This window comes from Roseateles sp. UC29_93, assembly GCF_042695725.1.
GTDB lineage: Bacteria > Pseudomonadota > Gammaproteobacteria > Burkholderiales > Burkholderiaceae_C > Roseateles > Roseateles noduli_A.
In genome coordinates, this window is record NZ_CP170545.1 from 3406527 (window position 1) to 3521869 (window position 115343).

The window sequence follows — 115343 nt, forward strand, 5'->3', positions numbered from 1 at the left end:
CTGGCCGAACTGGGCCTGGACTTCAACCAGGTGGTGTCGCAGCTCAACGCGCAGAACGCGGTCGAGAGCGCCGGCACGATGAACGCCGGCAGTGCCAACGTGCAGATCCGCATCGAAGGGCAGCTCAACTCGGTCCAGGCGCTGAGCGAATTCCCGATTCGCGGCACCAATACGCAGACCGGCGTGGCCAGCAGCATCCGCCTGGGCGACATCGCCAAGGTCCGCCGCGGCTACGTCGATCCGGCGACGACGATGGTCCGCTTCAACGGCAAGCAGGTCGTCGCGTTGGGCGTGTCGATGGGCAAGGGCGGCGACATCATCGCGCTGGGCAAGGCGCTGCAGACCAGCGTCAAGCGGCTCCAGCAGCAACTGCCCGCCGGCATCACGCTGCAACAGATCCAGGACCAGCCGAGCGCCGTGAAGAGCTCCGTGGGCGAGTTCGTGCACGTGCTGATCGAGGCCGTCATCGTCGTGCTGGGTGTGAGCTTCATCGCCCTGGGCCTGCACACCAAGCCGCTGCGCATCGACGTGTGGCCGGGGCTGGTCGTGGGCATCACGATCCCGCTGGTGCTGGCGATCACCTTCGTGGTGATGCTCTACGCCGGCGTGGGGCTGCACAAGATCTCGCTGGGGTCGCTGATCATCGCGCTCGGCCTGCTCGTCGACGACGCCATCATTGCCGTCGAGATGATGGTGCGCAAGCTCGAGGAGGGCTACGACAAGATGCACGCGGCGACGTACGCCTACGACGCCACCGCCAAGCCGATGCTGACCGGCACGCTGATCACCGCGGTCGGCTTCCTGCCGATCGGCCTGGCGAAGTCCACCGTCGGCGAGTACACCTACGCCATCTTCGCGGTGACCGCGGCGGCGCTGGTGATCTCGTGGATCGTGTCGGTGTACTTCGTGCCCTACCTCGGCGCGCTGCTGCTGAAAACCCGCGCCGGCCACGAGGGCGAGGCGCACGAGGTCTTCGATACGCCGTTCTACAACCGCTTCCGCCGCTGGGTCGCGTGGTGCGTGTTCAACCGCTGGAAGACCATTGGCCTGACGATCCTGGTGTTCGTGCTCGGCCTGGCCGGCATGGGCAAGGTGCAGCAGCAGTTCTTCCCGGACTCGAGCCGGCCGGAGATCCTCGTCGACCTGTGGCTGCCAGAAGGCGCCACCATCGAGGAGAGCAACGTCATCGCCAAGCGCTTCGAGGCCCGCATGGCCAAGGAGCCGCTGGTGGGCAGCATCGCGACCTGGGTCGGTTCGGGTGTGCCGCGCTTCTACCTGCCGCTGGACCAGATCCTGCCCAACACCAACGTCAGCCAGGCCATCATCCTGCCGAAGTCGCTGGCCGACCGCGAGACCTTGCGCCACAAGTTGCCGCAGATCCTGGCCCAGGAGTTCTCCGAGGTGCGCGGCCGCGTGAAACTGCTGCCCAACGGGCCGCCGGTGCCGTACCCGGTGCAGTTCCGCATCGCCGGCGATGATCCCGCGCAGCTGCGGATCTACGCCGATCGCGCCAAGGAGCAGATGCGCGCCAATCCCAACATGGTGGGCGTCAACGACAACTGGAACGAGGCCATCAAGGTCCTGCGGCTTCAGGTCGACCAGGACAAGGCGCGCGCGCTGGGCGTGACCAGCCAGAGCATCGCGCAGGCGGCGCGCATCCTGGTGACCGGCACGACGGTGGCGCAGTACCGCGAGGCCGACCGGCTGATCGACATCGTCCTGCGTCAGCCCGTGCAGGAGCGCGACACGCTGTCCGAACTCGCCAACGCCTACGTGCCGACGGCCTCCGGCCGCTCGGTGCCGCTGACGCAGATCGCCAAGCCCCAATTCACCTGGGAGCCCGGCGTGATGCACCGCGAGAGCCGCCAGTTCGCGATCACCGTGCAAGGCGATGTCATCGAGGGCCTGCAGGGCGCGACCGTGACGAACCAGCTCTGGCCCGCGCTCGACGCGATGCAGAAGGAGATGCCGCCCGGCTACTCGATCTCGATCGCCGGCGCGGTTGAGGAGAGCAGCAAGGGCACCGGTTCGATCGCGGCCGGCGTGCCGATCATGCTGTTCATCACCTTCACGCTGCTGATGCTGCAGCTGCACAGCTTCTCGCGCGCCATGCTGGCCTTCCTGACCGGCTTCCTCGGCATCGCCGGCGTGTCCGCGGCGCTGCTGATCCTGAACCGTCCGTTCGGCTTCGTCGCGCTGCTGGGCGTCATCGCGCTGATGGGCATGATCCAGCGGAACTCGGTCATCCTGATCGACCAGATCGAGCAGGACCGCAGTCGCGGCGTCCCCCCGGCCCAGGCGATCGTCGAGTCCGCCGTGCGTCGTCTGCGCCCGATCGCCCTGACTGCAGCGGCCGCCGTCCTGGCGATGGTGCCGCTGTCTCGCAGCGTGTTCTGGGGCCCGATGGCGGTGGCGATCATGGGCGGCCTGATCGTGGCCACCGTGCTGACGCTGCTGGCGCTGCCGGCGATGTACGCGGCCTGGTTCCGCGTCGAGCGGGACAAGGACGCCGGCATCGCGCCGTCCACGCATTGATCGCGCACTGACCCCGCACCGACCTCGCAGGGGGTTTCCCCCGCCCGGGACGGGCGGGGGTGCGTCGGAAAGCATCGATTCCTTGATTACAATCGCCGGTTTTCCGGATCGCGGAGGGCGGGCCCTGGGCTCTTCCTTCGCTTCATGAATTACCAAGGGGCCGTCGCGCAGGACTGTGCGCAGCGATCGCGACGACCTCAGTTCACCCGGCGCGGGTGGCGAAATTGGTAGACGCACCAGGTTTAGGTCCTGACGCCTTCACGGGCGTGCCGGTTCGAGTCCGGCCCCGCGCACCACACTCTCAACTGATTCCGAGTCCACTATGGCTGTCACCGTCGAAACTCTCGAAAAGCTCGAACGCCGCATCACGCTCACGCTGGCGGCCACTGACATCAACTCCGAAGTCGAGTCGCGCCTGAAGAAGCTGGCCCGCACGGTCAAGGCCGACGGTTTCCGTCCCGGCAAGGTGCCGATGTCGTTCGTGGCGCAGCGCTACGGCGCGCAGGTCCAGTACGAAGTCGTCAACGACAAGCTGGGCGAGGCCTTCAGCGCCGCCGCCAACGAGGCCAAGCTGCGCGTCGCCGGCATGCCCAGCATCGCCCAGAAGGACGAAGCGGCCGAAGGCCAGCTGGCCTTCGACGCGACCTTCGAGGTCTACCCGGAAGTGAAGATTGCCGATCTGGCCGAGGCCGAGATCGAGCGCGTCGCCGCTGACGTGACCGATGAAGCCATCGACAAGACCGTCGAGATCCTGCGCAAGCAGCGCCGTTCGTTCGCCCAGCGTGGTGCCGCGGACGTGGCCGCCGACGGCGACCGCATCACCATCGACTTCGAAGGCAAGATCGATGGCGAACCCTTCGCCGGCGGCAAGGCCGACGCGTTCCAGTTCCTGCTGGGCGAAGGCCAGATGCTCGAGGCTTTCGAGAAGGCCGTGCGCGGCATGAAGGCCGGCGAATCGAAGACCTTCCCGCTCGCGTTCCCCGCCGACTATCACGGCAAGGACGTCGCCGGCAAGGAAGCCGACTTCCTGGTCACGGTCAAGAAGATCGAGGCCCAGCACCTGCCCGAAGTGAACGAATCGTTCGCCAAGGCCCTGGGTATCAAGGAAGGCACGGTCGAGGCCCTGCGCGCCGACATCAAGAAGAACCTCGAGCGCGAAGTGAAGTTCCGCGTGCTGGCCAAGAACAAGGGCGCCGCGATGGACGCGCTGGTCGGCAAGGCCGAGCTGGACGTGCCCAAGTCGCTGATCGCCGGCGAAGCCGAGCGCATGGTCGCCAACGCCCGCGAAGACCTGAAGAAGCGCGGCATCAAGGACGCCGACAAGGCCCCGATCCCCGCCGAGCTGTTCAACGATCAAGCCGAGAAGCGCGTGCGCCTGGGCCTCGTCGTGGCCGAACTGGTCCGCTCGCAGAACCTGCAGGCCAAGCCCGAGCAACTGCAGGCCCACATCGAAGAGATCTCGCAGAGCTACGAGAAGCCGGCGGAAGTCGTGCGCTGGTACCTGTCGGACCGCGAGCGCATGGCCGAGGTCGAAGCCGTCGTGATCGAGAACAACGTCACCGACTTCATCCTGGGCAAGGCCAAGATCACCGACAAGCAACTGCCGTTCGACGAGCTGATGGCCACGGCCTGATCCGCGGACACGCTGCTTTGGCGCGGGCTTTTTCGGCGTTGCTCTTGATTCGCCGCAAACTCATCGCCAAGTAAGGCGCCAGGCCGAAAGGCCGGCGCCTTTTTCTTTCCCCGGCGCTACCGTCGGGTGGGGCCCTCCCGGGAGGGAACCCTCGCACGGTCAGGGGATGGAGCGCACGACATAATGGTTTGTCGTGATCTCGAACCACATCAGAGGATTTCATGAGCGCGCTTGAAACCAGCAACCTGGGCATGGTGCCCATCGTCATCGAACAGTCGGGCCGCGGCGAGCGCGCCTACGACATCTACAGCCGCCTGCTGCGCGAGCGCATCGTCTTCCTGGTCGGCCCGGTGAACGATGCCGTCGCCAACCTGGTGGTGGCGCAGCTGCTGTTCCTGGAGAGCGAGAACCCCGAGAAGGAGATCTCGCTGTACATCAACTCGCCGGGCGGCAGCGTCTCGGCCGGGATGTCGATCTACGACACGATGCAGTTCATCAAGCCGTCGGTCTCGACGCTGTGCATGGGCATGGCCGCGTCGATGGGCGCGTTCCTGCTGGCCGCGGGCGAGAAGGGCAAGCGCTTCGCGCTGCCGAACTCCAAGATCATGATCCACCAGCCGCTGGGCGGCGCCCAGGGTCAGGCCACCGACATCGAGATCCACGCCCGTGAGATCCTCAAGACCCGCGAGCAGTTGAACCGCATCCTGGCCGAACGCACCGGGCAGAGCCTGGAAAAGATCCAGGCGGACACCGAGCGTGACTACTTCATGTCGGCCGCCGAATCGGCCACCTACGGCCTGATCGACAAGGTCATCGAGAAGCGCTGATCGCGGATCGGGGACCGGTTCACTTCCGGCTTGTAGCGGCGTCCCTGAGGGGCGCCGCTTGTCTTCCCCCGCCCTCCGCCGCCGCTTCCGAGCAGGAGATTTCTCAAGATCGGGAAGTCTCCTGACTGGTGCGGAGCGAACCGCCGGCTCCGCATGTCAACTGACCGCCCGTTGACCGCACCAACTGACCACTCTTAGGGGCTTTTATCCCCCCAAGGGTGGTGCCGGCAATTGAACTATCATCAATGCAGGCACTTGCCTGTATTCCCCGCAGCCCTTCAGCAGCCCCAGCAGCACTCCCATGGCCGAGAAAAAAGGCAACTCCAGCGAAAAAGTCTTGTATTGCTCCTTCTGCGGCAAGAGCCAGCATGAGGTCAAGAAGCTGATCGCGGGCCCGTCGGTGTTCATCTGCGACGAGTGCATCGAGCTGTGCAACGACATCATCCGCGACGAGGTCCCCGCCGAGGCGGCGACCGGCGGACGTGCCAGCAAGTCGGACCTGCCCGTCCCCAGCGAGATCAAGACGACGCTCGACCAGTACGTGATCGGCCAGGACGTGGCCAAGCGCACCCTGTCCGTCGCGGTCTACAACCATTACAAGCGGCTGCGCCACGCGGCCGACACCAAGGACGGCGTCGAGCTGTCCAAGAGCAACATCCTGCTGATTGGACCGACCGGTTCGGGCAAGACGCTGCTGGCGCAGACGCTGGCCCGCGTCCTGAATGTCCCGTTCGTGATCGCCGATGCGACGACCTTGACCGAAGCCGGCTATGTCGGCGAAGACGTCGAGAACATCATCCAGAAGCTGCTCCAGAACTGCAATTACGACGTCGAGCGCGCGCAGCGCGGCATCGTCTACATCGACGAGATCGACAAGATCAGCCGCAAGGCGGACAACCCCTCGATCACGCGCGACGTGTCGGGCGAGGGCGTCCAGCAGGCGCTGCTGAAGCTGGTCGAAGGCACGATGGCGTCGGTCCCCCCTCAGGGTGGCCGCAAGCATCCGAATCAGGACTTCCTGCAGATCGACACGACCAACATCCTGTTCATCTGCGGCGGCGCCTTCGATGGCCTGGAGAAGCTCATCCAGAACCGCTCCGAACGTTCGGGCATCGGCTTCAGCGCCGACGTCAAGAGCAAGAGCGACAAGAAGGTCGGCGAGCTGTTCCGCGAAGTCGAACCGGGCGACCTGATCAAGTTCGGCTTGATCCCCGAACTGGTCGGCCGTCTGCCGGTGATCGCCACGCTCGGCGAGCTGACCGAGGACGCGCTGGTGCAGATCCTGACCGAGCCGCGCAACGCGCTGGTCAAGCAATACCAGCAGCTGTTCTCGATGGACGGCGTGGAACTGGAAGTGCGTCCGTCGGCGCTGAGCGCGGTCGCGCGAAAGGCGCTGGCCCGCAAGACCGGGGCCCGTGGCCTGCGCTCGATCGTCGAGCATGCGCTGATCGACACCATGTTCGAGTTGCCTTCGCTCGAGAGCGTCGCCAAGGTCGTGCTGGACGAACACAACATCGACGAGGACACCAAGCCGTTGCTGGTCTATCGCGAAACCAAGGCCAGCGCCTGAGGTCGCGAGGACACCCCGGGCGATTCGCTTGCCATCACTTCACGTGGAAAGCAATTGCTCAAAGGCTATTGAACGGCACCTTGTAATTGGTAGCTCGGGCCCTAGATGGGCTTGAGAAAGAGAGGTTTTCATGTCCGGTCATCCGATCCTCCCCGCGGAACCCATCACGCTGCCGCTGCTCCCGCTGCGCGACGTGGTTGTGTTCCCGCACATGGTGATCCCGCTCTTCGTGGGTCGTCCCAAGTCCATCAAGGCCTTGGAAGCGGCGATGGAAGCAGGGCGCCAGATCATGCTGGTCGCGCAGAAGGCGGCCGGCAAGGACGAACCCAAGCCCGACGACATGTTCGAGATGGGTTGCGTCTCCAGCATCCTGCAGATGCTGAAGCTGCCCGACGGCACGGTGAAGGTGCTGGTCGAAGGTCTGCAACGCGCGACGACGAGCAAGATCGAGGACGGTGAAGAGCATTTCACCGCCGAGGTCGTGCCCATTCCGCCCGAAGCCGACGATCAGCCCGAGGTCGAAGCCCTGCGCCGCGCCGTGACGCAGCAGTTCGACCAGTACGTCAAGCTGAACAAGAAGATCCCGCCGGAGATCCTGACGTCCATCGCCGGCATCGACGACGCCGGCCGCCTGGCCGACACGATCGCCGCGCACCTGCCGCTCAAGCTCGATGCGAAGCAGTCGGTGCTGGACCTGTCCGAAGTGGGCAAGCGGCTGGAGAAGCTGCTGGACCTGCTCGAACATGAGGTCGATATCCTGCAGGTGGAAAAGCGCATCCGTGGCCGCGTCAAGCGCCAGATGGAGAAGTCCCAGCGCGAGTACTACCTGAACGAGCAGGTCAAGGCCATCCAGAAGGAACTGGGCGACGGCGAAGAAGGCGCCGACATGGAGGAGCTGGAGAAGAAGATCCAGGCTGCTCGCATGCCGAAGGAAGCGCGCAAGAAGGCCGAGTCCGAGCTCAAGAAGCTCAAGCTGATGTCGCCGATGTCCGCGGAAGCGACCGTCGTGCGCAACTACATCGACACGCTGGTCAACCTGCCGTGGGCGAAGAAGACCAAGATCAAGCACGACCTCGCGAATGCCGAGGCGGTGCTCAACGAGGACCACTACGGCCTCGACAAGGTCAAGGAACGCATCCTCGAGTACCTCGCGGTGCAACAGCGCGTGGACAAGGTCAAGGCGCCGATCCTGTGCCTGGTCGGACCTCCGGGCGTGGGCAAGACCTCGCTGGGGCAGTCGGTGGCGCGCGCCACGGGCCGCAAGTTCGTCCGCATGGCGCTGGGCGGCGTGCGTGACGAGGCGGAGATCCGCGGTCACCGCCGCACCTACATCGGCTCGATGCCGGGCAAGGTGCTGCAGAGCCTGAGCAAGGTCGGCACGCGCAATCCGCTGTTCCTGCTCGACGAGATCGACAAGCTGGGCATGGACTTCCGCGGCGATCCGTCGTCGGCGCTGCTGGAGGTGCTGGACCCCGAGCAGAACCACACTTTCGCCGACCATTACATCGAGGTCGACTACGACCTGAGCGATGTGATGTTCGTGGCGACGTCGAACTCGCTGAACATCCCGCCGGCTCTGCTGGACCGGATGGAAGTGATCCGTCTGTCGGGTTACACCGAGGACGAGAAGGTCAACATCGCCCAGCGCTACCTGCTGCCGAAGCAACGCGGCAACAACGGCGTGAAGGATGAGGAACTCGAGGTCACCGAAGACGCGATCCGCGGCGTGATCCGCTACTACACGCGGGAAGCCGGCGTGCGGTCGCTGGAGCGCGAGATCTCCAAGATCTGCCGCAAGGTGGTCAAGGGTCTTCAGCTGAAGGCCTACGACAGCAAGGTGGTCGTCAACGAGGACAACCTCAACGAATTCCTGGGCGTTCGCAAGTACGACTTCGGCCGTGCGGAGAAGAAGAACCAGGTCGGTCAGGTGGTCGGTCTGGCGTGGACCGAAGTGGGCGGCGATCTGCTGACCATCGAAGCCACCGCGATGCCGGGCAAGGGCAACATCATCCGCACCGGCTCGCTGGGCGACGTGATGAAGGAATCGGTCGAGGCGGCGCGCACGGTGGTGCGTTCGCGGGCTCGCCGGCTGGGCATCAAGGATGAGCTCTTCGAGAAGCGCGATATCCACGTGCACGTGCCGGACGGTGCGACGCCCAAGGATGGTCCGAGCGCGGGCATCGCGATGACGACGGCCTTCGTATCGGCGCTGACCGGGATTCCGGTGCGGGCAGATGTGGCGATGACCGGCGAGATCACGCTGCGCGGCGAAGTCACGGCGATCGGCGGCTTGAAGGAAAAGCTGCTGGCGGCTCATCGCGGCGGCATCAAGACGGTCATGATTCCGGAAGAGAACGTCAAGGATCTGCAGGACATTCCGGAGAACGTGAAGAACCAGCTCGAGATCGTGCCGGTCCGCTGGATCGATCGCGTGCTGGAAGTGGCGCTCGAGACCTATCCGCAGGCCTTGCCTGAGGAAGAGGTCGCTGCGACGGCGACGCCGGCCGAGAAGGTGGCGGACCCGAAGCCTGACGCGGGCGACTCCTTGAAGCACTGAGCCTGAGCTCGACACGACATGGCGCCTTCGGGCGCCATTTTTCTTTGGGCTTTGACATCGGCACTTGGGCGATCTTCATAAAGAAGTCGCCGAACTCTTGCGAGAGCGTCAAAAACCGTTCTATACTCTCGGCTTCAGCGCAAACGGTGCAGCGACGACAAAGCAATTCGCAAGAATTGCACGGCAGTTGAAGCAGGCAGTGTGTTGAAGACCCTGCGGGAATAGCTCAGTTGGTAGAGCGCAACCTTGCCAAGGTTGAGGTCGCGAGTTCGAGCCTCGTTTCCCGCTCCAGGTTCAAAAAAATGGAAGCCCAGGCTTCCATTTTTTATCGAAGTCGGACAACCAAATCCGGCTTCTACAGAATCCCGTCCAGGGTTCTGGGGCGCGATAGCAAAGCGGTTATGCCCCGGATTGCAAATCCGGTCAGTCCGGTTCGACTCCGGATCGCGCCTCCAAAGAATGGACATTGCGGGAATAGCTCAGTTGGTAGAGCGCAACCTTGCCAAGGTTGAGGTCGCGAGTTCGAGCCTCGTTTCCCGCTCCAACGACACCAAAGGTCGGTGGGGTGATTGAACACTCCGCTGTCCTGCGATGCGGGAATAGCTCAGTTGGTAGAGCGCAACCTTGCCAAGGTTGAGGTCGCGAGTTCGAGCCTCGTTTCCCGCTCCAAATCCTACAAAGGGAAGCCAGTTTGGCTTCCCTTTTTCTTTGTCGGTCGCCGTGATAATGCGCGCTCACTCCGACATGGAATCGATGCGGAGTCGTCGCGCCTCGATGGTGAAATTGGTAGACACAGCGGACTTAAAATCCGCCGCCCTCAACCGGCGTACGGGTTCGAGTCCCGTTCGAGGCACCACGCGATCGGCTTCCAGAGACTGCAGCACATGGGCATGTTTGTGCAGGAACTGTTGAACCCGGGCGTTCGCAAGCGCGAAGTCTTCGGCTGGTCGATGTACGACTTCGCCAATTCGGGCTACACGACCGTCGTCCTGACGGCCGTCTACAACGCGTACTTCGTCGGCGTCATCGCCAAGGGCCAGCCGTCGGCGACGCTGCTCTGGACCGTGCTGATCGCCGTCTCCAGTTTTCTCGTGATGGTGACGATGCCGGGACTGGGCGCCTGGGCCGATGCCCATGGGGCGAAGAAGAAACTGCTGGGGCTATGCACGATCGGCTGCGTGTTGTCGACCGCCGCGCTCGCGGTGTTCGGCGCGGACCAGCTGTGGTGGGCGGCCACGGCGGTCGTGCTCTCCAACGTGTTCTTCTCCTACGGCGAATCGCTGATCGCGGCGTTCCTGCCGGAACTCGCGCGGCGTGATGCGCTGGGCCGCGTGTCGGGCTGGGGCTGGGCTTTCGGTTATCTCGGCGGGATGCTCGCGCTCGGCCTGTGCCTGGGCTACGTGCTGAGCGCCCAGGCGCGCGGAGACACGGCCGACCATTTCGTTCCGGTCACGATGCTGATCACCGCCGGCCTGTACCTGCTCGCCGCGCTGCCCACCTTCCTGCTGCTGCGCGAGCGCGCCGATCCCTGCGCCACGCGTCGCGCCGCTCGCATGGGGTCAGGTCTTTCCCAGCTATGGACATCCTGGCAGCGTGCACGTGCCTATCCCGATTTTCTGCGGCTGCTGGCCTGCGGCACGAGCTACCAGGCCGGGATCGCCGTCGTCATCGCGCTCGCCGCGGTCTATGCGGAGCAGGCGCTCGGTTTCACACAGGCGCAGACGATGACCTTGGTGTTCCTCGTGAACATCGCCTCCGCGGTCGGTGCGTTCCTGTTCGGCTATTACGAGGACCGCATCGGCCACCAGCCCGCGCTCGCGGTGACGCTGGTGGGTTGGATGGTCATGACGCTGCTGGCCTTCCTGGCGACGAGCGCCTGGCTGTTCTGGATCGCCGCGGTGATCGCGGGCTTGTGCATGGGTTCCAGCCAGTCCTGTGGCCGTGCGCTCGCCGGTGCCCTCGCGCCGCACGACCGCCTGGCCGAGTTCTTCGGCCTGTGGACCTTCGCCACCCGCCTCGCCGCGATCATCGGTCCGCTGACCTACGGCGCCGTCACGGTCTTGACGGCAGGCAATCACCGTCTCGCGATCCTCGCGACCGGCGTCTTCTTCGTTCTCGGCTACTGGTTGCTGAGACGCGTCGACATGACGCGCGGACTGGCGCGGGCGCTGATCTGAACCTGATCTGAGGCCGGTCAGCTCGCTGGCCGTCGATCAGGCCGCGATGCGCGTGGCCGTCACGTCGCGCCAGCCGAGCGCCTCGCGCGCCAGGTGCTGCAGCGGCGCGGGATCGCCGGTGCTTTCGAGCACGATCGCCGCGGGGCCTGACGCGGCGAAACCGAGTCCCTCCCACACGCGCCTCGCCTGACGTGCGACGGCGTCCTCAATGTTGAGCAACTGAACGCCGTCGCCCAACGCCGCCTGGATGCGCGCCTGCACCAGCGGGTAGTGGGTGCAGCCGAGCAGCACCGTATCGACGCCGCCCCGCCGCAGTGGCTCGCAGAAGCGCTCGATCAGATCGCCGAGCTCGGCGCTGCGCAGATCGCCTTGCTCGATCAGCGTGACCAGGCCGGGGCAGGGCTGGCTGATCAACTCGACATCACTGGCATGTGCCGCGACGAGCTGCTCGAAACGCCGGCTCGCGATCGTCGCCGTCGTCGCCATCACGCCGATGCGGCCGTTGCGCGTCGCGGCCACGGCCGGCTTCACGCCCGGCTCGATGCCCACGACCGGCCAGTCCGGCCAGCGCTCGCGCATGGCCTGCACCGCGTGCGCCGTCGCCGTGTTGCACGCCACCACCGCCATGCGGGCGCCGACCTCGCGCAGGCGTTCGGCTACGCGCACGCTGCGCTCGACGATGTACTCGCTGCTGCGATCCCCATATGGGGCGTGAGCGGTATCGGCGACGTAGTGCAAGGGCACATCGGGCAGCTGCTCGCGCAGCGCCTTCAGCACGGTGAGACCGCCGACGCCGGAATCGAAGACCCCGATGCAGGGGACGCGCGCGTCGCTGTCAAGGGAACTCGCGGGAGCGATCGATGGAGAGGAGGGAGGAGGCACGGAGCTCGCGGTCGTGATCGTTGGGGGGCGGTGGTGCTGGCGTATCGGGAGCGCAGTCTAGAGGAATCCCTCATTCCTGCCGTGAACCGCTTGGCAGCCGCGAAGCTATGGCTAGAATAGAACGATCGTTCGTTTTATTTTCGAGCCAGCGCCGAGGAGACGCTCGCGGTTTTCCGGGATGCCCGGGACGGGAGCAGGGGCGCATGACGGCTGGGAGACACGGGAGCGCCCCGGGGCTCCCATAGAATCTGATTAACGTTAACGTCAATCCGCTTGGAGTGCTTCGATGAAGGTATTGGTCCCCGTCAAACGAGTCGTCGATTACAACGTCAAGGTGCGCGTCAAGAGTGACGGAACCGGCGTGGACATCGCCAACGTGAAGATGTCCATGAACCCGTTCGACGAGATCGCCGTCGAAGAAGCCGTCCGCCTGAAGGAGAAGGGCGTGGTCACGGAAGTGATCGCCGTCTCCTGCGGCGTCACGCAGTGCCAGGAAACGCTGCGCACCGCGATGGCCATCGGCGCCGATCGCGCGATCCTGGTCGAGACCGCCGCCGACCTCGAGCTGCAGCCGCTGGCCGTGGCCAAGCTGCTGAAGGCGCTGGTCGACAAGGAACAGCCGCAGCTGGTGATCCTGGGCAAGCAGGCCATCGACGACGATTGCAACCAGACCGGCCAGATGCTGGCCGCGCTGACGGGCCTGCCGCAGGGCACGTTCGCGTCGAAGGTGGAAGTCGCCGACGGCAAGGTCAACGTCACGCGTGAAGTCGACGGCGGCCTGGAGACGGTCAGCCTGACGCTGCCCGCGGTCGTGACGACCGACCTGCGCCTGAACGAGCCGCGTTACGTGACGCTGCCCAACATCATGAAGGCGAAGAAGAAGCAGCTCGACGTGGTCAAGCCCGCCGACCTGGGCGTGGACGTGTCGCCGCGCATCAAGACGCTGTCGGTCGCCGAGCCGCCCAAGCGCAGCGCCGGCATCAAGGTGCCGGACGTCGCGACCCTCGTGACGAAGCTGAAGACCGAAGCGAAGGTCATCTGAGCCGCAGAACAAGATCCGGAGATAAGACATGACCATCCTCGTCATCGCTGAACACGACAACGCCTCGTTGAAGGGCGCCACGCACCACGTCGTCACCGCCGCCGCCGCCATCGGTGGCGACGTGCACGTGCTGGTCGTCGGCTCGAACGCCGGCGCCGCCGCGCAGTCCGCCGCGAAGATCTCGGGCGTCGCCAAGGTCCTGCACGCCGACGGCGCGCAGTTCGCCGACGGCCTGGCCGAGAACGTCGCCGCCCAGGTGATCGCCATCGCCAAGGACTATTCGCACCTGCTGTTCCCGGCCACCGCCTCCGGCAAGAACGTCGCACCGCGCGTCGCCGCGCTGCTGGACGTCGGCCAGATCAGCGACATCACCAAGGTCGTCAGCCCCGACACCTTCGAGCGTCCGATCTACGCCGGCAACGCGATCGCGACCGTGCAGTCGACCGACGCCGTCAAGGTGATCACCGTGCGCACGACCGGTTTCGACTCCGCGGCCGAAGGCGGCAGCGCCGCCGTGGAATCGCTGTCCGGCGTGGCCGACAGCGGCAAGAGCAGCTTCGTCGGTCGCGAGGTCACGAAGAGCGATCGTCCTGAACTGACCGCCGCGAAGATCATCGTGTCGGGCGGCCGCGCGCTGGGCAGCAGCGACAAGTTCAATGAAGTGCTGACCCCGCTGGCCGACAAGCTGAACGCCGCGCTGGGCGCCTCGCGCGCCGCGGTGGATGCGGGCTACGCACCCAACGACTGGCAGGTCGGCCAGACCGGCAAGATCGTCGCGCCGCAGCTCTACATCGCCGCCGGCATCTCCGGCGCGATCCAGCATCTGGCCGGCATGAAGGACTCCAAGGTGATCGTCGCGATCAACAAGGATCCGGAAGCGCCGATCTTCTCGGTGGCCGACTACGGCCTCGAAGCCGACCTGTTCGTGGCCGTGCCCGAACTGGTCAAGGCGCTGTAAATCGGACGCTGACGAACCGCGACGGCGAAGACCGTCGCCGACAAGACCAAGGGCGCCCGCCGACGACGCGCGGCGCCCTTTTTTCATCCGGAGACAACCCCCATGACCTACCGCGCCCCGATCAAGGACATGCTGTTCGACATGCAGGCCCTGGCCGGCCTGCAGACGCTCGCCGAGCAGATCCCCGCGTTCGCCGACCACGGCCTGGACACCGCGCAGGCGGTGCTCGAGGAATCGGCCAGGCTGAACGAGGATGTGATCGCGCCGCTGAACGTCGAAGGCGACAGGAACCCGTCGTACTGGAAGAACGGCGAGGTCTTCGTGACGCCGGGCTTCAAGGCGGCGTTCAAGCAGTACGTCGAGGGCGGCTGGCAGGGGCTGCAGCATCCGGAGGCTTATGGGGGTCAGGCCTTGCCCAAGACGATCGGCGCGGCCTGCGGCGAGATCGTGCAGGCGGCCAATGTCAGCTTCGCGCTGTGCCCGCTGCTGACCGACGGCGCGATCGAAGCGCTGCTGGTCGCGGGCTCGGAGGAGCAGAAGCAGACCTTCATCCCGAAGCTGATCTCCGGCGAGTGGACCGGCACGATGAACCTGACCGAACCGCAGGCCGGCTCGGACCTGGCGATGGTGCGCACCCGCGCCGAGCCGCAGGGCGACGGCACCTACAAGGTCTTCGGCACGAAGATCTTCATCACCTGGGGCGAGCACGACATGGCGGACAACATCGTCCACCTGGTGCTCGCGCGCGTGCCGGGCGCGCCGGAAGGCGTGAAGGGCATCAGCCTGTTCCTGGTGCCGAAGTTCCTGGTGAACGCCGACGGCTCGCTGGGCGCGCGCAACGACGCGCACTGCGTGTCGATCGAGCACAAGCTCGGCATCAAGGCGAGCCCGACGGCCGTCCTTCAGTTCGGCGATCACGGCGGCGCGATCGGCACCTTGATCGGTGAAGAGAACCGCGGCCTCGAGTACATGTTCATCATGATGAACGCGGCCCGCTTCGGCGTCGGCGTGCAAGGCATCGCGGTGGCCGACCGCGCGTACCAGAAGGCGGTCGAGTACGCGAAGGACCGCGTGCAGTCGCGCCCGGTCGACGGTTCCGCATCCGGTCCGGCCGCGATCATCCACCACCCCGACGTGCGTCGCATGCTGATGACGCAGCGCGCGCTGGTCGAAGGCTGCCGCGCGATGGCGATCGACGCCGCCGCGGCCTACGACATGGCGCATCACCACGAGGATGCCGAGACCCGCAAGCAGGCGCAGGCCTTCTACGAGTTCATGGTGCCGCTGGTGAAGGGCTACAGCACGGAGATCAGCCTGGAGGTCACCTCGCTGGGCGTGCAGGTGCACGGCGGCATGGGCTTCATCGAGGAGACCGGGGCGGCGCAGTACTACCGCGACGCGCGCATCCTGCCGATCTACGAAGGCACGACGGCGATCCAGGCCAACGACCTGGTCGGCCGCAAGACGGTGCGCGACGGCGGCGCGTTCGCGCGCAGCGTGGCGGCGCAGGTCGAGGAGACCGAAGGCGCGCTGGCCGCGAACGGCAGCGCCGACGCGCAGGCGGTGCGCACGCAACTGGCGGCGGCCCGCGCGGCCTTCGTCGAGGTCGTCGACTTCATCGCGGCCAACGGCAAGGCCAGGCCGAATGCGGCCTTCGCCGGCTCGGTGCCTTACCTGATGGTGGGCGGCAACCTGATGGCGGGCTGGCAGCTGGCGCGCTCGCTGCTCGCCGCGCAGGAATTGAAGGCGACCGGCGAGGACGTCGCCTTCATGGACGCCAAGATCGCCACCGCGCGCTTCTACGCCGAGCACATCCTGCCCCGCTGCGCCGCGCAGCGCGACGCGATCGTGAACGGCGCGGACAGCGTGATGGCGCTGCCCGTCGACGCGTTCTAGACATCGCGGGACGCCGCGAGGCGTCCCGCCCCCGTCGCATCCAGATTCATCGAAGAGGAGACCCAGGTGGCACTTCCCCCCGCTGTTCAACACACTGCGCCTGCCGGTGATCGGCTCGCCGCTGTTCATCATCAGCAACCCCAAGCTGGTGATCGCGCAATGCAAGGCCGGCATCGTCGGCTCGATGCCGTCGCTCAACGCCCGCCCGGCGGAGCTGCTCGACGACTGGCTCGCCGAGATCACCGAGACGCTGGCCGCGCATGACCGCGCGCATCCGGAGTCGCCGGCCGCGCCGTTCGCGATCAACCAGATCGTGCACAAGAGCAACGACCGGCTCGAGCACGACATGGCCCTGTGCGCCAAGTACAAGGTGCCCATCGTGATCACGTCGCTGGGCGCGCGCGAGGACGTCAACGCCGCGGTGCACGGCTGGGGCGGCATCGTGCTGCACGACATCATCAACAACAAGTTCGCGAAGAAGGCGATCGAGAAGGGCGCCGACGGCCTGATCGCCGTGGCGGCAGGCGCCGGCGGCCATGCCGGGGTGAAGAGCCCGTTCGCGCTGATCCAGGAGATCCGCGAGTGGTTCGACGGCCCGCTGGCGCTGTCGGGCTCGATGGCCAGCGGCGACGCGATCCTCGCGGCGCAGGCGATGGGCGCGGACCTGGCGTACATAGGCTCGGCCTTCATCGCGACCGAGGAAGCGCGCGCTTCCGACGACTACAAGCAGATGATCGTCGAGAGCAACAGCGACGACATCGTCTACAGCAACCTGTTCACCGGCGTGCATGGCAACTACCTGAAGGGCTCGATCGTGAAGGCCGGACTCGATCCGGAGAACCTGCCCGAGAGCGACCCGACGAAGATGAACTTCGGCGGCACGGGCGCGAAGGCCTGGAAGGATGTCTGGGGCAGCGGCCAGGGCATCGGCGCGATCCGCGAGGTGCTGCCGGCCGGCGAGCTGGTGGCGCGCTTCGATCGCGAGTACCAGGCGGCGCGTCGACGCCTGGCGCTGGCCTGACAGCGCGAGACGCTTCCCGCAGCTCACGCCCCGCCTTGCGGGGCGTTTTCATTTCTGCGCTTCTCCACCAATCGGCACTTGCATCCCCCTTCGCCCCTCATCGCGTTGTGCTTCCGTTCACGGCTTGCGGGCAATGCCCCCTCATCCGGGGGTGGGCAAGCGCGCTCATCGCCCGAAGTGGGCGATTGATGGCTCCATTGATTTGCTAATCGAACGCTCGAGAGGTCCGTGGAGGCGCCGATCCGTTGAAAACTTCACGGCCCGATGATTTCATAACGTGAATGCTAATTTCGCATTGCTGAGTCGATAGACCTGAAATGTAAGCAGTGGTGTCATCTCCAGACATTCAGTCGTCAGGGAGAGCAAACAAATGAAATTGGCCGACGTTCGGATCGGGTCACGTCTTGCCGCGGCATTCGCGGTCGTCTTCGTGTTGCTGCTGGTCATCCTCGGGGTGGGGATCCGCGTGATCGACGGGGTCAACGCGACGATGGGGCGGGTGGTCGAGGACCGCTACGCGCTGATCGCGTTGACCACGCAGGTCAAGAGCGTGGGCGACCGCGGCGCGATCACCATCGGACGGCTGCTGCTGGCCGGCACGCCGGATGCGGCGAAGAAGTACATGGACGAGTACGCCGTCATCCGTCAGACCAACTCGGAGAACCTCGCCAGGCTCGAGAAGATGCTGGCGGACGACGAGAGCAAGCAGCTCTTCGCCGAGCAGTCGGCGGCGCGCAAGGACTACGGCGCGGTGGTGCGCAAGATCTTCGACCTGCTGGCCGCGGGCGACCGCGACGGCGCGATGGCGGTCTATCAGGATCAGATGGTGGGGCCGCAGGCGCGCTACTACGCGCTGATCGACAAGATGGTCGACTTCCAGGCCGCCCGCATGGCGGCGGACGTGGCCGAGGCCAATGAGCGCTCCCAGGGCGCCAAGCTCGACATGATCGTCGCGTCGGCCCTGGCGCTGCTGATGGGCGTGGCGACCGCGTTCTTCATCACGCGGTCGATCACGCAGCCGATCGAGGGCGCCATCGAGCTGGCCGAGCGCGTCGCCGCCGGCGACCTGACCTACCGGATCCGCGCCAGCGGCAAGGACGAGGTGGCGCGGCTGATGGCGGCGCTGCAGAACATGGTCGAGAACCTGCATCGCATCGTCACCGAGGTCCGCACGGGCGCGGACACGATCGCGAACGCGGCCCAGGAGGTTGCGCAGGGCAATCAGGATCTGGCGGCGCGCACTGAGCAGCAGGCCGCGGCGCTGGAGGAAACGGCGTCGGCGATGGAGCAGCTGACCGCATCGGTGCGGATGAGCGCCGACAACGCCGGCGAGGCCGACCGCTCGGCCTCGTCCGCGTCCGGCATCGCGACGCAGGGCGGCGAGGTGGTGGGCCAGGTCGTGCAGACGATGAGTTCGATCTCCGCGGCATCGCGCCGCATCGTCGAGATCATCGGCGTGATCGACGGCATCGCGTTCCAGACCAACATCCTGGCGCTCAACGCGGCGGTCGAGGCGGCGCGCGCGGGCGAGCAGGGCCGCGGCTTCGCGGTCGTGGCGTCGGAGGTGCGCAGCCTGGCGCAGCGCAGCGCGACGGCGGCCAAGGAGATCAAGCGGCTCATCGACGACTCGGTCTCGCAGGTCGAGGCCGGCGGCCGCATGGTCGAACAGGCCGGCCAGACGATGCAGCAGGTTGTGGGCAGCATCCGGCACGTGAGCCACATCGTGACCGAGATCAGCGCCTCCAGCCGCGAGCAGAGCGCCGGCATCGAGCAGGTCAATGCGGCGGTCGTGCAGATGGACGACTCGACGCAGAAGAACGCGTCGATGGTCGAGCAGAGCACCGCCGCCGCGCGCGCCCTGCAGGAGCAGGCGCATCAGCTCAACGACGCCGTGCGCGCCTTCGCGCTCTGAGGCCGCCGCGCGCGACGCATGAACGCGCCGTGATCGCGTCTTGAATCCGTGAGCGGCGGCCGAGCGCCGTCGCGTCAGGTTGGAGGGGACTGGAGACGGGACCGGCCGCAGAGCCGGAGGTCGCGCAGCCCGGGAGGATCCGACCGCCGACTGATCGACGGCCCGCGAGGGCCGCGAGGGATCGGCACAGGTGCCGCAGAGCGCCGGGGTCGCCCGGAGGCGTGACGAGCAGGGCTCATCCGAGCCGCGTCAGTCAACGTCAAGGGAGTCGACATGTCCGTGAACACCTCGTTCGGGCGCCACGCCTGGGCGCTCCGCTGCCGTTTCGATCGCGACACCGATCCGTCGGACGCGAGCGCTTCGCCGGCCGCCTCACCGTCTTCTTCACCGCGTCTGCGGCCCGGCATCGCCGCGCTGATCGACGCATTCCGCCGGCAGGGCCATCGCCACGCGCGGCTCGATCCGCTGGCCGGACCGCCGACCGCATCGGACGCCGGTGCATTCGACCTGTCGCGATTCGACCTCGCGGACGACGACGCTGTCGCCGAGGCGGGCGGCTCGGTGCTCGGCGTCGCGGACGCGCGGGCGCTTCGCCAGCGCTTGAGCGCGCTGTACTGCGGCGCCTTGACGCTCGACCTGAGCGCGGTGCGCGACGAGTCGCGCCGCTCGTGGTGGAGCGCGCGTTTCGAGTCGGACGATGCGCCGTTGTCCGCCGACGCGGCGCGCGCGCTGCTGCGCCGGCTCGCTCGCGTGGAGGGCTGGGAGCGTCATCTGGCGAATCGCTTTCCGCATGGCAAACGCTTCTCGCTCGAGGGCAACGAGGCGCTGCTGCCCTTGCTCGACGCCGTGCTGGAGGCTGGCGCGGCGCTGGGCGTCGACCAGGTGCTGATGGGCATGCCGCATCGCGGCCGTGTGAACGTGCTGGCCAACCTGCTGGGCCATCCCGTCGACGCGTTGATCGACTACTTCGAGCCCGCGCCGGCGCATCCCGAACGACAGCGCGACCTCGTCTATCACCTCGGCGGCACGTCGCGCGTGCAGACCGCGCACGGCGCCGTGCGCCTGCGACTGGCAAGCAACCCGTCGCACCTGCAGAGCGTCTATCCGGTCGTCGTCGGCATGGCGCGCGCGGCGCGCTCGGCGGCGGGTGAGCGGCCGGACCGGTGCATGGCCGTGATGATGCACGGCGACGCGGCCTTCGCCGGGCAGGGCGTGGTGATGGAGACGCTGGCGCTCGGCCTGAAGCCGGGCTACGAGGTGGGCGGCGTGATCCATGTCGTCATCAACAATCAACTGGGCTTCACCGAGCCGAACCCGATGGATGCGGGCGCGGCCCGCTACTGCACCGATGCGACGCGAGGCGTCGACGCGCCGGTGCTGCGCGTCCATGCCGACGATCCCGAGGCGGTGCTCCGCGCGCCGCGCGCCTGGCGGTCGACTACCGTGCGCGCTTCGGTACCGACGTGGTCATCGACCTGGTCGGGTACCGCCGCCTCGGTCATTCGGAGCACGACGTGCCGCAGCTCACCAGTCCCGCGCTGTACCGGCGCATGCCGGCGAAGCCGGGCGTGACCGCGTTGTATGCGAGGCGCCTGACCGCGGAGGGTCGTCTTCGCGAAGACGACGCAGCGGCTGTCGCCGCGCAGGTCGATGCCTTCGATCCGTCGCGACCGCTGGAAGGTGCCGCGCCGATCGCCGATGACGCGCCGCTGCGGCCGGAGGGGCACGCCCCCATCGGCGATCTGCATGACGTGCTGGAAGCGCTGGCGCAGGTGCCCGAAGGTTTCGAGCCGCACCCGCTGCTGCGCGATCAAGCCAGCCGCTGGCGCGGCATGGCCGATGACGCCCGCCGTCCCGCCGACTGGTGCACGGCCGAGACGCTCGCCTGGGCGCAGGTCCTGCGCGCGGGAACGGGCGTGCGGATCTCCGGCCTGGACGTGCAGCGCGGCACCTTCCTGCATCGGCATGCGGTGTGGCATCACCAACGGCGGGAGGTCGATGCCGGTGGCGGCCCGCCCATGGCGGCCGCGGGCAGGATGCGCGATCACACGTGCGATGACGTGCACGAGGACAAGCGCCTGAGCGAGCCCTCGACGTGGACGCCGTTGTCCCGCTTCGCCTCGGCGGGCGCGCGACTGGAGGTCGTCAACTCGCTGCTGGCGGAGGAAGCGGTCCTCGGCTTCGAGTATGGGCACAGCGTGCACGCGCGCGATGTGCTGACGGTGTGGGAGGCTCAGTTCGGCGACTTCGTCAATGGCGCGCAGGTCTACCTCGACCAGTACCTCAGCTCCGGCGAAGAGAAGTGGGGCGACACCTCGGCGCTGACGGTGCTGCTGCCGCATGGCTACGAGGGCGTGGGGCCGGAGCACTCGAACGGTTTCCTCGCGCGCATCCTGCAGCTGTGCGGCGCGGACAACCTGCGCGTCGCGATGCCGTCGACATCGGCCAGTACGCGGCGCTGCTGCAGCGCCAGGCGTTGGATCCGGTGCGCAAGCCGCTGATCGTGATGACGCCCAAGGCGGTGCTGCTGGCGGAGCCGCGCAGCCACACGCCGGTCGGCGTGCTCGCGGCCGGTCGCTTCGAGCCGGTGCTCGACGACGACACCCTCGACGAGGCACAGGCGGGTCGTGTACGCCGGGTCGTGCTGAGCAGCGGCAAGGTCCACTACGACCTGCTGAGCGCACGCCAGGCGATGGCCGGATCGCTCGCCGATCCGATGGCGGGCCCGACCGCGCTGGTGCGGGTCGAGCAGCTCTACCCGTTCCCGAGCGAGTCGCTGTCGGCCGTGCTGCGGCGGTACCCGCTCCTCGAGGAACTCGTCTGGACGCAGGAGGAAACGCGCAACCAGGGCGCGTGGCACTTCGTCCGCGACGAGCTCGAGGCGCTCCTGCCCGACGGCGCGTGGCTGTGCGAGGTCTCCCGCGCCGTGACCGCGGCGGGCGCCACGGCTTCGCCGGTGATCCATCGTTGGCAGCAGGCCGAGCTGGTCCGCCAGGCGCTCGTGCCGCAGACCGCCGTGCCGGGGCGCTCCCCAGCTCGTTCGTCCTGAACGACGAAGGCGGCATCGCGCATCGCACGGTGCCGCCTTCCAGGCGTGATCAGCGCCGGGGCGGCCGTTGTGGACGGCCGCCCCGCGTTCAACCCTCCGTCACTTGATCGTCGTGAACCGCGCTTCCGGCCGGTCGTCGGAGCGGTGCGGCGTCGTGACGCTCTTCTTCATCGCCCACGGGCGCACCTGGTGGTGCAGCGGGATGAAGAACACCTCGTCGCGGATGCGCACCAGGCCTTCCTTCAGCAGCGCGTTGCGCTTGGTCACGTCGCCCTCGACCTTCGCGGCGTCGATGATCTGGTCGAGCTTCGCGTCGCTCAGGCGGAAGTAGTTGCCGCTGCCGTCCGCGCCGCCGCTGCGCGTGCGCGCCAGCGACTGCATCGTGTACAGCGCGTCATAGGTCGGCACGCCCCAGCCGTACAGGAACAGCGGGTACTCGAAGGCCTGCAGCTTCGGGCTGAAGGTGCTGAACGACTCGGTCTGCAGCCGCGCCTTGATGCCGACCTTGCTCCACATCGACACCACCGCGAGGCAGATCTCCTCGTCGTTGACGTAGCGGTTGTTGGGGCAGTTCATCGGCACGTCGAAGCCGCTCGGATAACCGGCCTCCGCGAGCAGCTTCTTCGCGCGTTCGGCGTCGACCTTGGTCGGCACGTCGATGTCCGGCGCGTTGCCGTTCACGCCCGGCGCGACCATGATGCCGGCCGGTACCGACAGGCCGCGCATCGTCGCGCGCTTGATGGCCTCGCGGTCGATGGCCAGCGACATCGCCTCGCGCACGCGCTTGTCCTTGAACGGGTTCTTGCCCGTCACGCTGCTGCCCTTGAGCTGTTCGCTGCCCTGGTCCATGCCGATGAAGATCGTGCGGGTCTCGCTGCCCTCGGCGACGTTCAACTTCGGATCGGCCTTCAGCCGGCCGACGTCCTGCGTCGGGATGTCGGACAGCAGGTCCACGTCGCCCGACAGCAGCGCCGCGACGCGCGTCGGATCGGACTTGATCGGCGTGTAGATCACCTCGTCGACGTTGGTGGCGTTCTTCGCGTCCCACCAGTCCTTGTTCTGGACCATCGTGATGCGCTGGTCCGGTTGCCAGCCGGTGATCCGGTACGGCCCGGTGCCATTGGCATTGCGCGTCGCGTAGGTCTCTTCCTTGGCCTTGAAGTCCGGCAGGTTCAGCGCCTTGTTCTTCTCCGCCCAGGTCTTGCTCATGATGCGGAAGTCGACGAACTGGCGCAGCAGGATCGGGTTGGGCGCGGCCAGGATCACGTCGATGGTGTGGCTGTCGACCTTCTTGATTTCGGTGACCCCCGCCACGAACGGGTGCATGGTCCCCACCGGCTGCTTGATGCGCTGGAACGAGAACACCACGTCGTCCGCGGTGAACGGCGAGCCGTCGTGGAACTTCACGCCCTTGCGCAGCTCGAAGCGGACCTGCGTCGGGCTGATCTGCGTCCACTTCGTGGCGAGCGAGGGCTCGACCTGGTACTGGCGGTCGTAGCGCGTCAGGCCCTCATAGGCGTGCTGCGTGATCGCGTTCGTCGTGCTGTGGTTCTGCGAGTGCGGATCCAGCGTCAGCACGTCGTTCTGAGCGGCCCAGCGCAGCGGCGCCGCTTGGGCGATGCCGACCATCGCCGCGATGGCGGCGACGCAAAGGGCGGTGCGGGCGGATCGGATCGATCCGGAGTGATTCCTCGACATGAGCGGTAGCTCCCTTGGCAACGTCGTTAAGCAAACGTGAAGTCGCCTGGATGCTAGCTGCCGGGACCCTCGGCGGGAGGCCGATCCACCCTGGGGATTGCCCAGGGGAGGACCGGAAAATTCAGCCGCCGAGCAAGGACATCCGGGATCCGCTCATCAAACCGTCACTTGATCGTCGTGAACCGCGCTTCCGGCCGGTCGTTGGAGCGGTGCAGGGTCTGCAGGTTGGCGCGCATCGCCCACGGGCGCACCTGGTGGTGCAGCGGGATGAACAGGTACTGATCGCGCGTGCGCACCAGCGCATCGCGCAGGATCGCGTCGCGCTTGGCGGTGTCGATCTCGCTCTTGGCGGCATCGATCAGCTTGTCCAGGGCCGGGTCGCTGATCTTGGAGAAGTTGAAGCTGCCATCCGCACCGCCGCTGCGCGTGCGCGCGAGCGCCTGCAGCGCGTAGAGCGCATCGCGCGTGGACACGCCCCAACCCAGCATGTACAGCGGCGCCTCGAAGCGCTGGAACAGCTGGCTGTGCTGCGACATCGGCTGCGCGGTCAGGCGCGCCGTGACGCCGATCTTGCTCCACATCGACACGACGGCCAGGCAGATCTTCTCGTCGTTGACGTAGCGGTTGTCGGGGCAGTTCAGCGGCAGTTCGAAGCCGTTCGGATAGCCGGCGTCGGCGAGCAGCGTCTTCGCACGGGCCAGGTCGGGCTTGGCGGGCTTGTCCAGCGCGGCGTCGTAGCCGTTGACGCCGGGCGAGACCATCAGCGACGCCGGCACCGACAGGCCGCGCATGATGCTGCGCTTGATCGCCTCGCGGTCGATGGCGATGGAGAGCGCCTCCCGGACGCGGATGTCCTTGAACGGGTTCTTGCCCTTGACCGAGGCGCCGCGCAGCTCCTCGCTGCCGAGGTCCATCGCGAAGAAGATGGTGCGGGTCTCGGGCCCTTCGATCGACTTGAGCTTCGCATCGGCCTTCACCGCGGCGACGTCCTGGGTCGGCACCTCGGTCAGCAGGTCCACGTCGCCCGAGGTGAGCGCCGCGACGCGCGTCGGATCCGACTTGATCGGGATGTAGCTGACCTCGGTGATGTTGCCCTTGTTCTTGTCCCACCAGGCCTTGTTGATCGTCATCGAGACCTTCTGGTCCGGCTGCCACGAGAGGATCTCGTACGGGCCGGTGCCGTCGGTGTGGCGGCTGGCGTAGTTCTCGTCCTTGGCCTTGTAATCGGCCATCTGCGTCGCCTTGTTCTTCTCGGCCCAGACCTTGCTCATGATCCGGAAGTCGACCAGGTTGCGCAGCAGGATGGGCTGCGGCGAGTCGAGGATCAGATCGACGGTGAAGTCGTCGACCTTCTTGATCTCCTTGATGCCGGTGACGTAGATCTGCATCGTGCCCTGCGGCTGGCGGATGCGGTCGAAACTGAAGATCACGTCGTCCGCGGTGAAGGGCGAACCGTCGTGGAACTTCACGCCCTTGCGCAGCTCGAAGCGGACCTGCGTCGGGCTGATCTGCGTCCACTTCGTGGCCAGGCAGGGCTCGATCTCCCACTGCTCGTTGTAGCGGGTCAGGCCTTCGTAGGCGTGCTGCAGGATGGCGCTCGTGGTGGTGTGGTCCTGCGAATGCGGATCCAGCGTCAGCACGTCGTTCTGCGCGGCCCAGCGCAGCGGCACGGCCTGCGCGCCGGGCGCGGCGGCGAGCGCGCCGAACGCGATCGTCAGGGACAGACTCATGCGGGCGCGCACGGATCGGGACGCTTTCGGGAAGCGGGATGTCGGGAGGCAGGACATGGGCGGACTCCGATGAAGCCTGGGCAGGCGATGCCCGGCGCATGCTATGCCCGACGGGGGCAGGCGTCGCCTAGCGCTTCTCCGGAGATGAGGGAGAAGACACCGTGGACGAGGGGGCCGTCGTTGGCTCGATGTCGGCGTCGCAGCCGATGCCGGCCGCGATCATGCGTCGCGCATAGCGGCGGATCAGGCGATTGACGAGCCCGTCCGGCCGGAGTGTTCGCCACCCGACATAGCGCGTCGGATGCGCCAGCATGCCGCATCGGTACTGCTGGTCTTCCCCGGACCACTGCAGCGCGCGGCAGGCGCCTTCGCGCTTCAGGCTCACGAGCATCCCGAGCGGGCAAGGCTCGGCCAGGCAGCACACGCCGCAGCCGTTGCACGGTTGGCCGAGGGCGGGTTTGGGTGGCGCTTCCGGATGGATCCAGATGACGCTGCCTGATCGGGAGGACATGCACCACTGTAGACGGGGTTGATCCGTGTCCTTCACGGCCGCATTACGTAGACTCGACGTCCCCCTTGCCGGGGAAGACCTTACCGAGGAAGACATATGAAGAAGTTCTCTCTGAAACTGCTGGTGCTCGTCGCCGGTTTCGCGGCGCTGGGCAGCCAGGCGCAGGAGCGCGTGCGCATCGGCTTCATGAGCCCGGTCACCGGGCCGCAGGCCGGCTACGGCATCGACAACCGCGACGGCGCCGCGCTCGCCATCAAGGAACTGAACGCGAAGGGCGTGAAGGTGGGGGGCAAGCCGGTCGTGTTCGAACTCGACGTCAACGACGACGTGGCCGATCCGCGCCAGGGCGTGCAGGTGGCGCAGGCGCTGGTCGACAAGAAGATCAGGTTCGTGCTCGGCCCGTACAACTCGGGCGTGACGATGCCGGCCTCGCGCGTGTTCTCCGACGGCGGCGTGATCGTGCTGACGGTGGCGTCCAACCCCCGCATCACGCAGCAGCCCAACCAGTCCAACCTGTTCCGCATCGGCGCCACCGACAACCAGCTCGGCGCGAAGATGGCCGTCTACGCGGCGCAGGACCTGAAGGTGAAGACGGTCGCCGTCATCGACGACCGCACGGCCTACGGCCAGGGCGTCGCGCAGGAGTTCACCGCCCAGGCGACCAAGCTCGGCATCAAGGTCGTGTCCAAGGAGTTCACCAACGACAAGGCGACGGACTTCAGCAGCATCCTGACCGCCGTGAAGGCTGCCAAGCCCGACGCCGTGTTCTACGGCGGCTACTCGGCGCAGGGCGGCCCGATGCTGCGTCAGATGCGCGGCCTCGGCATCACGGTGCCGCTGCTGGGCGGCGACGGCATCTGCTCGTCGGAGACCGCCACGCTGTCGCAGATCGCGAACGACCTGAACACCTACTGCACGCAGGGTGGCGCGCTGATCGACCGCAGTGCCAAGGGCAAGCAGTTCCTGGACAAGTACAAGGCCGAGTTCAAGCGCGATCCGTTGACCTACGCCGCGTCGTTCTACGACGGCGCCTACCTGCTGGCGGGCGCCATGGAAGCGGCGCAGTCCACCGATCCGAAGAAGGTCGGCGAACATCTGGCGAAGTCGACCTACGTTGGCGTGGCCGGCGAGTACGCCTACGACGACAAGCACGACCTGAAGTCGTCCGCCGTCACGGTGTTCACGCTCAAGGGCAAGGACGTGGTGCCGCTGAAGAGCCTCTAAAAACGCCTCTTGCTCCCTCTCCCGCTTGCGGGAGAGGGCAGGGGTGAGGGATCCCTGGGGTCAGGTCTTGACGCCCAGCTCCCGCAGCCGCTCTTCCAGGTACTCATGCGCCGTGTAGCGGTCCGACAGGACCACGTCCTCGCGCGGATGCAGGAACAGCGGCAGCGAGACGCGGCTCTTCTTGGCGCCTTCGCCGGTCGGGTTGACCACGCGGTGCTGCGTCGACGGGTAGTAGCCCTGCGAGGCTTCCTGCAGCATGTCGCCGATGTTGATGATCAGCATGCCGAAGTCGCCGGGCACGTCGACCCACTCGCCATCCTTGCCCTGGACCTGCAGGCCAGGCTCGTTGGCGGCCGGCAGGATGGTCAGCAGGTTGATGTCGCCGTGCGCCGCGGCGCGCAGCGAACCCGCCGGCTCGTTGCCGGTCAGCGGCGGGTAGCGCAGCACGCGCAGCAGCGTCAGCCGGCTGTCCTTGATCATGTTGGACAAGGGCTCGCGATAGTTCTTCGCGATGTCGGCCGGGGTGTGCCGCTCCACCCACGACAGCAGCTCCGCCGCCAGATCGTTGGCGATGCGGTAGTAGCGCATCGCGTCGTCCTTCAGCGCCGCCGGGATCCTTCCCCACGGGTAGATGTGGAAGTACTCCTTGATGTCCTTCTGCGCGTGGCCCTTGGCGGTCTCCGAGATCTCGGTGGAGAAGTAGCCGTCCTGGGTCTCCTTGGAGAACGCCAGCGCGTGCTTCTCGGTCCCGTTGAAGTAGCCGAGCCAGTCGGCGTAGATCTTCTCGACCAGTTCCTGGGGCAGGGGGTGATTCACCAGGACGCCGAAGCCTGTCTCGTGCAGGGAGCGGGTGAATTGCTCGGCCGCATCCGCGGCGCGGTAGTCGACGACTCGAACTTGCATGTGGGATCTCCTGTGTCCCGGGCAGTCCGCCATTCAATCTCGGGGCGGTACGCCAACCGGCAGTCTACTGCGTTGAGTTGGCTGTTCGCAAACGTTTGTAGGCCGTGAGGATCCGTTCGCTTGATCCATGTCATGGACGGGGTGCACAGGAAGTGGGCGATCCCGCAACAGCACGGGTTCCAGCGTGGTGCTACAGTCCTGCGCTTGTGACTTCAGGTCCTTCCCGTACCCCTTTTCTGGCAACAGCAAAGGCGGGTCGCAATCCGCCAACCGGTCAAGCCGTGTCGCGGAAGGTTCATAACCAGCCGATAGCTCCGGAAGCCGGGGCAGAGGTGAGCGAAAGATGATGCAGCAATACAGCTCGAACTCCTATCTGTTCGGGGGCAATGCTCCCTACGTCGAGGAGATGTACGAGCAGTACCTCGACAACCCGGGCGCCGTGCCCGACAACTGGCGCGCCTACTTCGACGCCCTGCAGCACGTCCCCGCGGTGGACGGCAGCGACAAGCGCGACGTCCCGCACGCCCCCGTCGTCGAGTCCTTCGCGCAGCGCGCCAAGGCCAACGCGCTCAACAACAAGGTGTCCTCCGCCGAGCTCGAAGTGGCCGGCAAGCAGGTGCACGTCCAGTCGCTGATCGCCGCGTATCGCACGCTCGGCTCGCGCTGGGCCGACCTGGACCCGCTCAAGCGCACCGAACGCGCCAAGATCGCGGAACTGGAACCCTCGTCCTACGGCCTCACCGAAGCCGACATGGACCGGACCTTCAGCGCCACGAACACCTATTTCACCAAGGCCGAGCGCATGACCCTGCGCGAGATCGTGCAGGCCTTGCGTGACACCTACTGCGGCTCCGTCGGCGCCGAGTTCATGCACGTCACCGAGCCGACCGAGAAGCGCTGGTGGCAGGAGCGCCTGGAGGCGATCCGCAGCAAGCCGACCTACACGGCCGAGAAGAAGCAGCAGATCCTGGAGCGCCTGACGGCCGCCGAAGGCCTGGAGCGCTACCTGCACACGAAGTACGTCGGCCAGAAGCGTTTCTCGCTGGAAGGCGGCGAGAGCTTCATCGTCTCGATGGACGAGCTGGTGAAGTGCGCCGGCGTCCGCGGCGTGCAGGAGATCGTGATCGGCATGGCCCACCGCGGCCGCCTGAACGTGCTGGTGAACACCCTGGGCAAGATGCCCAAGGACCTGTTCGCCGAGTTCGACCACACCGCCCCGGAAGACCTGCCCTCGGGTGACGTGAAGTACCACCAGGGCTTCTCCAGCGACGTGACCACCCCCGGCGGCCCCGTCCACCTGAGCCTGGCCTTCAACCCGTCGCACCTGGAGATCGTGAACCCGGTCGTCGAGGGCTCGGTCAAGGCGCGCATGGACCGTCGCGGCGACAAGACCGGCGAGCAGGTGCTGCCCGTGCTGGTGCACGGCGACGCGGCCTTCGCCGGCCAGGGCGTCGTGATGGAGACGCTGGCGCTGGCGCAGACGCGCGGCTACTACACCGGCGGCACCGTCCACATCGTCATCAACAACCAGATCGGCTTCACCACCAGCGACCCGCGCGACACGCGCTCGACGCTGTACTGCTCCGACGTCGTCAAGATGATCGAGGCCCCGGTGCTGCACGTGAACGGCGACGATCCGGAAGCGGTCGTGCTGTGCACGCAGCTGGCGCTGGACTATCGCCAGCAGTTCAAGAAGGACGTCGTCGTCGACATCGTCTGCTTCCGCAAGCTGGGCCACAACGAGCAGGACACGCCGGCGCTGACGCAGCCGCTGATGTACAAGACCATCGCCAAGCATCCGGGCACCCGCAAGCTGTACGGCGAGAAGCTGGTGGCCCAGGGCGTGCTGGACGCCGACGGCCCGGACGGCATGGTCAAGGCCTTCCGCGCCGCGATGGACGAAGGCCGTCACACCGTCGACCCGGTGCTGACCAACTTCAAGAGCAAGTACGCGACCGACTGGACCCCGTTCCTCGGCAAGAAGTGGACCGACAGCTGCGACACCGCGCTGCCGGTGGCCGAGTGGAAGCGCCTGGCCGAGAAGGTCACCACGCTGCCCGGCAACTTCAAGGCTCACACGCTGGTGGAGAAGGTCATCGCCGACCGCGCGGCCATGGGTCGCGGCGACATCAACGTCGACTGGGGCATGGGCGAGCACATGGCCTTCGCCTCGCTGGTGGCCTCGGGTTACCCGATCCGCCTGTCCGGCGAAGACTGCGGCCGCGGCACGTTCACGCACCGCCACGCGGTGCTGCACGACCAGAACCGCGAACGCTTCGACGAAGGCATCTACATCCCGCTGCAGAACGTCGCGGAAGGCCAGGCCCCGTTCGTCGTGATCGACTCGATCCTGTCGGAAGAGGCCGTGCTGGGCTTCGAATACGGCTACGCCGCCGCCGACCCGCACACGCTGACCATCTGGGAAGCGCAGTTCGGCGACTTCGTGAACGGCGCGCAGGTCGTCATCGACCAGTTCATCGCCTCGGGCGAAGTGAAGTGGGGCCGCTCCAACGGCCTGACGATGATGCTGCCGCACGGCTACGAAGGCCAGGGCCCCGAGCACAGCTCGGCCCGGCCTGGAGCGCTTCATGCAGCTGGCCGCCGACAACAACATGCAGATCGTCCAGCCGACGACGGCGTCGCAGATCTTCCATCTGCTGCGTCGCCAGATGCTGCGCATGTTCCGCAAGCCGCTGGTCATCCTGACGCCCAAGTCGCTGCTGCGCGCCAAGGACGCCACGTCCCCGGTCAGCGAGTTCACCAAGGGTGAGTTCCGCACCGTCATCGGCGAGACGAGCGCCGAGATCGACGCGAGCAAGGTCAAGCGCGTGATCGCCTGCTCCGGCAAGGTGGCCTACGACCTGATCAAGGCCCGTGGCGACAAGAAGGATGTCGCGATCATCCGCGTCGAACAGCTGTATCCGTTCCCGCACAAGGCGTTCGCGGCCGAACTCAAGAAGTACCCGAACCTCGCCGAGATCGTGTGGTGCCAGGACGAGCCGCAGAACCAGGGCGCCTGGTTCTTCGTGCAGCACTACATCCACGAGAACATGGCCGACGGCCAGAAGCTCGGATACGCGGGCCGTCCCGCCTCGGCCTCGCCGGCCGTCGGCTACGCCCACCTGCACCAGGAACAGCAGAAGGCGCTGCTGGAGCAGGCCTTCGGGAAACTGAAGGGTTTCGTGCTGACCAAGTGAGTCATTGCGGACGCCGCGCGCCGCAATGACACCGGCGCCGGGGACGGGCACAAGCTCCCCGGCGACCGGCAGGCGCAAGGCTCCGGTTTACTGAAAAACCGAGAGAAAAAACATCATGGCAATCGTTGAAGTCAAAGTCCCCCAGCTGTCCGAATCGGTCGCCGAAGCGACCCTGCTCCAGTGGAAGAAGAAGCCCGGCGACGCCGTGGCCATCGATGAGATCCTGATCGAGATCGAGACCGACAAGGTCGTGCTCGAAGTGCCGGCACCGTCCGCCGGCGTGCTGGCCGAACTGGTCGTCGGCGACGGCGGTACCGTCACGTCGGACCAGGTCATCGCCAAGATCGACTCCGAAGGCAAGGCCGGTGCCGCGGCTCCGGCCGCCGCCGCCGCTCCGGCACCCGCTGCTGCCGCCGCCGCTCCGGCCGCCGCTGCCGCCTCGTCGGACAGCAAGGCCGGCATCGCGATGCCCGCCGCCGCGAAGATCATGGCCGACAACAACCTGCCCGCCGGCTCGGTGTCCGGCACCGGCAAGGATGGCCGCGTGACCAAGGGCGACGTGCTGGGCGCGATCGAAGGCGGCGCCAAGCCGGCCGCGATCCCCGCGCCGGTGCAGGCCCCGGCCGCTCCGGCCAAGGCGCCGCTGCAGGCCGTCGCCGCGCCCGTGTCCGCCAACCTGGGCGACCGTCCGGAACAGCGCGTGCCGATGAGCCGCCTGCGCGCCCGCATCGCCGAGCGCCTGCTGCAATCGCAATCGACCAACGCCATCCTGACCACGTTCAACGAAGTGAACATGGCCCCGGTGATGGAGCTGCGCAAGAAGTTCCAGGACAGCTTCACCAAGGAACACGGCACGAAGCTCGGCTTCATGAGCTTCTTCGTGAAGGCCGCCGTGCACGCGCTGAAGAAGTACCCGGTGCTGAACGCCTCGGTCGACGGCAACGACATCGTCTATCACGGCTACTTCGACATCGGCATCGCCGTCGGCTCGCCGCGCGGCCTGGTCGTGCCCATCCTGCGCAACGCGGACCAGATGAGCTTCGCCGACATCGAGAAGAAGATCGCCGAGTTCGGCAAGAAGGCCCAGGAAGGCAAGCTCGGCATCGAAGAGATGACCGGCGGCACCTTCTCGATCTCCAACGGCGGCACCTTCGGCTCCATGCTGTCGACGCCCATCATCAACCCGCCGCAATCGGCCATCCTGGGCGTGCACGCGACCAAGGACCGTGCCGTCGTCGAGAACGGCCAGATCGTGATCCGTCCGATCAACTACCTGGCGATGTCCTACGACCACCGCATCATCGACGGCCGTGAAGCCGTGCTGGGTCTCGTGGCCATGAAGGACGCGCTGGAAGATCCGGCTCGCCTCCTGTTCGACATCTAAGCCAAGGACGATCGACACATGAGCAAGCAATTCGACGTCGTCGTCATCGGCGGCGGCCCCGGCGGCTACATCGCGGCGATCCGCGCGGCGCAACTGGGCTTCAACACGGCCTGCATCGACGAGTGGAAGAACGACAAGGGCGGTCCCGCCCTGGGCGGCACCTGCACCAACGTCGGCTGCATCCCGTCCAAGGCCCTGCTGCAGTCGAGCGAACACTTCGAGCACGCCGGCCACGGCTTTGCCGACCACGGCATCTCGATGAACGACCTGAAGATCGACATCGCCAAGATGATCGGTCGCAAGGACGCCGTCGTGAAGCAGAACAACGACGGCGTGCAGTACCTGTTCAAGAAGAACAAGGTCACGTTCTTCCACGGCCGCGGCTCGTTCGTGGCGGCGAAGGACGGCGCTTACGAGCTGAAGGTCGCCGGCGCCGCCGAGGAGACCATCACGACCAAGCACGTGATCGTCGCCACCGGCTCCAACGCCCGCCAGCTGCCGGGTGCCCCGTTCGACGAGACCAACATCCTGTCCAACGACGGCGCGCTGCGCATCCCGGCCGTGCCGAAGAAGCTGGGCGTGGTCGGTTCCGGCGTCATCGGCCTGGAAATGGGCTCGGTGTGGCGCCGCCTGGGCGCCGAGGTGACGATCCTGGAAGCGCTGCCCGCCTTCCTGGGCGCCGCCGACGAGTCCGTCGCCAAGGAAGCCGCCAAGGTCTTCAAGAAGCAGGGCCTGAACATCGAGCTGGGCGTGAAGATCACCAGCGTCGAGAACGGCAAGGACGGCGTGGCCGTGAAGTACACGGATGCCAAGGGCGGCGAGCAGACGCTGGCGGTCGACAAGCTGATCGTCTCGATCGGCCGCACGGCCAACACCATCGGCCTGAACCCCGAAGCCGTGGGCCTGAAGCTCGATGAGCGCGGCGCCGTGATCGTCGACGACGAGTGCAAGACCAACCTGCCCAACGTGTGGGCCATCGGCGACGTCGTGCGCGGTCCGATGCTGGCGCACAAGGCCGAGGAAGAAGGCGTTGCCGTGGCCGAGCGCATCGCCGGCCAGCACGGTCACGTCAACTTCAACACGATCCCGTGGGTCATCTACACGAGCCCCGAGATCGCGTGGGTCGGCAAGACCGAACAGCAGTTGAAGGCGGACGGCGTGGCCTACAAGGCGGGCCAGTTCCCGTTCCTGGCCAACGGCCGCGCGCGCGCGCTGGGCGACACGACCGGCTTCGTCAAGTTCCTGGCCGACGCCAAGACCGACGAGATCCTGGGCGTGCACATCATCGGCCCGATGGCCTCGGAGCTGATCGCCGAGTCCGTGGTCGCGATGGAGTTCAAGGCCTCGGCCGAGGACATCGCCCGCATCTGCCACGCGCACCCGTCGCTGAGCGAAGCGACCAAGGAAGCGGCCCTGGCCATCGACAAGCGCACGCTGAACTTCTGAGCTCCGGCTCGAAGCGCATCGGACGCATGAACGGAAGGGGCGGCGCGAGTCGCCCCTTTTTCCATCTTGTCCGCGCTGCGCAGGTTCCCTGATCTGAACGTCTCGAACGCCGCCGCTTGACCACCGCATGACTACCGTTACCGAGCTCTACCACCAGACCCTCGCCGAACGCGGCTACACCGCCGACGCCGCGCAGCTGCGCGCCGTCGCCTCGCTGCAGCGCTGCCAGGACGAATGGGCCGACTACAAGGCGCGGCGCTCCAATGCGGTGACCAAGTTCCTCGTGCGGCCGCCCCTGCCGCGCGGCGTGTACATGTTCGGCGGCGTCGGCCGCGGCAAGAGCTTCCTGATGGACTGCTTCTTCCAGGCCGTGCCGCTGACGCGCAAGACCCGGCTGCACTTTCACGAGTTCATGCGCGAGGTCCATCGCGAGCTGCAGGAACTCAAGGGCATCCAGGATCCGCTGGACGAGCTCGGCAAGCGCATCGCGCGGCGCTTCCGGCTGATCTGCTTCGACGAGTTCCACGTCGCCGACGTCACCGACGCGATGATCCTGTACCGGCTGCTCGACGCGCTGTTCAAGAACCGCGTGTCGATCGTGACGACGTCCAACTTCCATCCGGACGGGCTCTACCCGAACGGGCTGCACCGCGACCGCATCCTGCCGGCGATCGAGTTGCTGAAGCAGAACCTGGAAGTCATCAACGTCGACAACGGCACCGATTACCGGCAGCGCTCGCTCGAGCATGTCGAGCTCTATCACACACCGCTGAACGCGCAGACCGAGGCGGCGCTGACGACGGCCTTCGAATCACTGGCCGAGGCGCGTGACGAGGCCCCGATCCTGCACATCGAGCACCGCGAGATCCGCTCCCGGCGCCGCGCCGGCGGCGTGGTGTGGTTCGACTTCTCGGAGCTCTGCGGCGGGCCACGCTCGCAGAACGACTACCTGGAACTGGCGACGCAGTTCCACACGATCATCCTGTCCAACGTGCCGGCGATGCCGCCACGGCTGGCCAGCGAGGCGCGCCGCTTCACGCTGCTGGTCGACGTGCTGTACGACCGGCGCGTGAAGCTGATCATCTCCGCGGCCGTTCCGGCGGAGCAGCTGTACACCGAGGGCCCGCTGGCGCACGAGTTCCCGCGCACCGTGTCGCGGCTGCAGGAGATGCAGTCGAAGGAATACCTGGAGCTCGAGCGTCGCGACGTCGATACCCGGTTGACCTGACCCCTGCTCCTGCGCGTCCACGCCCATCCCCACTCGCGGTTCCCTCCGATTGGGGTGTAGGGAAGTCACCGGCGGGCGTGTCACTGGAACGAGCGTCGCCGGATGCGATGATCACGTCCATGACTTTCCGCCCAGTCCTTGTTCTCCTGCCGATGGCGCTGTCGGGCATGGCTGCCTCGACGGCCGTCTGCGCGGCGGAGATGACCCGCGCCGAGATCGGCGCCGCCCGCGCGCGCATCGAGCAGACCTACCAGGCCAAGGTCCGCGAGTGCAACCAGCGTTTCGTCGTCACCGGCTGCCTGGAAGACGCCCGCGACGAACGCATCCGCCAGCTGCGACCGCTGGACCACGCCGAACACCAGGTCAATGCCGAGGAGCGCCAGCGTCGCAGCGCCGCCGCGCGCGAGCGCGTCCAGCAGAACGAGCGCGAGGCGGCCAAGGACGAAGCCCGGCGCAAGACCGAATCGGTGCGGGAAGCGGCTCAGCCGGCATCGGCGCCGACGGTGCCGGGGGCGCGTACACCGCGCGCCAATCCGGAACTGCATCAACGCCGCGAGGCCAAACTGGATGCCGAGGCGAAGGCCGAGGCGGCCAAGCGCCGCGAGGCCGCCGCGGAGCGCCGTCAGAAGGCGTTGGACCGCCAGCGCAAGGCCGGTGAGCAGCAACTGCGCTCGGCGGGGAAGGCGGCCTCCGCGGCGTCCGCGCCGGTCGGCAAGAACACGAAGCCGCCCGCGGCCCATCTGCCGACGCCGTCAGCCTCCGACATCCGCGCGTTGCCCAAGCCCTGAAGCGTCGAAGCGGGGGGGGCGTCATCCGATCCCCCGCGCCGCTCAATGCAAAACGCCGGTCGCGAGACCGGCGTTCTTCATGGCGAGGCGGGGAGGGCGCCCGCCCGGCGTCACTCGAGCGGATCCACCCGCACGATCGCCAGCGACAGGTTGTCGCCAGTGCCCTTGGCGCGCTGGCGCGCCTTGTTGACCAGCAGCTCGGCGCCGTCGCGCGGCGGCAGGCTGTGCATCACCGTGCCGAGCTCGGCCGGCGAGAAGTAGTGCCACAGCCCGTCGCTGCAGCACATCAGCGTGTCGCCGTGCTCCAGGTGCTCGATGTAGGACTCGACCGGCGTCGGTTCCTGCACGGTGCCCAGGCAGGCGGTCAGCAGGTTCGACTGCGGATGGACCAGCGCTTCGTCCTCGGTGATCTGGCCTTCGTCGACCAGGCGCTGCACGTAGGACTGGTCCAGCGACCGCGTCACCATGTTGGGGCCGCGGAAGTGGTAGATCCGCGAGTCGCCGGTATGGATCCAGAAGCAGCGCCGGTCCGACGTCAGCAGGTAGGCGGCCAGCGTGCTGTGCGGCTCCTCCTCGGCCGAGATCGCCGTCAGGCGGATCATCAGGTGGGCTTCGGACACGATCTGGCGCAGCAGCTCGGATTCGTCCTCCTCCCCGGGGACGAAACGTTCGAACAGTTGCTGGGCGGTGAGGATGACCTGGTCGGCGGCCTTGCGGCCGCCGCTCTTGCCGCCCATGCCGTCGGCGACGATGCCGAGCACGCAACCGCTCTGTCTGGGATGGGCGATGACCTGGACCTGATCCTGCTGGTACAGACGATCGCCGCGATGGATGCCGGTGGCGGCGCTGAGGCGATAGCCTGGGGTGTTGCGACTCATCCCAAAACTATAATCGTCCGGCTCGGCTTCCCGGTCGGGTGGTTCCCCGTTTATGGATGAACAACTTCACTCTCCAGCGCGCCGTCTGATTGAACTTCGCATCGCCCATGCGGAGTTGGACGGCCGTATCGACGCATTGATGGGCGCCGTGCGCGCCGACGTCGTCGCGGACATCAGTCCGGTTCCGGCCATCGGGGCCATCGCGGCGATCGCTGGCGAGCTGGCCCTGCCGCCCGTCGACGAACTGACGCTGCGCCGGTTGAAGAAGCAACGCCTGGCGCTGCGCGACGAGATCGCGCGGCTCGAACGGGCCAGCGATCCCGATGAGCCGGCCTGACCGACACGATCCCGCCATCAACGACTCGACCGACCACTCCTCCGAGGATTCGACCGACGATCTGATGGCTGACGCTCCCTGGGGCGCGGCCGAGGCGTCGCCGGTGCTGGCGGCGTCCCGCGCCCGCGCGGCGGCCGAGGAGCTCCGCCCGGGTGAGCTGGAACAGTCGGTGATCGCCGCGTTCGACACGGGCGGTCCGCTGTCACGACATGGCCCCGGCTATGCGCCCCGAGCGCCTCAGCAGCGCATGGCGCTGGCCGTCGCGCAGGCGATCGCCGGGCGCGACACGCTGGTCGTCGAGGCCGGCACCGGCGTCGGCAAGACCTTCGCGTACCTGGTGCCGGCGCTGCTCAGCGGCGGCCGCACGCTGATCAGCACGGCGACGAAGAGCCTGCAGGACCAGCTCTTCATGCGCGACCTGCCGCGGCTGCTGGACACCTTCGCGCTGCCGCTGCGCGCCGCGTTGCTGAAGGGGCGAGGGAGTTACCTCTGCTTGCACCGGCTGCAGCAGGCGCGCCACAGTGCGGAACTGCCTGATCGACGCGCCGTCGCGCAACTCGCGCGCATCGAGCGATGGGCGATGACGACGCACACCGGCGACTTCGCGGAGATCGACGGCATGGACGAGCGCTCGCCGGTGATCCCGATCGTCAGCTCGACGCGCGACAACTGTCTGGGCACCGACTGCCCGTCCTACCGCGACTGCCACGTCGTGAAGGCACGGCGCGAGGCGATGGAGGCGGATCTGGTCGTCGTGAACCACCACCTGTTCTTCGCCGACCTGGTGCTGCGCGACAGCGGCGTCGCGGAGCTGCTGCCCAGCGTCGAAGTCGCGATCTTCGACGAGGCGCATCAACTCCCCGAAGCCGGTCTGAACTTCCTGGGCCGTCTGCTGGGCAGCGCCCAGCTGTTCGACTTCGGACGCGACATGCTCGCGCAAGGCCTGGCACATGCGCGCGGGCTGCAGGAGTGGCAGGCCATCTCCGGCGGCGTCGAGCGCGCGGCCCGTGCGCTGCGGCTGGCCTGTGCCGGCGGACGCGAACTGCGTGGCGTGCTCAAGCTGCGCTGGAGCGAGTGTTCGGGCCGCGCCGATTTCGAAGAGGCGCTGGTGCAGGTCACGCAGGCGATCGAGCTCAGCGTGGACGCTCTTGCGACGGTGATGGAAGTCGGGCCGGACCTCGTGCGCCTGCACGAGCGCGCGGTCGAGCTCTACAAGACGGCGCAGCTGTTCGCGCGGGCGCCGGATCCGGGCGCGGTGCGCTGGGTCGATGTCGGCACGCACCAGGTCCGCCTGATGGAATCGCCGCTGGACATCCGCGAGGCGATGCAGGAAGCGCTCGCCAGCACGCCCAAGGCCTGGGTGTTCACGTCGGCCACGCTGGGCGAGGACGACGCGCTCACCTGGTTCACCGAGCCCGCCGGTCTGGGGCAGGCGCGCACGCTGCGTGTCGGCAGCCCGTTCGACTACGCGTCACACGCGCGGCTCTACGTGCCCAAGCATTTCCCGAAGCCCTCGGAGCCCGACCATGGCGAATCGGTGGGCTGGCTCGGCGCGCGCCTGGCGGCGCGACTCGGCGGTCGCACCTTCATCCTGACGACGACGCTGCGTCAGCTGCAGACGGTGGCCGACGTGCTGCGCCAACGCTTCGAGGAAGGCGGCCATCGCATCGAGGTGCTGGTGCAAGGCACGATGCCGAAGCGACAGCTGCTGCAGCAGTTCGTCGATCAGCCGGCGTCGGTGCTGGTCGGCTCGGCGAGTTTCTGGGAAGGCATCGACGTGCCCGGCGACGCGTTGCAATGCGTGCTCATCGACAAGCTGCCGTTCCCGCCGCCGAACGATCCGCTGGTCGAAGCCCGCGTCGCGCGCCTGGAGTCCGAGGGCCGCAACCCCTTCATGGAGTACTTCGTCGCCGAGGCCGCGATCGCGCTGAAGCAGGGCGCCGGCCGCCTGATCCGCACCGAGACCGACCGCGGCCTGCTCGTCGTCTGCGATCCGCGCCTGGCCGGCTCGCACTACGGCAAGCGCCTGCGCGAGGCGCTCCCTCCGATGACGCAGGTACCCGACGAGACGACGGCGCAGGCCTGGCTCGCCGAGCTGAAGGCTTCCCACGACGCCTGAACGAAACAGCCCGCTCAAGAGCGGGCTGCAGTTTGAGGGCGCCGAGATCTGGTGGGCTGAAGCTTGCCAGACTAGGCGCGAGGGGCCGCCGCATAGCAGCGCTATGCAAGGCCCCGAGCAACGACGTATGGCGAGCTTCAGCCCACCAGATCAGCTCACCAGATGACCCACCAAGCCCTGTCTTTAGGTTTGGCCTTGCCAGTCGTCAGGTAATAACTGTCCGGGAAGCTTGCCTGCAGCACGCGGCGGCTGTCATCGCGCAGCTGTTCCAGGCCGAGCTTGTCATAGCTCTGCACCATCAGGAACAGCGCCTCTTCCAGCGCGGGTGCGTTCTGGAATTCCATCAACGCGGCCTGCCCACGGTTCGCCGCCGCGAGATACGCGCCGCGGTTGTAGTAGTAGCGCGCCACATGCACCTCGTAGGCCGCGAGGCTGTTGGTGATGTAGTCGATGCGGATGCGGCCGTCCTCGGAGTACTTCGATTCCGGGAACTGCTCCACCAGCTGCTTGAACGCCTGCATCGAATCGCGCGCGGCCTGCTGGTCGCGTTCGCTGATGTCCTGGCGCGCGATGCGGCCGAACAGGCCGAGGTCGTCGTTGAAGTTGACCAGGCCCTTCATGTACAGCGCGTAGTCCAGCGCCGGGCTCGACGGGTTGAGCTTGATGAAGCGGTCCAGCACCGTCACGGCCTGCACGCGCTCGCCGCTCTTGTAGTTCGCCCAGGCCAGGTCCAGCTGCGCCTGCTGGCCCAGCGTCGTGCCCGCGGCGCGGCCTTCGATGCGTTCCAGCGTCTTGATCGCCCGGTCGTAGGAGCCGGAGAGCATGTCCTCCTTGGCCTCTGCGTACAATTTCTCCAGGTTGGCCTGGGAATTCGGGGTCCTCCTTGGGGGCCGACGAACAGGCCGCCAGCCCCAGCACGGCAGCGGCCGCGGCGGTCATCGCCACGCAGCGCCACGCGGCGCGCCAGGAGCCGGACGCTTCAGAAGAATCCGCGGTCCGGCGGCGCAACACCCGAGTCTCGATCATGGTCCACAGGGCGCGCGCCACGGCGGCCCTCATCTGAAATTGGAGCGGCGATTATATGGTTCAGGTCGGTCACGACCCGGCGGCGCAGGACGGGCTTTACCCTGGTGAGAAACCAGGGGAGGCGCCGGCGCAGGCAGCCCTCTCCGAGGGCGTCGACGACGCCCAGGACGTCGGGGTCGACGTCCCCGAACGCCGCAGCGCCGAGGCCGGGCGCGACGAGATCGCGCTGCGCCTCGACAAATGGCTGGTGCAGCTGGCGCCGGAGTTCTCTCGCAGTCACCTGCAGGGCCTGATCGAGCGCGGTTGCGTCACGCTCGACGGACAGCTCGTCACCCACGCGTCGCGCAAGCCCCGGCTCGGGCAGACGCTGGTCGTCGACCTGGTCCCGACCGAGGAAGCGTTGGCCTTTCGCCCGGAACCGCTCGCGCTCGACATCGTCTTCGAGGACGAGCACCTGCTCGCGGTGAACAAGCCGGCCGGGTTGGTCGTCCATCCGGCCGCGGGCAACTGGTCCGGCACGCTGATGAACGGGCTGCTGGCCCATCACGCCAAGGCGGCGACGCTGCCGCGCGCGGGCATCGTGCATCGGCTGGACAAGGACACGTCGGGCCTGATGGTCGTCGGCAAGACGCTGCCGGCGGTCACTGCGCTCATGCGGATGATCGCGGCCCGGGAGGTCCATCGCGAGTACCTGGCCCTGGTCCATGGCCGCACGCCCGACGAGTGGATCGTCGACGCGCCGATCGGCCGCGATCCGCAGTCGCGCACGCGGATGGCCGTCGTGGGTGGCGGCAAGCCGGCGCGCACCGATTTCTTCAAGCTGGCCGAGGGCGAGTGGCAGGACGCGCGCGGCCTGAACCGAACCGTCTCCGCGCTGCACTGTGTGCTGCATTCGGGGCGCACGCACCAGATCCGCGTGCACGCCGCGCACCGCGGACACGCGCTGGTGTCGGACGCCCTCTACGGCGGGGCCGAGGCGCTGGGCGTGCCGCGCCAGGCGCTGCACGCCGCGCGGCTCGGTTTCGCCCATCCGATCACCGGCGAACCGCTGCGCTTCGAGGCCCCGTTGCCGGCCGATCTGGCGTCCGGGTGGCGCGTCTCGGGTTTGCCCGATCCGGTGTTCTGAGAGCGGTGCGCCCGCTCGCGCTACAATGCGTCCCAGTACTTGCGCTGAGACCAACGTGAAGAGCGTGCGCAAGACGGCGGCGGGCTGGCAGTCGACCCCGTTCGCAGCGCAGGCCGCACACCGACGCGGCGCCCCACTGACCGGCCGGATCCACCACTGAGCGGCGGCCGTTGGAGCACAGAGCTCCCAAGCAAGCAGATCGAATCCGTCCGGCGCGGCCCGTTGCCGTCGCCGGCGCCCAAGATGGCGACACACACCGATTTGACCGGCCTCCAGGCCGGCCTGACGAACTGAGTTCATGGATACGCAGGAGGCGAAGCGGGTCCTGGAAACGGCGTTGCTGTGCGCGCAGGCGCCGCTGACGCTGCGTGACATGCGCTCGCTGTTCGCGGACGAGCTCAACGGCGACAGCGTGCGGACGCTGCTCGACGAGTTGCTGCGCGAGTGGGAAGGGCGCGGCGTCGAGCTGGTGGCGCTGTCCTCCGGCTGGCGCTTCCAGAGCCGGCCCGAGATGCGCGAGCATCTGGACCGGTTGCACCCGGAGAAGCCGCCGAAGTATTCGCGGGCGGTGCTGGAGACGCTGGCGATCATCGCCTACCGTCAACCGGTGACCCGCGGGGACATCGAGGACATCCGCGGCGTGGTGGTGGCGACGCCCATCATCAAGCAGCTCGAGGACCGCGACTGGATCGAGGTCATCGGGCATCGCGAGGCGCCGGGCCGGCCGGCGCTGTATGCGACGACGAAGCATTTCCTGGACGACCTGGGGCTGCATTCGCTGGAGCAACTGCCGGCCTTGATCCAGGGCGGCGACCCGACGCCGATCGCCGGGGCGCTGCAGGCCTCGCTGCTCGAGGAACCGCCCGGCGACGTGGTTGTCGAACTCGATCCGCCGGAGCCGGAGATCCAGCCGGGCGAGCCGGTGGCGGAGGTCGAGGCCGCTGAAACGGTGGGAAGCGCCCAAACCGGCGAGCCCGCCGAAACCGTCGACGCGGCAGAAGTTGCCGAGACGGCGGAAGTCGCGGAGGCGACGGAAGTCGCGGAGACGACGGAAGTCGCGGGGACGGCAGAGGCTGCCGAGACCGCTGAAACGAACCTGGCGACGCCCGAATCTTCGGACGCCGCCACTGAAGACGAATCCAAGCCGGCCGCCTTGCGTGATCCGGGTGAAGAACCACAGGCCGGGGCCGTCAACCCCGAGCCCACTTGAGCGCCCCGGGAAGGGGCCGTGTCCACCGCTGACAAGGTGCAAGCCGACACATGAATTCCAACGATATCGACGATTCCAAGCCCGAGACGCTGACGGCCGGTCCGGCCGACACCCCGTCCGACGCGCCCGCGAAACCCAAGCGCACCCGCAAGGTCGCCGCGGCCCCGGTAGAGGCGACCGACGCGGGCGCCGCGCCCGTGGCCGAGGAGACTCCGAAGCCTCGAGCGCGCCGCAAGACGGCCGCCGCGGCGGAAGTGCCTGCCGAGGCCCCGGTCGAGGTCCAGGCTGAAACGCCCGCGGCCGAAGACGCGCAAGCGTCCAAGCCCAAGCGCCGCACCACGAAGAAGACCGCGGAGGCCGACGCCGTGCCGGCGCAGGCCGACCGCGCCGTGATCCACGTGCCGGTGGCGACCGTCGAGGCTTCGCCCGCGCCGGTGTCGCCGGTGGCCGGGGCGGTTGTCGAGCTGGTGTCGCAGGAGTCTCCTGAGTCGCGAGAAGCGGGTCCGGTGGCGAGTGAAGGCGCCGACGGCGACACAGGCAGCGACGGCGAAGGCCGTGGCCGCAATCGCCGCCGCCGCGGGCGCGACCGTGATCGCGAACCGCGTGAAGGTCAGCCGGTCCAGGCGCAGGGCGATGCTTCCGAGTCCGGCGAAGGCGCCGGGTCCGCGCCGACGCAGGTCGACAGCGCCCAGCTCCAGGCCGAGGCGCAGGCGCGCTTCGACGCGCTGGTGTCCGGTGCCTTCGATGCCGACGCCGAGGACGACGGTGCCGAGCCCGCCGAGATCGCCGATGTCGAGGCGTCGTCCGACGACGGCGAGTCCGATGCCACCGACCAGCCCGCCAAGCGGGTGCTCGCTCCCGATGCCGACGCGCCCAAGCTGCAGAAGGTGCTGGCGCAGGCCGGCGTCGGCTCGCGCCGCGACATCGAGGACATGATCGCCAAGGGCCAGATCACGGTGAACGGCGAAGTCGCCCACGTCGGTCAGCGCATCTCCTACGGCGACCGCGTCGCCGTGGCCGGCAAGCCGATCAAGGTCCGCATCGCGCCGGTCGCGCCGCGGATCCTGGCGTACCACAAGCCGGTCGGCGAGGTCGTGACCTTCAACGACCCCGAAGGCCGCCCCACCGTCTTCCGCAGCCTGCCGCGCCTGCCGCAGGGCAAGTGGCAGTCGGTCGGTCGCCTCGACCTGAATACCGAAGGCCTGCTGCTGTTCACCAACTCCGGTGAACTTGCCAACCAGCTGATGCATCCGCGCTTCGGCGTCGAGCGCGAGTACGCGGTCCGCGTGCTGGGTTCGCTGAGCAAGGAACAGAAGGAGAAGCTGCTGACCGGCGTCGACGTCGACGGCCAGCAGGCCAGCTTCAAGAGCATCGAGGACGGCGGCGGCGAAGGCGTGAACCGCTGGTACCGCGTCGTCATCACCGAAGGCCGCAACCGCGAAGTCCGCAAGCTGTTCGAGACCGTCGGCCTGGCCGTCAGCCGCCTGATCCGCATCCGCTACGGCACCGTCGTGCTGCCGCGTGGCCTGCGTCGTGGCGTCTACATCGAACTCGGAGATGCCGACGTGCGCATCATCCGGCAACTGGCCGGGAACGAGCCGCGTCCGCCGCGCAACAACGATCGCAATGACCGGGGCGACAAGCGCCGCCGCGGCAACAGCGGCGGTCCGCGTCCGAGCCGTCCGGAGCAGGGCCGCAACGATCAGCGCGGTGAGTTCCGTGGCGATCGCAATGAGCAGCGGGCAGACCGTGGCGATCAGCGCGGCGACCGCAACGATCAGCGCGGCGACCGTCAGGATCGTCCGCAGCGCAACGACCGGAACGAGCAGCGCCCCCCGCAGAATCAGGCGCAACGCCCGCAGCAGCAACAGCAGCAGCAGGAGCGCGAACGCGATCGCCGCCCCCGCGACGAGGACGATGACGACTTCATCCCGAAGCACATCAACCCGCTGGAGCAGACCTTCGACCGGCGCTTCGCGACCGGCAGCAAGCGCATCCCGCAGGGCTTCGGCAAGGGCGGCAGCGATTCCGGCCACAACCCCCATCAGGGCAACAAGCGTGGCCCGGGTGGCGAGCACCAGCCGGATCCGATGAAGACCTCGATGGGCTACATCGGTGCCGACGCCTTCATCAATCGCGGCAACAACCGGGGCGGTGGTCGCCGTGGCGGCGGCGGCGGTGGTGGTGGAGGTGGTGGTGGCGGCGGAGGCCGCGGCCGCCGCTGATCAGGTTTGAACGCCCGGCGTCCGCCATCCGGCGGGGCAGGGCGGCACGGGCCGGGTTCCATCCCGGCTTTTTGCCTTCCGGCGACACCCGGCTGAAAACGGGATGTCACTTGGGGGCTTGACTTCACGCATTACAATGCCGGGCTTTGCCAAGCCCAAGATTTTCAAGGAAAAAGACATGGCCATCGAACGCACCCTCTCCATCATCAAGCCCGATGCCGTGGCCAAGAACGTCATCGGCCAGATCTACACCCGCTTCGAAGGCGCCGGCCTGAAGGTCATCGCCTCCAAGCAGAAGCAGCTGTCGCGCGCCGAAGCCGAAGCGTTCTACGCCGTGCACAAGGCCCGCCCGTTCTTCAACGACCTGGTGACCTTCATGATCTCCGGCCCGGTGCAGATCCAGGTGCTGGAAGGCGAAGGCGCCATCCTGAAGAATCGCGACCTGATGGGCGCGACCGACCCGAAGAAGGCTGAGAAGGGCACCATCCGCGCCGACTTCGCCGACAGCATCGACGCGAACGCCGTGCACGGCTCGGACGCCGCCGAGACCGCGGCCGTCGAGATCGCGTTCTTCTTCTCCGGTCTGGAAATCAACGGCCGCTGAGCCGTCACCGCCTCTGGACCCCGGGCCAGCAGGCCCTAGCGAAAGAGGAGTACACACGATGGACGCGGTCAACCTGCTCGGATTCGATCTGCAAGGCCTGGCCGCGTACTGCGAGCAGCTGGGGGAGAAGCGCTTTCGCGCGACCCAGCTGTTCCGCTGGATCCATCAGAAGGGCGCGTCGGACTTCGCCCAGATGTCCGACCTGGCCAAGTCGCTGCGCGACAAGCTGGCCGGGCGCGCCCACATCACCGCATTGCCGGTGATCTCCGAACATGTCTCGGCCGACGGCACCATCAAGTGGTTGTTCGACGTCGGCCAGGGCAACGCCGTCGAGGCGGTCTACATCCCCGAGGACGATCGGGCCACGCTGTGCATCTCCAGCCAGGCCGGTTGCGCCGTGGGTTGCCGCTTCTGCTCGACCGGCCATCAAGGCTTCAGCCGCAACCTCGAGACCTGGGAGATCGTCGCCCAGCTCTGGTATGCCGAGCACTCGCTGCGGCAGCGTCTGGGCAAGGACGAACGCATCATCTCCAACGTCGTGATGATGGGCATGGGCGAGCCGCTGCAGAACTACGGCGCGCTGATCCCCGCGCTGAAGATGATGCTGGACGACCATGGCTACGGTCTGTCGCGGCGCCGCGTGACGGTGTCGACCTCGGGCGTGGTCCCGATGATCGACCGCCTGCGCGACGATGCGCCGGTGGCGCTGGCCGTGTCGCTGCACGCGCCCAACGACCCGTTGCGCGACCAGCTGGTGCCGCTCAATCGCAAGTACCCGATCGCGGAACTGCTGGCGAGCTGCAACGCCTACCTGGACAAGGCACCCCGCGACTTCATCACCTTCGAGTACTGCATGCTGCAGGAGGTGAACGATGCGCCGGAGCAGGCCCGCGAGCTGATCGCGCTGCTCAAGGGCAAGGTGCCCTGCAAGATCAACCTGATCCCGTTCAATCCGTTCCCCGCGTCGGGCCTGAAGCGCAGCACCAACGAGCGCGTCAAGGCCTTCGCCGATCTGCTGATCCAGGCCGGCATCGTGACGACCGTGCGCAAGACGCGCGGCGACGACATCGACGCCGCCTGCGGCCAACTGGCCGGCGAGGTGCAGGACCGGACCCGGGTTCATCTGCGCATGGTGCGCGCGCCCGTGGTGGTACAGCGCGGCGCGGCATCCGGCGGCACTTCGGGCGCGGCGCCCGCGGCCGCCACGCCTTCGACTCCCGTCACTCCCACAGGCCCACGTCCATGACCCTTTCGTCGCCCGGCTCCCCTCCTTCCGCGTCGTTCCGCCCGGACCCTGTCCGTCGTGCTGCTGATCGCCGCGGCCCTGGCCGGGTGCGCGGGCGGTGCGCAGCAGCAACAGCAGCCGCGCACGGAGAGCGACAAGACCGACAACGACCGCCGGGCGCAGGTGCGGCTCGAGCTCGCCAGCGGCTACTTCGCCCGCGGCCAGTACGAGACGGCGCTGGACGAGGTCAAGCTCGCGATGGCCGCCAAGCCGGATCTGCCCGAGGCGATCAACCTGCGCAACCTGATCTACGCCGCGATGGGCGAGTACGGTCTGGCCGAGGACGGCTTCAAGCAGTTGATCGCCCGTGACCGCAACAACGGCGATTCGCTGCACAACTACGGCTGGTTCCTGTGCCAGCGCCAGCGCTATGCCGAGGCCTACCAGCAGTTCGAAGCCGCCGTGGCGCTGCCGGCCTACCGCACGCCGTCGCGCACGCTGCTGGCCTGGGGCGCCTGCGAGGCGCGCGAGGGCCGTCTGGTGCCGGCACAGGCCCACCTGACCAAGGCCTTCGAGGTCGAACCCGGGAATCCGACGATCGCGATGAACCTGGGCGAAGTGCTGTACCGCCAGGGTGAGTACGAACGCGCGCGCTTCTACGCGCGCCGCGTCAACAGCAACGTGGAACAGGCGAACGCCGCCAGCCTCTGGCTGGAGCTGCGCATCGAGCGCCGCCTGGGCAACACGTCCAACATGGACGATCTCGGCCAGCAGATGCGGCGCAAGTACCCGCAGGCGGCCGAGACGCAGGCATTGAACAACGGTCGATTCGATGAATGAGGGACATCGCATGACTCCGACGGCCGCCGACGAGGCGACGAACGGGGAAGCGCCAGGCGCTTCCGCACCGGCATCCACGCACGCACCCGCTCCCGCCTTGGCCCCGGTCACCGCGGGTGAGGCCCTGCGTCGCGCGCGCGAAGCTCGCGGCTTGCACATCGCCGCGCTGGCCGCGACGCTGAAGGTGCCGCAATCGAAGCTGGAAGCGCTGGAGGCCGATCGCTACAAGGATCTGCCCGATGCGACCTTCGCGCGGGCGCTGGCGCGCTCGATGTGCCGCGTGCTGAAAGTCGAGGCCGAACCGGTGCTGAAGATGCTGCCGAGCGGCGGCGCCGAGGCCTCGCTCGACCGCGTGACGCCGGGCCTGAACCAGCCGTTCCGCGAGCGCTCGGTGAGCCAGGAGCCCGCGCTGTCGACGGAGCTGCTCAAGCGCCCGGCCGTGCTCGGAATCGGCGTGCTGTTGATCGCCGCCGTGGCCGTCTATGCCATCCCGTCGAGCTGGATCGATCAGGTCACGCAGCGCCTGCGACCGGCCGAATCCGCCGCCACGGCGCCCGGGCCGGACAACGTCGCCGGCACGCCGCCGGCCGTGACGGAAACGCCGCCGACCAACGTGGAAGCGCCCGTGGTGAGCGCCTCCGAGACCGCGCCCGCCGGCCAGGTCGCCGCCGGAACGTCGACGCTGCCGTCGCAAGGCTCCACCGCGACGACGGCACCGGTCACCACCGCACCGGCGACCACGGCACCTGCGCCCAATGTCGCCGCCCAGGCCCCGACCGCATCCGCGTCCGCCGGCCAACCGGTCCAGGCTGGCGCCCCCCGCGCCCGGCACCTCGCCGCTGAAGGTCCGCGCCAGCGCGGAGTCCTGGGTCGAGGTCGTCGACGCCAAGGGCCAGGTGCTGTTGTCCAGACTGTTGCGTCCGGGCGATCTCGTCGACGTCAATGGCGTCGCGCCGCTGAAGCTGCGCGTGGGCAATGTGTCCGGCACGGAGCTGGTGTTCCGCGGCCAGACGGTGGACCTCGCCGCCCGGTCGCGCGACAACGTCGCCCGCCTCGAACTGAACTGAACACCCCCGAGCCGAACGGGCGCCGCACCAGCCGTACCCCCTTTCGCAAGAGCGCCGCAAGATGGACAAGCCAGCCACTCCCGATTTCGTCGATGCCAACGCTGAAGCCAACGCCGAAGCCCACGATCTGTCCGACCTGATCGCCGCCGCCGCGCCCTCCGCGCGCCGCTCGCGACAGGCGCAGGTGCGCTGGGGCAACCGCGTGGTGACCATCGGCGGCGACGCGCCGGTGCGCGTGCAGTCGATGACCAACACCGACACCGTCGACGTCATCGAGACGGCGATCCAGGTCAAGGAGCTGGCGCAGGCCGGCTCGGAGCTGGTCCGCATCACCGTCAACAACGCCGAGGCCGCCGACGCCGTCCCGCACATCCGCGAGCAGCTCGATCGCATGGGCATCGACGTCCCGCTGGTCGGCGACTTCCACTACAACGGCCACCGGCTGCTGACCGAGCATCCGGCCATGGCGCGGGCGCTGTCGAAGTACCGGATCAATCCGGGCAACGTCGGCAAGGGCGACAAGAAGGACCGCCAGTTCGCCCAGATGATCGAGGCCGCGATGCAGTACGACAAGGTCGTGCGCATCGGCGTCAACTGGGGCAGCCTGGACCAGGAACTGCTCGCCCAGATGATGGACGAGAACGCGAAGCGCGCCGCCCCCTGGGACGGCAAGCAGGTCATGTACCAGGCGCTGATCCAGTCGGCGCTGTCGTCGGCGTCGTATGCCCGCGAACTGGGCATGAACCCCGACAACATCATCATCAGCTGCAAGGTCAGCGGCGTGCAGGACCTGATCTCGGTCTACCGCGCGCTGAGCAGGCGCTGCGACTACGCGCTGCACCTGGGCCTGACCGAGGCCGGCATGGGCACCAAGGGCACGGTGGCCTCGGCCGCGGCGCTGTCGGTGCTGCTGCAGGAAGGCATCGGCGACACGATCCGCGTCTCGCTGACGCCGCAACCCGGCGAGTCCCGCACGCAGGAAGTGGTCGTCGCGCTCGAGATCCTGCAGTCGTTGGGCCTGCGCGCGTTCAACCCGAGCGTGACCGCCTGTCCCGGTTGCGGCCGGACGACCAGCACCACCTTCCAGGAACTGGCCAAGCAGATCGACGATTTCCTGCGCGCGCAGATGCCGGTCTGGCGCGAGAAGTACCCCGGCGTCGAGACCATGAAGGTCGCGGTGATGGGCTGCATCGTCAACGGCCCCGGCGAGAGCAAGCATGCCGACATCGGCATCAGCCTGCCGGGCAACGGCGAGGCGCCGGCCGCGCCCGTCTTCATCGACGGCGAGAAGGCGCTGACCCTGCGCGGCGACAACATTGCCGGCGAGTTCCACGCCCTGGTCGAGACCTACATTGAAAAGCGCTTCGGCGCGCCTACCACCACCGCATGAGCAAGAACATCCAGGCCGTCAAGGGGATGAACGACATCCTCCCGGCCAGCGTCGACCGCAAGGACAAGCTGCCGAGCAGCCAGCTGTGGAGCTGGTTCGAGACCACGCTGCGCGGCGTGCTGCAGCGCTACGGCTACCAGTACATGCTGACCCCGATCGTCGAGCCGACCGCGCTGTTCGTGCGCGGCCTGGGCGAGGTGACCGACATCGTCGAGAAGGAGATGTACTCCTTCACCGACAGCATGAACGGTGACCAGCTGACGCTGCGTCCGGAAGCCACCGCCGGCATCGTCCGCGCGATGGTCGAGCACAACGCGCTCTACAACGGCCCGCTGCGTCTGTGGACGATGGGCCCGATGTTCCGTCACGAGAGGCCGCAGAAGGGCCGCTACCGCCAGTTCAACCAGCTGGACGTCGAGGCGCTGGGCTTCGCCGGCCCGGACGTGGACGCCGAGATCATCCTGATGGTCCGCCGCCTGTGGCAGGAGCTGGGTCTGGTCGTCGGCGAGCACGTGCGGCTGGAGCTCAACTCGCTGGGCCAGCCGGAGGAGCGCGCCGCGCACCGCGCCGCGCTGATCGCCCACTTCGAGGCGCACGCCGACAAGCTCGATGAAGACGGCAAGCGCCGCCTGCACACCAATCCGCTGCGCATCCTCGACACGAAGAATCCGGCCATGCAGCCGGTGGTCGAATCCGCGCCCAAGCTGATGGACTTCCTCGGCGAAGAGACGCTGGCGCACTTCAACGCCGTGCGCGCGATCCTCGACGCCGCCGGCCTGGAGTACCGCATCAACACGCGCCTGGTGCGCGGCATGGACTACTACAACCTGACCGTCTTCGAGTGGGTGACCGACCAGCTCGGTTCCCAGGGCACGGTCTGCGGCGGCGGTCGCTACGACGGCCTGTTCGAGCAGCTTGGCGGCAAGCCCACGCCGGCGGTGGGCTTCGGCCTGGGCATCGAGCGTCTGCTGCTGCTGATCGACGAGCTCGGCCTGCCGGTGCCGTCGTCGGCCCCGGACGTCTACGCCATCCTGCCGGACGCGGCCGTGCTGCCGCAGGCCATCCCCGTGCTGGAGGCGCTGCGCGCCGAAGGCGTCGCGGTGCAGATGCACGCCGGCGGCGGCTCGTTCAAGTCGCAGTTCAAGAAGGCCGACGCCTCGGGCGCGCGCTTTGCGCTGGTGTTCGGTCCCGACGAACTCGCCCGCGGCGAAGTCGCCGTCAAGCCGCTGCGCGGCGACGGCGAACAGGTGACACGCCCGCTTAACACGGTCGCTGCATGGGCGGCCGACCTGCGCACCGCATAATCGCGACCTCGAATTTCAACCCGGACCCTCACTCGCACATGGCGTCTCATCTCGATCTCGAAGAACAGGAACAGCTGGAGCAGCTCAAGGCGTTCTGGAAGCGCTGGGGCAATCCGATCACCTGGCTGTTGACGCTGGCGCTGGTGGCTTACGCCGGCTGGACCGGCTGGAACTACTGGCAGCGCACGGAAGCCGCCAAGGCCGCCGCGATGTTCGGTGAGCTGCAGCGTGCGACGCAGGCCGCCGACCTGGGCAAGAGCGTCGCCGTCTTCGGCAACCTGAAGCAGGACTATGCCGGCACCGGGTACGCCGCGCAGGCCGCACTGCTGACCGCCAAGCTGCAGCTGGACAAGGAAAAGGCCGACGACGCGCGCGCCACCCTGACCTGGGCCGCCGCCAACGCCAAGGGCGATGCCTACCGCGATCTGGCGCGCCTGCGCCTGGCCGCGCTGCAGATGGACGCCAAGCAGTTCGACGAAGCCGGCAAGACGCTGGACAGCGTCAAGAGCGCGGACTTCGCCGCCCTGGTGGCCGACCGCCGCGGCGATCTGGCGCTGCTGCAGAACAAGCCGGACGTCGCCAAGACCGAGTTCAAGAAGGCTTACGACGGGCTGGACAAGCAGCTCGACTATCGCCGCCTGCTCGAAGTGAAGCTGGCCAGCCTGGGCGTGGCCGTCGGCGGTGACGAGCCCGCTGCGGGAGCCACTCAATGAACGCCGGCCTGACCCTCGGTCGGCTGACCCGTGCGCTGCTGCTGGGCGGGGTCGCGGCGACGCTGGGCGCCTGCTCGCTGTTCAGCAGCTCCACCGCGCCCAAGCCGGCGGCGCTGGAGAACATCACGCCGTCGCTCCAGGCCCGCGTGGCTTGGGAAGCGCGCGTGGACAGCGTCAAGTTCCCGCTGACGATCACGGCGGTCAACGACCGCTTCGTCGTCGGCGGATCGGATGGCGTCATCAGCGCGATCTCCGCGAATGACGGCACCACGCTGTGGCGCGCCGACATCGGCAAGGGCCTGACGGCGGGCGTCGGCAGCGATGGCCGCTTCGCCGCGGCCGTGACGCGCGACAACGAACTGGTCGTGACCGAAGGCGACAAGATCCTGTGGCGCAAGACGATGACGACCCCGGTCGTGACGTCGCCGTTCGTCGCCGGCGAGCGCGTGTTCGTGCTGACGCTGGACCGCGCGGTGCTGGCCTTCGACGCCGTCGACGGCCGCCGCCTGTGGGAACTGCGCCGTCCGGGCGAGCCGCTCACGCTGCAGCAGGCCGGCGTGCTCGGTGCCTACCAGAACACGCTGCTGGTCGGGCAGGGCTCGCGCCTGGCGGGCATCGACCCCACCCGTGGCCTGCTGATGTGGGAAGCGACCGTCGCCAACCCGCGCGGCACCAACGAGGTCGAACGCCTGGCCGATCTGGTCGGTCCGCTGGCCCGGGACAACGACGTCTTCTGCGCCCGTGCGTTCCAGTCGGCGGTCGCCTGCGTCAACGGTGAACGCGGCAACACGATCTGGACCCGCAACAACGCCGGCCTGCGCGGCGTGGGCGCCGACTCGACGATCGTCGTCGGCGGCGACGCCTCCGACCGCCTGACGGCCTGGGGCACCCGCACCGGCGACGTCGTCTGGACCGCCGACCAGTTCCAGAACCGCAAGCTCAGCGCGCCGCTGGTGACCGACAAGTCGGTCATCGTCGGCGACAGCGAGGGCTACGTGCATTTCCTGTCCAAGGACAAGGGTCTGACCGTGCAGCGCCTGCAGACCGACAGCTCCGGCATCGCCGCGGCGCCGGTGCAGCTCGGCGGCACGGTGCTGATCGCCACCCGCAGCGGACGCCTGTTCGCGCTGCGCCAAGACTGATATGAAACCTGTGATCGCCCTGGTGGGCCGCCCCAACGTGGGCAAGTCCACGCTGTTCAACCGGATGACGAAGAGCCGCGACGCCATCGTCGCGGACTTCGCCGGCCTCACGCGCGACCGCCATTACGGCGACGGTCGTCTGGGCGATCGCGAGTTCATCGTCATCGACACCGGTGGCTTCGAGCCCGACAGCACCACCGGCATCGTCAAGGAGATGGCCAAGCAGACCCGCCAGGCCGTGGCAGAGGCGGATGCCGTCATCTTCGTGCTGGACGTCCGCACCGGCCTCGCCGGCCAGGACCTGGACATCGGTCGTTATCTGCGCCAGTGCAACAAGCGCGTCTTCATCGCCGTCAACAAGGCCGAAGGCATGAGCGACAGCCCGCTGCTGGCCGAGTTCCATGAGCTCGGCATGGGCGAGCCGCATCCGGTTTCCGCCGCGCACGGGCAGGGCATCCGCTCGCTGCTCGAGGCGGTGCTGGACAGCTTCGAGGCGCCGGTCGAGGACGAGGAACCCGCGGAGGGTGCCGGTCCCGACGACGAGCGGGCGATCCGCCTCGCGGTCGCCGGCCGTCCCAACGTCGGCAAGAGCACGCTGATCAACACCTGGCTGGGCGAGGAGCGGCTGGTCGCCTTCGACATGCCCGGCACGACGCGCGACGCCATCAGCGTCGACTTCGAGCACAACGGCCAGAAGTTCAAGCTGATCGACACCGCCGGCCTGCGCCGCAAGGGCAAGGTCTTCGAGGCGATCGAGAAGTTCTCGGTGGTCAAGACGCTGCAGGCGATCGCCGACGCCAACGTCGTGCTGCTGCTGATCGACGCGACCCAGGGCGTCACCGACCAGGACGCGCACATCGCCGGCTATGCGCTGGACAGCGGCCGGGCGGTCGTCATCGCGATCAACAAGTGGGACGCGATCGACAGCTACCAGCGCGAGACCATCGAGCGCCAGATCCAGACACGCCTGGGCTTCCTGCGTTTCGCGCCGATCCTGAAGATCTCCGCGCTGAAGCGGCAGGGCCTGGGCCCGCTGTGGAAGGCGCTGGCGGACGCCTATTCGTCCGCCTACCGCAAGATGACGACACCGGTGCTGACGCGCCTGATCCAGGAAGCGGTGCAGCATCAGCAGCCGCAGCGCTCGGGCATCTCGCGTCCGAAGCTGCGCTACGCCCACCAGGGCGGGATGAATCCGCCGATCGTCGTCATCCACGGCAATGCGCTCGAAGGCGTCAGCGACGTCTACAAGCGTTATCTGGAAGGGCGCATCCGCGACCACTACAAGCTGGTGGGCACGCCGATGAAGATCGAGCTGCGTTCCTCGAAAAACCCGTTCGCCGAAACCTGAGGACGGGCCGGCCCGGGGAAACCCGGTGCTGTGATAAGGTGCGAGGTTCCAACACCTCTCCCTCTCTAACACGGAGCATATCGTGAGCAACAAAGGACAACTCTTGCAAGATCCCTTCCTGAACCTGCTGCGCAAGGAGCATGTTCCTGTGAGCATCTACCTCGTGAACGGCATCAAGCTGCAGGGCCACATCGAGTCCTTTGACCAGTACGTGGTGCTGCTGCGCAATACGGTCACGCAGATGGTCTACAAGCACGCCATCTCGACGGTGGTGCCGGGCCGTGCGGTGAACTTCCACACCGGCGAGAGCAACGACGCCAGCTGAAGCTGATTGACCACACAAGACCCCACCCATTCGACGCCGCCCCCCGAGGCGGCGCGTGCCATTCTGGTGGGGGTCGATCTGGGCCGCGGCGAGGCCTTCGACCCCACCCTCGACGAACTCGCGCTGCTGGCCGAGTCCGCCGGTGACACCCCGGTCGCGCGGGTCGTCGCGCGGCGCAAGGCGCCCGACGCGGCGCTGTTCATCGGTTCCGGCAAGGCCGACGAGATCAAGCTGATGGTGCAGGCGCTCGGCGCCCACACCGTGCTGTTCGACCAGGCGATCTCCCCCGCGCAGCAACGCAATCTGGAACGCCACCTCGGCGTGCCCGTGGCCGACCGCACCGCGCTGATCCTGGAGATCTTCGCGGCCCGCGCGCAGAGCTTCGAGGGCAAGCTGCAGGTAGAGCTCGCGCGGCTGCAGTACCTCGCCACACGCCTCGTGCGTCGTTGGAGCCATCTGGAACGTCAGAGCGGCGGCATCGGCATGCGCGGCGGCCCCGGCGAGCGCCAGATCGAGCTGGACCGCCGGATGATCGACGACCGCATCAAGTCGATCAAGGAGCGGCTCAAGAAGGTCCAGAAGCAGCGCGCCACGCAGCGTCGCGCCCGTGCGCGCAACGGCGTGTTCCGTGTCTCGCTGGTGGGTTACACCAACGCCGGCAAGAGCACGCTGTTCAATGCGCTGACCAAGGCGCGGGCCTACGCGGCCAATCAGCTCTTCGCGACGCTCGACACGACGACCCGCTCGCTGTACCTCGAAGAGGCCGGCACCAGCGTCTCGTTGTCCGACACCGTCGGCTTCATCCGCGATCTGCCGCACAAGCTGGTCGAGGCGTTCAAGGCCACGCTGCAGGAGGCGGCCGACGCCGACCTGCTGCTGCATGTCGTCGACGCCGCCAGTCCGGTGCTGACCGAGCAGATGGAGGAGGTGGAGCGGGTGCTCGCCGAGATCGGCGCGCAGCACATCCCGCAGATCCTCGTCTACAACAAGCTCGACCTGCTGGAAGACAACCAGCGTCCGCGCCAGCTGCAGGACTGGCTGACGCGCGTCGGCGGCGAACATGGCGGACAGCGTCTGCCACGGATCTTCGTCAGCGCGGCCAAGGGCGAAGGCCTGGACGAACTGCGCACGATGATCGCGTCGCTGATGCAGGCCGCCCCGGTGCCCGAGTACAGCGGCATGACGGATGCCGACGACGAAGCCGGCGACGAAGCCGAAAGGGGCGAAGGGGTCGAAGAGGCGGATGGGAGCGATGCCGACGATGTCGACTTGAACCCTCAGGACCCGCCCCAAGATCGTTCGGACCCGCAGGATCATCCGCAGGGACGCACAGGCTGAGGCCCTTCGCCAATGCCCGATACTTGCAACAAGACTTCCTCATCAGGATGCGTATGAATCAAGACGATCGCATGTCCGTCGCCGGTGGTGGACGTGACCCGCGGGGTGGAGCCGGCAGCCTGCGCCGCCGGCTGGGGCTCTGGATGAGCAATGGCCGCAACGAAGGCCCGCCTGACCTGGACGAGCTGTGGCGCGACTTCAACCGCAAGCTCTCGCGGCTGTTCGGCGGCCGCGGCGGCAATGACGGCAATGGCCCTTCCGGCGGCGGCAATCCCCAGCCCGACATGCGCGGCGCCGGTATCGGCGCCGGCCTGGTGGTCGGCGTGGTGCTGCTCGGCTGGCTGGCCAGCGGCCTGTTCATCGTGCAGGAAGGTCAGCAGGGCGTGGTCACCTCGTTCGGCAAGTACAGCCGCACGGTGGACGCCGGCATCCAGTACCGCTTCCCGTATCCGTTCCAGGCGCACGAGGTCGTCTCGGTGACGCAACTGCGCTCGGTCGAGATCGGTCGCAACACGGTCGGCCAGGCCACCGGCCTGCGCGATTCGTCGATGCTGACGCAGGACGAGAACATCATCGACGTGCGCTTCACCGTGCAGTACCGGCTGAAGGATTCGCGCGACTACCTGTTCGAGAACGTCAACACCGACGAGGCCGTCACGCTGGCGTCGGAGTCGGCCGTGCGCGAGATCGTCGGTCGCAATGAGGCGAATGCCGTGCTCTACGAGAAGCGCGACCAGATCGCCACCGAGCTGCAGACGTCGATCCAGCAGCAGCTGGACCGGCTGAAGACGGGGATCCAGATCTCCGCCGTCAACCTGAACAGCGTGCAACCGCCGGAGCAGGTGCAGGCCTCTTTCGAGGATGCCTTCCGCGCCAACGCCGATCGCGAACGCCTGAAGAACGAGGGCGAGGCCTACGCCAACGACGTGATCCCGCGCGCCCAGGGTCAGGCGGCCCGCCTGCGCGAAGACGCCGAGGCCTACCGCGCCCGGGTCGTCTCGTACGCCGAAGGCGATGCGCAGCGCTTCAAGTCCGTGCTGGCCGAGTACCAGAAGGCGCCGGCCGTCACGCGCGACCGCCTCTACATCGACGCGATGCAGCAGGTCTATTCGCGGGTCACCAAGGTGATGGTGGACAAGAGCGGTTCCAACCTGCTGTACCTGCCGCTGGACAAGCTGATCCAGCAGCAGACGGGGACCGTCACGACCAGCGTGCCGACCCCGGTCGCGCCGACCGATGCATCGACGGCCAGTCCCTCGCTGAGCACCGATCCGCGCTCGCGCGACAGCATGCGCAGTCGCGACCGCGACGGCCGTTGATCGACAGGAGCCCACAACAATGAATCGCATCGTCTCCGTCGTCGTCGGTCTGCTGATCCTGTTCATGATCGCCAGCTCGACCTTGTTCGTCGTCGACCAGCGTCAGTACGCGGTCGTCTACTCGCTGGGCGAGATCAAGGACGTGATCGCCGAACCCGGCCTGAAATTCAAGCTGCCGCCGCCGCTGCAGAACGTGGTCTTCCTGGACCGCCGCGTCCAGACGCTGGACTCGTCCGAGCCCCGCGCCATCTTCACCGCCGAGAAGAAGAGCCTGGTCGTCGACTGGCTGGTCAAGTGGCGCATCGTCGATCCCAAGCAGTTCATCCGCAACAACGGCAGCCAGCTGCGCAATCTCGAATCGAGACTGAGCCCGGTGGTCAATTCCGCGATGAACGAGGAGGTGACCAAGCGCACCGTGGCCGCCGTGCTGGCCACCGAGCGCGAGAAGGTCATGCTGGACGTCCGCAAGCGACTGGAGGGCACCGCCAAGGAGCTGGGCATCGAGATCGTCGACGTGCGCGTCAAGCGCGTGGACTTCGCGGCCAACATCACCGAGGCCGTCTACAACCGGATGAAGACGGAACGCGCCCGCGCCGCGAACGAGCAGCGCTCCACCGGCGCGGCCGAAGGCGAAAAGATCAAGGCCGATGCCGACAAGCAGCGCGACGTGATCACCGCCGAGGCCTACAGCGACGCGCAGAAGATCAAGGGCGAGGGCGACGCCAAGGCGGCGGCGCTGTATTCGGAGGCCTTCAGCCGCGATCCTCAATTCGCGCAGTTCTATCGCTCGCTCGATGCCTACCAGGCGTCGTTCAAGGGCAAGAGCGATGTGATGGTGCTCGACCCGTCGAGCCCCTTCTTCAACGCGATGCGCAACGGTGGCCCCGGCGCCCCGGCAGCGCCTGCGCCGAAGAAGTGAGTTCTGGAAGGGCCGGCCCTGACGACCTCCGGGTCGACCGGCCCTCGTCAGCAGGCTGACCGGCAGCAGCCGGGGAGGGCGGCCCCATCATGAACGGCGACAAGTGGCTGGCGGCGCTGGCGCTGCTGCTGATCATGGAGGGGCTGTTGCCTTTCCTGAATCCCGACGCGTGGCGCCAGTTGTTCTCGAAGCTGTTGGCCATGAGCGACGGACAGCTGAGATTCCTCGGCCTGGCCAGTCTGTTGTGCGGCGGCCTGCTGCTGCTCTTGCTCTGAGCATTGCGGGTCAGCAGCACGGCGCACAGGACGGTGAGCGGGCTGCGCGGCCCGTCACGAAGCCTTGCTGGATCGTTGACGAACCCGCGCCGGACCCTCGCCTGAGGGTTCTGGCGGTCGAGGCGCGTCGCGACCCCGGTACAATGCCGTTTTTAACCCCCTCCCTGAACGTCCATGGCCTCTGCTTGGCTGCTGCCCGAGCACATTGCTGACGTCCTGCCCTCCCAGGCTCGCCGCATCGAAGAACTGCGGCGCGAATTGCTGGACATGGCGCGGACCTACGGTTGCGAGCTGGTGATGCCTCCCATGCTGGAGCATCTCGACTCGCTGCTTTCCGGCACCGGCCAGGCGCTGGATCTCAAGACCTTCAAGCTCGTCGACCAGCTCTCCGGTCGCAGCCTGGGCCTGCGCGCGGACACGACCCCGCAGGTCGCCCGCATCGATGCCCACCTGCTGAACCGCGCCGGCGTGACGCGTCTGTGCTACTGCGGCCCGGTGCTGCACACGCGCGCCGAGGGCCTGACCGCGACGCGGGAGCCGCTCCAGTTCGGCGTCGAGATCTACGGCCATGCCGGTCTCGAAGCCGATCTCGAAGCGCAGGAACTGGCCATCGATGCGATGCAACGCGCCGGCGTCACGCGCCTGGTGCTGGACCTGGGCGACGCACGCCTGGTGCGCGGCGTGCTCGGCGAGCATGCGCTGGGCGAGGACCGTCTGAGCGCACTGGTGGCGGCGATGGCCGCCAAGGACGCTGCCGGCGTGGCGGCGTTCTCCAATGAATTGCCGGACGATGTCGTCGCCGCGCTGCAGACACTGCTGCGCCTGTATGGCGGCGTCGAGGTGCTGGCGGACGCGCGTCGCGCACTGCCGGTCAATGCGCTGGTCACGGCCGCGCTGGACGACCTGGAGTGGCTGGTCCATCACCTGCGCGCGGCGTATCCCGACGTTCGCATCGGTGTCGATCTGGCGGACCTGCCGGGCTTCGGCTACTACAGCGGCGTCCGCTTCGCGCTGTATGCGGAAGGCGGCAGCGATGCGGTGCTGCGCGGCGGCCGCTACGACGAGGTCGGCGCGGTCTTCGGCCGGCGTCGTCCCGCTGTCGGTTTCAGCCTGGACCTGAAGGCGCTGGTGGGACTGATCCCCGCCACGTCGCTGCGGGCCGCGGTGCGCGCCCCGTGGGGCGAGGATCCCGACCTGCGCGCGGCGGTCCGCCGTCTGCGCGAGCAGGGCGAGACGGTGGTCTGCGTCCTGCCGGGCCACGAGCAAGAGAACGACGAATTCGAATGCGACCGCGAGCTGGTGCAGTCCGGCGGTCAATGGGTGCTGCGATCGCTGTGAGCGACGCGATTCGCCCCTCCACCCTCAACCTCCAAATCATCGGATGAACGACATGCAAAGCAGTGAGATCGCGCGCGGGCGCAATGTGGTGGTCGTCGGCACCCAATGGGGTGACGAAGGCAAGGGCAAGGTCGTCGACTGGCTGACCGACCACGCGCAAGGCGTGGTGCGCTTCCAGGGCGGCCACAACGCCGGCCACACGCTGGTCATCAAGGGCGTGAAGACGGCGCTGCAGCTGATCCCGTCGGGCATCATGCGCGACGGCGTCGCCTGCTACATCGGCAACGGCGTGGTGCTGGACCCGACCCATCTGCTGTCGGAGATCGAGCGCCTGGAGAAGGCCGGCGTCGAGGTGCGTTCGCGCCTGTACATCAGCGAGTCCTGCCCGCTGATCATGCCCTTCCACGTCGAGGTCGACCGCGCCCGCGAGGCGCTGCGCGAGAGCAGCGGCAGCGGCAAGATCGGCACGACCGGCAAGGGCATCGGCCCGGCCTATGAGGACAAGGTCGCCCGCCGCGCGCTGCGCGTGCAGGACCTGAAGCATCCGGATCGTTTCGCGAAGAAGCTCAAGGAACTGATCGACCTGCACAACGTCGCGCTGACCGGTTACCTGAACGGCAAGGCGCTGGAGTTCCAGCCGATCTTCGACCATGCGATGTCGCTGGCCGACCAGATCAGGCCGATGATGGCCGACGTCGGCTACATGCTGCACAAGGCGCATCAGGCCGGTCAGAACATCCTGTTCGAAGGCGCGCAAGGCACGCTGCTGGACATCGACCACGGCACCTATCCGTACGTGACCTCGAGCAACTGCGTGGCCGGCAACGCCGCCGCGGGCGCCGGCGTGGGTCCGCAGATGCTGCATTACATGCTGGGCATCACGAAGGCCTACGCGACGCGCGTGGGCTCCGGTCCGTTCCCGACCGAGCTGGACTGGGAGACGCCGGGCACCGTGGGTCACCACCTGTCGACGGTCGGCCAGGAGCGCGGCACCGTCACCGGTCGCGCCCGCCGCTGCGGCTGGCTGGATGCGGCCGCGCTGAAGCGCTCGATCATCATCAACGGCATCACCGGCCTGTGCCTGACCAAGCTGGACGTGCTGGACGGCCTGGCCGAGATCAACATGTGCGTGGGCTATGAGCTCGACGGCAAGCAGATCGACATCCTGCCGCTGGACGCCGACGAGATCGTCGCGTGCAAGCCGGTCTATGAAGTCTTCCCCGGCTGGACCGAGTCGACCTTCGGCATCACGAAGTGGGATCAGCTGCCGGCCAACGCGATTGCCTACCTGAAGCGCGTGGAAGAGGTGATCGGCGCGCCGATCGCCATGGTGTCCACCGGCCCCGATCGCGAACACACCATCCTGCTGCAGCATCCGTTCAAGGACTGAGCGACCGCTCGGCCTCTGTCGTTTTCCGTCTTATCCAGACCTGACCCCATCCATCGCTGAGGAGCCTCCCCCATGTTGACCGACGACGGCAAACATCTGTACGTGTCGTGGGATGAATACCACCTGTTGATCGAACGCCTGGCGCTGAAGGTGCATGCCTCCGGCTGGGAGTTCGACCAGATCCTGTGTCTGGCGCGCGGCGGGATGCGTCCCGGCGACGTGCTGTCGCGCGTGTTCGACAAGCCGCTGGGCATCATGTCCACCAGCTCGTATCGCGCGGAAGCGGGCACGATCCAGGGGCGTCTGGACATCGCCAAGTACATCACCATGCCCAAGGGCGAACTGGCTGGCCGCGTGCTGCTGGTGGACGACCTGGCGGACTCTGGCGTGACGCTGAAGGCCGTGGTGGAACGGCTGCGCGGCATGCCGTCGATCAGCGAGCTGCGTTCGGCAGTGATCTGGACGAAGAGCGTTTCGGAGTACACCCCGGACTATTACGTCGAGATGCTGGAAACCAGCCCGTGGATTCATCAGCCGTTCGAAGATTACGACGCGCTGCGCCCCGATGCGCTGGCGAAGAAATTCGCGATCTGATGAACGAAGGGCTGACAACTGTCAGCCCTTTTCGCTTGCGCCGCTCGCTGTGATCGCAGGAGAGGACTCGGTCACGCAAGCGCGACCCCGGTTTGGACCTCACGGTCCAAACCATTCGAGTCCTCCCGTGATGTCCGCCGGACATCACTTCCTGGGCGTCAGAATGAGAAAAGCCGGCTGGAAGCCGGCTTTTCGAATATGGTGCCCAGGAGAGGACTCGAACCTCCACGGAGTTACCCGCTAGTACCTGAAACTAGTGCGTCTACCAATTCCGCCACCTGGGCAAGGTCAGAAGCCAGCTTCTCGGGAAACCAGCTCAAGCCACTTCATGAAGAACTTCTTGAAGTATTCTTGAGCCCTCGGTTTCTCGAAACGCAAAAGAGCTTCTGCGTTTCAGGAAAGACAAGGATTCTACTATCAAAAACTTCAAGAATGCAAGCCCCCAGGGCGCCCAAGGCGCTCAGCTGATGGGGGAGATCGAAGGCACGGTGCAGGGTCACCGCGACGGGCACGGTTTCCTGATGCCCGACGATGGTCAACCGGACGTTTATCTGTCCTCGCAGGAGATGCACGCCGTCATGCACGGCGATCGCCTGCGGGTGCGCATCGTGCGCCACGACAAGCGCAATCGTCCCGAAGGCCGTGTGCTGGAGATCCTCGAACGCCGCAAGAAGCCGATCATCGGCCGGCTGCTGCTCGAGTCCGGCATCTGGCTCGTCGCCCCTGAAGACAAGCGCTACGGCCAGGACATCCTGGTTCCGAAGAACGCGATCGCGAACGCGACCGCGGGGCAGATCGTCGCCGTCGAACTGACCGAGCCGCCGTCGCTGTATTCGCAGCCGGTGGGTCGCGTGACCGAAGTGCTGGGCGAGATCGACGACCCCGGCATGGAGATCGAGATCGCCGTGCGCAAGTACGAGGTCCCGCACGCCTTCAGCGCCGACACGCTCGCGCAGGCGGCGAAGCTGCCCGACAAGGTCCGCGCGGTCGACATGAAGCATCGCATCGACCTGCGCGACGTGGCGCTGGTGACGATCGACGGCGAGGACGCCCGCGACTTCGACGACGCGGTCTACTGCGAGCCCCACAAGCAGGGCCGGGGCAAGACGGCATTCCAGGGCTGGCGGCTGCTGGTCGCGATCGCCGACGTCAGCCACTACGTGAAGCCCGGCGAACCGCTGGATCGCGATGCCTACGAGCGCGCGACCTCGGTCTACTTCCCCAGACGCGTCATCCCGATGCTGCCGGAGAAGCTGTCGAACGGTCTGTGCTCGCTGAATCCGGAGCAGGACCGCCTGTCCATGGTCTGCGACATGCTGGTCAGCGAGGCCGGCGAGCTGCACGCCTACCAGTTCTATCCGGCGGTCATCAACTCGCATGCGCGCTTCACCTATACCGAGGTGGCGGCGATCCTCGGCAACACGCACGGCCCCGAGGCCCACAAGCGCAAGGCGCTGGTGCCGCACCTGCTGCACCTGCACGAGGTCTACCGCGCGCTGCTGTCGCAACGCGCCAAGCGCGGCGCGATCGACTTCGAGACCACCGAGACCCAGATCGTCTGCGACGACAACGGCCGCATCGAGAAGATCGTGCCTCGCACGCGCAACGAGGCCCACCGCCTGATCGAGGAGGCGATGCTCGCCGCCAACGTCTGCGCGGCGGATTTCATCGCCGGCGGCAAGCATGCGTCGCTGTACCGCGTCCACGAGGGCCCGACGCCCGAGAAGCGCGGCACGCTGCAGGCCTACCTGCGGGCGCTGGGCATCGGCATGGGGATCAGCGACGATCCGTCGCCGGGTGAGTTCCAGGCGATCGCGCAGGCGACCAAGGACCGGCCCGACGCCCAGCAGATCCACACGATGCTGCTGCGCTCGATGCAGCAGGCGATCTACACGCCGGCCAACGCGGGCCACTTCGGCCTCGCGTACCAGGCCTACACGCACTTCACCAGCCCGATCCGTCGCTATCCGGACCTGCTGGTGCACCGCGTGATCAAGGCGCTGCTCGGATCGAAGAAGTACGCGCTCGATGCGCACAAGATGGAAGCCGCGAACCCGATGCCCAAGCGGCCGGGCAAGCCGGCCTCGAAGGCGCCGAGCCCGTCCTCCGCGTCGACCGAGTCGGAGCGCTGGGAAGTCGTCGGCGCGCACTGCAGCGCGAACGAGCGTCGCGCCGACGAGGCCTCGCGCGACGTCGAGGCCTGGCTGAAGTGCCGCTTCATGCGCGACCACCTCGGCGAGGAATTCGCCGGCACGGTGAGCGCGGTGACGAGCTTCGGCCTGTTCGTGCAGCTCGACGCGCTGTATGTCGAGGGCCTGATCCACATCACCGAACTCGGCGGCGAGTACTTCCGTTTCGACGAGGTCCGCCAGGAGCTCCGCGGCGAACGCACCGGCATCCGCTACGCCACCGGCGCGCGCGTGCAGGTTCAGGTCAGCCGTGTCGACCTGGACGGCCGCAAGATCGATTTCCGGCTGGTGCGCGACGGCGACGAGCAGCGTCTGCTGCGCGGCGCCCATCGCGACAAGTTCGGCGACCGCCGTGGCGGCGATGGCAAGGGTCCCGCGAGGAAGCAGGACAAGCGCGCCGAGCACCGTGCGCGCCGCGAGGCTGCTGCGGCTCCGGCCGTGACGGTGGAGCCGATGCCGCTGCCGCCGCCTGATCCGCCGACGGCGGTCGACGCGCTCGAGCGCATCGAGCAGGCCGATCGCGTGCTGAAGGCCGAGCGCCGCAAGTCGGAGCGCGCGACGAAGGGCTCGTCGACGCATCCGGTCCAGGCGGCCAAACGCACGGCGCGCAGTGCGGCGAAGTCGGTCGCCGCGAAGGGCAGTGGCGCGCCAGCGGCGAAGTCGACGCGGCGCAAGCGCGGCGCATGAACGGTGCATGAACGGCGCATGAGCGCAGCCTGACGAGTGTCGGTCCCTCGCGATCGAGCCTCCGATGAAGAAGGGCCTGGTCATGCCAGGCCCTTGGTGTTTCTGACGAACGCGCTCGCCGTCGTTCAGGCGGAAGGGCTGTGCAGCGCGGCCATCGCGTCGATCAGGTCGGCGGCGAGCAGGGGACCCGCATGACCTTCCGCCGCCGCGCCGTGCCAGGTCACGGCGGCACAGGCGAGGTCGTGCGGCGCGATGCCCGGCGACTGCGCCCAGAGTCCGCCGATCCAGCCGGCCAGCACGTCGCCCGTGCCTGCGGTGGCCAGCGCTGATGAGCCGGTGCCATTGATCGACAGGCGCCGCTTGGGCGTGACCACGATGCTGCCCGATCCCTTGAGCACGACGGTCGCCGGGAGGCGCATCGCCAGTTGCGTCGCGGCGTCCAGGCGATCGGCCTGCACATCGGCCGCCGACGGCAGTCCCAGGAGTCGCGCCGCTTCCAGAGGATGCGGCGTCAGGATCGTGGGCCAGCCGTGCGCGGCGCGACGGCGTAGCGCATGCTGCAGTGTCTCGTCGGCGGCCACCAGGTTCAGAGCGTCGGCATCGAGCACGACGCGCGTCGCGCCGTGCAATGCCTTCGACAACGCCGACGCGATCGCAGTCCCGCCGCCACAGCCGCACACGGCGACGATGTCCCGCCAGGTGTCCGGCGAAGCGCTCCAGCGCGCGGCATCCCAATGCATGAGTTCCGGTCGCGCGGGCCACGGCTGGCCGTCGTCGTCAGGCAGTGCCGCGTACACGCGCCCCGCGCCGGCGGCCAGCGCCGAGGTCGCGGCGAGCCACGCGGCGCCGCGCATCGTCGGCGCGCCGCCCAGGACGACGACGTCGCCATGCCGTCCCTTGTGGCTGGCCGCGGAACGCGCGAACGCGCTTTGCCAGCGCGCGATGCGGCTGGCGCCGAAGAGCACGCCGACGCCCTTGTCGTCGACGGGCACGTCGAGATCGTCGAACCAGACACGCCCCGCGAGCGCACGGCCTTCTCCGGTGAACAGGCCGGACTTGAGAGTCAGGAAAGTCAGCGTGTGATGCGCGCGCACGGCATCGGCGCCCAATGGCTGACCGGTGCGGACATCGATGCCGCTGGGAACGTCGACGGCCAGCACCGTGGCACCGGCATCGCGCATTGTGTCGATGGCCTGGATGGCCGAGGCGATGGGCCCTTCGGGTGCGCGGTTCGCGCCGAGGCCGAGGAGGGCGTCGATGGTGACATCGGCCCACCCGGCCATGTGTGGGAGATCGGCGTGCAGGCGCAGGCCGGCTTGCCGGGCGGTGTGCAGCGCATGCGCGGCGTCACTGCCTGGCGAGGGTTCCGGCCCAACCAGGAGCACGTCCACCGTCCATCCACGGGCGGCCAGGTGACGGGCAGCGATGAGGCCGTCTCCGCCGTTGTTGCCCGGACCGGCGAACACCGCGGCGTGCTGGCCGAAAGGTCGGAGTGCCACGGCCAGACGCGCCACGGCAAGCCCGGCGCGCTCGATCAGTGTGTGAGGCGGATGCAGCGACAGCGCCGCCGCCTCGATGCGCCGGCTCGACGGCGCGTCGTGAAGGGATCGGTCGTGGGACGTGGGCAGCACCGGCAGCATGGCGCCGACTCTATCCCCGTCTCAGCTCACTGGAGCCGTGCCGGTTCCAGCAACGCGGCGTCGATGCCCGGATCCTTCTTCGCGAGCCGGGCCGCCAACAGTTGCGCGGCGGCTCCGGCCATGGTCCAGCCGTGCTCGCCATGACCGATGTTCAACCACACGCCGGGCAGGCCGGACTCGCCGATCAGCGGCAGCTCGTCGGGCAGCAGCAGGCGCGAGGTCTTCCAGCGCTGCTGACCGCCGGCGAGCAGGGCGCCCGGGAACCAGTCGTGCGCAGCCTGGTGCAGCGCGCCCATCGACTGGCCATCCGGCTGCGACGACGAGCCGCCCAGCTCGTTCGCCCCACCGACGCGCACGCGTTGACCGAGTCGCGTGAGGCTGACGCCCAGCGCCATGTCGATGACGGTCGCGCGCGGCCCCAGGTCCGGGTGCGCCTCCAGCATGCGCAAGGGCGCCGTCAGCGTGTGCGTGTGCACCGTTCCCCACGGCAGCTTCAACCCTTGGGCGGCGAGCAGCGGCGCCGCGCCCTTGCCGGCGCACACCAGCACCGCGTCCGCCCGCAGCGGCTCGCCCGCGGCCGCGTGCACGGCCGGCTGGCTGCCGGGCTCGATGCGCAGCACATCGGTGTTGAAGTTCCACTGCACGCCGAGCCGCTGCGCCTCCAGCTTCAGCGCCTGGCTGAACTGGCGGGCATTGGCCGCTTCGTCCTGCGTCAGCAGGATGCCGCCGTGCAGCGCGGTCTCGGCGTTGAGGCCGGGTTCCTGCGCGCGGCAACCGTCGGCGTCGAGCTCGCGATGCGGCACCTGCCGCTCCTGCAGCCGGGCCAGCAGCGGTGCTGCGCTCTTGTAGTCCTTGGCGGTGCGCCACAGCAGCAGCACGCCGGCTTCACGCTCGACGTCCATCTTCAATTCGCGCCGCCACACCGCCATCACGGCCTGGCCGCGCAGCGCCAGCGCATGCAGCGCTTCCGGCATCGCCTGCACGCCGCGCGCGCGGCCGGCGCGCCAATGCGCGAACTTCCAGCCGAGCTGGCCCGGCTTGCCGCGCCACGCCAGCGGCGTGTCGGGCCGCGCGGCCATCAGGCCCGGCGCGATGAGCCCCGGCGGCGCGAAGCTCGCGCCGGTGGCGACGCTGGTGTCGCGTTCGAAGACATGGACCTCATGGCCCTGCAGCGCGAGTTCGTAGGCACTGGTGACGCCGGCCAGACCGGCTCCGATGATGGCGATCCGCATTTCAGCGGGTCCCCGCGGCGAGGGCCGCCTCGACGCTCGACGCGGCGCCCAGCACCGCGTGATCGCGCAGCGCGGGCGCCCACAGCATCAGGCCGACCGGCAGTTCGCCGGGATGTTCGCACGGGATCGAGATCGCGCAGCCGTCGAGCAGGTTCACGACGGCGGTGTTGCGCAGCAGGCGCGCATTGGTGGCAAGGAACAGGTCGTCGCTGTGCAGCAAGGGGGCGATCTCCGGGGCTTGGAGGGGGAACGGTGGGGCTGAGGAAGGCGTCGATGCCGGCCATGGCGGCCGTCATGTCGTGGATCCAGCGGCGGCGGGCGTCGAGCAGCGCCTGGTAGGCGGCGGGAAGGATGGCCTCGCCGCGGCGGATGCGCATCGCGACGCGCGGGTCATAGCGGTCGCCGCGTTCGGCGAGGCGCGCATGGTGCCATGCCCAGGCCTCGGCCGCGGTGATGCCGCCTTGCGTTTGCAGTTCCGCCACACGGGGCAGGGCGGGCAGCGCGCGTTCCTCGATGCGGGCGCCGGCAGCGCGCAGCGTCGCGAGCGCGCGTTCGAATGCGGCGGCCACCGCGGGCTCGAGCTCGTCCTGCATGAAGTCCGGCGTGATCGCGAAACGCCATGCCGACAAGGGGCGTTCATCGAGGTCGGCCGGTGCGCCGCTCAGCACCGCGTGCAGCAGCGCGGCGTCCCTCACCGAGCGCGTGATCGCGCCAGCCGTGTCCAGCGAAGGCGACAGCGGGACACACCCGTCAAGCGGCACCAGCCGCGCCGTGCTCTTGAAGCCGACCAGTCCCTGCAGCGCGGCCGGGATGCGCAGCGACCCGCCGGTGTCCGAACCGAGTGCCGCCCACGCGGCGCCGGTGGCGACGCTGACCGCACTGCCGGAGGTCGATCCGCCGGGAATGCGCGCCAGGCCGTCGATCGCGTGTGTCACCGGATTCCGGGGCGTGCCGTGATGCGGATTGATCCCGACGCCGGAGAAGGCGAACTCACTCAGGTTGGTGTGGCCGGTCAGCGCGGCGCCGGCGGCGCGCAGCCGGGCGACGACCGGGGCATCGCGTTCGGCGGGGGCCGCATCGTCCATCGCGGCGGAGGCGGCGGTCGTCGGCTGCCCGGCGACGTCGAACAGGTCCTTGACGGACACCGCCAGACCGCCAAGCGTCGGGCGGGGATCGCCGCGAGCCACTGCGGCATCCGAGGCGTCGGCCGCCGCGCGGGCCTCCTCGTCGAAGCGGCGCAGGAAGACGTGCTCGCACGCGGCGGCGTCGGCAAGCGCCAGGCTCTCGTCCAGCAGGCTGCGCGCGGCGTGGCGGCCCAAACGCAGGGAGGCGAGCGCCTCGGTCAGGTCGATCGGCATGCGAAAACGGGTTATACTCGTCGGGTTTTTCCCGGATAAGCCAGCCGTTGGGGCTGGAGTCCGGTGGAGAACGCGGCAGGTGGTTGGGGCCCAGACTTGTTCAAGGCCTGTCCATCGATCGCAAATTCGCGAGTCCGGCGAATCAAGGTGTTGCAACGTACAAGCAGACGTCGCAATTCGTGCCGGATTCTAGAACCAACCTTCGGAGTTACTTATGTCCGTCACGATGCGTGAGATGCTGGAAGCCGGCGTCCATTTCGGCCACCAGACCCGCTTCTGGAATCCCAAGATGGCCCCGTATATCTACGGCCATCGCAACAAGATCCACATCATCAACCTCGAGAAGACGCTGCCCGCGTTCGAGGAAGCCCTGAAGTTCGTGCGCCAGCTCGCCTCCAAGCGCGGCACGATCCTGATGGTCGGCACCAAGCGCCAGGCCCGCGACATCGTCGCCGCCGAAGCTGAGCGCGCCGGCGTCCCGAGCGTCAACCAGCGTTGGCTGGGCGGCACGCTGACCAACTTCAAGACGGTCAAGACCTCGCTGAAGCGCCTCAAGGACATGCAGGCCCAGATCGACGCCGGCACCCAGCCCGCGATCAAGAAGGAAGCCCTGATGTTCACGCGCGACATCAACAAGCTCGAGAAGAACATCGGCGGCATCCAGGACATGGTCGCGCTGCCGGACGCCCTGTTCGTCATCGACGTCGGCTATCACAAGATCGCCGTCCTGGAAGCCAAGAAGCTGGGCATCCCGGTCATCGGCGTCGTGGACACCAACCACTCGCCCGAAGGCATCGACTACGTCATCCCCGGCAACGACGACTCGGCCAAGGCTGTCGCCCTGTACGCCAAGGCTGTCGCCGACGCCGTGCTGGAAGGCCGCGCCAACTCGTCGAACGAAGTCGTCACGGCCGTCGCCGCTGAAGGCGACGAGTTCGTCGAAGTGAACGAAGGCGCCTGATCCAGGCCCTGACCCTCGACGGGTTCTGACAAGGGGGCTGATTCAGCCCCCTTCGTCCAAGCAGATTCAGATTTCAGCGGTGCCGGGTCGTTCCGGGCCGCGACATACGGAGATTGAAATGGCAGCAATTACCGCAAGCATGGTCGCCGAGCTGCGCGCCCGCACCGACTCCCCGATGATGGAGTGCAAGAAGGCGCTGACCGAAGCCGACGGCGACATGACCCGCGCTGAAGAGATCCTGCGCGTCAAGCTGGGCAGCAAGGCCGGCAAGGCCGCCTCGCGCGTGACCGCCGAAGGCGTCGTCGCCGCGGCCGTGAAGGGCAACGCCGGCGCGCTGATCGAAGTCAACTGCGAAACCGACTTCGTGTCGAAGAACGACGCCTTCCTGGCGTTCGTGAACGCGCTGGCCGGTCTGATCGTCGACAGCAACCCCGCCGACATCGCCGCCCTGTCCGCCCTGCCGCTGTCGCAGGAAGGCTTCGGCCCGACGGTCGAGGACGTGCGCGCCGGCCTGATCGGCAAGATCGGCGAGAACATGACGATCCGCCGCTTCAAGCGTTACGAAGGCGCCAAGCTGGCCTCCTACCTGCACGGCACCCGCATCGGCGTGATGGTCGAGTTCGACGGTGACGAAGTCGCCGCCAAGGACGTCGCGATGCACGTCGCCGCGATGAAGCCGGCCGCGCTGTCGTCCGCCGAAGTCCCGGCCGAGCTGGTCGAGAAGGAACGCAAGATCGCCGCCGAGAAGGCCGCCGAGTCCGGCAAGCCGGCCGAGATCGTCGCCAAGATGGTCGAAGGCTCGGTGCAGAAGTTCCTGAAGGAAGTCTCGCTGCAGGACCAGGTCTTCGTGAAGGCCGCCGACGGCAAGCAGACCGTCGCGCAGATGCTCAAGGACAAGGCCACGACGGTGAAGTCGTTCACCCTGTACGTCGTGGGCGAAGGCATCGAGAAGAAGGTCGACGACTTCGCTGCCGAAGTGGCTGCCCAGGTGGCGGCTGCAAGCAAGCAGCAATAAGCGTCGCGACTCAAAAAGGGCGCCTCTGGCGCCCTTTACACTTGTGCGCTTGCGCCAGCAGGCCTACGCACGACACTCCCTCCATCGGCCGTACTGACGAGGTAACAATGCCCGCCCACAAACGCATCCTGCTCAAGCTTTCCGGAGAAGCCCTGATGGGCGACGACGCCTACGGCATCAACCGCGCGACCATCGTGCGCATGGTCCAGGAAATCCAGGAAGTGACGAAGCTCGGCGTCGAGGTGGCGGTCGTCATCGGCGGCGGGAACATCTTCCGCGGCGTGGCGGGCGGCGCGGTCGGCATGGACCGCGCGACGGCCGACTACATGGGCATGCTGGCGACGGTGATGAACTCGCTGGCCCTGGCTGACACGATGCGCCAGGAAGGCATGACCGCGCGCGTCATGTCGGCGATCGCGATCGAGCAGGTCGTCGAACCCTACGTGCGTCCCAAGGCGCTGCAGTACCTGGAAGAAGGCAAGGTCGTCGTCTTCGCGGCCGGCACCGGCAACCCCTTCTTCACGACCGACACGGCCGCCGCGCTGCGTGGCGCCGAGATCGGCGCCGAGATCGTGCTGAAGGCGACCAAGGTCGACGGCGTCTACACCGCCGACCCGAAGAAGGACCCGACGGCCACGCGCTACTCGCGCATCAGCTTCGACGAGGCCATCGGCAAGAACCTGCAAGTGCTGGACGCGACCGCCTTCGCGCTGTGCCGCGACCAGAAGCTGCCCATCCGGGTGTTCTCGATCTTCAAGCCGGGCGCGCTGAAGCGCGTCGTGATGGGTGAGGACGAGGGCACGCTGGTGCACGTCTGACCGGGCTGGCGCGTTAGAGACCACGCCGCCCCCCTGATCGAGGAAAAGAACATGAGCATCGCCGACATCAAGAAGAACGTCGAAGCCAAGATGGCCAAGTCCGTCGAGGCGTTCAAGAACGAACTGCAGAAGATCCGCACCGGCCGCGCCCACCCGGGCCTGCTGGACCAGGTGCATGTGGACTACTACGGCTCGATGGTCCCCATCTCGCAGGTGGCCAACGTCACGCTGCTGGACGCCCGCACGGTCAGCGTGCAGCCCTGGAAAAGGGCATGAGCCAGAAGATCGAGAAGGCCATCCGCGAATCGGACCTGGGCCTGAACCCGTCGTCGATGGGCGACCTGATCCGCGTGCCGATGCCGCCGCTGTCGGAAGAACGCCGCCGCGACCTGGTGAAGGTCTCCAAGGGCGCCGCCGAGGATGCGAAGGTGGCCGTGCGCAACCTGCGTCGCGACGCCAACGAGCAGGCGAAGAAGATGGCCAAGGACAAGGTCATCACCGAGGACGACGAGCGCCGCAGCCAGGACGAAGTCCAGAAGCTGACGGACCGCGTCGTCTCGGACATCGACAAGCTGCTCTCGGCCAAGGAAGCCGAGATCATGGCCGTCTGATCGTCGCATCCTCGTGAGCGCCGACAGCAAGGCGGGAGTGCCCCGCCATGTGGCCATCGTCATGGATGGCAACGGTCGTTGGGCGAAGAAGCGCTTCCTCCCGCGTTTCTTCGGCCACAAGCAGGGCGTGGACGCCCTGGTGCGGGTGGTCCAGGCCTGCATCGATCGAGAGATCGAGTACCTCACCGTCTTCGCCTTCTCCAGCGAGAACTGGAAGCGTCCCAGCGACGAGGTGTCCGGCCTGATGGGCCTGGTGCTGGCGGCGGTGTCGCGCTACCTGGCCCGCATGGGCGCGATGGGCGTGCGCATCCGCATCGTCGGCGACCGCGAGGCGGTGTCCGACAAGCTGCGTGCCGCCTGGGCCGAGGCCGAGGGCTCCACCGCCCACAATTCCAAGCTGACGCTGAACGTCGCGTTCAACTACGGCGGTCGCTGGGACATCGTCCAGGCCTGTCGCAAGGCGATCGCGGCGGGCATCCCGGCGCACGAGCTGACCGAAGCCCGCCTGTCCGAGTTCATGGCGATGAGCTATGCGCCGGACCCGGACCTCTTCATCCGTACCGGCGGCGAACTGCGCATCAGCAACTTCATGCTGTGGCAGACCGCGTACACCGAGTTCGTGTTCTCCGACTGCCTGTGGCCCGAGTTCGGCGAGGCGCAGCTGGACGAGGCGATCGCCGCGTTCCGGGCGCGCGACCGCCGCTTCGGCGGGGTGAACGTTCCGGGCGTCGCCCAGGAGGCTTGAGATGCTGCTTCAGCGCGTGATCACGGCCCTGGTGCTGTTGGCGATCCTGCTGCCGGCGCTGTTCGCGTCGAATCCGATGTGGTTCGCGCTGCTGACGCTGGTGATGATCGCGGCGGCGGGGTGGGAGTGGTCGCGGCTGAACGGCAAGCCCGGCGCGACGGCGCTCGCATTCGGCGCCGTGCTCGCGGCGGCCTGTGCGGCGACCTTCTACGCCGTCGGCTTCAACGTGCCGGCCTGGTGCTGGTGGCTGGCCGGCGGGATATGGGTACTCGGCGGCGTGCGCGCGCTGGCGGCCGGCGTCGCCGGATGGCCGAAGCTGTCGCCCGTGCTCAGACTCGTGCTCGGCGCGGTGCTGCTGTGGGCCGCCTGGCTGGCGCTGATCGTCGCGCGGCAGCGCGGCATCAACTTCCTGCTGTCGGCGATGTGCCTGGTCTGGATGGCCGACATCGCCGCGTACTTCGCCGGCAAGGCCTTCGGCAAGCGCAAGCTCGCGCCGGCGATCAGCCCGGGCAAGAGCTGGGAAGGCGCGATCGGCGGCCTCGTCGGCGTGATCGTGCTGGGCTTCGTCTGGGTCCATGTGATCGACGTGCGCGTCCCGGTGGATTCGGCCTCGCTGTACACGGTGCTGGTCAAGCGCATCGGCATCGTGTCGCTGCTGGCGATGGTCTTCCTGTCGGCGATGAGCGTCGTCGGCGATCTGTTCGAATCCCTGGTCAAGCGGGCCGCCGGCGCCAAGGACAGCAGCCAGCTGCTGCCCGGCCACGGCGGTGTCCTGGACCGTGTCGACGCGCTGCTGCCGGTGCTGCCCCTGGCCTTGGCGCTGACCTCCCTCTGATCCTCCGGATCCCTCCGCGAGACCTTCTGCGATGACCGACCACTTCCACCGCCCGCAGCAGGTCTGCGTGCTGGGTTCCACCGGATCCATCGGCACCAGCACGCTGGACGTGATCGCGCGTCATCCGGACCGTTATCGCGTCTTCGCCCTGTCGGCGATGAGCCGCGTCGACGAGCTCGCCGCGCAGTGCGTGCAATTCCAGCCGCGCTTCGCTGTCCTGCCCGATGCGGCGCTCGCCGCACAACTGCGCACGAGGCTGCGCGAAGCCGGCTCCCGCACCGAAGTGCTCGACAGCATGGCCGCGCTGAGCGAGGTCGCCGCGCATCCCGACGTCGACGCGGTGATGGCCGCGATCGTCGGCGCCGCCGGCCTGCCGCCGGCGATGGCCGCGGCGCGTGCGGGCAAGCGCCTGCTGCTCGCCAACAAGGAAGCGATCGTGCTCGGCGGTGCGCTGTTCATGCGTGCGGTCGCCGAGGGCGGCGCGACGCTGCTGCCGGTGGATTCGGAGCATTCTGCGATCTTCCAGTGCCTGCCCGAGGACCGCTCGACCTGGCCGCAGCGCATCGACCACATCGTGCTGACCGCGTCCGGCGGGCCGTTCCGCCAGCGCGATCCGGCCTCGCTGGCCGATGTCACGCCCGAGCAGGCCTGCGCCCACCCGAACTGGGTGATGGGCCGCAAGATCTCGGTCGACTCGGCGACGATGATGAACAAGGCGCTCGAGGTCATCGAGGCGCGCTGGCTCTTCGACCTGAAGCCCGAGCAGATCAAGGTGCTGATCCACCCGCAGAGCATCGTGCATTCGATGGTGGTCTGCCGTGACCACTCGGTGCTGGCCCAACTGGGCACGCCCGACATGCGCGTGCCCATCGCCTACGCGCTGGCCTTCCCCGAACGCATCGTCTCCGGCGCGGGTGTGCTGGACCTGCTCAAGACACCGAGCCTCGCCTTCGAAGAGGCTGACGAGCGCCGCTTCCCCGGCCTGCATCTGTCGTGGCAGGCACTGCGCGCGGCCGAAGGCAGCACCGCGGTGCTCAACGCCGCGAACGAGGAGGCGGTCGCCGCCTTCCTCGATCACCAGCTTCGCTTCGATCACATCTGCCGCGTCAACCGCGAGGTGCTTGAAACCGTGAATCCCCAGGCGGGCGAGGTCGACAGCGTCGAGGGGCTGCTGGCCCTCGACGGACGCGCCCGCCGACAGGCGAGACAGCAGATCGCGGCGCTCGCCGCGGCGGTCTGATCCTCCGGTCGACGACCGCCGCCCAGCCCCAGACCTCGATCCAGGACGCCCGCGATGCTTTCCCAAGTCCTCTATTTCCTCGTCACGCTGGGCATCCTCATCGTGATCCACGAGTGGGGCCACTACCGCGTGGCGCGTGCCTGCGGCGTCAAGGTGCTGCGTTTCTCGGTGGGCTTCGGCCGCGTGCTGCTGCGCCGGCGCAAGTCGCCGGACAGCACCGAGTTCACGCTGAGCGCGATCCCGCTCGGCGGCTACGTCCGCATGCTCGACGAGAGCGACGGCCCGGTGGCGCCCGACCAGCAATCGCAGGCCTTCAACCGCAAGACGCTGTGGCAGCGCGCGGCGATCGTCGCGGCGGGCCCGGCGGCCAACCTGATCCTGGCGGTGCTGCTGTTCGCGGTCGTCGGCTGGATCGGACGGGAAGAGCCGAAGGCGCTGCTCGGGTCCCCGACGGCGGGCGGACTGGCCGAACGCGCCGGCCTGCGTGCCGGTGATTGGGTGCAGGCCTGGTCCAACGACGGGCAGGATTGGGAAGACGTCCGATCGATGCCGGACTTCGGCTGGCAACTGGCGCAGTCCGTCGCGGACCGCCAGCCGTTGCTGCTCAGCGTCAGCGATGCGGCGGGCCACGGTCGCCGCACCGTGCGCCTCGAGACCGACACCCTGGAGAGCCGCGACTTCGACGAGAAGACGATCGGCCGCATCGGCTTGGGTGGCGTGTTCATCGAACCGGTCCTGGGTCGCATGGTCGACGGCGAACCCGCGCAGGCCGCGGGCCTGCTGTCCGGCGATCGCGTGCTGCGCGTCAACGACGAGGTCGTGCCCGACGTCGCCTGGTTCATCCAGCGTGTGCGCCGCGCCATCGTCGATGGCCAGCCGGAGCCGCTGCGCGTGCTCGTGCGCCGCGACGGCCAGCAGCTGGAACGCGTGGTCACGCCGCGCGTCGAGATCGTCGGCGACCAGCGCGTGGCCCGCATCGGCGCGGGCTTCGACGCCCGGCCGGCGAGCGTCAAGGTGCACTACGGTCCCATCGAATCGGTACGGCAAGGCCTGACCCGCACCTGGGAGCTCAGCGCGCTGACGGTGAAGACCTTGGGCCGGATGTTGGTCGGTGAAGCTTCGGTAAAGAACCTCAGCGGACCCATCACGATCGCCAAGGCGGCGGACCAGTCGGCGAGCCTCGGATTGACTGCTTTCCTGAGCTTCCTCGCCGCCGTCAGCGTGAGCCTCGGCGTGCTGAACCTGCTGCCGCTGCCGATGCTCGATGGCGGACACCTGATGTATTATCTTTTCGAGGGTTTGAGCGGCCGCCCTGTCTCTGAGTGGTGGCACAAGCAGCTGCAACGCGCAGGCATTGCCGTCGTGCTGCTGATGATGAGCCTGGCCCTTTTCAACGATCTGACCCGCACGCTGGGTCTGCACTGAAGCTTCCGCATGCCCCGATTCCTGCCCGACGCCTTGCGCCCCCACGTGATCCAACTGGCGGTGCTGGCTACCGCGCTGCAAGCCGGTTCCGCCTGGGCCGCCGAACCGTTCGTCCTCAAGGACATCCGTGTCGAAGGTCTGCAGCGGACTGACCCGGGCACGGTGTTCGCGGCGCTGCCGTTCCGCATCGGTGACACCTACAACGACGAGAAGGGCGCCGCCGCGCTGCGCGCGCTGTTCGCGACCGGTCTGTTCAAGGACGTCCGCATCAACCTCGACACCGATGCCGTCGTCATCGTGATCGAGGAACGTCCGATCATCGCCAACGTCGGTTTCGTCGGCCTCAAGGAGTTCGACACCGAGGCGCTGACCAAGTCGCTGAAGGACGTCGGCATCGGCGAAGGCAAGCCTTTCGACAAGGCGCTGGCCGACCGCGCCGAGCAGGAACTGAAGCGTCAATACCTGACCCGCTCGCTGTACGGCGCCGAGGTCACGACGACCATCACCCCGATCGAGCGCAACCGCGTCAACGTCAGCTTCTCGGTGACGGAAGGCGAGCCGGCCAAGATCGCCGAGATCCGCATCCTGGGCAACAAGGTCTTCAGCGAAGGCACGCTGACGGGGCTGCTCGAGCAGACCACGTCGGGCTGGCTGACCTGGTACACGAAGACCGACCGCTACTCCCGCTCGAAGCTGAACGCGGACCTGGAAACGATCCGCTCGTACTACCTGAACCGCGGCTACCTCGAGTTCAACGTCGAGTCGACGCAGGTCACGATCTCGCCCGACAAGCAGAGCATCAGCATCGCGATCACGATCAACGAAGGTCAGCCGTACACGGTCAACGGGATTAAGCTCGAAGGCGACTTCATGGGTCGCGACGAGGAGTTCAAGCGCCTGATCGCGCTCAAGCCCGGCCAGCCTTACAACGGCGAGGCGGTGGCGCAGACGACGCGCAACTTCCAGGACCTCTACGGCACCTTCGGCTACGCCTTCGCGCGTGTCGAGAGCCGCCCGGAGATCGACCGCGCGACCGGCCAGGTGACGGTGACGCTGGTCGGCGAGCCGCAGCGCCGCGTCTACGTGCGGCGCGTGCTGATCTCGGGCAACACCCGCACGCGGGACGAAGTGATCCGCCGCGAGTTCCGCCAGTTCGAATCGTCCTGGTACGACGGCGCCCGCATCAAGGCCTCGCGTGACCGCGTCGAACGCCTGGGCTACTTCAAGGACGTCACGATCGACACGACCGAGGTCCCGGGTTCGCCCGACCAGGTCGACGTCACGCTGACCGTGACCGAGCGCCCGACCGGCAACATCCAGATCGGCGCCGGCTACTCCAGCGCGAGCAAGCTGTCGCTGTCGGGCTCGATCTCGCAGGAGAACGTGTTCGGCTCCGGCAACTACCTGGGCATCCAGGTGAACACCGCCAGCACCGGCCGCTCGCTGGGCGTGACGACGGTGGACCCGTACTTCACCGTCGACGGCGTGTCCCGCGCGATCGACGTGTTCTACCGGACCGTCAAGCCGATCAACAACCTCGGCGAGGAATACGAGTTCGCCTCGTACGGCGGCTCGGTCAAGTTCGGCGTGCCGTTCTCCGAGGACGACACCGTGTTCTTCGGCATCGGCTACGAAACGACGCGCATCACGACCCGCACCGGCCTGCCCAACAGCTACTGGCTGTTCCGCGAGCAGTTCGGTTCGTCGGCGATGTCGATCCCGCTGACGATCGGCTGGAAGAAGGACAACCGCGACTCCGTGATCACGCCGACCGCCGGCGCGATGAAGCGGGTGAACCTGGAGCTGAGCCCCGGTCGGCGATTCGCGCTACACGATCGCCAACCTGCAGTACCAGGAGTTCTTCCCGCTGGGACGCAAGTTCTCGCTGATGGTCAACGGCGAATTCGCCTACGGCAAGGGCCTGAGCGGCCGGCCGTATCCGATCTTCAAGAACTTCTACGGCGGCGGCCTGGGTTCGGTGCGGGTGTTCGAGCCCGGCACGCTGGGCCCGGTCGACGTGACCGGCTCCTACACCGGCGGCAACCGCAAGTTCAACCTGAACACCGAGTTCTACGTGCCGGTGCCGGGTTCGGGCAACGACAAGAGCTTCCGTCTGTTCGCGTTCCTGGACGCGGGCAACGTGTGGGGCCAGGACGAGAAGCTCAAGTTCGGTGATGTGCGTGCCTCGGCTGGCGCGGGTATCAGCTGGCTGTCGCCGATGGGCCCGCTGCGGCTCAGCTACGGCTCGCCGATCCGCAAGAAGCCCACGGATAGAATCGAGCGATTCCAATTCCAGATCGGGACTGCATTCTGATGAAGAGCAAGCTGTCGCAGATCGTCGCCACCGTCCTCCTGACGGGCGCGGCGACCCTGGGCGCGCAAGCCCAGGAAGTCAAGATCGGCTACGTCAACAGCGAGCGGATCCTGCGCGAAACCAATTTGGCCAAGGCGGCGGAAACGAAGCTGCAAGCCGAGTTCAGCCGTCGCGAAAAGGCGCTGGTCGACCTGGAGACCAAGTTGCGCGCCGCGGCCGAGAAGCTCGACAAGGACAGCCCCGCGCTGGGCGAGGCCGAGCGCGGCCGCCGCCAGCGCGAGCTGATCGAACAGGACCGCGACCTGCAGCGCAAGCGCCGGGAGTTCAACGAGGACGTCTCCCAGCGCAAGAACGAAGAACTCTCCGCCGTGGTCGAGAAGGCCAACAAGGTCATCAAGCAGATCTTCGAGCAGGAAAAGTACGATCTGATCGTTCAGGACGCGATTCATGCCAGCCCCCGCGTGGACATCACGAAGAAGGTGATCGACGCGCTCAACAGTCAGAAATGACACCCGCCGTGACGCCGGAAGTGACCAAGAAGCAGGTTCTGGTCTCCGATCTGATCGCCGCCTTGGGCGGCGATCTTGTTGGTGCCTCCACCACGGCGATCCGCGCGATCGCGCCGCTGGAGGATGCGGGCGCGGACGCGATCTCCTTCCTCTCGAATCCGAAGTACGAGGCGCAGCTCGCGACCACGCAGGCCGCCTGCGTGATCGTGTCGCCGAAGCTGGCGGAAGCCGCCGCAGCCCGTCAAGGCGCCGGCACGACCGCGTGCTGCATCGTGGCGCCGGATCCCTACCTCTACTTCGCGCGCCTGACCCAGTGGTGGGCCGCGAACATGCGCAAGCCGCGCGCCACGCCGGCCATCCATCCGACCGCGACCGTCGCGGCGGACGCGGTGATCGGCCAGGACGTGGAAGTCGGCCCGCATGCGGTGATCGAGTCCGGCGCGGTGCTGGGCGACGGCGTGCGCATCGGCGCGCATACGATCGTCGAGCAGGACGCCCGCGTCGGCGCGCACACGCGGTTCGCGCCGCACGTGGTGTTCGGCCATGACTGCGTGATCGGCGAACGCTCGATGCTGCACAGCGGCGTGGTCATCGGGGCGGACGGCTTCGGCTTCGCGCCGACCAAGCGCTCGGACGGCGAGCCCGGCGTCGAGTGGGTCAAGATCGAACAGCTCGGCGCGGTGCGCATCGGCGACGGCGTCGAGATCGGCGCCAACACCTGCGTCGACCGCGGCGCGCTGGGCGACACGGTGATCGCCGACGGCGTCATCATCGACAACCTGGTCCAGATCGCGCACAACGTGAAGATCGGCAAGGGCACGGCGATCGCCGGCGCGACGGCGATCGCCGGCAGCGCGGAGATCGGCGCCAACTGCATCGTGGCCGGTGCGGCGCGCATCAACGGCCACATCCGGATCACTGACGGCGTGCAGATCGGCCCGACGGCCAACATCAGCAACAGCATCGACAAGCCCGGCGCCTACGCCGGCATGTGGCCCTTCGAGGACGCCGCATCGTGGCAGAAGAACGCCGCCGCCCTGCGCGGGCTCTATGAGCTGCGCCAGCGCGTGCGTGCCCTGGAAAAGAAGACGACATGACTGAGACCCGCATCGACATCCACGGCATCCTCGAGAAGCTGCCGCACCGTTATCCCATCCTGCTCGTGGACCGCGTCCTGGAAGTGGAGAAGGGCGTGCGCATCCGGGCGATCAAGAACGTCAGCATCAACGAGCCGTTCTTCAACGGCCACTTCCCGCACCGTCCGGTGATGCCGGGCGTGCTGATCCTGGAAGCGCTGGCGCAGGCCGCGACGCTGCTGGCGGTCGAGAGCTACAACTTCACGCTGGACGAGAACCACGTCGTCTACTTCGCCGGCATCGACAACGCGCGCTTCAAGCGGCCCGTCGAGCCGGGCGACCAGCTGATCCTCGAGGTCACGCTGGACCGCGCGAAGGCCGGCATCTACAAGTTCGGCGCCAAGGCGCTGGTCGGCACCGACATCGTGGCCGAGGCCGGCCTGATGTGCACGATGCGCAAGCTCGACTGCTGAGTCGTCGTTGAACACCCGCTGAACAGCCGCTGAATCCGGACGCCCATGGCCCGCATCCATCCCACCGCGATCATCGACCCGCAGGCGCAGCTCGACGAGACCGTCCAAGTCGGCCCGTACGCGGTCATCGGCCCCGAGGTGCGCATCGGCGCGGGGACCCGCGTCGGCCCGCACACCGTGATCGAGGGCAAGACCACGATCGGTCGCGACAACGTCATCTACCAGTTCGCGTCGATCGGCGCGATGCCGCAGGACATGAGCCATGGCGGCGAGGTGACCGAGCTCGTCATCGGCGACCGCAACACGATCCGCGAGTTCTGCACCTTCAACACCGGCACGTTCAAGGAGCAGGGCGTCACGCGCGTCGGCTCCGACAACTGGATCATGGCCTACGTGCACCTGGCGCATGACGTGGTGGTCGGCGACCACTGCGTGCTGGCCAACAACGCCACGCTGGCCGGCCACGTGCATGTGGGCGACTGGGCCACGATCGGCGGCCTGACCGGCGTCCACCAGTTCGTGCACGTCGGCGCGCACGCGATGATCGGTTTCCAGGGCCATGTGGCGCAGGACGTCGCTCCGTACATGACGGTCGACGGCAATCCGCTGGGCGTGCGCGCGGTCAACCTGACCGGCCTGCGCCGCCGCGGCTTCAGCAACGACCGCATCGGCGTGATCCGCCAGATCCACAAGCTGCTGTTCCGCGACGGCACGACGCTGGAGCAATCCGTCGCGAACATCGAGGCGCTCAAGCAGGGCCAGGACGCCGAGTCGATCCGCGACATCCAGGCGATGCTGGACTTCCTGGCGGGCGCCAAGCGCGGCCTCGTCCGCTGAACGACCCGGACGATTGACATGAGCGCCACGGATCCTCGACTGGGCCTGGTGGCCGGCGAGGCCTCCGGCGATCTGCTCGCCAGCCTGCTGCTGCAAGGCCTGAAGGCGCGCTGGCCGGACTTGAGCTCGGCCGGCATCGGCGGCCCCAGGATGCAGACACAAGGCTTCGACGCCTGGTGGCCCAGCCACAAGCTGTCGATCTTCGGCTACTGGGACGCGATCAAGAACATCCGCGAGCTGCTCGCGATCCGCCGCCAGCTCGGCGATCGACTGATCGCCGAGCGGCCGTCGGTCTTCGTCGGTGTCGATGCGCCCGACTTCAACTTCGGCCTGGAGCAGCGCCTGCGCGAGGCCGGCATCAAGACGGTCCACTTCGTCTGCCCGTCCATCTGGGCCTGGCGCGCGGAGCGCGTGCAGACGATCAAGCGCAGTGCGGATCACGTGCTGTGCCTGTTCCCGTTCGAACCTGCGATCCTGGAGAAGGCGGGCATCCCGTCGACCTACGTCGGGCACCCGCTGGCCGACCAGATCCCGTTCGAACCGCCACGCGAGGACGCGCGCCGCGACCTGGGCCTTGCGGAGAGCGACACCATCGTCGCCATCCTGCCCGGCAGCCGTCGCAGCGAACTGGACTACATCGGCCCGCCGCTGCTGGACGCCGCGCGGCGCATGCACCAGGCGCGCCCCGCGTTGCGCTTCGTCATCCCGATCGCGCCGGGCCTGCGTCCGATGGTCGAGGCGCTGATGGCGCAGCATGGCCAGGGCCTGCCGATGACGCTGGTCGACGGTCGCGCCCAGGAGGCGCTGGCCGCCTGCGACCTGACGCTGGTCGCGAGCGGCACCGCGACGCTGGAAGCGGCGCTGCTGAAGCGGCCGATGGTGATCGCCTACAAGCTGCACTGGTTCAACGCGTGGCGGATGAAGGGCAAGGCGCTGCTGCCGTGGGTGGGGCTGCCGAACGTGCTCGCGCGCGAGACGCTGGTGCCCGAGTGCCTGCAGGACGAATGCACCGGCGAGCGCATCGCCCGCGAGGGCCTGGCCTGGCTGGACGACGCGCCGCGTCGGGAGCGGCTGCGCGAGCGTTTCCTCGAGATCCACCAACAGCTGCGCTGCAACACCGCGCAAAAGGCCGGCGATGCGATCGCGAAAATCCTCGGCGCTTGAGCCTCCGACGCAACTGGGCCTGGAATGGGTCCGCGAGGGTCTGCTGTGCGGCGTGGACGAAGCGGGCCGCGGTCCGCTGGCGGGCCCGGTGGTCGCCGCGGCGGTGATCCTGGACGATCAGAACCCGATCAAGGGGCTGAACGATTCGAAGGTGCTCAGCGAGAAGAAGCGCGAGCAGCTGTTCGACGAGATCCGCGCCAAGGCGCTGTGCTTCTGCATCGCGGAGGCGACGGTCGAGGAGATCGACCGCATCAACATCCTGCAGGCGACGATGCTGGCGATGCGCCGCGCGGTCGAGGGCCTGCGGCTCAAGCCCGCGCACGTGCAGGTCGACGGCAACCGGCTGCCGGTGCTGCGCATCCCCGCCGAGGCCATCGTCAAGGGCGATGCGCTGGTGCCGGCGATCTCGGCCGCGTCGATCCTGGCCAAGGTGCACCGCGACCGTTTCTGCCTGCAGATGCACGCGCAGCATCCGGAGTATGGCTTCGACAACCACAAGGGCTACGGCACGCGCGAGCACCTGGACGCGCTGCGCGTGCACGGCGCGAGCGTGTGGCATCGGCAGAGCTTCGCGCCGGTGCGTTCGCTGGACCTGGGTGATCCGGGCCTGGCGAACATCGCGCCCCCACGGAACGTCGATCCCGCGCTGAACGAGGAAATGAGACCCGGATGAGCTGGCAGTCGATCACCGCGCGCGACAACCCGAACCTGCAGCGACTGCGCAAGCTGGCGCAGGACGGCGGCGCCTACCGCAAGCTGGGCGGTGTCTGGCTGGAAGGCGACCACCTCGTGCGCGCGGCGGTGCAACGCGGCGTCAAACCGTCGCTCGCGCTGATCACGGACGTGGCCGCGGCGGACGAGGCGCTGCATGCGCTCGCCGACGTGGCACCGAAAGTGCTGGTCGTGTCGCCGGAGCTCTTCAAGACGGTGTCGGGCCTGGAGTCGCCGGCGCAGATCGGCTTCGAGCTGGCCCTGCCGACGCAGCCGCGCATCGATGCGAAGGCCGATTCCGTCGTGCTGGACCGCCTGCAGGATGCGGGCAATGTCGGCACGATCCTGCGCAGCGCGGGTGCTCTGGGCTTCCGGCAGGTGCTGGCGCTCAAGGGCACTGCGGCGCTGTGGTCGCCGAAGGTGCTGCGCGCCGGCATGGGCGCGCACTTCGGCCTGCATCTGGTGGAAGGTCTGAGCATCGAGGACCTCGATGCGCTGAAGGTCCCGCTGCTGGCGACCAGTTCGCATGCGGATGCCATGCTCCATCAAGCCGATCTCCCCAACCCTTGCGCCTGGGTCATGGGCCACGAAGGGCAGGGCGTCGCCGAGGCGTTGATGCAGCGCTGCGCGTTGCGCGTCGGCATTCCGCAGCCGGGCGGCGAAGAGTCCCTGAACGTGGCGAGCGCCGCGTCGATCTGCCTCTACGAATCGGCTCGTCGCAGGCTGATCTGAGCGACCGTCCCGCACGCTTTGCGCGGCGAGCCATTCATCGCGCCATCGCGAGCGCGGCGACTCCTAGCGCGATGAACACCGCGCCCGCGATGCGCCACCCGCGCTCGCCTTCGCCGAGCAACTGTCCGCCGATCAGCGCGGCGAACAGCATCGACAGCTCCCGCGCCGGCGCGACGCGCGACAGCGGCGCGAGCTTCATCGCATAGAGCACCAGGATGTAGGCCGATGGCGCGCCGACGGCCACGACCAGCGCATGCTTCCACTGCTTGCGCAGTGCGGGCATGAAGCCGGCACGGTCGCGCAGCACGGCGGGCAGGCTCACCGGCACGCGCAGCAGGTTGCAGATGTAGTCGTAGAGGATCGGCGACAGCGCCAGCACCTTCACCGCGTAGCCGTCGATGACGCTGTAGGCGGCGATCGTCGCGCCGGTGAGCGCGCCCCAGGCGATGCCCAGCTTGCGCTTGCGGTGCAGTTCCGGATCGTGATTCGCGCCTTTCGAGAAGAACGTCGGTCCCGCCGCCATCAGCAGGATGCCGCCGACGACGCCCGCAAGTCCAAGCCCGCCTCCCACGCCGAGATGCTCGCCCAGCAGCACCACCGCGACCAGCGACGACAGCAGCGGCCCGCTGCCGCGCGCGACGGGGTAGACGACCGTCATGTCGGCGGCGCGGTAGCCGGCGAGCAGCGCGTTGAAGTAGGCCAGATGGACGACCGCGCTGGCGAGCGTGGCCGTCCACGCCTGCCAGCCCCAGGCGGGCAGGTCGTCGAGTCCGACGACCACGACCACGGGCAGCCAGAGCACCGTGACGCCGACGGCGGTCATGCAGGCGAAATGATGATTGCCCTGCGCCTTCTTGGCGGCAAAGTTCCACAGCGCGTGGATCAGCGCGGCCGCGACGACCAGGGCGAGCGCGCTCGCTGGCATCGGTCGCGGGGGGCCTCAATACATCAGGCGATCGGGACGGATGTCGCGCAGGATCGTCGTGGCGATTTCCTCGATCGACTTGTGCGTCGACGACAGCCAGTTGATGCCGGCCTTCTTCATCATCGTCTCGGCCTCGCGGACCTCGTAGTGGCAGTTCATGAGGTCGGCGTACTTGCTGCCCGGGCGGCGCTCGTTGCGGACCTGCGCCAGCCGCTCCGGATCGATCGTCAGGCCGAAGCACTTCTTCTTGTGCGGGATCAGCAGCGAGGGCAGGTGGCCGCGATCGAAGTCCTCGGGGATCAGCGGGTAGTTGGCCGCCTTGATGCCGTGCTGCATCGCCAGGTACAGCGAGGTCGGCGTCTTGCCGCAACGACTGACCCCCACCAGGATCACGTCCGCCGAGTCGAGGTTGCGCGCCGACTGTCCGTCGTCGTGCGCCAGCGAGAAATTGATCGCCTCGATCCGGTCGTGGTACTCCTGGCTCTTCGCGACGTCGGAGAAGCGGCCGACGCGATGGCTCGACTTGATCCGGAACTCGTCTTCCAAGGGCGCGATGAAGGTGCCGAACATGTCCATCACGAGGCCTTGACACTCCTGGCGCACCACGTTCAGCACCTCGCGATTGACCAGCGTCGCGAAGACGATGGGTCGCACGCCTTCGCGCTCGCCGGTCTCGTTGATCTCCTGGACCAGCTGGCGGGCCTTCTCGCCGCTGTCGATGAACGGGCGGCGCACGTGACGGGCCTTCACCGGGAACTGCGCCAGGATGGAGTTACCGAAGGTTTCGGCGGTGATGCCGGTGCCATCCGAGACGAAGTAGACGGTGTGCTGGGTCATGAGGGGCCTTTGAATCATGCCGGGACCGAACCGCGAGCGGCCCGGGAGCCTTCGCCGGATCGGGCATGCCGCATGCCGAAGCGGGAAGAACGGCCGTTGTCCTGCCTCGGCCCGGCCCCGAACGGGGGCTTACATCATAGATCGGCGACCCACTAGAATCGTCCGCAACTTGCCCCTGCCCATCGCATGAACGCCGCATGAACGCCGCCTCGCGCCGCCCACAAGAATCGACAACACCTGTCGTGCGCCGCGTCATGCCTGTCTCCCTCGAAGCCGCCGATGCGATCGGCCTGCTCGGGAGTGCGCGGGGAGCCCCGGTTTCTCAACATCACGGAGTTTTCCCATGTCTGATGCACGCTTCGAGGCGACCGCCCTGGTCGTACCCTTCGAGAAACTGAGGATGACCGACGTCGAGTCGGTGGGCGGCAAGAACGCCTCGCTCGGCGAAATGATCTCGCAGCTGGCCGAAACCGGCGTGCGCGTGCCCGGCGGCTTCGCCACCACGGCCCACGCCTTCCGCCAGTTCCTCAAGCATGAAGGCCTGGATGTCCGCATCCAGAATCGCCTGGCCGACCTCAACACCGATGACGTCCGCGCGCTGGCCGTGGCCGGCGCCGAGATCCGCGGCTGGCTGGAAGCGCAGCCGTTCCCGGCCGACCTCGAAGCGGCGATCCGCGCCTCCTTCGCCGGCCTGACCGCGGACAACCCGGACGCCTCCTTCGCCGTGCGCTCGTCCGCGACCGCGGAAGACCTGCCCGACGCCTCCTTCGCCGGCCAGCAGGAGACCTTCCTGAACGTCGTCGGCATCGAGGACGTGCTGCACAAGATGAAGGAAGTCTTCGCGTCGCTCTACAACGACCGCGCGATCAGCTACCGCGTGCACAAGGGCTTCGCGCACAGCGAGGTGGCCCTGTCGGCGGGCGTGCAACGCATGGTGCGCTCCGACCTGGGCGCCGCCGGCGTGATGTTCACCATCGACACCGAGTCCGGCTTCAAGGATGTCGTCTTCATCACCTCCAGCTACGGCCTGGGCGAGACGGTGGTGCAGGGCGCCGTCAACCCCGACGAGTTCTACGTCCACAAGCCGGCGCTGCAGCGCGGCAAGTTCGCGCTGATCCGCCGCAACCTGGGGTCCAAGCTGATCCAGATGACCTTCTCCACGCCCGAGGAGAAGGCCGCCAGCGGCAAGCTGGTCAAGACCGTCGACGTCGAGGTCGAGCAGCGCAACCGCTACTCGCTGACCGACGAGGACGTCGTGCAACTGGCCAAGTACGCGGTGATCATCGAGCAGCATTACGGCCGCCCGATGGACATCGAGTGGGGCAAGGACGGCAACGACGGCCAGCTCTACATCCTGCAGGCGCGCCCGGAGACGGTGAAGAGCCAGGCCGAGGGCCAGGTCGAGCAGCGCTTCAAGCTCAAGGGCTCGGGCACGGTGGTGGCCGAAGGTCGCGCGATCGGCCAGAAGATCGGCACGGGCCCGGTCCGCCTGGTCGACAGCGTGGCCGAGATGGAACGCGTGCAGCCCGGCGACGTGCTGGTCACCGACATGACCGATCCGAACTGGGAGCCGGTCATGAAGCGCGCCAGCGCGATCGTGACCAACCGCGGCGGCCGTACCTGCCACGCGGCGATCATCGCGCGTGAGCTGGGCATCCCGGCGGTCGTCGGATGTGGCGACGCGACGGACAAGCTCAAGGACGGTCAACTGGTGACGGTGGTCTGCTCCGAGGGCGACACCGGCTTCATCTACGACGGCCTGCTCGAGACCGAGGTCAGCGAAGTCCACCGCGGCGAGATGCCCTACAGCCCGGTGAAGATCATGATGAACGTCGGCAATCCGCAGCTGGCGTTCAACTTCGCGCAGATGCCCAACAGCGGCGTCGGTCTGGCGCGGCTCGAGTTCATCATCAACAACAACATCGGCGTCCACCCGAAGGCGATCCTGGACTATCCGAACATCGACAACGACCTGAAGAAGGCCGTCGAGTCGGTGGCGCGGGGCCATGCCTCGCCGCGCGCGTTCTACGTCGACAAGCTGGCCGAAGGCATCGCCACGATTGCCGCGGCCTTCTGGCCGCAGCCGGTCATCGTGCGTCTGTCCGACTTCAAGAGCAACGAGTACCGCAAGCTGATCGGCGGCTCGCGCTACGAGCCGGACGAAGAGAACCCGATGCTGGGCTTCCGTGGCGCGTCGCGCTACATCTCGGGCGAGTTCCAGGACGCGTTCGCGATGGAATGCGAGGCGCTCAAGCGCGTGCGCAACGACATGGGCCTGACCAACGTCGAGATCATGGTGCCCTTCGTGCGCACGGTGAAGCAGGCGCAGAAGGTCGTCGAGATGCTGGGTGAGCGCGGCCTGAAGCGCGCGGCCAACGGCGGCCAGGACGGCCTGCGCGTCATCATGATGTGCGAGGTCCCGAGCAACGCCATCCTGGCCGAGCAGTTCCTGGAGCATTTCGACGGCATGTCGATCGGCTCCAACGACCTGACGCAGCTGACGCTGGGCCTGGACCGCGACTCCGGCCTGGAGCTGCTGTCGGGCGACTTCGACGAACGCGATCCGGCGGTGAAGGCGCTGATCTCGCGCGCGATCGCTGCCTGCCGCGCCACGGGCAAGTACATCGGCATCTGCGGCCAGGGCCCCAGCGACCATGCGGACTTCGCCGAATGGCTGGCCGCGGAAGGCATTGCCTCGCTGTCGCTGAACCCGGACACGGTGGTCGAGACCTGGCAGCGTCTCGCGAAGCGCTGAGCCCTCGCACCCCACCACGCAACGGCCCTTCGGGGCCGTTTTCCATTGCAGTCCTCGGTCGCAAAACCGAGGAAGGACGACAGTGGTTGGGGACGGCATGGCGTGGGGTTTCGGAGCTTGCCTCCGGGGCCCCACGCCATGGCGGCCAACGCCCAAGCCTCAGCAGGCAGGCGGTCCCCGCATGTCCCCGGGGGAAGTTGTGGATGCGCCCGCACGGCAAGAGGGTGATGATCCGCCCCCATGTCGACTCCCCCGCCAGACGCCGCGTTCCGCCGCCGGCTCCATCGCATCTACGGTGCCTACACGATCGGCTTCGTCTTGCTGGTGGGGCTGCTGGGCGTGCTGGAGCGGATGGGGATGCCCAAGCAATGGCTGGGGTTCTCGTTCCTGCTGCTGACGGTGCTGATCTACGCCGGCATCGGCGTGTTCAGCCGCACCACCGACCCGGTCGAGTACTACGTTGCCGGTCGCCGCGTCCCGGCGTTCTACAACGGCATGGCCGCGGGCGCCGACTGGATGAGCGCGGCGAGTTTCCTCGGCATGGCGGGGAGCTTGTACCTCGCGGGCTACGGCGGGTTGGCCTTCGTGCTCGGCTGGACCGGCGGCTTCTGTCTCGTGGCCTTGCTGCTCGCCCCGTACCTGCGCCGCTTCGGCGGCTTCACGGTGCCGGACTTCCTCGGCGCCCGCTTCGAGAGCCGCGGCCTGCGCGTGATGGGCGCCGCGGCGGCGGTGCTGGTGTCCTTCATCTACCTCGTCGCGCAGATCTACGCGATCGGCCTGATCACGACGCGGCTGACGGGGCTGACCTTCGAGATCGGCCTGTTCGTCGGACTCGGCGGCGTGCTGGTGTGCTCCTTCCTCGGCGGCATGCGGGCCGTGACCTGGACCCAGGTGGCGCAGTACATCATCATGATCGTGGCCTACGTGGTGCCGGTGATGTGGCTGTCGACGCTGCAGACCGGTTCGCCGCTGCCGCAGTTCACCGCGGGCACCGAGATCCGCGAGATCACCGCCCGCGAGCAGCAGCTGCTGCACGATCCGAAGGAACTGCAGGTCCGTGGCCTCTATGAGCAGCGCGCCAAGGATTTCGAGCACCTGCTCGCCGGCCTGCCGCACTCGCTCGACGCGGAGCGCCAGCGCGTCTCGCAGGTGATCGCGCAGCTGAAGTTCGAGGATGCGCCGCTCGCGCAGATCCAGGCGGCGGAGAAGGTCCGCGCCGCGCTGCCGCGCACCGAGGCGGAGGCCCGCGAGCTCTGGTTGCGCGCCGTCGCCGCCAATCGACAGCGCGCCGAACCGCTCGCCGGCATGCCGCTGCACGCGCAGCCCTTCGCCGGCGATCCCGAGGGCACCCCGGCCGAGCAGGAGGCCTACACGCTGGCACGCCGCAACTTCCTGGCGCTGGTGCTCGTGCTGATGGTGGGCACCGCCGGGCTGCCGCACATCCTGACCCGCTATTACACGGTGCCGACGGTGGCGGAGGCGCGCACCTCGGTCGCGTGGACGCTGTTCTTCATCGCGCTGCTCTACCTGTTCGCGCCGGCGCTGGCGGTGATGCTCAAGCATGAGGTGCTGCATCACCTGGTCGGCTCGCCGATCGCGGAGCTGCCCGGGTGGATGAAGCAATGGATGCGCGTCGATCCCAGTCTGCTGAACATCCAGGACATCAACCAGGACGGCATCCTGCAGCTCGGCGAACTGCGCCTGGGCGGCGACATCGTCATGCTGATGACGCCCGAGCTCGCCGGTCTGCCGTACGTGCTCTCCGCGATGGTGGCCGCCGGTGCGCTGGCGGCGGCGCTGTCGACGGCGGACGGGCTGCTGCTGACGATCTCCAGCGCGCTCTCGCACGACGTCTACTACCGCGTCATGAACCCGCGCGCCTCGATGACGCAGCGGGTGACGATCTCCAAGGCGCTGCTGCTGGCGACCGCGCTCACCGCCGCCGCCGTGGCCGCTCAGAAACCGGCGGACATCCTGCTGCTGGTGTCGGCGGCGTTCTCGCTGTCGGGATCCACGCTGGTGCCGGCGCTGGTCGCGGGCATCTTCTGGAAACGCGCCAACAAGCAGGGCGCGGCCGCCGGCATGCTCGCGGGGCTGGGCATGACGCTGTACTACATGGTGGGAGCCCACGCCGGCCTGCGCCAGGCGCTCGGGATCGGCGGCGCCCCGCAGCTGTGGTGGGGCATCCAGCCGATGGCGGCGGCGCTGTTCGGACTGCCGGCGGGCATCGCCGCGCTGGTCGTGGTGAGCCTGCTGACGCCGCCGCCGTCGCCGACGGCCCGCGCGCTGCAGGCCCGGGTCACGGGCGCCGCACCCTGAACGCCTTGAACGCCTTGAGCCCCCGGGAATGGGGCGGCTCTTCGCGCCTCTCGGCCGGCCAGTGGACGGCAAGGGCCAAAGTCGTCTAGAATCCGCGATTCCCCTTGCCGGGCCCAGGAGTAGACGCTGGGGTCCGGCTTTCAGGCCAAGGGCAGAACATCACCCGATGTTGGTGCCGGCGGTCGTTGAAACCCACAAGGAGTACACATGCGTCACTATGAGATCGTTCTGCTGATCCATCCGGATCAAAGCGAACAAGTTCCGGCGATGCTGGAGCGCTACAAGGGCCTGGTCACCAACGGTGGTGGCAAGGTGCATCGCGTGGAAGACTGGGGCCGCCGTCAGCTGGCCTACATGATCCAGAAGCTGGCCAAGGCGCATTACCTGTGCCTGAACATCGAGTGCAGCAAGGAAATCCTGGCTGAAATCGAGACCGGTTTCCGCTTCAACGACGCCGTGCTGCGTCACCTGACCGTCGTCAAGGACAAGGCCGAGACGAACCCGTCGGTGATGATGAAGGCCGTCGAGCGCGAAGAAGCCCGCAAGGCCCCGCAAGAAGCGTCCGCCTGAGCTGACAAGCGCGATCCCTGACGTTCCCGAATTCCTGACCCGCACAGCATCCGCGCCCGCATGAACCGACTGGTACTGCAGGCACAGATCCTCGAAACCGCGGCGATCCGATACACCCCCGCCGGGCTCCCGGCCCTGGACCTGATGCTCAAGCATGAGTCCGTGGTCGACGAAGCCGGTGCTCCGCGCAAGGTCGCGCTGGAGATCAAGGCGGTGGCCATCGGTGATGTCGTGAAGCGGGTCCAGGCGCTGGACCTGACGGAGAAGACGGTGTTCACCGGATTTCTCTCGGCACAGCGACAGGGGCGAGGCACGGTGTTTCACATCACCGGCTTCGCGGACTGAACGGGACGGACAGGTCGCGCAGATCGTTTAAATCTGGATAGATAGCAGGAGTTCACTATGCCCCCGCCACGTGGTAAAGGTCGGTTCTCGAAGGACCGCAAGCCCAAGCGCAATCAACAATCGCTGCTGTTCCGTCGCAAGCGTTTCTGCCGCTTCACCGTCGCCGGTGTCGAGCAGATCGACTACAAGGACGTCGACGTCCTGCGCGACTTCGTCGGCGAAAACGGCAAGATCGTGCCCGCCCGCCTGACCGGCACGCGCGCCTTCTTCCAGCGTCAGCTGTCGGTGTGCATCAAGCGCGCCCGCTTCCTGGCCCTGCTGCCGTACAGCGACCAGCACAAGGTCTAAGGAGTCCACCCCATGCAAGTCATCCTGCTGGAAAAAGTGGCCAACCTGGGTAACCTCGGCGACGTCGTCAAGGTCAAGGACGGCTACGCCCGCAACTTCCTGATCCCGACCCGCCAGGCGCGCCGCGCCACGGAATCGGCGATCAAGGAATTCGAAGCCAAGCGCGCCGAACTGGAAAAGATCGCCGCCGAGAAGCTGTCCGCTGCGCAAGCCCTGGGCGAGAAGATCAACGGCAACACCGTGACGATCTCGCAGAAGGCTGGCGTCGACGGCCGTCTGTTCGGTTCCGTGACCAACGCCGACATCGCTGAAGCGCTGACCAAGGCCGGCACGGCCATCGTCAAGTCGCAAGTGCGTCTGCCCAACGGTCCGCTGAAGACCGTCGGCGAATTCCCGATCAACGTCGCTCCGCACACCGACGTGGTGGTGGAAGTGACCGTGAAGGTCGTCGCCGAAGTCGAGTAATTGCTCGACACACCCGTTGGGCGCTTCGCGCGCCCTTCGGGCATGCCCCGACTTGCGAAGGCCGACTGGTCCAGCAAAGATCGGGGCAGAACAAAAGAAAGCCGACAGCTGCGAAGCCGTCGGCTTTCTGCTTTTCCGGGGGTTGAGTTATCCCGCTCGCTCCACAAGCTATCAAAAGCTCATCCACAGGCTTGTCCACAATGTCCGCGATCTTCACCACGCCCGGGTCAGGTGCCAGCGACAGCGAAATCGCGCGACTGCGCGTGCCGCCCAATTCGGTGGAAGCCGAGCAGAGCGTGCTCGGCGGCCTGCTGATCGACAACACCGCCTGGGACAAGGCGGCGGACACGCTCAGCGACTCCGACTTCTACCGCTACGAGCACAAGCAGGTCTACGCCGCGATCGGCAAGCTGATCAACGGCGGCAAGCCGGCGGACGTGGTGACGGTGTTCGAGGAACTGACCTCGGTCGGCAAGGCCGAGGAGTGCGGCGGTCTGGCCTACCTGAACGCGCTGGCGCAGGGCGTGCCCAGCGCCGCCAACCTGCGCCGCTATGCCGAGATCGTTCGCGAGCGCGCGATCCTGCGCAAGCTGGTGGCGACCTCGGACGAGATCGCGACCGCCGCGCTGAATCCCGCCGGCCGCGCGGTCAACGAGATCCTGGACGAGGCCGAAGGCAAGATCTTCCGCATCAACGAGGAAGGCTCGCGCGGCGGCACCGGATTCCAGAGCATGGACCGGCTGATGGTCGAGCTGATGGACCGCGTCAACGAGCTGGCGGAGCAGGGCGCCGAGGACGTCACCGGCGTGCGCACCGGCTTCTACGACCTGGACCGCATGACCGCGGGCCTGCAGCGCGGCGACCTGATCATCCTGGCGGCGCGGCCGTCGATGGGCAAGACCGCGTTCGCGATCAACATCGGCGAAGCCGTGGCGATCAACGAGGGCCTGCCGGTCATCATCTACTCGATGGAAATGGGCGCGGCGCAGCTGGCGCTGCGGATGGTCGGCTCCATCGGCCGCATCGACCAGAGCAACCTGCGCACCGGACGCCTGAAGGACGACGAGTGGGGGCGGCTGGCCGAGGCCGTCGACAAGCTCGGCAACGCGCCGATCTACATCGACGAGAGTCCGGGCCTCTCGCCCAGCGAAGTGCGCTCCAGAGCCCGGCGCCAGGCGCGCATCTCGGGCCAGATCGGCCTGATCATCATCGACTACCTGCAGCTGATGAGCGGCAACGGCGGTGGCAGCGAGGAGAACCGCGCGACCGTGGTCGGCGAGATCTCGCGGGGCCTGAAGGCGCTGGCCAAGGAGCTGCGCTGCCCGGTGATCGCGCTGTCGCAGCTGAACCGTTCGGTGGAGACACGGCCGGACAAGCGGCCGATGATGTCCGACCTGCGCGAGTCGGGCGCCATCGAGCAGGACGCGGACATCATCATGTTCATCTACCGCGACGAGTACTACACCAAGGACGAGTGCAAGGAGCCGGGTGTCGCGGAGATCATCATCGCCAAGCAGCGTAACGGCCCGGTGGGCACGGTGAAGCTGGCCTTCGCGCGGCAGAACACGAAGTTCGAGAATCTGGCGCCGGGTTACGTCAGCCCGGGCGGCGACGAGTATTGACCGACGGGGCCAGGCAGGCTCCGGGAGAAGCACCATGCCTGACCACCGTCCACTCCTTCACCAGACCGCGGAGCTGGCTGCCCGCTACCTCGAGGGCATCGAGCGACGGCACGTCGGCGGCCTGGCCACGCGCGAAGGACTGCTGTCCGCCTTGGGCGGGGCGCTGCCCCGGCAAGGACTGACCCCCGGCCAGGTGATCGAGGACCTGGCCCGCTTCGCGGACCCGGGCGTCGTCGCGAGTGCCGGCCCGCGCTACTTCGGCTTCGTGACCGGCGGCGCATTGCCCGCCGCGCTCGCGGCGGACTGGCTGGCGAGCGCCTGGGACCAGAACGCGTTCTCGTGGGTGATGTCGCCGGCCGCCGCCGTCGTGGAAGAGGTGGCCGCCGGCTGGATCCTCGATCTGCTCGGACTGCCGGCGTCGTCCTCGGTCGGATTCACGTCCGGCGCCACGATGGCCACCTTCACCGGCATCCTGGCGGGGCGCCACCGCGTGCTGTCGCGCGCGGGCTGGGACGTCCAGCGCGACGGCCTGATCGGCGCGCCGCCGCTGACGGTCGTGCTGGGCACCGAGGCGCATGCCACGGTGCTGTCCGCCCTGCAGATGGCAGGCCTGGGCAGCGGCCGGGCCCGGCGCGTGGACAGCGATGAACAAGGACGCATGAAGCCCGGCGCGCTGCGCAGCCTGCTTGCGGAACTCGGAGACCGTCCGGTGCTGGTGTCGGCCCAGGCGGGCAACGTCAATTCCGGCGCATTCGACCCGCTGCCGGAGATCGTCGACGCCGTCCGCGCACACCCGAATGCCTGGCTGCATGTGGACGGCGCGTTCGGGTTGTGGGCGGCGGCCTCCGACGCGCTTCGATCGCATGTCGACGGGGTGGCCGGCGCCGACTCCTGGACGACCGATGCGCACAAGTGGCTCAACGTGCCCTACGACTGCGGCGTGGTCATCGTGCGCGATGCCGACGCACATCGGGCCGCGGTCAACTTCGGTGCCGCCTATTACGTGGTGGGCGACGGTGGCGTCCGGGAGCCGGGATCCTGGGTGCCGGACTCGTCGCGGCGGGCGCGCGGCTTCGCGGTCTATGCGGCCTTGCGCCAACTGGGCCGGGCAGGTGTCGCCGATCTGGTGGACCGTTGCTGCGCGCTGGCCCGGCGGCTGGCCGACGGGCTGCGCGATGCGCCCGGTGTGGCGATCCTCAATGACGTGGTGCTGAACCAGGTGCTCGTGCGTTTCGCTCCGACGGCGCGGCCGGGCGACGGCCCCGACGTCGACACTGACGTCGACGCTGACGCGATCGATGCCTTCACGCGCCGGGTGATCGCCGCGGTCCAGCAGGACGGCACCTGCTGGGCCGGTGGCACGACCTGGCACGGCATGGCCGCGATGCGGGTCTCGGTCTCGAACTGGGCCACTCGCGAAGCCGACGTGGACGCCTCCGTCGAGGCCATCCGCCGGTGCGCCGCCTCCGCCTGAGGGTGGAGCCACTGCAACGATGAATCAACGCGCCACGCGCACCGATTCCGGCACGAGCCGATAGCCGCTGGTCGCCAGGGCTGAACTGAGGGGCGGACCTCGAGCGTGCCGGTGCGTCGAACGACCACCCGCTCACCCACGTGAAAACCGACGGCCATTCAGGCCTGCCTAAGTTTCGGCATTGAAGTCTACCAACTAGTAGGTAAACTATGAATCACATCAAACGGCAGGCCTCTGCGCAGCAACTGGAATTCACTTCATCATGTCCCATCACGTCGAATCCTCCGTCCTCAAGCAGGACCATTGGCTCAAGCGCTACTACCTCACCCGCGCGCTGTTCTCCATCGTCTGGGTCGCCGCCGCGATCGTCATCGGCAGCCGGTCACCGGTGATCGCCGCGGTGCTGCTGGTCCTCTATCCGGTCTGGGACGCCGCCGCGAACTGGGTGGACGCCAACGCCAGCGGCGGCCTGCAGGCCAACCGCACGCAGCGCATCAACGTGTGGGCGAGCGGCATCACGACGCTCGCCGTCTGCCTGGCGCTGACCGCGGGCATGAACGCCGTGCTCGGCGTCTTCGGGGCCTGGGCGATCGCGTCGGGTCTCATGCAGCTCGGCACGGCGCTGCGCCGCTGGAAGTCGCAGGGCGGGCAATGGGTCATGGTGCTGAGCGGCGCCCAGTCCGCACTGGCGGGCGGTTTCTTCATCGCGCAGGCGCAGAAGGCCGACGTTCCCTCGATCGTGAACGTCGCGGGCTACGCGGGCGTCGGCGCGCTGTACTTCCTCATCTCCGGCATCTGGCTGACCGTCAGCCTCTCGCGTCGGGCGAAGAAGGCATCCGCCTGAGCGCTGCGCGATGAAGGACGCCCTGGAGCCGCATGGGCTCATGCGGTTCGATGGCGATGGCGATGGCGATGGCGATGGCGATGCGGCGGGGTCAGGTGTTGAGCGTCACGCCCGTCAGCCGCTCGCTGAGCGTCCACAGCCGCTCGGCCTGCGTCGGGTCGATCGCCCAGGGCCGCACGCCGCCGTCGAACACCTCGCCGTCGGCCACGACGCGCGCGACGTCGCAGTTCTCGCAATAGAGGCCACCGAGGCCGTCCAGTTGCCGGCTGGTCGCGCACCACAGCGTGGTGGCCGCCCCCTGCGAGAGGTTCTTGTAGCGTCCGCCTTCCTCGACCGACATGCCCGCCGGGGCAACGCCATGGGCGTTGTCCGGAGAGAGGCCGAAGGCGGCGTAGTCCTCGGCGGTGAGATCGCGTGTCAGGTCCGTGAGGATGGCGCCCGGATGCACGGCGAAGCCGCGCACGCCGTGGGCCGCGCCTCGGCGATCGAGGCCGACCGCGAAGAGCGCGTTGGCGGATTTGGACTGGCCGTAGGCCAGCCATTTGTCGTAGGGGCGTTGCGCGAAATCCGGATCGTCGAAGTCGACCGGCGCGAAGCGGTGACCGAGCGAGGTCAGCACGACGACACGCGCGGCGCCCGCGCGCAACAGCGCGGGCCACAGCCGCAGCGTCAGCTCGAAATGACCGAGGTGGTTGGCGGCGAACTGGCTTTCGTGACCCCGCGCGTCGCGACGTAAGGGCGTCGCCATGATGCCGGCGTTGAGGATCAGCAGATCGAGCGCGTCACCGCGGCCCACGAGCTCGTCCGCGAAACGCGCGATCGAGGCCGGGTCCAGCAGGTCCATCTCGGCCTGCTCGACGTTCGGGAGTCCTTGGAGGGCGACCCGCGCCTTGTCAGGACTGCGCGCCGGCACGACGACCCGCGCGCCCGCCGCGGCGAGCCCACGCACGGTTTCCAGGCCGAGGCCCGCGTAGCCGCCGGTCACGACGACGCGCTGGCCGGTGAGGTCGACGTCGCGCAGGACGTCCGTCGCCGGGGTCGTGGGGCCGAGGCCGGAGGGCAGGGGATGCTGGTGGGTGTTCATGCTGGACATGATCTGCCACCGGGCCGCGGACGGCCATGCCGTCCGATCCGGATCAATTGCCTGATCGTCCGGCCTGCAGGGCTTCCGGCGGCAGGCCTGCCACGGCACGGGTCCACATGCGCTCGTAGAGCGCCTCCAGGTCGCGCGCGAAGGCCGTTGAATCGATCCATGCGGGGATCGCCGGGGTCGCCCGGGCGGCTTGATCCGCCTGATCCGCCTGATCCGCCTGATCTGCCTGATCTGCCTGGTCTGCCTGAACCGCTCGGCTGGCGAGTGCGCAGACCTTGTCGACATACGCCTCGGGCGTGTCGCAGACCAGCCCGAACAACCCGGCCTGAACGAGGAGGCTCTCCGCCACGCGTGACGCGAACCCATCACCGCGCAGCGTCACCACCGGCACGCCGGCCGCGAGCGCATCGCTGGTCGTCGTGTGCCCGTTGCAGGGCCAGGTGTCGAGGGCCACATCCGCCGCGGCGAGCCGGTTCCAGTGCTCGGCCATGCCCACCGGCGGCATGAACACGATCCGCTCCGGCGCGATGCCGCGTGACGCGGCCTCGGCGCGCAGCTGCGCGTCGGCCTGCTCGCCGCCGCTGAGCTGCCACAGCAGCGCCTGCGGCAGGCGATGCAGGATCGTCATCCATGCGTCGAAGACGGTGGGCGTGATCTTCAGCACCACGTTCGCCGAGAGCAGCACGATCGCATCGTCCGGCAGATCGAGTTCAGCGCGCGGCGTCGGCACGATGCGCCGCGTCGCGTCGCCGGGCTGGTAGCAGCGCGGCAACTGCGCGATCCGTTCAGCGTAGAACGGCGCATCGGCGAGCGGCGTCACGATCGCGTCGCCGATGACGTAGTCGATGAAGTCCGCGCCGCAGGTGCCCGGGAAGCCGAGCCACGCGACCTGCACCGGCGCCGGTCGCGCAGCCAGCGCGATGAAGCGGCTGCCGGCGGTGTGGCCCTTCAGGTCGACGGCGATGTCGACACCCTCGGCGCGCATGCGCGCAGCGATGCCGGCGGGATCGAGATCGCCGACATCGATGAAGCGCTCGCAGGAGGCGCGGAGGCGCTGCTGCAGCGGCGATCCGTCGTCGGGCCCGTGCGAGAACAGCAGCACCTCGAAGCGCTCGCGATCGCGGCACTCCAGGACCTCGACCATCAACGCGGCGGTCGCGTGGGCATGGAAGTCGGAAGACAGATAACCGATGCGCAGCTTCGGTTTCGCGATGGCTGTCACTGGCGGCAAGGCCGCGATGCCGCGGCTCAGGAATCGCGTGCTCAGCCGCGCGACCTTCAGCAGATCCGCCGCCGCGTGCGGCAGCGTGGCCAGCGCGAAGGGCACGCCGAATTCATCGTCGGCGTCGTCGGGCTTCGCACGGATGACCGCGTGCAGCGCGCGCAGGTTCTCGTCGAAGTCCAACCAGCGCGCGCATTGCTGGTCGCCATGGGCCTGGTAGGCCTGCGCCATGACGCTGTCGGGTCGCAGCGCGGCGACGGTGCGGAAGCACTCGGCCGCCTCCGCCTTCATCTGCAGCGACTGCAGCGCGAAGGCCAGCTGCAGGTAGGCGTCGACGTCGTCGATCTTCAGCGCGAGCGCCTGCATCAGCGGGCCGATCGCGTCCTGCACGCGCCCGCTGCGCCGCAGCGATTCGCCGAGGTAGCGCTGGAGCTCGCTGGACGCGACCTGCGCGTGCGGCTCGAGCAGCGCGACGGCCTCGGCGTAGCGGCCGCGGCCCATCTCGTGGAGCGCGTTGCGCAGCAGGTCTTTGAGGGCATCCATGGGGGACGATTATGGAAGCTCAGGCCACCGTGCCCGACGGCGCGCAGAGCTCGATGCAGAACGCCATGAACGCCTCCACCGAGGCCGGCGGCAGCCGCCGCGACGGCCGCACGATGTGGAGCGGGAAGGTCTCGCCCGGCCAGTCCGGGAACAGCTCCACCAGCGTGCCGTCCGCGATCAGGTGCTCGACGCTGAGCGCCAGCACCTGCGCCACGCCGGCGCCCGCCACGCAGGCCTGCACCATCGCGTCGGCGTCGGTCATCGTCAGCGAGCCCGAGGTGGCCACCGTCAGCTGTTCCTTCGCGCGGCCCTTGCCGCGGACGAAGATCCATTCGAACGGCCGGCCGCGCTGCGGATCGATGTACTGGAGGCAGTCGTGCTTCGCCAGCTCGGCGGGCTTGCGCGGGCGTCCGCGCCGGTCGAGGTAGGACGGCGCCGCCACTGTCAGCACGCGGTTCTCCAGCAGCTTGCGCGAGGTCATCGTCGACGCCGGCTGCGGCCCGAAGCGCACGGCCACGTCGACGCCCTCCGCGACCAGGTCGCCGCTGCCCGGGAACTGCACCATCGTCAGCGTCAGGTCCGGGTAGAGCGCCTGCAGCCGGGGCAGGGCGGGCGCGAGCACGTAGCGCGCGAACAGTGGATTCAGGCTCACCCGCAGCGCGCCGCGCACGCTGACCGCCGCGCCGGAGACCAGGTTGGCCGCCTCCTCGATGCCTTCCAGGTGCGGCACCGCGTGCTCGTACAGCCGCGCGCCTTCGCCGGTGAGGTGCAGCGAGCGCGTCGTGCGGTCGAGCAGCCGCACGCCCAGCCGCTCCTCCAGCCGCGACACCGCCCGGCTCACGCCCGAGGCCGACATTCCCAGCACTTCGCCGGCCTTGCTGAAGCTGCCCGATTCCACCACCGCGGCCAACACGCTCATGCCGGCCAGCAGACGCCCGTCGATGCTCATCTTTGAATTTCCGCAAAGATCATTTGAGCGACTCTACCTTTATCAAAGATCGCCCGCTTCGCATCATTCGGTCCGTTGCCTCAATCCCGAGTCGACTCCCTCCCGAGTCCTCAACGAATCCCCAGCGATTCCCCCAACGGAGTTCCCCATGACCGATCGCGACATCCTCTTCAAGGCCGGCACCGTCATCACGATGGATCCCGCGCTGCCCAACCTGGCCGTCGGCGACGTGCTGGTGCGCGACGGCCGCATCGCCGCCGTCGGCGCTGCCCTGCCGGCCGGCGACGCCGAGGTCATCAACGCCGCCGGTTGCATCGTGATGCCCGGCCTGGTCGACGCCCACCACCACGCCTGGCTGGGCGTGATGCGCCGGCTGATGCCCGACGTCGACGACCTCTTCGCCTACATCGACGTGGTCGCCGAGCGGCTCGGCGCGCACGTCCGCCCGCAGGACATGTTCACCAGCACGATGCTGACGGCGGCCGCCTCGCTGGACGCCGGCATCACGACGATCGTCGACGCCTGCCACAGCGCGCGCAGTCCCGAGCACACCGATGCCGCGCTCGACGCGCTGGATGCCTCGGGGATCCGCGCGCTGCACATGGTCGGCCCCGCGATGGACAAGGGGGCGTCGTCGGCGCATCTGCCGGGCGATCTGGCGCGCCTGGCCGCGCGCTGGAACGCGAGCGGCAGCCGCGTGAAGGTCGGCCTCTTCGGCCAGTTGAAGCTGGACTGGTGGGAAGTCGCGCGCGGCCTGGACATGCGCATCCTGACCGAGTTCATCGGCGACCTGGCGCAGCTCGGCCCCGAGTTCGCGAAGCCCGGCGTGCTGGGCCCGCACAACCTCTTCAACCATTGCACGCGCGTCCCCGCGGCGACGTGGCGGCTGTTCGCCGACGCCGGCGTCAACATCACCGTGAATCCGCGCTCGGACGCGCTGTTCGGCTTCGACGACGAGACCTTCGCCTACCAGGTGGCCGTCGACCACGGCCTGACGCCGGCGCTGGGCATCGACCTCGACACCGCCTTCGGCAGCGACCTGTTCGGTGAGATGCATGCGCTGTTCCACCAGCAGCGCGCGGCGATGCGCTATCGCCGTTTCCGCGGCGAGGCGGACGTCCCCGCGCCGATCGGCGTCGAGGAAGTGCTGCGCGCCGCCACCGTCAACGGCGCCCGGGCGGCGGGTCTCGAGGATCGTGTCGGCATGCTGACGCCGGGCAAGGCGGCCGACCTCATCATGGTCCGCACGCAGGGCGCGGCCGTGTTCCCGGTGACGAACGCGATCGCCACGATCGTGCAGGCGGTAGAACGCGCCGACGTCGATACCGTCGCGGTCGGCGGGCGCCTGCGCAAGCGCGGCGGGCGGCTGGTCGATGTCGATCTGGCGAGGCTCGCCGCCGACGCGGCCGCATCACGCGACTTCCTGCTCAGCGCCAGCGGGCATCGCGTCGACCTGTTCAAGAGCGCGGCATGAACGCGCCGACCTTCACCGCCGCCCAGGCCGCCACGCCGACCTTGAACCGTCCCGCGCCCGGCGTCATCGCGGCGCTGTTCTGCGGCTACCTGGCCGTCGGCCTGCCGCTGCCGGTGCTGCCGCTGTTCATTCATGAGCAGTTGGGCTTCGGCACGCTGACCGTCGGGCTGGTCATCGGTCTGCAGTTTCTCGCCACGGTCGTCACGCGGGGCTATGCGGGTCGCCTCGTCGACGGGCAGGGCGGGCGGCGCTCAGCGTTGCAGGGGGCGCTCGGCTGCGCGGTGGCGGGCCTGCTCTACCTGGTCGCCGCGCTGCCCGGCTGGTCGTCCGCGACGGCGCTGGCGATCGTCGTCGCCGGGCGGCTGGTGGCCGGCTTCGGAGAAAGCCAGTTCGTCACCGGCTGCGTGTCCTGGTCCATCGCCTCGGTGGGGCCGCAGCGCGCCGGCATGTCCATGTCGTGGACCGGCATCGCGATGTTCGGCGCGCTCTCCATCGGCGCGCCGATGGGGATGTGGCTGTATCGCGGCCACGGCGGCGGCCATGACGGCGCCCACGGCCTGGTCCCCGTGATGGCCGCCTGCATTGCGGCGCCGCTGGTCGCCTGGGTCATCGCGCTGGCGACGCCGGCCTGGCGCATGGCCGGTGGCCCGCGGCTGCCGTTCCGGCGCGTCGTGGGTCAGATCTGGCGGCAGGGACTCGGCCTGACGCTGCAGGGCGTCGGTCTCGCCGGCCTGACCGCCTTCGCGTCGCTCTACTTCGCGGCGCGCGGATGGTCGCAGGCCGGCATCGTGATGACCTGCTTCGGCGTCGGCTTCATCGCCGTGCGGCTGCTGCTCGGGCATCTGCCCGACAGGATCGGCGGTCGGCGCGTGGCGTTGTGGTCGCTGGTTGTCGAGGCGGTCGGGCAGGGCCTCGTCTGGGGCGCGCCGCAGCAGGCCCTCGCGCTGGCCGGCGCCTTCGTGTCCGGCTTGGGCTGCGCGCTGATCTACCCGGCGCTGGGCGTCGAGGCGCTCAAGCGCGTGCCGCCCGCCAGCCGCGGCAGCGCGATCGGCGCGTTCGCGGCTTTCCTCGACATCGCCTACGGCCTGGCCGGGCCGGCGGCGGGGCTGGTGGCCGGCCGTTTCGGATACGCGGCGGTGTATGCGCTGGGGGCGGTGGCGGCGCTGCTCGGTGCGGTGCTGGTCGTCACCGACGGTCAGAAGGCATGAGCCCGACGGATGCCGATGGGTGTCGACGGATGCCGATGGGCACTGGCATTTGTCGGCGATACTGTATAAATTGACAGTATGCCGCAAGACACCAGGATCGCTCCCCCGCCGCTGTACATCCAGGCCGACGCGCTGAAGGGCCGGGGCAGCGCCTGGGCGATGCCGCACCGCTTCGAATCGCGCGAGCGCGAGCAGTATGACGACGGCTGGGGCACGCTGGACCAGGAGGCGCTCGAGGAACACATCGCGCCCAGGACGCAGATCATCGAGGAGCACGCGAAGAAGATCGTCAGCGGCAACCAGTCGCCGGACATCGGCTTCGACCTGTCGATCAATCCGTACCGGGGCTGCGAGCACGGCTGCATCTACTGCTTCGCGCGGCCGACGCACAGCTACCTGAACCTGTCGCCGGGCCTGGACTTCGAGACCAAGATCATCGCGAAGGTCAACGCCGCGGAGCGGCTGCGAGAGACGCTGGCTTCGTCCGCGTACAGGCCCGCGCCGCTGGTGCTGGGCACGGCGACCGATGCCTACCAGCCGATCGAACGCAAGCTGGGCATCACGCGCGCCGTCGTGGAGGTGCTGACGGAGGCGCGGCATCCGTTCTCGGTGGTGACGAAGTCCAGCGGCATCGAGCGCGACCTGGACCTGATCGTGCCGATGGCGCTGCGGCGGCAGGTGTCGGTCTATCTGTCGGTGACCTCGCTGGACCCGGCGCTGTCGCGGATCCTGGAGCCGCGCGCGGCCTCGCCGCAGCGGCGGCTGCAGACGATCAGGACGCTGGCGGAGGCGGGCGTGCCGGTCGGCGTCAGCGTGTCCCCGGTGATCCCGTTCCTCAACGAGCCGGAGCTGGAGCGCATCCTCGAAGCCGCCGCGGAAGCGGGGGCGACAAAGGCCTTCAGCATCCCGCTGCGGCTGCCGTGGGAGGTGGCGCCGCTGTTCCACGACTGGCTGCGGCTGCATCAGCCCGACAAGGCGGCGCGCATCATGGCGCGGCTGCACGACATGCGCGGCGGCAAGGACAACGATCCGCGCTTCGGCACGCGCTTCACCGGCGAGGGGATCTGGGCCGAGCTGCTGCAGCAGCGCTTGCGCAAGGCCTCCAAGCGCTTGGGCCTGGGCCGCGAGCGGCACCAGTTCGACTTCAGCGAGTTCCGTCCGCCCGCCAAGGTGGTGGGACAGCAGTCGTTGTTCTGAAGACATCGCGTGGTCACGTCGCGGGGCAGGCAAGACCTGTCCCCGATTTCGACGTTAGCTAGGTGCAAACCCTGATTTGCATCGCGCCTCGCAACCTTCGACCCGCTTCCCGAGCACCCATGAATCAGCCGGCGGTCCCTGTCAGGGGTCGCGCCGGTGGCAACGCCGTCGCTCCCAGCGAAGGTTTCGTGGGTTCTCTTTCGCGGGAGCGCGATGCTGTCCATCCTGATCGGCCATTCCTACTTCCTCCGCTTCGATCCCAAGCAATTCGAGCGCGCCAAGCCCTATCCGCCACTGGCGACGCTGCAGGTCGCCGCGCAGGTGCGCAACGCCGGCCATGACGTGGCGCTGTTCGACGCGATGCTGGCCGACGGCACCGCCGACTTCGAGGCCCGGGTGCGGACCCACGCGCCGCAGGTGGTCGTGCTCTACGAGGACAACTACAACTACCTGAGCAAGATGTGCCTGGGCCGGATGCGGGCCGCGGCCTGCGAGATGACGGCCGCCCGCGCGCCGCCAGGGCGCCCGGGTCCTCATCGCCGGCTCCGATCCGAGCGACGATCCCGATCCCTACCTCGACGCCGGCGCCGACGTCGTGTTGCTCGGCGAGGGCCTCGAGGCCTTGCGCCTGCTGCTCGCGCGGCTGGACCGCCATCCGCGCGAGTCCGTCACCGCGCTGTGCGCGGGCTTGTCCGGCATCGCCGCCCGCATCGACGGACGGACGGTCCGGCGCCAGGACGAGTCCCACTCTCCGTCCCCCTCTGCGCCGCCCTCCCAGCACAACTCCGAGCACAACGCCGAGCACAACGCCGAGCCTGCCTCCGAGCCCGCGCCGGCGGCTTCCGCCTCGTCCTTCTCTGCGCCGCCCCCGCCCGTCATGACACCCGCAGTGACGCCCACCATCGGCCGGCCCGTCGTCTGGCTGGGCGGCGACGTCGCCGATGCGCGGACACCGTCGCGCACGCCGGTCGGCGACATCGCCTGGGACCTGGTCGACATCGACCACTATCGCGCCGTGTGGCGCCGCGCGCACGGCCGTTTCAGCCTGAACATGGCCGGCTCCAAGGGCTGCTCGTTCCGCTGCGCCTGGTGCGCCAAGCCGATCTGGGGCAACCGCTACCAGCCACGCGCGCCGGAGGCGGTCGCCGCCGAGATGCTCTGGCTGCGGCAACACCTGGCCCCCCGATCACGTCTGGTTCGCCGACGACATCTTCGGTTTCCGCGCCGACTGGGTGCGCCGTTTCGCCGCGACGCTGGCGGAGGGCGGCGGCGGTCTGCCGTTCACGATCCAGACGCGCGCCGACCTGATCACCGAGGCGATGGCCGATGCGCTGCGGGACGCCGGCTGCCAGGAGGCCTGGATCGGCGCGGAAAGCGGCAGCCAGCGCGTGCTGGACGCGATGCACAAGGGCACGACGGTGGAGGAGCTGCACGTCGCGCGGCGCCGCCTCGGCGCGCGCGGCATTCGCGTCGGCTTCTTCATCCAGCTCGGCTACCTCGGCGAGGAGATCGAGGACCTGCGCGCCACGCGCGCGCTGATCGAAGAGGCGCGGCCCGACGACATCGGCGTCAGCGTGTCATATCCGCTGCCGGGCACGCCCTTCCACGAGCAGGTCAAGGCGCAGCTCGGCGCCAAGACCCATTGGGACGACAGCGGCGACCTGGCCATGATGTTCAAGGGCCGCTACACGAGCGAGTTCTATCGCGCGATGCGCCACCTGCTGCATCGGCAGGTGAGTCTCGATCAGGCGCACTGGACGGCGGACTGGACGGCGGACCGGCGGCGCGCCGCCCGCGACCGGCTGCGGCGCGAGTGGCAGGTGTTGCTGGGCCGCGAGGACCGCTACCGCACGGCCCTGCCGTCAGCCGCCGCCGGCACCGCCCAGGAGCCGCCGCAGGTCCGCGGCGGTCTCGCGCGGGTGGCGGCCGCGAGCTAGCTCGAAGGCCGGCAGATGCGCACAGCGCTCGACGGTCTCTTGCCAGCCAGGACGCCAGGCGGCATAGGGCTGCGTCGTGGCCAGCCGCGCCGCGACCTCGGCCGGCGCCAGCGGCCGCCAGGGATCGGCACCCGGGGCGGGCGTCGGCGACAGGAACACCAGCAGGCCGAGCACCGGCGGCGTGGCGGCCAGCGGCAGCCAGCCGCCGCGCAGGTCGAGTTCGAACTTCTCGGCGCCGCTGCGGCGTCGGATCACGGGCGACGCCGCCAGTCGCGCCCGCGTCGCCGCATCGTCGACGCGGTCGAGGCTGTCGGTGCGCAGATGCAGGAAGTTCGGCACGCCGGTGACGCGCAGCGTGGTCGGGTCGAGGAAGGCGCCGTCCTCGGTCACGCCCGCCAGGCCCTGCAGCATCGCGTGCAGCGTCAGCGTGGACTTGCCCGCGCCGCTGTGGCCGATCAGCAGGGCGGCGCGGCCGTCCAGCGCGACGGCGCCGGCATGCAGCGCGTGCAGGCCCTGCGCCCGGGCAGCGAGCTGGTAGACGGCGCACTCGACCAGTTCCATGCGGGCGTCGAGGGGCCGGTCCAGCAGCTCGGGCGACAGCGTCACCAGCGCGCGGCCGAGCTCGGGCATCACCAGCGTCATGTTGACGGCGTCGAGCGCGACGCCGAAGACGCCGGCGCCGCTCAGGTGGCGCGCGGCGGGCGGTCGGTCCAGGCCGGGCGGCCAGCCGGCCGTCTCGCCGCGACGCAGCCGGACCTGCAGCGCCGGGCCGCCGCCCAGGCGCTGCGGCGGCACGCCGGCGTAGGCCGCGTCGACCGGCGCGAGCAGCGGCTCGTCGTCGGCGAGGAATTCAAAGGTGGCGCCCAGCAGGTCCGCGCGGCGGCGCAGGAGCGGGCGTTGTTGTTCGTCGAACGGGTCGACGGGATCGCCGAGAGGTGTCATTCGCATGGCAGTCATCGAAGGCAAGAGATCAAAGGAGTGGGAAGACATGAAGGACATTGACGGCGACAGACGCGAGCGGCACGGCGGAGGCGCTCCGGCGCTGCCCCCGGCGCCCGAACTGGCCCTGCTGCTGCGCGAGGCCACCGAGCGGCTGGCGCGCGAACTGGCGCAGCCATCGGCGCAGGCGCCGGACTGGAGTCCGATCGGCTGGCGCGTGGCCATGGCGGCGGCGGTGATCCACGGCATCGCGGGCCTGCTCGACGAGCGGCTGCGCTGGCGCGGGCCGCCGGTGTGGCAGGCCTTCCTGACCGGTCAGCGCCAGCACCTGCGGCTGCGCGAGGAGCGCATCCGCGACACGCTGCGGCGCATCGATGCCGAGGCCCTGCGCGACGGCCTGCCGGTGATCGGGCTCAAGGGCTCGGCGTTGCTCGGTCTGCGGGCATACGCGCCGGGACTGCGGCCGATGGCCGACATCGACCTGCTCGTGCGTCCCGAGGATCGGCTGCCCGCGCTGCGGATGCTGGCGCGCCTGGGCTACCGCCCGGAGGTCGACTCCGGCCGCCACCTGACGCTGCTGCCCGCGTCGTACGTTCCGGGCTCGGCCGTCCATTTCGGCGAGCACGCCGATCAGGTGATCAAGATCGAACTGCACAGCCGCGTGGCCGAGCCGCTGCCGGTGCGCGCCGTCGACATCACGGCGCGGATCCTGACGCCGTCGGCGGCGCCCGGCCTGCGCCCCTACCCGGACCTCGTGGCGCTGATGCGGCATCTGGTCCTGCACACGGCCGGCAACATGCGGACCCACACGCTGCGGCTGGTGCAGCTGCACGACCTGGCGCTGATGGCCGAACGGCTCTCGGAGCGGGACTGGCAGGCGCTGGCCGGTGGCGAAGGTGAGGGCGACGACGAGGGCGAAGGCGAACAGGGAGATCCGGCCTGGTGGGCGCTGCCGCCGCTGCGTCTGGCGCAGCGCCAGTTCCCGGTGGGCGCGCTCAGCGAGCACCGCCTGCATGCCTTCGAACGCGGCTGTCCGCCGTGGTTGCGGCGGCACGCGCAACGGACTGCGGTGACCGATCTGTCGCTTGCGCGCCTGTTCATTCCGGCGCTGCCGGGCCTGGTCTGGTCGCGTCATCCGGTGGACGCGTTGCGACTGATGCGCGACCGCGCGTGGCCGGGGCGCGTGGCCCTCGATCGGATGCGCAGCGTGCGTGACTCTCAGTCCTGGTTGCGCGACGACGCTTGGAGTCAGCGGTCCCGTGTCGGGCGCATGGCGAGCTGGCTGATCGATACCCCGCCCAGCCCGGCGGCACGGTTCTCGGTGCGGCAGGCGCTGGCCTACCGCGAACCATGATGCGCGGCCCCGGTTCATGGGCGCCCCCGCCGCGCCAGCAGCTCCGCATGCAAGGCCTCGAAGGCGGCGGCGGTGTGATCGGCGTCTTCCGCGCAAGCCAATGCCTGCGCGCGCGGCGCGCGAGGGCCAACCGCAGCGGCTCGTCGCCGCCGAGCCGCAGGATCGCCCCGGCCAGCGCCGCGGGGTCGCCGACGGGCACCGCGAGGGCGGCGTCCTGTGCGCCCCATTCGGCGATGTGCCCGACGGCGGTGCCGGCGCACGGCACGCCGGCGACGGCCGCTTCCAGCGCCACCAGCGGCCCCGCCTCGTGGCGGGACGCCATCAGCAGCACGTCGGCCTGTTCCACCCAGGGCCGGCAGTCCCGCTGCGGCTGGAAACCGTGGAAGCGCACCAGGCGCTCGTCCAGGCCCAGCGCGCGGGCCCGCGCCTGGACCGCGCCGTCGAGCGTGTCGATGCCGACCATGTCCAGGCGCAGCGGCAGGCCGGCGGTGGCCGCGCGTGCCACGGCGTTCAGCAGCGTGGTCTGGTCCTTGACCCGGTTCAGGCTCGCCAGATGCAGCAGCCGCAGCGGCTCTCCGGCAACGCGCGGACGCGGGGCGCGGGGCGGCCAGGTGGCGAGGTCGACGCCCAGCGGCAGCCGGCGCGCTGGCACGCCCTGTTCGCCGATCAGCGCCAGCATCGGCGTGCTGGCCGCGGTGACCGCGTTCGCCCGGCGCAGCAGCCAGCGCTCGCGCAGGCGGCCGCGGCGGGTCAGCAGGCCGCCGTAGCCGATGTCGCGCAGGGCGACCACTTCCCCGCCGGCGACGTGCACGGCGCTGGGCAGCGACAGCAGCCGCGCCGCCATCACCGCGCTCAGGCCGCAGGGCCCCGCCCACAGCGATTGCACGAGTGCGAACGGCGCGCGCCGATGCTCGGCCAGGATCGCCGCCAGCGCGCGCCAGTGGGCCGTTCTGGCCGAACCCCCGACTGCGTGCACCTGCGCGCCGCGCAACGGCCATCGCGCGGCGTCGCGTTGCTGGTACAGCGCGAAGACATGCAGCTCGTGCCGCGCCGCGAGCCGCTCCACCAGCGCCAGCACCGCCGGGATCACGTCGTGCGTCCCGGAGGGATGCACGCCGCCCGGCACGACCATCGCCAGCTTCGTCATGCCGCGCTCCCCAGGGCAGTCATGCCTGTCCGACGCCGCAGGTCCGTCTTCACCGCTGTCCTCATCGCCGTCTTCGCAACCGGCTTCGCAACCGGCTTCGCAGCCGTCTTCGCAGCCGTCTTCCCCGATGCCTTCACCGATGTCCTCCGGGCCATCCTCAGGGCCGACCTCATCGACGCCCTGATCGCCGTCCTGATCGCCGTCCTCATGGCCGTCGCCTCTCCCGCCTTCACCTTCACACCTTGCTCCTTGACATGACTCCCTTGCCCGACCTCCAGACCCGGCTGCGCGAGACGCAGGCCGCCTTCGACAGCGTCGCCGCCGACTACGACGGACCGCGCGGCAACAACGCCGCGATCCAGGACATGCGCGCCGAGATGTGGCGTTGGCTCGATCTGAGCTTCGCGCCGGGCAGCCGCCTGATCGACCTGGGCTGCGGCACGGGCCTGGACGCGGTGCATCTGGCCGAGGCCGGTCACCACGTGCTGGCGACCGACTGGTCGCCGCGCATGGTGGCGCGCACGCGCGAGCGGGCCGAGCTCGCCGGCGTCGCGAGCCGTGTGCAGGCGCTGGCCGTCGGCGCCCATGAACTGCATCGGCTGTCGGGCCGCGAACTCGACGTGCCGGACGGTGGCCCCGCCGACGCGCCCGCAGGCGGTTTCGACGGGGTGTACTCCAACCTCGGTCCGCTGAACTGCGTCCCGGACCTGCGCGACGTGTCGCGCGAATGCGCGCGTCTGCTGCGGCCCGGCGGCACGCTGGTCTTCACCGTCATCGGTCGTCACTGCCCCTGGGAGGTGCTGCACTACGCGCGTCAGCGCCGGTGGGCGCGTGCCATGGTCCGTTATGCGAGCGGCACCGTGCCGGTGGGCATGAATCGCCAGACGATCTGGACGCGCTACTTCACACCGGGCGAGTTCCGTCGCGACTTCATGCCCGAGTTCGAACTCGTGCATGTGCGCGGGGTCTGCGTCTTCGCGCCGCCGCCCTACCTGGCCGACTTCAAGCAGCGCCATCCGGCCTGGCACGAACGCCTGTGGCGGCTGGACCGGCGGGTGGCGGGCTGGCCCGGCGTGCGTCGGTTCGGCGATCATTTCCTGATCGTCCTGCGCAAGCGCGCCTGAGGGCGCGGGCGCGGCGCGGTCGAGGTGCCGCGCGCGGCGATCGCGCGGCACCGGACGGCCAGCCACCAGGCCGGCAGCGCGGCGGCGAGGCCGGCCGCCACCACGGCGGGCGCCGGGACCCCGGCCGGCGCGGCGACGGCGCCGAGCCAGGCCGCGGCGCCCGCGGTGAGCGCGACGGCGGCGTTCGGGGCCAGCGCGTGCAGCAGCAGCGCCGGGCTCACGCCGAGCCAGCGTCCGTACAGCCACAGCTGGCAGGGCAGCGCCGCGGCGCCGCCGATCAGCAGCCACTGCGCGAAGCGGTGCGCGCCAGCCGCGCCGCTTGGCAGCGCGAAGCCGGCCGCGAGTCCCAGCCACGCGGCGAGCGTCACGGTCTGCGGCAGCGTCGCCCAGGCCTGTCGTCCGATGGCCGTCAACGCCGGGCCGGCGCCGTTGAACACGGCCGCCAGCGCGGTCAGCAGCGCCAGCGGGGCCACGGCGGGCGCGGCGTCGCGCCAGGCCGGGCCGAACAGCGTCACCACCAGCGGTTCGGCCAGCGCCGCCGCCACGGCCAGCAGCGGCCAGGTGAGGCCGGTGAGGCGGCGCGTGGCCGCGGCCACGGCCGGTCCGAGCGCGCGGCCGCGATGATGGCGCCGCGCCCAGCGTCCCAGCATGCCGAACTGCAGCGCCATGCCGGCCATGCCCGGCAGCAAGGCCGCCAGCGACTGGGCGCGGCCGAGCAGGCCCACCTGCGCGGCGCCGCCCCACTGGCCGAGCAGCAGCGACGGCGCGGCACCCTGGATCGCCGCCAGCGTGGTGCCAGGCAGCGTGCTCCGACCGACGCGCAGGATGGGCGTCCAGCCGCGCAGCCGCGGCCAGCCCCACAGGGCGCGCGGCCGCAGCGCCCAGACCGCGAGGCTGCATGCTCCCATGTTGACGACCTGACCCCAGGCCGGCGCGGCGGCACCGGCGCCGGCCACGGCCAGCGCGATGGACACCGCCGCCTGGCTGCCGTTGCCCCAGGCCGTGGTCCGCGCCAGCTGGGCCGCGTCGCCGCTGCGCAGCGCCAGCGCCGTCATGACGGCGCCGATCGGGACGAGGACCAGTCCCAGCGACAGCGTGCGCAGCAGCGCGGCGAGTTCCGGCTCGCCGAAGGCCGCGGCGACCACTGGGGCGAGCAGCGTCAGGGCGACGGCCAGCATCGCGCCCGCGGCGCACGACAGCCCGAGCGCCGCGCGCAGCCGGGCCGCGTCGAGCGAGGGCTCGCGCTGCAGATAGGCCGACACGCCGAGGTCGCGTGCGCCGTGTGCGGTGCCGACCAACGCGGAAGCGATCGCGAAGAGGCCCAGCTCGTGCGGCGTCAGCAGCCGGACCAGTACCAGCGACACGCCGAACTGCAACGCCTGCGTCGACGCGAGCGAGCCGGCGTGAATGAGCACGGCGCGGCGGCGCATCAGCCGCTCCGCCGCGCCGCGGCGTAGGCGTCCGCCAGCGCGCGGCCCAGCGCCGCGTGGGACAGGTGGTGCTCGAAATGGGCGCGTACCGCGTCGCGCTGCCGCGCCTGCACGGGGCCGTCGTCATGCCACAGTGCCGGCAGGGCCAGGGCGAGCGCCGCGGCATCGCCGGCCGGCCACAGGCGGCCGACGGCGCCGCGTCCGGTCAGCATCCGGTGCGACGGGATGTCGGTGACGATCGGGACGAGGCCGCAGGCCAGCGCCTCGATCAACGCATAACCGGAGCCTTCCCGATGACTGCCGCTGACGAAGAGGTCGGCCGCGGACATCCATTCCGCGATCCCTGCGTGCGGCACCGGGCCGACCAGATGGACGCGCCCGGTCAGGCGCGGATCGCGCCGCACGCGGTCGCGCACGGCATCGAGCAGCGGCGCGTCGCGGAAGCAGCACCAGAGCCGCAGGCCGGGCAGCGCCGCGGTTGCACGCGCGACGCCCTCGAGCACGGTCAGCGGGTCCTTGTTGGCGTCCAGGTGCGCGACCCACAGCAGGGCCGGCGTGCCGTACAGCCCGAGCCGCGCGCGGGCGGCGCGGTGGTCCACCGGCGTGAGATCGGTGCTCGATTCGGCGACCTCGATCACCGGGACGCCGCGCGGCAGGAGACCGCGGCGTCGCCACGGCGCCGCCTGCTCCGCGGCGCAGAACAGCGTGCCCGCCGCGCCCGCCAGCGCCCGTCGCTGCCGCCACCAGCGGATCGATCGCCAGACGTTCGGCGGACGGTCCGCGTGGTCCTGCAGCAGCAAGGGCACGTCCGGCAGGAGGCGGCGCAGGCGGAGCGCTTCCTCGGGCGCGCCCAGGCTGTGCAGATGCAGCACCTCCGGGCGCAGGCGCCTCAAGGCCTCCGCCAGCGCGGTGTCGGCCGCCGGACCGCCGCTGCGGTCCATGGACCGAAGTGATAGGGGATGCCGTCGCGGACCCGGGTGTCGTGATGGGCGCTGGTCTGGAGTACGTCGACCTGCGAGCCGGCCCGGGCCGCCGCCTCGGCGATCAAGGTCAAGGTCCGCCAGGCGCGCAGCAACTCGTCCGGCGGCCGGCCGGCGGGGTCGCGCAGCAGGCAGAGCTGCACCACGCGGGCGGCGGTCATGGGGTGCTCATGGGGTGATCATGCGGCGGCCTCGCCGGACAGCCCGGAGCCCGTCAGTTCGAGCCCGGGTTCCTCGACACCGAGCGCGCGCAGTCGCCGCACCAGCCGCCGCGCGAGACGCTTCGGCCGGCCGTCGAGGCGGACCGGGAGCAGGTCGGCCGCCGTCGCGCCGAAGGCTTCGGCGACGTCCGGGTCCGCGAGCAGCAGCTCGCCGCCCACCATCACCAGCCGCAGGTCCGCGCGTGCGGCCCGTGACAGCGGCAGGCCGGCGGGCAGCGCCAGCAGGTCGGCGCGCGCGCCGGCGGCGAGGTGGCCGCGGTCGGGCAGGGCGAGCAGCTCCGCGGCGCGCGTCGTCACGAGCGCCTGCGCCTCGCTCTCGCTCAGGCCCTGGAGTTCACGGGCGAGCGCGAGCTCCTCCAGCAGATCGCGCCGTCCGCTCGCGCGCGAATCGCTGCCCAGCGCGACACGCCCGTGCGCGAGCAGCACGCCGACCTCGGCGGTGCGACCGAACAGGTGCAGGTTGGAGCCGGGACACCAGATCAGCGCCGCGCCGCGCGCGATCAGCCGGTCGCGCTGTGGCGCGCTCAGGCCGACGCCGTGGACCAGGCGCGCGTTCGGCGTGATGCAGCCCAGCCGCTCGAGCGTGTTGAACTCTGCCGCGGCGGCGGCGTCGATCCCCTCGGCCGCATGGACCATCCACGGCACGCCGGACGGCGTGTCCCGGTGCGAGCGCCGCAGCGCCTCCTCCCCATCCAGGCCCAGGGCGTTGCGCCAGGCCGGGTGGACCAGGACGCGGACGGGGAAGTCCGCGGCGCACAGCGCAGGATCGAGGGGATCGTGGTGGGCGACGGTGGTGACGCCGCTGAGCAGGTTCTTGATCGCGCCGTGCCACAGGCGCTGCTCGCGCGGGCGGGCGGCGTCGGCGAGCAGGACCGGATCGGTCGTGCGCCGGGGGGTGATGTCGGCGATCCAGTCCGCGATGTTGCGGTGGCGCGCGCGGTACTGCAGCCGCGGCAGCGAGTTGCGGTGCAGATGCTCGTGCGCGTTGATGAGCCCGGGCAGCAGGCGGTCGCCGCGCAGCGCGATGTCCGGACCGGCCGGACCCGGCGAGCCGGGCGCGACGACGAGCCCGCCGGCCAGTCGCAAGGGCGGCCGCGGGCCGGCGTCATGCAGCACCAGCGGCGGAGGAGGGGCGGAGGGCGTCGCGGCGGCGGCGCAGGGGCTCATGGACGGGGGCGTGCGGGCGGGTCGATGTCATGGGTACCCATCCGGGCCGCAAAGGTTGCGGC

92 protein-coding genes, 7 tRNA genes and 6 pseudogenes (1 of these 105 only partly in view) are annotated in these 115343 nt (G+C 68.6%); 82 read left to right on the top strand and 23 right to left on the bottom strand.

Features of this window, described 5'->3' with window-relative positions; all coding sequences use genetic code 11:
- From ACFJIX_RS15830 to ACFJIX_RS15885, 12 genes are all read left to right on the top strand, one after another.
- Window positions 1-2535, top strand: the 3' portion of a protein-coding gene (locus ACFJIX_RS15830) for an efflux RND transporter permease subunit (RefSeq protein WP_377152577.1). It extends 606 nt beyond the left edge of the window; only the last 2535 of its 3141 coding nucleotides appear in the window; its start codon lies off the left edge, out of view; it ends in the stop codon at window positions 2533-2535.
- A 209-nt stretch (window positions 2536-2744) separates the two neighbouring features.
- Window positions 2745-2831 (top strand) — tRNA-Leu (locus ACFJIX_RS15835).
- 26 nt (window positions 2832-2857) lie between these two features.
- Window positions 2858-4168, top strand: coding sequence for a trigger factor (gene tig, locus ACFJIX_RS15840; RefSeq protein ID WP_377152580.1), 1311 nt, complete (start codon window positions 2858-2860; stop codon window positions 4166-4168).
- 221 nt (window positions 4169-4389) lie between these two features.
- Window positions 4390-4995 (top strand): ATP-dependent Clp endopeptidase proteolytic subunit ClpP, encoded by a 606-nt coding sequence (clpP, locus tag ACFJIX_RS15845; protein ID WP_067275631.1) that lies wholly within the window; start codon window positions 4390-4392, stop codon window positions 4993-4995.
- A 301-nt stretch (window positions 4996-5296) separates the two neighbouring features.
- On the top strand, window positions 5297-6565 hold the full coding sequence (clpX, locus tag ACFJIX_RS15850) for an ATP-dependent Clp protease ATP-binding subunit ClpX (protein ID WP_067275628.1): 1269 nt from the start codon (window positions 5297-5299) through the stop codon (window positions 6563-6565).
- 130 nt (window positions 6566-6695) lie between these two features.
- A complete protein-coding gene (gene lon / locus ACFJIX_RS15855; RefSeq protein ID WP_377152584.1) occupies window positions 6696-9122 on the top strand; it encodes an endopeptidase La in 2427 nt (808 codons plus the stop codon).
- A gap of 215 nt (window positions 9123-9337) precedes the next feature.
- A tRNA-Gly gene (locus tag ACFJIX_RS15860) sits at window positions 9338-9413 on the top strand.
- A gap of 90 nt (window positions 9414-9503) precedes the next feature.
- Window positions 9504-9577 (top strand) — tRNA-Cys (locus ACFJIX_RS15865).
- 13 nt (window positions 9578-9590) lie between these two features.
- Window positions 9591-9666: transfer RNA gene (locus ACFJIX_RS15870), tRNA-Gly, on the top strand.
- Between the two features lie 49 nt (window positions 9667-9715).
- A tRNA-Gly gene (locus ACFJIX_RS15875) sits at window positions 9716-9791 on the top strand.
- A gap of 99 nt (window positions 9792-9890) precedes the next feature.
- Window positions 9891-9978: transfer RNA gene (locus tag ACFJIX_RS15880), tRNA-Leu, on the top strand.
- Between the two features lie 28 nt (window positions 9979-10006).
- A complete protein-coding gene (locus ACFJIX_RS15885) occupies window positions 10007-11299 on the top strand; it encodes an MFS transporter (protein ID WP_377152586.1) in 1293 nt (430 codons plus the stop codon).
- 36 nt (window positions 11300-11335) lie between these two features.
- On the opposite strand, the gene murI is transcribed toward ACFJIX_RS15885, so the two are convergent.
- Complete coding sequence (gene murI / locus ACFJIX_RS15890; RefSeq protein ID WP_377152588.1) at window positions 11336-12181, bottom strand: glutamate racemase; 846 nt, start codon at window positions 12179-12181, stop codon at window positions 11336-11338.
- 286 nt (window positions 12182-12467) lie between these two features.
- Here murI and ACFJIX_RS15895 point away from each other — a divergent pair, with 286 nt between their 5' ends.
- From ACFJIX_RS15895 to ACFJIX_RS15930, 8 genes are all read left to right on the top strand, one after another.
- Window positions 12468-13223, top strand: a complete 756-nt coding sequence (locus ACFJIX_RS15895) for an electron transfer flavoprotein subunit beta/FixA family protein (RefSeq protein ID WP_377152590.1) — start codon at window positions 12468-12470, stop codon at window positions 13221-13223.
- A 28-nt stretch (window positions 13224-13251) separates the two neighbouring features.
- Window positions 13252-14181 carry an electron transfer flavoprotein subunit alpha/FixB family protein gene (locus ACFJIX_RS15900; RefSeq protein ID WP_377152593.1) on the top strand — a complete coding sequence of 310 codons (930 nt, stop codon included), beginning with the start codon at window positions 13252-13254 and terminating at the stop codon, window positions 14179-14181.
- Window positions 14182-14283: 102 nt separating this feature from the next.
- Window positions 14284-16077 (top strand): acyl-CoA dehydrogenase, encoded by a 1794-nt coding sequence (locus ACFJIX_RS15905; RefSeq protein ID WP_377152595.1) that lies wholly within the window; start codon window positions 14284-14286, stop codon window positions 16075-16077.
- A gap of 82 nt (window positions 16078-16159) precedes the next feature.
- Entirely contained in the window at window positions 16160-17098 is a 939-nt protein-coding gene (locus ACFJIX_RS15910; protein WP_377161806.1) for an NAD(P)H-dependent flavin oxidoreductase, read from the top strand.
- Between the two features lie 370 nt (window positions 17099-17468).
- Entirely contained in the window at window positions 17469-19010 is a 1542-nt protein-coding gene (locus ACFJIX_RS15915; protein WP_377152598.1) for a methyl-accepting chemotaxis protein, read from the top strand.
- A gap of 273 nt (window positions 19011-19283) precedes the next feature.
- Complete coding sequence (locus ACFJIX_RS15920) at window positions 19284-20582, top strand: thiamine pyrophosphate-dependent enzyme (RefSeq protein ID WP_377152601.1); 1299 nt, start codon at window positions 19284-19286, stop codon at window positions 20580-20582.
- Entirely contained in the window at window positions 20474-21511 is a 1038-nt protein-coding gene (locus ACFJIX_RS15925) for a thiamine pyrophosphate-dependent enzyme (protein WP_377152603.1), read from the top strand. The genes ACFJIX_RS15920 and ACFJIX_RS15925 overlap by 109 nt, the downstream gene beginning before the upstream one ends.
- Window positions 21496-22059: a hypothetical protein gene (locus ACFJIX_RS15930; RefSeq protein ID WP_377152605.1), complete on the top strand. Its 564-nt coding sequence runs from the start codon at window positions 21496-21498 to the stop codon at window positions 22057-22059. Before ACFJIX_RS15925 ends, ACFJIX_RS15930 begins: the two co-directional genes overlap by 16 nt.
- Window positions 22060-22158: 99 nt before the next feature.
- Here the strand turns inward: ACFJIX_RS15930 and ACFJIX_RS15935 are convergent, their stop codons facing one another.
- The 3 genes from ACFJIX_RS15935 to ACFJIX_RS15945 all read right to left on the bottom strand — a co-directional run bounded on the left by ACFJIX_RS15935 (window position 22159) and on the right by ACFJIX_RS15945 (window position 25998).
- Window positions 22159-23757 (bottom strand): ABC transporter substrate-binding protein, encoded by a 1599-nt coding sequence (locus tag ACFJIX_RS15935; protein ID WP_377152607.1) that lies wholly within the window; start codon window positions 23755-23757, stop codon window positions 22159-22161.
- A gap of 164 nt (window positions 23758-23921) precedes the next feature.
- On the bottom strand, window positions 23922-25487 hold the full coding sequence (locus ACFJIX_RS15940; protein ID WP_377152610.1) for an ABC transporter substrate-binding protein: 1566 nt from the start codon (window positions 25485-25487) through the stop codon (window positions 23922-23924).
- A gap of 127 nt (window positions 25488-25614) precedes the next feature.
- Window positions 25615-25998, bottom strand: coding sequence for a hypothetical protein (locus ACFJIX_RS15945; RefSeq protein WP_377152612.1), 384 nt, complete (start codon window positions 25996-25998; stop codon window positions 25615-25617).
- A gap of 96 nt (window positions 25999-26094) precedes the next feature.
- Here ACFJIX_RS15945 and ACFJIX_RS15950 point away from each other — a divergent pair, with 96 nt between their 5' ends.
- Window positions 26095-27222, top strand: coding sequence for a branched-chain amino acid ABC transporter substrate-binding protein (locus ACFJIX_RS15950; protein WP_377152614.1), 1128 nt, complete (start codon window positions 26095-26097; stop codon window positions 27220-27222).
- Between the two features lie 60 nt (window positions 27223-27282).
- Here ACFJIX_RS15950 and ACFJIX_RS15955 read toward each other — a convergent pair whose 3' ends face one another.
- Window positions 27283-28125: an isopenicillin N synthase family dioxygenase gene (locus ACFJIX_RS15955; protein ID WP_377152616.1), complete on the bottom strand. Its 843-nt coding sequence runs from the start codon at window positions 28123-28125 to the stop codon at window positions 27283-27285.
- Window positions 28126-28468: 343 nt separating this feature from the next.
- On the opposite strand from ACFJIX_RS15955, the pseudogene ACFJIX_RS15960 reads away from it, so the two are divergent.
- The 5 genes and pseudogenes from ACFJIX_RS15960 (at window position 28469) to ACFJIX_RS15980 (ending at window position 36168) form a co-directional block, all read left to right on the top strand.
- A pseudogene (locus ACFJIX_RS15960) lies at window positions 28469-31322 on the top strand (2-oxoglutarate dehydrogenase E1 component).
- A gap of 115 nt (window positions 31323-31437) precedes the next feature.
- Window positions 31438-32706 carry a 2-oxoglutarate dehydrogenase complex dihydrolipoyllysine-residue succinyltransferase gene (gene odhB, locus ACFJIX_RS15965; RefSeq protein ID WP_377152618.1) on the top strand — a complete coding sequence of 423 codons (1269 nt, stop codon included), beginning with the start codon at window positions 31438-31440 and terminating at the stop codon, window positions 32704-32706.
- Between the two features lie 18 nt (window positions 32707-32724).
- Complete coding sequence (lpdA, locus tag ACFJIX_RS15970; protein WP_377152620.1) at window positions 32725-34152, top strand: dihydrolipoyl dehydrogenase; 1428 nt, start codon at window positions 32725-32727, stop codon at window positions 34150-34152.
- Window positions 34153-34279: 127 nt separating this feature from the next.
- A complete protein-coding gene (zapE, locus tag ACFJIX_RS15975) occupies window positions 34280-35380 on the top strand; it encodes a cell division protein ZapE (protein WP_377152622.1) in 1101 nt (366 codons plus the stop codon).
- Between the two features lie 119 nt (window positions 35381-35499).
- Window positions 35500-36168, top strand: a complete 669-nt coding sequence (locus ACFJIX_RS15980; protein ID WP_377152625.1) for a hypothetical protein — start codon at window positions 35500-35502, stop codon at window positions 36166-36168.
- Window positions 36169-36278: 110 nt separating this feature from the next.
- Here the strand turns inward: ACFJIX_RS15980 and ACFJIX_RS15985 are convergent, their stop codons facing one another.
- Complete coding sequence (locus tag ACFJIX_RS15985; protein ID WP_377152627.1) at window positions 36279-37046, bottom strand: PP2C family protein-serine/threonine phosphatase; 768 nt, start codon at window positions 37044-37046, stop codon at window positions 36279-36281.
- A gap of 52 nt (window positions 37047-37098) precedes the next feature.
- Between ACFJIX_RS15985 and ACFJIX_RS15990 the strand changes: the two genes are divergently transcribed.
- Together ACFJIX_RS15990 and ACFJIX_RS15995 are read left to right on the top strand one after the other, a co-directional pair.
- Window positions 37099-37383 carry a YdcH family protein gene (locus ACFJIX_RS15990; RefSeq protein WP_377152629.1) on the top strand — a complete coding sequence of 95 codons (285 nt, stop codon included), beginning with the start codon at window positions 37099-37101 and terminating at the stop codon, window positions 37381-37383.
- Window positions 37370-39502 (top strand): ATP-dependent DNA helicase, encoded by a 2133-nt coding sequence (locus ACFJIX_RS15995; RefSeq protein WP_377152631.1) that lies wholly within the window; start codon window positions 37370-37372, stop codon window positions 39500-39502. Before ACFJIX_RS15990 ends, ACFJIX_RS15995 begins: the two co-directional genes overlap by 14 nt.
- A 155-nt stretch (window positions 39503-39657) precedes the next feature.
- Here the strand turns inward: ACFJIX_RS15995 and ACFJIX_RS16000 are convergent, their stop codons facing one another.
- On the bottom strand, window positions 39658-40326 hold the full coding sequence (locus tag ACFJIX_RS16000; RefSeq protein WP_377152633.1) for an outer membrane protein assembly factor BamD: 669 nt from the start codon (window positions 40324-40326) through the stop codon (window positions 39658-39660).
- A gap of 257 nt (window positions 40327-40583) precedes the next feature.
- Here ACFJIX_RS16000 and ACFJIX_RS16005 point away from each other — a divergent pair, with 257 nt between their 5' ends.
- The 21 genes and pseudogenes from ACFJIX_RS16005 to ACFJIX_RS16105 all read left to right on the top strand — a co-directional run bounded on the left by ACFJIX_RS16005 (window position 40584) and on the right by ACFJIX_RS16105 (window position 62220).
- A complete protein-coding gene (locus ACFJIX_RS16005) occupies window positions 40584-41654 on the top strand; it encodes an RluA family pseudouridine synthase (protein WP_377152635.1) in 1071 nt (356 codons plus the stop codon).
- 298 nt (window positions 41655-41952) lie between these two features.
- On the top strand, window positions 41953-42864 hold the full coding sequence (gene scpB, locus ACFJIX_RS16010; protein WP_377152637.1) for an SMC-Scp complex subunit ScpB: 912 nt from the start codon (window positions 41953-41955) through the stop codon (window positions 42862-42864).
- Between the two features lie 50 nt (window positions 42865-42914).
- Window positions 42915-45089: a pseudouridine synthase gene (locus ACFJIX_RS16015; RefSeq protein ID WP_377152639.1), complete on the top strand. Its 2175-nt coding sequence runs from the start codon at window positions 42915-42917 to the stop codon at window positions 45087-45089.
- A gap of 178 nt (window positions 45090-45267) precedes the next feature.
- Entirely contained in the window at window positions 45268-45693 is a 426-nt protein-coding gene (gene ndk / locus ACFJIX_RS16020; protein ID WP_377152641.1) for a nucleoside-diphosphate kinase, read from the top strand.
- 58 nt (window positions 45694-45751) lie between these two features.
- On the top strand, window positions 45752-46939 hold the full coding sequence (rlmN, locus tag ACFJIX_RS16025) for a 23S rRNA (adenine(2503)-C(2))-methyltransferase RlmN (RefSeq protein ID WP_377152643.1): 1188 nt from the start codon (window positions 45752-45754) through the stop codon (window positions 46937-46939).
- Between the two features lie 57 nt (window positions 46940-46996).
- Window positions 46997-47758: a type IV pilus biogenesis/stability protein PilW gene (gene pilW, locus ACFJIX_RS16030; RefSeq protein WP_377152645.1), complete on the top strand. Its 762-nt coding sequence runs from the start codon at window positions 46997-46999 to the stop codon at window positions 47756-47758.
- Window positions 47759-47768: 10 nt separating this feature from the next.
- Window positions 47769-48053: pseudogene (locus ACFJIX_RS16035) on the top strand (helix-turn-helix domain-containing protein); the annotation flags it as partial.
- Between the two features lie 460 nt (window positions 48054-48513).
- Window positions 48514-48825: a DUF4115 domain-containing protein gene (locus ACFJIX_RS16040; protein ID WP_377161808.1), complete on the top strand. Its 312-nt coding sequence runs from the start codon at window positions 48514-48516 to the stop codon at window positions 48823-48825.
- A gap of 61 nt (window positions 48826-48886) precedes the next feature.
- Complete coding sequence (gene ispG / locus ACFJIX_RS16045; RefSeq protein ID WP_377152647.1) at window positions 48887-50215, top strand: flavodoxin-dependent (E)-4-hydroxy-3-methylbut-2-enyl-diphosphate synthase; 1329 nt, start codon at window positions 48887-48889, stop codon at window positions 50213-50215.
- Window positions 50212-51519: a histidine--tRNA ligase gene (hisS, locus tag ACFJIX_RS16050; protein ID WP_377152649.1), complete on the top strand. Its 1308-nt coding sequence runs from the start codon at window positions 50212-50214 to the stop codon at window positions 51517-51519. The genes ispG and hisS overlap by 4 nt, the downstream gene beginning before the upstream one ends.
- Window positions 51520-51557: 38 nt before the next feature.
- Complete coding sequence (locus tag ACFJIX_RS16055) at window positions 51558-52232, top strand: YfgM family protein (RefSeq protein ID WP_377152651.1); 675 nt, start codon at window positions 51558-51560, stop codon at window positions 52230-52232.
- On the top strand, window positions 52229-53374 hold the full coding sequence (gene bamB / locus ACFJIX_RS16060; protein WP_377152653.1) for an outer membrane protein assembly factor BamB: 1146 nt from the start codon (window positions 52229-52231) through the stop codon (window positions 53372-53374). The genes ACFJIX_RS16055 and bamB overlap by 4 nt, the downstream gene beginning before the upstream one ends.
- A gap of 1 nt (window position 53375) precedes the next feature.
- Window positions 53376-54722 (top strand): ribosome biogenesis GTPase Der, encoded by a 1347-nt coding sequence (der, locus tag ACFJIX_RS16065; RefSeq protein ID WP_377152656.1) that lies wholly within the window; start codon window positions 53376-53378, stop codon window positions 54720-54722.
- A gap of 82 nt (window positions 54723-54804) precedes the next feature.
- Window positions 54805-55047, top strand: coding sequence for an RNA chaperone Hfq (hfq, locus tag ACFJIX_RS16070; protein WP_067275532.1), 243 nt, complete (start codon window positions 54805-54807; stop codon window positions 55045-55047).
- 6 nt (window positions 55048-55053) lie between these two features.
- Complete coding sequence (gene hflX, locus ACFJIX_RS16075; protein WP_377152658.1) at window positions 55054-56385, top strand: GTPase HflX; 1332 nt, start codon at window positions 55054-55056, stop codon at window positions 56383-56385.
- 53 nt (window positions 56386-56438) lie between these two features.
- The gene (gene hflK, locus ACFJIX_RS16080; RefSeq protein ID WP_377152660.1) at window positions 56439-57704 is read left to right on the top strand and encodes an FtsH protease activity modulator HflK; all 1266 of its coding nucleotides are present in this window, start codon (window positions 56439-56441) and stop codon (window positions 57702-57704) included.
- A gap of 19 nt (window positions 57705-57723) precedes the next feature.
- Entirely contained in the window at window positions 57724-58623 is a 900-nt protein-coding gene (gene hflC / locus ACFJIX_RS16085; protein WP_377152662.1) for a protease modulator HflC, read from the top strand.
- Between the two features lie 89 nt (window positions 58624-58712).
- Window positions 58713-58898 carry a DUF2065 domain-containing protein gene (locus tag ACFJIX_RS16090; protein ID WP_377152664.1) on the top strand — a complete coding sequence of 62 codons (186 nt, stop codon included), beginning with the start codon at window positions 58713-58715 and terminating at the stop codon, window positions 58896-58898.
- A 174-nt stretch (window positions 58899-59072) separates the two neighbouring features.
- Window positions 59073-60236 (top strand): ATP phosphoribosyltransferase regulatory subunit, encoded by a 1164-nt coding sequence (locus ACFJIX_RS16095; protein ID WP_377152666.1) that lies wholly within the window; start codon window positions 59073-59075, stop codon window positions 60234-60236.
- 52 nt (window positions 60237-60288) lie between these two features.
- Complete coding sequence (locus ACFJIX_RS16100; RefSeq protein ID WP_377152668.1) at window positions 60289-61626, top strand: adenylosuccinate synthase; 1338 nt, start codon at window positions 60289-60291, stop codon at window positions 61624-61626.
- Between the two features lie 72 nt (window positions 61627-61698).
- Window positions 61699-62220, top strand: coding sequence for a phosphoribosyltransferase (locus tag ACFJIX_RS16105; RefSeq protein WP_067275520.1), 522 nt, complete (start codon window positions 61699-61701; stop codon window positions 62218-62220).
- 199 nt (window positions 62221-62419) lie between these two features.
- Here the strand turns inward: ACFJIX_RS16105 and ACFJIX_RS16110 are convergent.
- A tRNA-Leu gene (locus ACFJIX_RS16110) sits at window positions 62420-62504 on the bottom strand.
- Between the two features lie 183 nt (window positions 62505-62687).
- Between ACFJIX_RS16110 and rnr the strand changes: the two genes are divergently transcribed.
- On the top strand, window positions 62688-65096 hold the full coding sequence (rnr, locus tag ACFJIX_RS16115; protein WP_377152670.1) for a ribonuclease R: 2409 nt from the start codon (window positions 62688-62690) through the stop codon (window positions 65094-65096).
- A gap of 125 nt (window positions 65097-65221) precedes the next feature.
- On the opposite strand, the gene ACFJIX_RS16120 is transcribed toward rnr, so the two are convergent.
- From ACFJIX_RS16120 to ACFJIX_RS16130, 3 genes and pseudogenes are all read right to left on the bottom strand, one after another.
- The gene (locus ACFJIX_RS16120; RefSeq protein WP_377152672.1) at window positions 65222-66736 is read right to left on the bottom strand and encodes an NAD(P)H-hydrate dehydratase; all 1515 of its coding nucleotides are present in this window, start codon (window positions 66734-66736) and stop codon (window positions 65222-65224) included.
- A 26-nt stretch (window positions 66737-66762) separates the two neighbouring features.
- On the bottom strand, window positions 66763-67968 hold the full coding sequence (locus tag ACFJIX_RS16125; RefSeq protein WP_377152674.1) for an FAD-dependent oxidoreductase: 1206 nt from the start codon (window positions 67966-67968) through the stop codon (window positions 66763-66765).
- Window position 67969: 1 nt separating this feature from the next.
- Window positions 67970-69326 (bottom strand): annotated as a pseudogene (locus ACFJIX_RS16130) (amidase).
- Window positions 69327-69540: 214 nt separating this feature from the next.
- Here ACFJIX_RS16130 and rpsB point away from each other — a divergent pair.
- The 16 genes and pseudogenes from rpsB (at window position 69541) to ACFJIX_RS16210 (ending at window position 84792) form a co-directional block, all read left to right on the top strand.
- Window positions 69541-70287, top strand: coding sequence for a 30S ribosomal protein S2 (rpsB, locus tag ACFJIX_RS16135; RefSeq protein WP_377152676.1), 747 nt, complete (start codon window positions 69541-69543; stop codon window positions 70285-70287).
- Window positions 70288-70405: 118 nt separating this feature from the next.
- The gene (gene tsf, locus ACFJIX_RS16140; RefSeq protein ID WP_331614127.1) at window positions 70406-71302 is read left to right on the top strand and encodes a translation elongation factor Ts; all 897 of its coding nucleotides are present in this window, start codon (window positions 70406-70408) and stop codon (window positions 71300-71302) included.
- A gap of 107 nt (window positions 71303-71409) precedes the next feature.
- A complete protein-coding gene (pyrH, locus tag ACFJIX_RS16145) occupies window positions 71410-72120 on the top strand; it encodes a UMP kinase (protein ID WP_377152678.1) in 711 nt (236 codons plus the stop codon).
- A gap of 51 nt (window positions 72121-72171) precedes the next feature.
- Window positions 72172-72731 (top strand): annotated as a pseudogene (gene frr, locus ACFJIX_RS16150) (ribosome recycling factor).
- Between the two features lie 13 nt (window positions 72732-72744).
- A complete protein-coding gene (gene uppS, locus ACFJIX_RS16155) occupies window positions 72745-73476 on the top strand; it encodes a polyprenyl diphosphate synthase (protein WP_377152680.1) in 732 nt (243 codons plus the stop codon).
- Window position 73477: 1 nt separating this feature from the next.
- Window positions 73478-74311: a phosphatidate cytidylyltransferase gene (locus tag ACFJIX_RS16160; RefSeq protein WP_377152682.1), complete on the top strand. Its 834-nt coding sequence runs from the start codon at window positions 73478-73480 to the stop codon at window positions 74309-74311.
- Window positions 74312-74342: 31 nt separating this feature from the next.
- Entirely contained in the window at window positions 74343-75551 is a 1209-nt protein-coding gene (gene ispC / locus ACFJIX_RS16165; RefSeq protein ID WP_377152684.1) for a 1-deoxy-D-xylulose-5-phosphate reductoisomerase, read from the top strand.
- Window positions 75552-75605: 54 nt separating this feature from the next.
- Entirely contained in the window at window positions 75606-76976 is a 1371-nt protein-coding gene (gene rseP / locus ACFJIX_RS16170; RefSeq protein WP_377152686.1) for an RIP metalloprotease RseP, read from the top strand.
- Window positions 76977-76985: 9 nt separating this feature from the next.
- A pseudogene (gene bamA / locus ACFJIX_RS16175) lies at window positions 76986-79290 on the top strand (outer membrane protein assembly factor BamA).
- Window positions 79290-79799, top strand: coding sequence for an OmpH family outer membrane protein (locus ACFJIX_RS16180; RefSeq protein ID WP_377152688.1), 510 nt, complete (start codon window positions 79290-79292; stop codon window positions 79797-79799). Before bamA ends, ACFJIX_RS16180 begins: the two are co-directional and overlap by 1 nt.
- Window positions 79796-80896 (top strand): UDP-3-O-(3-hydroxymyristoyl)glucosamine N-acyltransferase, encoded by a 1101-nt coding sequence (gene lpxD, locus ACFJIX_RS16185; RefSeq protein WP_377152690.1) that lies wholly within the window; start codon window positions 79796-79798, stop codon window positions 80894-80896. Before ACFJIX_RS16180 ends, lpxD begins: the two co-directional genes overlap by 4 nt.
- A complete protein-coding gene (fabZ, locus tag ACFJIX_RS16190; protein WP_377152692.1) occupies window positions 80893-81348 on the top strand; it encodes a 3-hydroxyacyl-ACP dehydratase FabZ in 456 nt (151 codons plus the stop codon). The genes lpxD and fabZ overlap by 4 nt, the downstream gene beginning before the upstream one ends.
- 45 nt (window positions 81349-81393) lie before the next feature.
- Window positions 81394-82185: an acyl-ACP--UDP-N-acetylglucosamine O-acyltransferase gene (gene lpxA, locus ACFJIX_RS16195; RefSeq protein WP_377152695.1), complete on the top strand. Its 792-nt coding sequence runs from the start codon at window positions 81394-81396 to the stop codon at window positions 82183-82185.
- An 18-nt stretch (window positions 82186-82203) separates the two neighbouring features.
- Window positions 82204-83349 (top strand): lipid-A-disaccharide synthase, encoded by a 1146-nt coding sequence (gene lpxB, locus ACFJIX_RS16200; RefSeq protein WP_377152697.1) that lies wholly within the window; start codon window positions 82204-82206, stop codon window positions 83347-83349.
- Complete coding sequence (rnhB, locus tag ACFJIX_RS16205; RefSeq protein WP_377152700.1) at window positions 83321-84022, top strand: ribonuclease HII; 702 nt, start codon at window positions 83321-83323, stop codon at window positions 84020-84022. The genes lpxB and rnhB overlap by 29 nt, the downstream gene beginning before the upstream one ends.
- Entirely contained in the window at window positions 84019-84792 is a 774-nt protein-coding gene (locus tag ACFJIX_RS16210) for a TrmH family RNA methyltransferase (RefSeq protein WP_377152702.1), read from the top strand. The genes rnhB and ACFJIX_RS16210 overlap by 4 nt, the downstream gene beginning before the upstream one ends.
- Before the next feature lie 34 nt (window positions 84793-84826).
- On the opposite strand, the gene ACFJIX_RS16215 is transcribed toward ACFJIX_RS16210, so the two are convergent.
- Both ACFJIX_RS16215 and ACFJIX_RS16220 read right to left on the bottom strand, forming a co-directional pair.
- Complete coding sequence (locus ACFJIX_RS16215; protein WP_377152704.1) at window positions 84827-85717, bottom strand: EamA family transporter; 891 nt, start codon at window positions 85715-85717, stop codon at window positions 84827-84829.
- A 15-nt stretch (window positions 85718-85732) separates the two neighbouring features.
- On the bottom strand, window positions 85733-86554 hold the full coding sequence (locus ACFJIX_RS16220; protein ID WP_377152706.1) for a pyruvate, water dikinase regulatory protein: 822 nt from the start codon (window positions 86552-86554) through the stop codon (window positions 85733-85735).
- A 343-nt stretch (window positions 86555-86897) separates the two neighbouring features.
- Here ACFJIX_RS16220 and ppsA point away from each other — a divergent pair, with 343 nt between their 5' ends.
- The 9 genes from ppsA (at window position 86898) to ACFJIX_RS16265 (ending at window position 97296) form a co-directional block, all read left to right on the top strand.
- Complete coding sequence (gene ppsA / locus ACFJIX_RS16225; protein WP_377152708.1) at window positions 86898-89309, top strand: phosphoenolpyruvate synthase; 2412 nt, start codon at window positions 86898-86900, stop codon at window positions 89307-89309.
- A gap of 240 nt (window positions 89310-89549) precedes the next feature.
- On the top strand, window positions 89550-91628 hold the full coding sequence (locus tag ACFJIX_RS16230) for a sodium:solute symporter family protein (RefSeq protein WP_377152710.1): 2079 nt from the start codon (window positions 89550-89552) through the stop codon (window positions 91626-91628).
- A gap of 207 nt (window positions 91629-91835) precedes the next feature.
- A complete protein-coding gene (rpsF, locus tag ACFJIX_RS16235) occupies window positions 91836-92198 on the top strand; it encodes a 30S ribosomal protein S6 (protein WP_067062529.1) in 363 nt (120 codons plus the stop codon).
- Window positions 92199-92258: 60 nt separating this feature from the next.
- Window positions 92259-92543: a primosomal replication protein N gene (priB, locus tag ACFJIX_RS16240; RefSeq protein ID WP_377152712.1), complete on the top strand. Its 285-nt coding sequence runs from the start codon at window positions 92259-92261 to the stop codon at window positions 92541-92543.
- 57 nt (window positions 92544-92600) lie between these two features.
- Complete coding sequence (gene rpsR / locus ACFJIX_RS16245) at window positions 92601-92891, top strand: 30S ribosomal protein S18 (RefSeq protein WP_067275431.1); 291 nt, start codon at window positions 92601-92603, stop codon at window positions 92889-92891.
- Between the two features lie 12 nt (window positions 92892-92903).
- Window positions 92904-93356, top strand: a complete 453-nt coding sequence (rplI, locus tag ACFJIX_RS16250) for a 50S ribosomal protein L9 (RefSeq protein WP_377152714.1) — start codon at window positions 92904-92906, stop codon at window positions 93354-93356.
- A 200-nt stretch (window positions 93357-93556) separates the two neighbouring features.
- Window positions 93557-94978, top strand: coding sequence for a replicative DNA helicase (dnaB, locus tag ACFJIX_RS16255; protein WP_377152716.1), 1422 nt, complete (start codon window positions 93557-93559; stop codon window positions 94976-94978).
- Between the two features lie 34 nt (window positions 94979-95012).
- Window positions 95013-96452 (top strand): pyridoxal phosphate-dependent decarboxylase family protein, encoded by a 1440-nt coding sequence (locus tag ACFJIX_RS16260; protein ID WP_377152718.1) that lies wholly within the window; start codon window positions 95013-95015, stop codon window positions 96450-96452.
- A gap of 262 nt (window positions 96453-96714) precedes the next feature.
- Window positions 96715-97296 (top strand): DUF308 domain-containing protein, encoded by a 582-nt coding sequence (locus ACFJIX_RS16265; RefSeq protein ID WP_377152720.1) that lies wholly within the window; start codon window positions 96715-96717, stop codon window positions 97294-97296.
- Between the two features lie 91 nt (window positions 97297-97387).
- Here the strand turns inward: ACFJIX_RS16265 and ACFJIX_RS16270 are convergent, their stop codons facing one another.
- Genes ACFJIX_RS16270 through ACFJIX_RS16280 form a run of 3 tightly spaced genes read right to left on the bottom strand, consistent with a single transcriptional unit; the run spans window position 97388 to window position 101103 of the window.
- A complete protein-coding gene (locus ACFJIX_RS16270; RefSeq protein WP_377152722.1) occupies window positions 97388-98389 on the bottom strand; it encodes an oxidoreductase in 1002 nt (333 codons plus the stop codon).
- Window positions 98390-98432: 43 nt separating this feature from the next.
- A complete protein-coding gene (locus ACFJIX_RS16275) occupies window positions 98433-100154 on the bottom strand; it encodes a UDP-N-acetylglucosamine-peptide N-acetylglucosaminyltransferase (RefSeq protein WP_377152724.1) in 1722 nt (573 codons plus the stop codon).
- A 19-nt stretch (window positions 100155-100173) separates the two neighbouring features.
- Window positions 100174-101103, bottom strand: coding sequence for a LysR family transcriptional regulator (locus ACFJIX_RS16280; protein ID WP_377152726.1), 930 nt, complete (start codon window positions 101101-101103; stop codon window positions 100174-100176).
- A gap of 148 nt (window positions 101104-101251) precedes the next feature.
- On the opposite strand from ACFJIX_RS16280, the gene ACFJIX_RS16285 reads away from it, so the two are divergent.
- The 3 genes from ACFJIX_RS16285 (at window position 101252) to ACFJIX_RS16295 (ending at window position 104982) form a co-directional block, all read left to right on the top strand.
- Window positions 101252-102577, top strand: a complete 1326-nt coding sequence (locus tag ACFJIX_RS16285; protein ID WP_377152728.1) for an amidohydrolase family protein — start codon at window positions 101252-101254, stop codon at window positions 102575-102577.
- Window positions 102574-103785 (top strand): arabinose transporter, encoded by a 1212-nt coding sequence (locus ACFJIX_RS16290; protein ID WP_377152730.1) that lies wholly within the window; start codon window positions 102574-102576, stop codon window positions 103783-103785. Before ACFJIX_RS16285 ends, ACFJIX_RS16290 begins: the two co-directional genes overlap by 4 nt.
- A gap of 78 nt (window positions 103786-103863) precedes the next feature.
- On the top strand, window positions 103864-104982 hold the full coding sequence (locus ACFJIX_RS16295; RefSeq protein ID WP_377152732.1) for a PA0069 family radical SAM protein: 1119 nt from the start codon (window positions 103864-103866) through the stop codon (window positions 104980-104982).
- Window positions 104983-105552: 570 nt separating this feature from the next.
- On the opposite strand, the gene ACFJIX_RS16300 is transcribed toward ACFJIX_RS16295, so the two are convergent.
- Window positions 105553-105981: a hypothetical protein gene (locus ACFJIX_RS16300; RefSeq protein ID WP_377152734.1), complete on the bottom strand. Its 429-nt coding sequence runs from the start codon at window positions 105979-105981 to the stop codon at window positions 105553-105555.
- 233 nt (window positions 105982-106214) lie between these two features.
- On the opposite strand from ACFJIX_RS16300, the gene ACFJIX_RS16305 reads away from it, so the two are divergent.
- Window positions 106215-106919: a B12-binding domain-containing radical SAM protein gene (locus tag ACFJIX_RS16305; protein ID WP_377152736.1), complete on the top strand. Its 705-nt coding sequence runs from the start codon at window positions 106215-106217 to the stop codon at window positions 106917-106919.
- On the opposite strand, the gene ACFJIX_RS16310 is transcribed toward ACFJIX_RS16305, so the two are convergent.
- Window positions 106845-107867: a hypothetical protein gene (locus ACFJIX_RS16310; protein WP_377152738.1), complete on the bottom strand. Its 1023-nt coding sequence runs from the start codon at window positions 107865-107867 to the stop codon at window positions 106845-106847. The two genes, ACFJIX_RS16305 and ACFJIX_RS16310, sit on opposite strands and share 75 nt — an antisense overlap.
- A gap of 40 nt (window positions 107868-107907) precedes the next feature.
- Between ACFJIX_RS16310 and ACFJIX_RS16315 the strand changes: the two genes are divergently transcribed.
- Window positions 107908-109212 (top strand): nucleotidyltransferase family protein, encoded by a 1305-nt coding sequence (locus tag ACFJIX_RS16315; RefSeq protein WP_377152740.1) that lies wholly within the window; start codon window positions 107908-107910, stop codon window positions 109210-109212.
- A 115-nt stretch (window positions 109213-109327) separates the two neighbouring features.
- Here the strand turns inward: ACFJIX_RS16315 and ACFJIX_RS16320 are convergent.
- Window positions 109328-110359 (bottom strand): annotated as a pseudogene (locus tag ACFJIX_RS16320) (glycosyltransferase family 4 protein); the annotation flags it as partial.
- A gap of 21 nt (window positions 110360-110380) precedes the next feature.
- On the opposite strand from ACFJIX_RS16320, the gene ACFJIX_RS16325 reads away from it, so the two are divergent.
- The gene (locus tag ACFJIX_RS16325; protein ID WP_377152742.1) at window positions 110381-110617 is read left to right on the top strand and encodes a hypothetical protein; all 237 of its coding nucleotides are present in this window, start codon (window positions 110381-110383) and stop codon (window positions 110615-110617) included.
- Complete coding sequence (locus ACFJIX_RS16330; protein WP_377152744.1) at window positions 110614-111483, top strand: class I SAM-dependent methyltransferase; 870 nt, start codon at window positions 110614-110616, stop codon at window positions 111481-111483. Before ACFJIX_RS16325 ends, ACFJIX_RS16330 begins: the two co-directional genes overlap by 4 nt.
- Here the strand turns inward: ACFJIX_RS16330 and ACFJIX_RS16335 are convergent.
- The 4 genes from ACFJIX_RS16335 to ACFJIX_RS16350 are packed head-to-tail and all read right to left on the bottom strand — an operon-like array spanning window position 111450 to window position 115281.
- Window positions 111450-112913: an oligosaccharide flippase family protein gene (locus tag ACFJIX_RS16335; protein WP_377152746.1), complete on the bottom strand. Its 1464-nt coding sequence runs from the start codon at window positions 112911-112913 to the stop codon at window positions 111450-111452. The genes ACFJIX_RS16330 and ACFJIX_RS16335 overlap by 34 nt on opposite strands.
- Complete coding sequence (locus tag ACFJIX_RS16340) at window positions 112913-113854, bottom strand: glycosyltransferase family 4 protein (protein WP_377152748.1); 942 nt, start codon at window positions 113852-113854, stop codon at window positions 112913-112915. The genes ACFJIX_RS16335 and ACFJIX_RS16340 overlap by 1 nt, the downstream gene beginning before the upstream one ends.
- A complete protein-coding gene (locus ACFJIX_RS16345; protein WP_377152750.1) occupies window positions 113803-114054 on the bottom strand; it encodes a hypothetical protein in 252 nt (83 codons plus the stop codon). Before ACFJIX_RS16345 ends, ACFJIX_RS16340 begins: the two co-directional genes overlap by 52 nt.
- Before the next feature lie 18 nt (window positions 114055-114072).
- Complete coding sequence (locus ACFJIX_RS16350; protein WP_377152752.1) at window positions 114073-115281, bottom strand: amidohydrolase family protein; 1209 nt, start codon at window positions 115279-115281, stop codon at window positions 114073-114075.
- Window positions 115282-115343 lie beyond the last annotated feature (62 nt).

Coding starts and splice junctions, on each gene's coding strand:
- ACFJIX_RS16040 (WP_377161808.1), top strand. CDS start 48,514: ATGTCGCCGCCCAGGCCCCGACCGCATCCGCGTCCGCCGGCCAACCGG.
- ACFJIX_RS16220 (WP_377152706.1), bottom strand. CDS start 86,554: ATGACCCAGCACACCGTCTACTTCGTCTCGGATGGCACCGGCATCACC.
- clpP (WP_067275631.1), top strand. CDS start 4,390: ATGAGCGCGCTTGAAACCAGCAACCTGGGCATGGTGCCCATCGTCATC.
- ACFJIX_RS16335 (WP_377152746.1), bottom strand. CDS start 112,913: ATGCGCCGCCGCGCCGTGCTCATTCACGCCGGCTCGCTCGCGTCGACG.
- ACFJIX_RS15980 (WP_377152625.1), top strand. CDS start 35,500: ATGACTTTCCGCCCAGTCCTTGTTCTCCTGCCGATGGCGCTGTCGGGC.
- ACFJIX_RS16230 (WP_377152710.1), top strand. CDS start 89,550: ATGTCGACTCCCCCGCCAGACGCCGCGTTCCGCCGCCGGCTCCATCGC.
- ACFJIX_RS16015 (WP_377152639.1), top strand. CDS start 42,915: ATGAATTCCAACGATATCGACGATTCCAAGCCCGAGACGCTGACGGCC.
- ACFJIX_RS15915 (WP_377152598.1), top strand. CDS start 17,469: ATGAAATTGGCCGACGTTCGGATCGGGTCACGTCTTGCCGCGGCATTC.
- ACFJIX_RS16055 (WP_377152651.1), top strand. CDS start 51,558: ATGGCGTCTCATCTCGATCTCGAAGAACAGGAACAGCTGGAGCAGCTC.
- ACFJIX_RS16345 (WP_377152750.1), bottom strand. CDS start 114,054: ATGACCGCCGCCCGCGTGGTGCAGCTCTGCCTGCTGCGCGACCCCGCC.
- rpsB (WP_377152676.1), top strand. CDS start 69,541: ATGTCCGTCACGATGCGTGAGATGCTGGAAGCCGGCGTCCATTTCGGC.
- ACFJIX_RS15920 (WP_377152601.1), top strand. CDS start 19,284: ATGTCCGTGAACACCTCGTTCGGGCGCCACGCCTGGGCGCTCCGCTGC.
- ACFJIX_RS16325 (WP_377152742.1), top strand. CDS start 110,381: ATGCCTGTCCGACGCCGCAGGTCCGTCTTCACCGCTGTCCTCATCGCC.
- ispC (WP_377152684.1), top strand. CDS start 74,343: ATGACCGACCACTTCCACCGCCCGCAGCAGGTCTGCGTGCTGGGTTCC.
- priB (WP_377152712.1), top strand. CDS start 92,259: ATGAACCGACTGGTACTGCAGGCACAGATCCTCGAAACCGCGGCGATC.
- der (WP_377152656.1), top strand. CDS start 53,376: ATGAAACCTGTGATCGCCCTGGTGGGCCGCCCCAACGTGGGCAAGTCC.
- hisS (WP_377152649.1), top strand. CDS start 50,212: ATGAGCAAGAACATCCAGGCCGTCAAGGGGATGAACGACATCCTCCCG.
- ACFJIX_RS16105 (WP_067275520.1), top strand. CDS start 61,699: ATGTTGACCGACGACGGCAAACATCTGTACGTGTCGTGGGATGAATAC.
- fabZ (WP_377152692.1), top strand. CDS start 80,893: ATGACTGAGACCCGCATCGACATCCACGGCATCCTCGAGAAGCTGCCG.
- ACFJIX_RS16330 (WP_377152744.1), top strand. CDS start 110,614: ATGACTCCCTTGCCCGACCTCCAGACCCGGCTGCGCGAGACGCAGGCC.
- rpsR (WP_067275431.1), top strand. CDS start 92,601: ATGCCCCCGCCACGTGGTAAAGGTCGGTTCTCGAAGGACCGCAAGCCC.
- ACFJIX_RS15895 (WP_377152590.1), top strand. CDS start 12,468: ATGAAGGTATTGGTCCCCGTCAAACGAGTCGTCGATTACAACGTCAAG.
- ACFJIX_RS16120 (WP_377152672.1), bottom strand. CDS start 66,736: ATGCTGCCGGTGCTGCCCACGTCCCACGACCGATCCCTTCACGACGCG.
- ACFJIX_RS16100 (WP_377152668.1), top strand. CDS start 60,289: ATGCAAAGCAGTGAGATCGCGCGCGGGCGCAATGTGGTGGTCGTCGGC.
- ACFJIX_RS16260 (WP_377152718.1), top strand. CDS start 95,013: ATGCCTGACCACCGTCCACTCCTTCACCAGACCGCGGAGCTGGCTGCC.
- lpxA (WP_377152695.1), top strand. CDS start 81,394: ATGGCCCGCATCCATCCCACCGCGATCATCGACCCGCAGGCGCAGCTC.
- ACFJIX_RS16350 (WP_377152752.1), bottom strand. CDS start 115,281: ATGAGCCCCTGCGCCGCCGCCGCGACGCCCTCCGCCCCTCCTCCGCCG.
- ACFJIX_RS15985 (WP_377152627.1), bottom strand. CDS start 37,046: ATGAGTCGCAACACCCCAGGCTATCGCCTCAGCGCCGCCACCGGCATC.
- pyrH (WP_377152678.1), top strand. CDS start 71,410: ATGCCCGCCCACAAACGCATCCTGCTCAAGCTTTCCGGAGAAGCCCTG.
- bamB (WP_377152653.1), top strand. CDS start 52,229: ATGAACGCCGGCCTGACCCTCGGTCGGCTGACCCGTGCGCTGCTGCTG.
- hflK (WP_377152660.1), top strand. CDS start 56,439: ATGAATCAAGACGATCGCATGTCCGTCGCCGGTGGTGGACGTGACCCG.
- ACFJIX_RS16180 (WP_377152688.1), top strand. CDS start 79,290: ATGAAGAGCAAGCTGTCGCAGATCGTCGCCACCGTCCTCCTGACGGGC.
- ACFJIX_RS16340 (WP_377152748.1), bottom strand. CDS start 113,854: ATGGACCGCAGCGGCGGTCCGGCGGCCGACACCGCGCTGGCGGAGGCC.
- ACFJIX_RS16000 (WP_377152633.1), bottom strand. CDS start 40,326: ATGCTCTCCGGCTCCTACGACCGGGCGATCAAGACGCTGGAACGCATC.
- ACFJIX_RS16300 (WP_377152734.1), bottom strand. CDS start 105,981: ATGTCGACCAGGTCCCAGGCGATGTCGCCGACCGGCGTGCGCGACGGT.
- ACFJIX_RS15900 (WP_377152593.1), top strand. CDS start 13,252: ATGACCATCCTCGTCATCGCTGAACACGACAACGCCTCGTTGAAGGGC.
- ACFJIX_RS16210 (WP_377152702.1), top strand. CDS start 84,019: ATGAGCTGGCAGTCGATCACCGCGCGCGACAACCCGAACCTGCAGCGA.
- tsf (WP_331614127.1), top strand. CDS start 70,406: ATGGCAGCAATTACCGCAAGCATGGTCGCCGAGCTGCGCGCCCGCACC.
- tig (WP_377152580.1), top strand. CDS start 2,858: ATGGCTGTCACCGTCGAAACTCTCGAAAAGCTCGAACGCCGCATCACG.
- rnhB (WP_377152700.1), top strand. CDS start 83,321: ATGCGATCGCGAAAATCCTCGGCGCTTGAGCCTCCGACGCAACTGGGC.
- ACFJIX_RS16125 (WP_377152674.1), bottom strand. CDS start 67,968: ATGCGGATCGCCATCATCGGAGCCGGTCTGGCCGGCGTCACCAGTGCC.
- odhB (WP_377152618.1), top strand. CDS start 31,438: ATGGCAATCGTTGAAGTCAAAGTCCCCCAGCTGTCCGAATCGGTCGCC.
- ACFJIX_RS16160 (WP_377152682.1), top strand. CDS start 73,478: ATGCTGCTTCAGCGCGTGATCACGGCCCTGGTGCTGTTGGCGATCCTG.
- ACFJIX_RS15950 (WP_377152614.1), top strand. CDS start 26,095: ATGAAGAAGTTCTCTCTGAAACTGCTGGTGCTCGTCGCCGGTTTCGCG.
- ACFJIX_RS15940 (WP_377152610.1), bottom strand. CDS start 25,487: ATGAGTCTGTCCCTGACGATCGCGTTCGGCGCGCTCGCCGCCGCGCCC.
- lpxB (WP_377152697.1), top strand. CDS start 82,204: ATGAGCGCCACGGATCCTCGACTGGGCCTGGTGGCCGGCGAGGCCTCC.
- ACFJIX_RS15995 (WP_377152631.1), top strand. CDS start 37,370: ATGAGCCGGCCTGACCGACACGATCCCGCCATCAACGACTCGACCGAC.
- rseP (WP_377152686.1), top strand. CDS start 75,606: ATGCTTTCCCAAGTCCTCTATTTCCTCGTCACGCTGGGCATCCTCATC.
- clpX (WP_067275628.1), top strand. CDS start 5,297: ATGGCCGAGAAAAAAGGCAACTCCAGCGAAAAAGTCTTGTATTGCTCC.
- hflC (WP_377152662.1), top strand. CDS start 57,724: ATGAATCGCATCGTCTCCGTCGTCGTCGGTCTGCTGATCCTGTTCATG.
- lpxD (WP_377152690.1), top strand. CDS start 79,796: ATGACACCCGCCGTGACGCCGGAAGTGACCAAGAAGCAGGTTCTGGTC.
- dnaB (WP_377152716.1), top strand. CDS start 93,557: ATGTCCGCGATCTTCACCACGCCCGGGTCAGGTGCCAGCGACAGCGAA.
- lpdA (WP_377152620.1), top strand. CDS start 32,725: ATGAGCAAGCAATTCGACGTCGTCGTCATCGGCGGCGGCCCCGGCGGC.
- zapE (WP_377152622.1), top strand. CDS start 34,280: ATGACTACCGTTACCGAGCTCTACCACCAGACCCTCGCCGAACGCGGC.
- ppsA (WP_377152708.1), top strand. CDS start 86,898: ATGTCTGATGCACGCTTCGAGGCGACCGCCCTGGTCGTACCCTTCGAG.
- scpB (WP_377152637.1), top strand. CDS start 41,953: ATGGATACGCAGGAGGCGAAGCGGGTCCTGGAAACGGCGTTGCTGTGC.
- ACFJIX_RS16095 (WP_377152666.1), top strand. CDS start 59,073: ATGGCCTCTGCTTGGCTGCTGCCCGAGCACATTGCTGACGTCCTGCCC.
- rplI (WP_377152714.1), top strand. CDS start 92,904: ATGCAAGTCATCCTGCTGGAAAAAGTGGCCAACCTGGGTAACCTCGGC.
- rnr (WP_377152670.1), top strand. CDS start 62,688: ATGGGGGAGATCGAAGGCACGGTGCAGGGTCACCGCGACGGGCACGGT.
- ACFJIX_RS15885 (WP_377152586.1), top strand. CDS start 10,007: ATGGGCATGTTTGTGCAGGAACTGTTGAACCCGGGCGTTCGCAAGCGC.
- ACFJIX_RS15935 (WP_377152607.1), bottom strand. CDS start 23,757: ATGTCGAGGAATCACTCCGGATCGATCCGATCCGCCCGCACCGCCCTT.
- ACFJIX_RS16090 (WP_377152664.1), top strand. CDS start 58,713: ATGAACGGCGACAAGTGGCTGGCGGCGCTGGCGCTGCTGCTGATCATG.
- ACFJIX_RS15955 (WP_377152616.1), bottom strand. CDS start 28,125: ATGCAAGTTCGAGTCGTCGACTACCGCGCCGCGGATGCGGCCGAGCAA.
- ACFJIX_RS16310 (WP_377152738.1), bottom strand. CDS start 107,867: ATGCGAATGACACCTCTCGGCGATCCCGTCGACCCGTTCGACGAACAA.
- ACFJIX_RS16315 (WP_377152740.1), top strand. CDS start 107,908: ATGAAGGACATTGACGGCGACAGACGCGAGCGGCACGGCGGAGGCGCT.
- ACFJIX_RS16295 (WP_377152732.1), top strand. CDS start 103,864: ATGCCGCAAGACACCAGGATCGCTCCCCCGCCGCTGTACATCCAGGCC.
- ACFJIX_RS16005 (WP_377152635.1), top strand. CDS start 40,584: ATGGTTCAGGTCGGTCACGACCCGGCGGCGCAGGACGGGCTTTACCCT.
- ispG (WP_377152647.1), top strand. CDS start 48,887: ATGGACAAGCCAGCCACTCCCGATTTCGTCGATGCCAACGCTGAAGCC.
- ACFJIX_RS16275 (WP_377152724.1), bottom strand. CDS start 100,154: ATGGATGCCCTCAAAGACCTGCTGCGCAACGCGCTCCACGAGATGGGC.
- ACFJIX_RS15905 (WP_377152595.1), top strand. CDS start 14,284: ATGACCTACCGCGCCCCGATCAAGGACATGCTGTTCGACATGCAGGCC.
- ACFJIX_RS16290 (WP_377152730.1), top strand. CDS start 102,574: ATGAACGCGCCGACCTTCACCGCCGCCCAGGCCGCCACGCCGACCTTG.
- ndk (WP_377152641.1), top strand. CDS start 45,268: ATGGCCATCGAACGCACCCTCTCCATCATCAAGCCCGATGCCGTGGCC.
- ACFJIX_RS15990 (WP_377152629.1), top strand. CDS start 37,099: ATGGATGAACAACTTCACTCTCCAGCGCGCCGTCTGATTGAACTTCGC.
- ACFJIX_RS16285 (WP_377152728.1), top strand. CDS start 101,252: ATGACCGATCGCGACATCCTCTTCAAGGCCGGCACCGTCATCACGATG.
- ACFJIX_RS16265 (WP_377152720.1), top strand. CDS start 96,715: ATGTCCCATCACGTCGAATCCTCCGTCCTCAAGCAGGACCATTGGCTC.
- ACFJIX_RS16270 (WP_377152722.1), bottom strand. CDS start 98,389: ATGTCCAGCATGAACACCCACCAGCATCCCCTGCCCTCCGGCCTCGGC.
- rlmN (WP_377152643.1), top strand. CDS start 45,752: ATGGACGCGGTCAACCTGCTCGGATTCGATCTGCAAGGCCTGGCCGCG.
- rpsF (WP_067062529.1), top strand. CDS start 91,836: ATGCGTCACTATGAGATCGTTCTGCTGATCCATCCGGATCAAAGCGAA.
- ACFJIX_RS15945 (WP_377152612.1), bottom strand. CDS start 25,998: ATGTCCTCCCGATCAGGCAGCGTCATCTGGATCCATCCGGAAGCGCCA.
- lon (WP_377152584.1), top strand. CDS start 6,696: ATGTCCGGTCATCCGATCCTCCCCGCGGAACCCATCACGCTGCCGCTG.
- ACFJIX_RS16280 (WP_377152726.1), bottom strand. CDS start 101,103: ATGAGCATCGACGGGCGTCTGCTGGCCGGCATGAGCGTGTTGGCCGCG.
- ACFJIX_RS16215 (WP_377152704.1), bottom strand. CDS start 85,717: ATGCCAGCGAGCGCGCTCGCCCTGGTCGTCGCGGCCGCGCTGATCCAC.